At 56.2% G+C, this 115,343-nt stretch carries 93 protein-coding genes, 1 tRNA gene and 2 pseudogenes (1 of these 96 running past the window's edge); 43 read left to right on the top strand and 53 right to left on the bottom strand.

The annotated features are described in order from the left end of the window. Window positions 1-344 (bottom strand): annotated as a pseudogene (locus AACY18_RS02720) (hypothetical protein); the annotation flags it as partial. Window positions 345-598: 254 nt separating this feature from the next. After that, window positions 599-2,320: a ubiquinone-dependent pyruvate dehydrogenase gene (gene poxB / locus AACY18_RS02725; RefSeq protein ID WP_339464126.1), complete on the bottom strand. Its 1,722-nt coding sequence runs from the start codon at window positions 2,318-2,320 to the stop codon at window positions 599-601. Between the two features lie 476 nt (window positions 2,321-2,796). On the opposite strand from poxB, the gene AACY18_RS02730 reads away from it, so the two are divergent. The 4 genes from AACY18_RS02730 (at window position 2,797) to AACY18_RS02745 (ending at window position 7,221) form a co-directional block, all read left to right on the top strand. Then, a complete protein-coding gene (locus AACY18_RS02730; RefSeq protein ID WP_339464127.1) occupies window positions 2,797-3,213 on the top strand; it encodes an Ohr family peroxiredoxin in 417 nt (138 codons plus the stop codon). A 157-nt stretch (window positions 3,214-3,370) separates the two neighbouring features. Next, on the top strand, window positions 3,371-4,804 hold the full coding sequence (locus tag AACY18_RS02735; RefSeq protein ID WP_339464128.1) for a catalase: 1,434 nt from the start codon (window positions 3,371-3,373) through the stop codon (window positions 4,802-4,804). Between the two features lie 339 nt (window positions 4,805-5,143). Continuing rightward, on the top strand, window positions 5,144-5,884 hold the full coding sequence (locus AACY18_RS02740) for a response regulator (RefSeq protein ID WP_123419598.1): 741 nt from the start codon (window positions 5,144-5,146) through the stop codon (window positions 5,882-5,884). Then, the gene (locus AACY18_RS02745; protein ID WP_339464130.1) at window positions 5,881-7,221 is read left to right on the top strand and encodes a sensor histidine kinase; all 1,341 of its coding nucleotides are present in this window, start codon (window positions 5,881-5,883) and stop codon (window positions 7,219-7,221) included. The genes AACY18_RS02740 and AACY18_RS02745 overlap by 4 nt, the downstream gene beginning before the upstream one ends. Window positions 7,222-7,265: 44 nt before the next feature. Here AACY18_RS02745 and AACY18_RS02750 read toward each other — a convergent pair whose 3' ends face one another. Next, window positions 7,266-8,081, bottom strand: a complete 816-nt coding sequence (locus AACY18_RS02750; RefSeq protein WP_339464132.1) for an AraC family transcriptional regulator — start codon at window positions 8,079-8,081, stop codon at window positions 7,266-7,268. Between the two features lie 139 nt (window positions 8,082-8,220). Here AACY18_RS02750 and AACY18_RS02755 point away from each other — a divergent pair, with 139 nt between their 5' ends. Beyond that, on the top strand, window positions 8,221-9,447 hold the full coding sequence (locus AACY18_RS02755; protein ID WP_339464133.1) for an MFS transporter: 1,227 nt from the start codon (window positions 8,221-8,223) through the stop codon (window positions 9,445-9,447). Window positions 9,448-9,541: 94 nt separating this feature from the next. Here the strand turns inward: AACY18_RS02755 and AACY18_RS02760 are convergent, their stop codons facing one another. The 4 genes from AACY18_RS02760 to AACY18_RS02775 all read right to left on the bottom strand — a co-directional run bounded on the left by AACY18_RS02760 (window position 9,542) and on the right by AACY18_RS02775 (window position 11,549). Then, the gene (locus tag AACY18_RS02760; RefSeq protein ID WP_339464134.1) at window positions 9,542-9,805 is read right to left on the bottom strand and encodes a DUF2790 domain-containing protein; all 264 of its coding nucleotides are present in this window, start codon (window positions 9,803-9,805) and stop codon (window positions 9,542-9,544) included. 339 nt (window positions 9,806-10,144) lie between these two features. Next, window positions 10,145-10,561 carry an organic hydroperoxide resistance protein gene (locus AACY18_RS02765; RefSeq protein ID WP_339464135.1) on the bottom strand — a complete coding sequence of 139 codons (417 nt, stop codon included), beginning with the start codon at window positions 10,559-10,561 and terminating at the stop codon, window positions 10,145-10,147. Between the two features lie 337 nt (window positions 10,562-10,898). Continuing rightward, the gene (locus AACY18_RS02770) at window positions 10,899-11,237 is read right to left on the bottom strand and encodes a hypothetical protein (RefSeq protein WP_339464137.1); all 339 of its coding nucleotides are present in this window, start codon (window positions 11,235-11,237) and stop codon (window positions 10,899-10,901) included. A gap of 48 nt (window positions 11,238-11,285) precedes the next feature. Then, on the bottom strand, window positions 11,286-11,549 hold the full coding sequence (locus AACY18_RS02775) for a DUF2790 domain-containing protein (RefSeq protein ID WP_339464138.1): 264 nt from the start codon (window positions 11,547-11,549) through the stop codon (window positions 11,286-11,288). A 265-nt stretch (window positions 11,550-11,814) separates the two neighbouring features. On the opposite strand from AACY18_RS02775, the gene AACY18_RS02780 reads away from it, so the two are divergent. Together AACY18_RS02780 and AACY18_RS02785 are read left to right on the top strand one after the other, a co-directional pair. Further along, window positions 11,815-12,381: a TetR/AcrR family transcriptional regulator gene (locus AACY18_RS02780; RefSeq protein WP_123419606.1), complete on the top strand. Its 567-nt coding sequence runs from the start codon at window positions 11,815-11,817 to the stop codon at window positions 12,379-12,381. 23 nt (window positions 12,382-12,404) lie between these two features. Next, window positions 12,405-13,409: a quinone oxidoreductase family protein gene (locus tag AACY18_RS02785; RefSeq protein WP_339464139.1), complete on the top strand. Its 1,005-nt coding sequence runs from the start codon at window positions 12,405-12,407 to the stop codon at window positions 13,407-13,409. A 171-nt stretch (window positions 13,410-13,580) separates the two neighbouring features. On the opposite strand, the gene AACY18_RS02790 is transcribed toward AACY18_RS02785, so the two are convergent. After that, a complete protein-coding gene (locus tag AACY18_RS02790; protein WP_339464140.1) occupies window positions 13,581-14,180 on the bottom strand; it encodes a hypothetical protein in 600 nt (199 codons plus the stop codon). A 521-nt stretch (window positions 14,181-14,701) separates the two neighbouring features. Here AACY18_RS02790 and AACY18_RS02795 point away from each other — a divergent pair. Further along, window positions 14,702-15,091 carry a hypothetical protein gene (locus tag AACY18_RS02795; RefSeq protein ID WP_123419609.1) on the top strand — a complete coding sequence of 130 codons (390 nt, stop codon included), beginning with the start codon at window positions 14,702-14,704 and terminating at the stop codon, window positions 15,089-15,091. A 42-nt stretch (window positions 15,092-15,133) separates the two neighbouring features. After that, on the top strand, window positions 15,134-15,550 hold the full coding sequence (locus tag AACY18_RS02800) for an Ohr family peroxiredoxin (protein WP_123419610.1): 417 nt from the start codon (window positions 15,134-15,136) through the stop codon (window positions 15,548-15,550). 123 nt (window positions 15,551-15,673) lie between these two features. On the opposite strand, the gene AACY18_RS02805 is transcribed toward AACY18_RS02800, so the two are convergent. The 3 genes from AACY18_RS02805 to AACY18_RS02815 all read right to left on the bottom strand — a co-directional run bounded on the left by AACY18_RS02805 (window position 15,674) and on the right by AACY18_RS02815 (window position 19,313). Continuing rightward, window positions 15,674-17,092 carry an aldehyde dehydrogenase family protein gene (locus AACY18_RS02805; protein WP_339464141.1) on the bottom strand — a complete coding sequence of 473 codons (1,419 nt, stop codon included), beginning with the start codon at window positions 17,090-17,092 and terminating at the stop codon, window positions 15,674-15,676. A 94-nt stretch (window positions 17,093-17,186) separates the two neighbouring features. Then, window positions 17,187-17,936, bottom strand: coding sequence for a creatininase family protein (locus AACY18_RS02810; protein ID WP_339464142.1), 750 nt, complete (start codon window positions 17,934-17,936; stop codon window positions 17,187-17,189). A gap of 51 nt (window positions 17,937-17,987) precedes the next feature. Then, window positions 17,988-19,313, bottom strand: a complete 1,326-nt coding sequence (locus AACY18_RS02815) for an MFS transporter (protein WP_339464143.1) — start codon at window positions 19,311-19,313, stop codon at window positions 17,988-17,990. A gap of 132 nt (window positions 19,314-19,445) precedes the next feature. On the opposite strand from AACY18_RS02815, the gene AACY18_RS02820 reads away from it, so the two are divergent. Then, window positions 19,446-20,375: a LysR family transcriptional regulator gene (locus tag AACY18_RS02820; RefSeq protein ID WP_339464144.1), complete on the top strand. Its 930-nt coding sequence runs from the start codon at window positions 19,446-19,448 to the stop codon at window positions 20,373-20,375. Here AACY18_RS02820 and AACY18_RS02825 read toward each other — a convergent pair. The 6 genes from AACY18_RS02825 to AACY18_RS02850 all read right to left on the bottom strand — a co-directional run bounded on the left by AACY18_RS02825 (window position 20,366) and on the right by AACY18_RS02850 (window position 25,524). Then, window positions 20,366-20,692, bottom strand: a complete 327-nt coding sequence (locus tag AACY18_RS02825; RefSeq protein ID WP_339464145.1) for an antibiotic biosynthesis monooxygenase family protein — start codon at window positions 20,690-20,692, stop codon at window positions 20,366-20,368. The two genes, AACY18_RS02820 and AACY18_RS02825, sit on opposite strands and share 10 nt — an antisense overlap. Window positions 20,693-20,887: 195 nt before the next feature. Beyond that, window positions 20,888-21,640, bottom strand: a complete 753-nt coding sequence (locus tag AACY18_RS02830; RefSeq protein WP_339464146.1) for a 3-oxoacyl-ACP reductase family protein — start codon at window positions 21,638-21,640, stop codon at window positions 20,888-20,890. 55 nt (window positions 21,641-21,695) lie between these two features. Next, a complete protein-coding gene (locus AACY18_RS02835) occupies window positions 21,696-22,472 on the bottom strand; it encodes an alpha/beta fold hydrolase (protein WP_339464147.1) in 777 nt (258 codons plus the stop codon). A gap of 25 nt (window positions 22,473-22,497) precedes the next feature. Next, the gene (locus AACY18_RS02840) at window positions 22,498-23,007 is read right to left on the bottom strand and encodes a cytochrome P460 family protein (RefSeq protein ID WP_339464148.1); all 510 of its coding nucleotides are present in this window, start codon (window positions 23,005-23,007) and stop codon (window positions 22,498-22,500) included. A gap of 24 nt (window positions 23,008-23,031) precedes the next feature. Next, entirely contained in the window at window positions 23,032-24,105 is a 1,074-nt protein-coding gene (locus tag AACY18_RS02845) for an alpha/beta fold hydrolase (protein ID WP_339464150.1), read from the bottom strand. 66 nt (window positions 24,106-24,171) lie between these two features. Further along, complete coding sequence (locus tag AACY18_RS02850) at window positions 24,172-25,524, bottom strand: epoxide hydrolase family protein (protein WP_339464152.1); 1,353 nt, start codon at window positions 25,522-25,524, stop codon at window positions 24,172-24,174. 296 nt (window positions 25,525-25,820) lie between these two features. On the opposite strand from AACY18_RS02850, the gene AACY18_RS02855 reads away from it, so the two are divergent. After that, a complete protein-coding gene (locus tag AACY18_RS02855; protein WP_339464153.1) occupies window positions 25,821-27,077 on the top strand; it encodes an MFS transporter in 1,257 nt (418 codons plus the stop codon). A 70-nt stretch (window positions 27,078-27,147) separates the two neighbouring features. Here the strand turns inward: AACY18_RS02855 and AACY18_RS02860 are convergent, their stop codons facing one another. Then, window positions 27,148-28,071, bottom strand: a complete 924-nt coding sequence (locus tag AACY18_RS02860; RefSeq protein ID WP_339464155.1) for a quinone oxidoreductase family protein — start codon at window positions 28,069-28,071, stop codon at window positions 27,148-27,150. A gap of 394 nt (window positions 28,072-28,465) precedes the next feature. On the opposite strand from AACY18_RS02860, the gene AACY18_RS02865 reads away from it, so the two are divergent. From AACY18_RS02865 to AACY18_RS02875, 3 genes are all read left to right on the top strand, one after another. After that, on the top strand, window positions 28,466-31,309 hold the full coding sequence (locus tag AACY18_RS02865; protein ID WP_339464156.1) for a PAS domain-containing protein: 2,844 nt from the start codon (window positions 28,466-28,468) through the stop codon (window positions 31,307-31,309). Continuing rightward, window positions 31,309-31,680 (top strand): response regulator transcription factor, encoded by a 372-nt coding sequence (locus tag AACY18_RS02870; RefSeq protein ID WP_016983090.1) that lies wholly within the window; start codon window positions 31,309-31,311, stop codon window positions 31,678-31,680. Before AACY18_RS02865 ends, AACY18_RS02870 begins: the two co-directional genes overlap by 1 nt. Before the next feature lie 74 nt (window positions 31,681-31,754). Further along, a complete protein-coding gene (locus AACY18_RS02875; RefSeq protein WP_339464307.1) occupies window positions 31,755-32,372 on the top strand; it encodes a response regulator transcription factor in 618 nt (205 codons plus the stop codon). 42 nt (window positions 32,373-32,414) lie between these two features. Here the strand turns inward: AACY18_RS02875 and AACY18_RS02880 are convergent, their stop codons facing one another. Continuing rightward, window positions 32,415-35,318 (bottom strand): ATP-binding protein, encoded by a 2,904-nt coding sequence (locus AACY18_RS02880; protein WP_339464158.1) that lies wholly within the window; start codon window positions 35,316-35,318, stop codon window positions 32,415-32,417. A 395-nt stretch (window positions 35,319-35,713) separates the two neighbouring features. Here AACY18_RS02880 and AACY18_RS02885 point away from each other — a divergent pair, with 395 nt between their 5' ends. Further along, entirely contained in the window at window positions 35,714-39,814 is a 4,101-nt protein-coding gene (locus AACY18_RS02885) for a HigA family addiction module antitoxin (protein WP_339464159.1), read from the top strand. Window positions 39,815-39,958: 144 nt separating this feature from the next. On the opposite strand, the gene AACY18_RS02890 is transcribed toward AACY18_RS02885, so the two are convergent. The 3 genes from AACY18_RS02890 to AACY18_RS02900 all read right to left on the bottom strand — a co-directional run bounded on the left by AACY18_RS02890 (window position 39,959) and on the right by AACY18_RS02900 (window position 42,260). Beyond that, window positions 39,959-40,405, bottom strand: a complete 447-nt coding sequence (locus tag AACY18_RS02890) for a GNAT family N-acetyltransferase (protein WP_339464160.1) — start codon at window positions 40,403-40,405, stop codon at window positions 39,959-39,961. Window positions 40,406-40,549: 144 nt separating this feature from the next. Then, window positions 40,550-41,437, bottom strand: a complete 888-nt coding sequence (locus AACY18_RS02895; protein WP_339464162.1) for a serine hydrolase domain-containing protein — start codon at window positions 41,435-41,437, stop codon at window positions 40,550-40,552. Between the two features lie 337 nt (window positions 41,438-41,774). After that, window positions 41,775-42,260, bottom strand: coding sequence for an AAA family ATPase (locus AACY18_RS02900; protein ID WP_339464164.1), 486 nt, complete (start codon window positions 42,258-42,260; stop codon window positions 41,775-41,777). 161 nt (window positions 42,261-42,421) lie between these two features. On the opposite strand from AACY18_RS02900, the pseudogene AACY18_RS02905 reads away from it, so the two are divergent. Then, a pseudogene (locus tag AACY18_RS02905) lies at window positions 42,422-43,225 on the top strand (transposase). 221 nt (window positions 43,226-43,446) lie between these two features. Here the strand turns inward: AACY18_RS02905 and AACY18_RS02910 are convergent. Together AACY18_RS02910 and AACY18_RS02915 are read right to left on the bottom strand one after the other, a co-directional pair. After that, entirely contained in the window at window positions 43,447-43,665 is a 219-nt protein-coding gene (locus tag AACY18_RS02910; protein ID WP_016983078.1) for a hypothetical protein, read from the bottom strand. A gap of 95 nt (window positions 43,666-43,760) precedes the next feature. After that, complete coding sequence (locus AACY18_RS02915; RefSeq protein ID WP_123419649.1) at window positions 43,761-44,633, bottom strand: DNA-binding protein; 873 nt, start codon at window positions 44,631-44,633, stop codon at window positions 43,761-43,763. Between the two features lie 69 nt (window positions 44,634-44,702). Here AACY18_RS02915 and AACY18_RS02920 point away from each other — a divergent pair, with 69 nt between their 5' ends. After that, a complete protein-coding gene (locus AACY18_RS02920; protein WP_339464167.1) occupies window positions 44,703-45,815 on the top strand; it encodes a site-specific integrase in 1,113 nt (370 codons plus the stop codon). Between the two features lie 142 nt (window positions 45,816-45,957). Here AACY18_RS02920 and AACY18_RS02925 read toward each other — a convergent pair whose 3' ends face one another. Both AACY18_RS02925 and AACY18_RS02930 read right to left on the bottom strand, forming a co-directional pair. Then, on the bottom strand, window positions 45,958-46,911 hold the full coding sequence (locus AACY18_RS02925; RefSeq protein ID WP_339464168.1) for a DNA-binding protein: 954 nt from the start codon (window positions 46,909-46,911) through the stop codon (window positions 45,958-45,960). Further along, window positions 46,895-47,875, bottom strand: a complete 981-nt coding sequence (locus AACY18_RS02930) for a hypothetical protein (RefSeq protein WP_157836059.1) — start codon at window positions 47,873-47,875, stop codon at window positions 46,895-46,897. Before AACY18_RS02930 ends, AACY18_RS02925 begins: the two co-directional genes overlap by 17 nt. A gap of 252 nt (window positions 47,876-48,127) precedes the next feature. On the opposite strand from AACY18_RS02930, the gene AACY18_RS02935 reads away from it, so the two are divergent. The 7 genes from AACY18_RS02935 to AACY18_RS02965 all read left to right on the top strand — a co-directional run bounded on the left by AACY18_RS02935 (window position 48,128) and on the right by AACY18_RS02965 (window position 57,398). Continuing rightward, complete coding sequence (locus tag AACY18_RS02935) at window positions 48,128-48,796, top strand: hypothetical protein (protein ID WP_152974163.1); 669 nt, start codon at window positions 48,128-48,130, stop codon at window positions 48,794-48,796. Beyond that, entirely contained in the window at window positions 48,789-50,669 is a 1,881-nt protein-coding gene (locus AACY18_RS02940) for a DDE-type integrase/transposase/recombinase (protein ID WP_025109721.1), read from the top strand. Before AACY18_RS02935 ends, AACY18_RS02940 begins: the two co-directional genes overlap by 8 nt. Then, window positions 50,666-51,637: a TniB family NTP-binding protein gene (locus tag AACY18_RS02945; protein WP_025109720.1), complete on the top strand. Its 972-nt coding sequence runs from the start codon at window positions 50,666-50,668 to the stop codon at window positions 51,635-51,637. The genes AACY18_RS02940 and AACY18_RS02945 overlap by 4 nt, the downstream gene beginning before the upstream one ends. Window positions 51,638-51,671: 34 nt before the next feature. Beyond that, window positions 51,672-52,967, top strand: a complete 1,296-nt coding sequence (locus tag AACY18_RS02950) for a hypothetical protein (RefSeq protein WP_339464170.1) — start codon at window positions 51,672-51,674, stop codon at window positions 52,965-52,967. A gap of 611 nt (window positions 52,968-53,578) precedes the next feature. Further along, window positions 53,579-54,784, top strand: coding sequence for a hypothetical protein (locus AACY18_RS02955; RefSeq protein WP_025109719.1), 1,206 nt, complete (start codon window positions 53,579-53,581; stop codon window positions 54,782-54,784). Window position 54,785: 1 nt separating this feature from the next. Beyond that, a complete protein-coding gene (locus AACY18_RS02960) occupies window positions 54,786-55,973 on the top strand; it encodes a caspase family protein (protein WP_339464171.1) in 1,188 nt (395 codons plus the stop codon). A 6-nt stretch (window positions 55,974-55,979) separates the two neighbouring features. After that, on the top strand, window positions 55,980-57,398 hold the full coding sequence (locus AACY18_RS02965; protein ID WP_339464172.1) for a hypothetical protein: 1,419 nt from the start codon (window positions 55,980-55,982) through the stop codon (window positions 57,396-57,398). Between the two features lie 421 nt (window positions 57,399-57,819). On the opposite strand, the gene AACY18_RS02970 is transcribed toward AACY18_RS02965, so the two are convergent. The 8 genes from AACY18_RS02970 to AACY18_RS03005 all read right to left on the bottom strand — a co-directional run bounded on the left by AACY18_RS02970 (window position 57,820) and on the right by AACY18_RS03005 (window position 68,655). After that, window positions 57,820-58,038, bottom strand: coding sequence for a hypothetical protein (locus AACY18_RS02970; protein WP_025109715.1), 219 nt, complete (start codon window positions 58,036-58,038; stop codon window positions 57,820-57,822). 352 nt (window positions 58,039-58,390) lie between these two features. Next, on the bottom strand, window positions 58,391-58,849 hold the full coding sequence (locus AACY18_RS27980; protein WP_445261943.1) for a GIY-YIG nuclease family protein: 459 nt from the start codon (window positions 58,847-58,849) through the stop codon (window positions 58,391-58,393). 255 nt (window positions 58,850-59,104) lie between these two features. Further along, on the bottom strand, window positions 59,105-60,082 hold the full coding sequence (locus AACY18_RS02975; RefSeq protein WP_025109714.1) for a hypothetical protein: 978 nt from the start codon (window positions 60,080-60,082) through the stop codon (window positions 59,105-59,107). Continuing rightward, window positions 60,079-60,741 (bottom strand): TauD/TfdA family dioxygenase, encoded by a 663-nt coding sequence (locus AACY18_RS02980; protein ID WP_339464173.1) that lies wholly within the window; start codon window positions 60,739-60,741, stop codon window positions 60,079-60,081. Before AACY18_RS02980 ends, AACY18_RS02975 begins: the two co-directional genes overlap by 4 nt. A gap of 740 nt (window positions 60,742-61,481) precedes the next feature. Further along, window positions 61,482-61,772, bottom strand: coding sequence for a hypothetical protein (locus tag AACY18_RS02990; RefSeq protein WP_025109713.1), 291 nt, complete (start codon window positions 61,770-61,772; stop codon window positions 61,482-61,484). After that, complete coding sequence (locus AACY18_RS02995; protein ID WP_339464174.1) at window positions 61,753-63,777, bottom strand: phosphotransferase; 2,025 nt, start codon at window positions 63,775-63,777, stop codon at window positions 61,753-61,755. Before AACY18_RS02995 ends, AACY18_RS02990 begins: the two co-directional genes overlap by 20 nt. A 975-nt stretch (window positions 63,778-64,752) precedes the next feature. After that, complete coding sequence (locus AACY18_RS03000; protein WP_339464175.1) at window positions 64,753-66,861, bottom strand: hypothetical protein; 2,109 nt, start codon at window positions 66,859-66,861, stop codon at window positions 64,753-64,755. A 126-nt stretch (window positions 66,862-66,987) separates the two neighbouring features. Beyond that, window positions 66,988-68,655 carry a hypothetical protein gene (locus AACY18_RS03005; protein ID WP_339464178.1) on the bottom strand — a complete coding sequence of 556 codons (1,668 nt, stop codon included), beginning with the start codon at window positions 68,653-68,655 and terminating at the stop codon, window positions 66,988-66,990. Window positions 68,656-69,398: 743 nt separating this feature from the next. On the opposite strand from AACY18_RS03005, the gene AACY18_RS03010 reads away from it, so the two are divergent. From AACY18_RS03010 to AACY18_RS03030, 5 genes are all read left to right on the top strand, one after another. Then, complete coding sequence (locus AACY18_RS03010; protein ID WP_339464180.1) at window positions 69,399-71,324, top strand: IucA/IucC family protein; 1,926 nt, start codon at window positions 69,399-69,401, stop codon at window positions 71,322-71,324. After that, a complete protein-coding gene (locus tag AACY18_RS03015; RefSeq protein WP_339464181.1) occupies window positions 71,314-72,522 on the top strand; it encodes an MFS transporter in 1,209 nt (402 codons plus the stop codon). Before AACY18_RS03010 ends, AACY18_RS03015 begins: the two co-directional genes overlap by 11 nt. Window positions 72,523-72,536: 14 nt before the next feature. Further along, window positions 72,537-74,642, top strand: coding sequence for a TonB-dependent receptor (locus AACY18_RS03020; protein WP_339464182.1), 2,106 nt, complete (start codon window positions 72,537-72,539; stop codon window positions 74,640-74,642). A gap of 373 nt (window positions 74,643-75,015) precedes the next feature. Continuing rightward, window positions 75,016-76,113: a carboxynorspermidine decarboxylase gene (locus AACY18_RS03025; protein WP_339464183.1), complete on the top strand. Its 1,098-nt coding sequence runs from the start codon at window positions 75,016-75,018 to the stop codon at window positions 76,111-76,113. 28 nt (window positions 76,114-76,141) lie between these two features. Next, complete coding sequence (locus AACY18_RS03030; protein WP_339464184.1) at window positions 76,142-77,377, top strand: saccharopine dehydrogenase family protein; 1,236 nt, start codon at window positions 76,142-76,144, stop codon at window positions 77,375-77,377. Window positions 77,378-77,466: 89 nt separating this feature from the next. Here the strand turns inward: AACY18_RS03030 and AACY18_RS03035 are convergent, their stop codons facing one another. The 7 genes from AACY18_RS03035 to AACY18_RS03065 form a co-directional block, all read right to left on the bottom strand. Further along, window positions 77,467-78,021 (bottom strand): hypothetical protein, encoded by a 555-nt coding sequence (locus AACY18_RS03035; protein ID WP_339464185.1) that lies wholly within the window; start codon window positions 78,019-78,021, stop codon window positions 77,467-77,469. Window positions 78,022-78,098: 77 nt separating this feature from the next. Beyond that, window positions 78,099-78,797 carry a hypothetical protein gene (locus tag AACY18_RS03040; protein WP_339464186.1) on the bottom strand — a complete coding sequence of 233 codons (699 nt, stop codon included), beginning with the start codon at window positions 78,795-78,797 and terminating at the stop codon, window positions 78,099-78,101. A gap of 53 nt (window positions 78,798-78,850) precedes the next feature. Then, window positions 78,851-79,612: a phosphate ABC transporter ATP-binding protein PstB gene (pstB, locus tag AACY18_RS03045; RefSeq protein WP_017847588.1), complete on the bottom strand. Its 762-nt coding sequence runs from the start codon at window positions 79,610-79,612 to the stop codon at window positions 78,851-78,853. Window positions 79,613-79,688: 76 nt separating this feature from the next. Beyond that, the gene (gene pstA, locus AACY18_RS03050) at window positions 79,689-80,582 is read right to left on the bottom strand and encodes a phosphate ABC transporter permease PstA (RefSeq protein WP_339464187.1); all 894 of its coding nucleotides are present in this window, start codon (window positions 80,580-80,582) and stop codon (window positions 79,689-79,691) included. Further along, window positions 80,582-81,547, bottom strand: a complete 966-nt coding sequence (gene pstC, locus AACY18_RS03055) for a phosphate ABC transporter permease subunit PstC (protein WP_339464188.1) — start codon at window positions 81,545-81,547, stop codon at window positions 80,582-80,584. Before pstC ends, pstA begins: the two co-directional genes overlap by 1 nt. 75 nt (window positions 81,548-81,622) lie before the next feature. Next, window positions 81,623-82,654, bottom strand: a complete 1,032-nt coding sequence (gene pstS / locus AACY18_RS03060; protein ID WP_339464189.1) for a phosphate ABC transporter substrate-binding protein PstS — start codon at window positions 82,652-82,654, stop codon at window positions 81,623-81,625. 198 nt (window positions 82,655-82,852) lie between these two features. After that, window positions 82,853-83,461, bottom strand: coding sequence for a dTMP kinase (locus AACY18_RS03065; protein ID WP_339464190.1), 609 nt, complete (start codon window positions 83,459-83,461; stop codon window positions 82,853-82,855). 212 nt (window positions 83,462-83,673) lie between these two features. On the opposite strand from AACY18_RS03065, the gene AACY18_RS03070 reads away from it, so the two are divergent. The 11 genes from AACY18_RS03070 (at window position 83,674) to AACY18_RS03120 (ending at window position 97,953) form a co-directional block, all read left to right on the top strand. Continuing rightward, window positions 83,674-85,476: a sensor domain-containing phosphodiesterase gene (locus AACY18_RS03070; protein WP_339464191.1), complete on the top strand. Its 1,803-nt coding sequence runs from the start codon at window positions 83,674-83,676 to the stop codon at window positions 85,474-85,476. Window positions 85,477-85,618: 142 nt separating this feature from the next. Continuing rightward, window positions 85,619-88,024, top strand: coding sequence for a glucose/quinate/shikimate family membrane-bound PQQ-dependent dehydrogenase (locus tag AACY18_RS03075; protein WP_339464192.1), 2,406 nt, complete (start codon window positions 85,619-85,621; stop codon window positions 88,022-88,024). 369 nt (window positions 88,025-88,393) lie between these two features. After that, entirely contained in the window at window positions 88,394-89,074 is a 681-nt protein-coding gene (locus AACY18_RS03080) for a response regulator transcription factor (protein WP_339464193.1), read from the top strand. After that, window positions 89,052-90,437, top strand: coding sequence for a sensor histidine kinase (locus tag AACY18_RS03085; RefSeq protein WP_339464194.1), 1,386 nt, complete (start codon window positions 89,052-89,054; stop codon window positions 90,435-90,437). The genes AACY18_RS03080 and AACY18_RS03085 overlap by 23 nt, the downstream gene beginning before the upstream one ends. A 217-nt stretch (window positions 90,438-90,654) precedes the next feature. Then, window positions 90,655-91,761, top strand: coding sequence for a D-alanyl-D-alanine carboxypeptidase family protein (locus AACY18_RS03090; RefSeq protein ID WP_339464195.1), 1,107 nt, complete (start codon window positions 90,655-90,657; stop codon window positions 91,759-91,761). Between the two features lie 178 nt (window positions 91,762-91,939). Then, window positions 91,940-93,643 carry an amidase gene (locus tag AACY18_RS03095; protein WP_339464196.1) on the top strand — a complete coding sequence of 568 codons (1,704 nt, stop codon included), beginning with the start codon at window positions 91,940-91,942 and terminating at the stop codon, window positions 93,641-93,643. A 138-nt stretch (window positions 93,644-93,781) separates the two neighbouring features. Continuing rightward, a complete protein-coding gene (locus AACY18_RS03100) occupies window positions 93,782-95,074 on the top strand; it encodes an OprD family porin (protein ID WP_339464197.1) in 1,293 nt (430 codons plus the stop codon). A gap of 288 nt (window positions 95,075-95,362) precedes the next feature. Further along, entirely contained in the window at window positions 95,363-96,016 is a 654-nt protein-coding gene (locus tag AACY18_RS03105) for a hypothetical protein (protein WP_339464198.1), read from the top strand. Beyond that, entirely contained in the window at window positions 96,013-96,534 is a 522-nt protein-coding gene (locus AACY18_RS03110; RefSeq protein WP_339464199.1) for a hypothetical protein, read from the top strand. The genes AACY18_RS03105 and AACY18_RS03110 overlap by 4 nt, the downstream gene beginning before the upstream one ends. Then, entirely contained in the window at window positions 96,531-97,052 is a 522-nt protein-coding gene (locus tag AACY18_RS03115) for a hypothetical protein (RefSeq protein ID WP_339464201.1), read from the top strand. The genes AACY18_RS03110 and AACY18_RS03115 overlap by 4 nt, the downstream gene beginning before the upstream one ends. A gap of 541 nt (window positions 97,053-97,593) precedes the next feature. After that, window positions 97,594-97,953, top strand: a complete 360-nt coding sequence (locus AACY18_RS03120) for a DUF6124 family protein (RefSeq protein WP_038361600.1) — start codon at window positions 97,594-97,596, stop codon at window positions 97,951-97,953. Between the two features lie 73 nt (window positions 97,954-98,026). Here AACY18_RS03120 and AACY18_RS03125 read toward each other — a convergent pair. The 7 genes from AACY18_RS03125 to fdnG form a co-directional block, all read right to left on the bottom strand. Beyond that, window positions 98,027-98,122 (bottom strand) — tRNA-Sec (locus tag AACY18_RS03125). Between the two features lie 6 nt (window positions 98,123-98,128). Next, entirely contained in the window at window positions 98,129-100,045 is a 1,917-nt protein-coding gene (gene selB / locus AACY18_RS03130; RefSeq protein WP_339464308.1) for a selenocysteine-specific translation elongation factor, read from the bottom strand. Continuing rightward, window positions 100,042-101,454, bottom strand: coding sequence for an L-seryl-tRNA(Sec) selenium transferase (gene selA, locus AACY18_RS03135; protein ID WP_339464202.1), 1,413 nt, complete (start codon window positions 101,452-101,454; stop codon window positions 100,042-100,044). The genes selB and selA overlap by 4 nt, the downstream gene beginning before the upstream one ends. Before the next feature lie 48 nt (window positions 101,455-101,502). Then, window positions 101,503-102,429 carry a formate dehydrogenase accessory protein FdhE gene (fdhE, locus tag AACY18_RS03140; RefSeq protein WP_339464203.1) on the bottom strand — a complete coding sequence of 309 codons (927 nt, stop codon included), beginning with the start codon at window positions 102,427-102,429 and terminating at the stop codon, window positions 101,503-101,505. 3 nt (window positions 102,430-102,432) lie between these two features. Beyond that, entirely contained in the window at window positions 102,433-103,098 is a 666-nt protein-coding gene (locus AACY18_RS03145; protein ID WP_339464204.1) for a formate dehydrogenase subunit gamma, read from the bottom strand. Continuing rightward, window positions 103,095-104,030 carry a formate dehydrogenase subunit beta gene (gene fdxH, locus AACY18_RS03150; protein ID WP_339464205.1) on the bottom strand — a complete coding sequence of 312 codons (936 nt, stop codon included), beginning with the start codon at window positions 104,028-104,030 and terminating at the stop codon, window positions 103,095-103,097. Before fdxH ends, AACY18_RS03145 begins: the two co-directional genes overlap by 4 nt. Window positions 104,031-104,044: 14 nt before the next feature. Then, entirely contained in the window at window positions 104,045-107,110 is a 3,066-nt protein-coding gene (fdnG, locus tag AACY18_RS03155; RefSeq protein ID WP_339464206.1) for a formate dehydrogenase-N subunit alpha, read from the bottom strand. Window positions 107,111-107,431: 321 nt separating this feature from the next. On the opposite strand from fdnG, the gene AACY18_RS03160 reads away from it, so the two are divergent. Together AACY18_RS03160 and AACY18_RS03165 are read left to right on the top strand one after the other, a co-directional pair. Next, on the top strand, window positions 107,432-108,580 hold the full coding sequence (locus AACY18_RS03160) for a MalY/PatB family protein (protein ID WP_339464207.1): 1,149 nt from the start codon (window positions 107,432-107,434) through the stop codon (window positions 108,578-108,580). A gap of 237 nt (window positions 108,581-108,817) precedes the next feature. Further along, window positions 108,818-109,111 (top strand): hypothetical protein, encoded by a 294-nt coding sequence (locus tag AACY18_RS03165; protein WP_339464208.1) that lies wholly within the window; start codon window positions 108,818-108,820, stop codon window positions 109,109-109,111. Between the two features lie 51 nt (window positions 109,112-109,162). On the opposite strand, the gene AACY18_RS03170 is transcribed toward AACY18_RS03165, so the two are convergent. The 3 genes from AACY18_RS03170 to AACY18_RS03180 form a co-directional block, all read right to left on the bottom strand. After that, window positions 109,163-109,699, bottom strand: coding sequence for a hypothetical protein (locus AACY18_RS03170; protein WP_339464209.1), 537 nt, complete (start codon window positions 109,697-109,699; stop codon window positions 109,163-109,165). An 82-nt stretch (window positions 109,700-109,781) separates the two neighbouring features. Beyond that, the gene (locus tag AACY18_RS03175; RefSeq protein ID WP_339464210.1) at window positions 109,782-112,061 is read right to left on the bottom strand and encodes an ATP-dependent DNA helicase; all 2,280 of its coding nucleotides are present in this window, start codon (window positions 112,059-112,061) and stop codon (window positions 109,782-109,784) included. Then, entirely contained in the window at window positions 112,058-113,710 is a 1,653-nt protein-coding gene (locus AACY18_RS03180) for a VRR-NUC domain-containing protein (RefSeq protein WP_339464211.1), read from the bottom strand. Before AACY18_RS03180 ends, AACY18_RS03175 begins: the two co-directional genes overlap by 4 nt. A gap of 192 nt (window positions 113,711-113,902) precedes the next feature. Between AACY18_RS03180 and AACY18_RS03185 the strand changes: the two genes are divergently transcribed. Continuing rightward, the gene (locus tag AACY18_RS03185; protein ID WP_339464212.1) at window positions 113,903-114,127 is read left to right on the top strand and encodes a YgdI/YgdR family lipoprotein; all 225 of its coding nucleotides are present in this window, start codon (window positions 113,903-113,905) and stop codon (window positions 114,125-114,127) included. Window positions 114,128-114,171: 44 nt separating this feature from the next. Here AACY18_RS03185 and AACY18_RS03190 read toward each other — a convergent pair whose 3' ends face one another. Continuing rightward, the gene (locus AACY18_RS03190; RefSeq protein WP_339464213.1) at window positions 114,172-114,546 is read right to left on the bottom strand and encodes a hypothetical protein; all 375 of its coding nucleotides are present in this window, start codon (window positions 114,544-114,546) and stop codon (window positions 114,172-114,174) included. A 240-nt stretch (window positions 114,547-114,786) separates the two neighbouring features. After that, window positions 114,787-115,343, bottom strand: partial view of a polyurethane esterase gene (locus AACY18_RS03195; protein WP_339464309.1) — the end only. The gene runs 1,297 nt beyond the window's last position; the window shows 557 of its 1,854 coding nt (coding positions 1,298-1,854); the start codon falls outside the window, past its right edge; it ends in the stop codon at window positions 114,787-114,789.

The following is a 115,343-nucleotide window of genomic DNA, read 5'->3' on the forward strand; positions in this document are numbered from 1 at the left end:
CGAAGCAACGCCAATATCAAAAGCACCGCATGTTCCGCAACGGAGTCCGCGTTGCCTCCATTGGCCGAGACGTTAGCCACTGCAATCCCTAACTCATCTGCCGCAAAAACGTCAACGCCTTCCAGGCCGACCCCCCATTGCTGCACGAGGCGGCAGCGGCTTGTCTCAAGTAGGTGGGAATCGACACCGTGCATTTTTGGAATCAATACATCTATATCGTCGGGAAGGGTCTTTAGATCCTCTCCTGACCACACAATCACTTCATCACCGGCATCGACTGGCAACGCTTGCCGAAGTGCCTCTGCAGTATCGGGAAAAGTCTCGCCACAGAACACAATGCGCATATTATCTCTCTGAACCAGTAAGTATGGGTGATATGTCAGTAGCTATTAGAGGTCTATATTCCAGCGTGTGCGCTATCGAATGTCTATTGCTCTTTGTGATAATAAGGTGGGTGCTGAATGTGGAGTACCACGCAGACGATAATGCTTTTCGAACTTGAATTTATTTCAATCGGCGCGAAGGAATCGGGCACGGTATCCGCAAGATCGAGCGTCTGTAGAGCCAGCGTGTTCGCGACTGGCTCAAATCCTGATGCTTATCGAACCAGGTTTACCTTAGCTAGATCTATGAGTTGTCTGGCCCGGCCATCAAGGACAGCTTTTAGCATGAAAAGCCCGAAACCTTGCGCTTCGGCAAATGTGGTTTTTGGCGGCATGATCAGTTCTTGTCTTTCGCTGACAACGTCCACCACCACGGGGCCTGGATGACAAAAGGCTTCCTCCAATGCACCGGCCAAATCCGAACTTTTTTCAACCCGGATGCCCTTGATACCGATGGCTTGTGCCATTGCGGCAAAGTTCGGGTTCTCCAGTTCACAACCGACGTCCAGGAAACCGTGGGCTTTCATCTCCATTTCCACAAACCCCAACGTGCCGTTGTTAAGCACGATGATTTTCACCGGCAGTTTCATCTGTCTCAATGTCAGGACATCGCCCATCATCATTGCGAAGCCACCATCGCCAGACATAGAGACAACTTGGCGACCAGGGAACGCGCACTGCGCACCGATAGCCTGGAGCATTGCATTGGCCATAGAGCCGTGGTTGAACGAACCGATGAGGCGGCGTTTGCCGTTCATTTTCAAATAGCGTGCAGCCCAAGCAGTTGGAGTGCCGACGTCACAGGTAAAAATGGCATCTTCCGACGCTAGTTCACTCACCAGGCGGGTCACGTACTGCGGATGAATCATCGTGCCGTCTGAGCCTGCTTCCGCCAGCGCGTCCAAGTCAGCGCGAGTTTCCCTGTAATGCTTCAGGGCAGCATCAAGATGAACGCGGTCATTGTGCTCCTCTAGCAGAGGAAGCAGTACCTCGAGTGTGGGTTTCACTTGGCCAACCAAACCCATGTCTAAGCTGCACCGGTTTCCAAGTGCTTCAGCGCGAATATCAACCTGGAAAATGCGTGCGTCTTTTGGATAAAACTGCCGGTAAGGAAAGTCGGTGCCCAGCATCAGTAAAGTGTCGCAATTCTTCATAGCGGCGTAGCCTGATGAGAACCCGATTAACCCAGTCATTCCGACATCATAGGGGTTGTCGTACTCAATGAATTCCTTGCCACGAAGCGCGTGTACAACGGGAGCTTTCAGCTTCTGAGCCAAGCTCAAGATGTCCTCCTGCGCGCCCGCGCAACCCGCCCCGCAAAGCAGAGTAATTTTTTTGCCTTTATTCAGCATGAAAGCGAGCCGCTCAAGCTCTTCCCGGCGGGGATGGATGACAGGCTCGCTGGGCACAAGCCAACGCGGTACCGGCACCAGGATAGGCTGCAAAGCGACGTCCCCCGGTAGCACCACTACTGCTACCCCTTTTTTTGAAAGCGCCGCACGTATCGCGCGCTCCAACACCTGCGGGAGCTGATCAGGTCGGGAAACCAATTCAACGTAATGGCTGCATTCCTTGAACAGTACTTCCGGGTGCGTTGTCTGGAAGTATTCGATCCCTATTTCGGTGCTTGGGATGTGGGCTGCAATCGCCAATACAGGTACACGGCTTCGGTGAGCATCGAAAAGCCCGTTGATGAGGTGAAGGTTTCCTGGGCCACAGCTACCCGCACAAACCGTCAGTTCGCCGGTAAGGTGTGCTTCTGCGCCGGCAGCAAACGCAGCTGCTTCTTCGTTGCGCATATGAACCCAGTCGAAGGATTCATCCCGGCGCAGTGCATCCGTAAATCCGTTGAGCGAATCGCCTACGACACCATAGATGCGCTTCACTCCTGCGCCACGCAAGGCTTCAACGACAAAGTCCGACACTGTTCTGGCCATCTTATAAACTCCTCTAAGTAAAGTTCGTGACTACAGGAACAACCGCAGTTGAAGCCATTGCCGCGCCAAGTCCCGTATTCGCCATATAGCATCGAATTGCGAGGCTATTTGATTTAGAAGGGCGTATTACAGGCCATATTGATTGGCGACGGCATCGCAGGTGAAATTTAGACCATCGTTTGAATGATCTTAGGCGAAAGCCACGCACCGATCTCTTACACATAAGTATCGGCCCAAGTCATCAAATTGCTTTACTGATTGAAACGCACCACTTGGACGCTTCCCTTAGGCTTCGCTTTTTCAAGTTCCGGAATAACAAGATTCTGTGTTGATCACCGCCATCCGGCAATTGGCCAATACCATTGTGTAATCGTCCCGCTTTGAATGCTCTGTTTTGATACTCCTGATTTAGATCCAGACCTAAGTGACCGAGACACTGGAAAAATGCCCATGCGTTCTAAGATCAGGAGACAGAGATGGAGGGCGGCAGAGCGTTGTATACCGTCAGGGTTCACACGAAAGGGCTTCGCAGCGGGGGGTACTCTCGCAGTGATGACGGCTGCTTGAACATCAGGCACTCGCTGCCGAGTTTCGATAGCAGCGGAACGAACTCGGAACAGCTCTTTGCCGCTTGCTGGTCCGCCTGTTTTGACGCGGCACTTGGCCTTGCGGCACTGAAGCAGAAGGTGACGCTGCCGGTTGATATTTCTATCGATGCCGAGATTGACCTTTGCCTCAGTGGAGAGGCGTATTTTCTATGCGCCCGGTTGAACATCAGCTTGCCGGGACTGGACCGCGAGGTAGCGCACCGACTGATCTACAGCGCGCACCAGACATGCCCTTACTCGAAAGCCGTCCGCGGCAATGTCGATGTTCAGCTCAGTCTCCTCTGAACTCATTGCTAATCACTTCCCCACTTCGGATACACGTGCAACGGTCGTGTGAAGCGCGAAGTTACAAAGCATGGCGGCCGTGACGTCTGGTGTCGCGCTTCCCTGTTCAGCACATCTGATGCAATTTTTTTTCAACAACCAAGAGTAGGGTCCGATAATGAAAAAATTGACGACAGCAGCCGGCGCGCCCGTGGGCGATAACAACAACTCTCAAACGGCTGGTCCTAGAGGACCTGTGTTATTGCAGGACGTTTGGCTGCTCGAGAAGTTGGCGCACTTCGATCGTGAAGTTATTCCTGAGCGCCGAATGCACGCAAAGGGATCAGGCGCATTCGGCACTTTCACCGTTACTCACGACATCACCCGCTACACAAAAGCAGACTTATTTTCGAGCATTGGTAAGACCACGGATGTATTCGTCCGATTTTCTACCGTGGCCGGCGAACGTGGAGCCGCCGACGCCGAGCGTGACATTCGCGGGTTTGCCATCAAATTTTATACCGGCCAAGGCAACTGGGATTTGGTGGGCAACAACACACCGGTGTTTTTTCTGCGGGATCCGTTGAAGTTTCCAGACCTCAATCACGCAGTCAAACGTGATCCACGTACAAATATGCGTAGTGCCAGAAACAACTGGGATTTCTGGACACTGCTGCCCGAGGCTTTGCATCAGGTGACGATCGTTATGAGCGACCGCGGATTACCGTACTCATATCGACACATGCACGGATTCGGCAGCCATACGTTCAGTTTCATTAGTCCGGCGAACGAACGTTTTTGGGTGAAGTTCACCTGGAAAACCCAACAAGGCATCAAGAACCTGACTGATCAGCAAGCCTGCGAACTGGTCGGCGATGATCGCGAAAGCGCACAGCGGGATTTGTACACCAGCATTGAGGAAGGTCGTTTTCCCCAATGGAAACTCTACGTTCAAATAATGCCAGAAGCGGAGGCTGGGTCTTATCCGATCCATCCTTTCGATTTGACCAAGGTCTGGCCGCATAAAGATCATCCCCTGATCGAAGTCGGTGTCCTCGAGCTCAACCGCAACCCGGACAACTACTTTGTCGACGTCGAACAAGCCGCCTTCAACCCTGCCAACGTCGTGCCTGGCATCAGCTTCTCACCAGACAAAATGCTTCAGGCTCGATTGTTTTCCTATGGCGATGCGCAACGTTATCGCGTCGGCGTTAATCATCATCAGATTCCGGTAAATGCCCCCAGATGTCCAGTTAACAACTATCACCGGGACGGGCTGATGCGTACCGACGCAAATGCCGGAAGCATCATCGGATATGAGCCCAACAGCCATGAACAATGGGTAGAGCAACCCGACTTCCGCGAGCCTCCTCTATCACTGCAAGGAAGTGCCGGGCACTGGAACCACAGAGAAGACGACGACTACTTTTCTCAACCCGGCGCCCTATTTCGGCTGATGGATTCAGTCCAGAAACAGGCGCTGTTCAGCAACACTGCGCGATCAATCCGCGGGGCTACCGCAGAGACGAAGCAACGCCACATCAATCACTGCACACAAGCTGATCCGGAATACGGATCAGGCGTGGCCCAGGCAATTAAACTACTAGGTTGATCGAAGCGCTATCAGCAGGAGCAAATAGGAGCTCCGCTCCGTTTGCTCTCGCCCTTTCCCGCTAGCCCCCATCATTGAAATTGACCCCAATGCGACTCAAGAAAACACTGCCGAAGGCTCAGTCTATTGAATGCCGTTTCAGTGTCCTGCCGGCGGCGAAAGGGATAGTGCCTTATGGCGTACGATGCGCCGGTCTTTTGAATTTTTGCACCGCTCAGGAACCCACGTTAATGGGTTTCACTACTTACACCTTGATGTAATAGACACCTGCGCACTCAATCGCTAAAACGTCGCTCGTTATGGGACATGGCGAAATGCTGAGGATCTATGGTGAGTCAGATGGAACACGTTGATCACATTCTGATAGTCGACGATGATCGCGAGATTCGAGAGCTGGTAGGTAACTACCTAAAAAAGAACGGTTTGCGAACCACGGTCGTGGCGGACGGCCGACAGATGCGCTCCTTTCTTGAGTCCTCTACCGTGGACCTCATCGTGATGGATATCATGATGCCGGGGGACGATGGACTGCTCTTATGTCGAGAGCTTCGTTCAGGCAAACATAAAAGCATACCGGTCCTGATGCTGACCGCACGCAACGAAGAAACTGACCGCATCATCGGCCTGGAAATGGGAGCTGATGATTACCTGGTTAAACCCTTCGCAGCCCGTGAGCTGCTTGCACGTATCAATGCCGTACTGCGCCGCACGCGCATGCTGCCACCCAATTTGATTGTCAGCGAGGCTAGTCGCCTGCTTGCGTTTGGTAAGTGGCGGTTAGATACCACGGCGCGTCATTTGCTCGATGGCGAGGGCACTATCGTCACCTTAAGCGGAGCGGAATACCGTTTGCTGAGGGTATTTGTCGATCACCCCCAACGCGTCCTGAGCCGCGATCAATTGCTCAATCTGACCCAGGGGCGCGACGCAGATCTCTTCGATCGCTCCATCGATTTGTTGGTAAGCCGTCTGCGCCAACGCTTGCTGGACGACGCCCGCGACCCAGCCTACGTCAAGACCGTGCGCAGCGAAGGGTATGTTTTCACCTATCCGGTGGAAATTCTAGGAGAGCAGTCATGACGCCGCTGCGGTGGCCAAGAACGTTGGCCTCGCGACTGTCGTTGATCTTTCTCGTCAGCCTTGTAGCAGCTCATGGACTATCTTTTGGGCTGCAATTTTATGAGCGATACCAAAGCGCGATGACACTGATGCTGGGCAATCTGGAGCAAGACTTGACGACCACTGTGGCAATGCTTGAGCGCCTGCCCGCTGCTGAACGTCAAGGCTGGCTGCCGCGCTTTGAGCATCCAAACTATCGCTATCAACTGGACGAGGGCCAACCAGGTACGCCGATGAACCTTGCCTCCGCCCCGGCGTCTGTTCGCTCAATGGAAGTTACACTAGGACAAGATTACGACCTTAGCTTTACTGATATTTCTGACCTGCGTCCGCATTATCAAGCGCACCTACGCCTGAGCGACGGAAGCCCGCTGACGATTGATGTTCGGCCCAAAATATCCCCGCTGTCGCCATGGCTACCGTTGTTGTTAATCGTGCAACTGTTGCTACTATTCGGCTGTACATGGTTCGCAGTACGAACTGCAATACGCCCCCTGACTCGTCTATCAAAGGCAGTCGATACTCTTGATCCGAACGGGGGCGGAACTCGTCTTGATGAGGCAGGCCCTATAGAAGTGGCCTATGCAGCAGTTGCCTTTAATACCCTGCAGGAGCGCATCGCGACTCACATAAAAGAGCGCATGCAACTATTGGCTGCCATTTCTCACGATTTGCAGACCCCCATCACGCGTATGAAACTGCGCGCCGAGTTCATGGAAGACTCCGTAGAGAAGGACAAACTCTGTAAGGACCTGAGCGAGATGCAGCATCTGGTTCAGGAAGGGGTGGCATACGCGCGCAGCATGGATGGTTCAACTGAGACCAGCCGCCGGCTCGATCTGCATTCTTTCCTCGACAGCCTAGTATTCGATTATCTGGATACTGGAAAAAGTGTGGTTCTAAACGCGGAAATCGGCACCGTTATCGATACACGGCCGCATGCACTGCGACGAGTGCTGGTGAACCTTGTGGACAATGCGCTGAAGTTTGGCACAGAGGTCCAAATCACCGTTGAGCCCCAAGCGAACAAGAGCTTGGTGATCCAGATCTTGGATCGTGGTCCAGGAATTCCCGAGGACCAATTGCCAGAAGTGATTAAACCGTTCTATCGCGTGGAAAGCTCGCGCAACCGTGACACGGGCGGTACAGGGCTGGGCCTGGCAATTTCTCAACAACTAACGCTAAAACTTCAAGGTACTTTAATACTGTACAACCGAGAAGGTGGCGGACTGTGCGCTCAACTGACACTACCCAGTAGCTCGTCTGATTCTTCAAGGAGGAATAGCACCACCGGATAAGGCGGTGCCATTCATTTTCTGCGCCAGCCCATTGGCTGCACCGACTATTCACGAATCAGAAACGCCCGCGGGGACTCTCCCATCGCCCGACGAAACATTGCGCTAAACGCACTTGCACTAACATAGCCCAGATCCCGGGCAATCAACCCGATTGACTCGCCCTTCTCGAGCCGGTTCAAGGCGCTGACCAATCGCACTTGTTGCACCCAATGGCGGAAAGTCAGGCCTGTTTCCTTGAGAAACAGGCGGATTAACGTGCGCGAACTGGCACCGACTTTGTCTGCCCAATAATCTACGTTGCGAGCGTGTCCTGGCGTATCGAGAATAGCGTTGCACACCACCAACAGCCGGCGGTCTACCGGCCACGGAATCTCAAGCGGCAATGTTCGTGCAGACTCCAGTTCACTAAGAATCAGAGCTACGACGTGACTATTGCGGCCCTCGAGTAAATATTCGATGGGTTCACTGGCCAGCACCAGTATCAGTTCGCGTAATAGCAGAGAAACGTCCACGACTCGGCAGCTGTCTCCGTAACTGGCGGCGACGTCGGCTTCTATGTAGATGGAACGCATCTTGACCGGGCTGAGCATCAATTGGTCATGTTCTTCTCCGGCGGGTATCCACAGAGCTCGTTTAGGCGGGAGAAACCACAGACCACCGAGGGTCGCAACACGCATGACACCGCTGATGGCATACAACAACTGGCCATGGCAATGTGTATGCGGGGGATTGTATTCCCCTGCCATCTGGTTGCGAGCCAACGCCGTCATCAGCCGCGGTACGTCCTGATAGTCCAGGTAATCCACACTGCGCCCGTCCAAATCTTCGGCTTCGCTGACAATCCGTATTTTTTGCTTCATCAATCACACTCACCAATTGGGTTGCAATGCCGAAGCCTCTGACATTGTCACTTTGAAGACATAAGCTGGCACCTGCCGATTCTTTTGTAGCGCTACGATCGCCCTTGATCAAATTTCAGACAATAAGGGTACGTAGAAAATGGCCCCCACCAACACCTCTCCTAATGCAGCCGATAAACATAGTGTGCATGCAGTCATCGGCTTATTGGTTCTTTCCATTGCATTACGTCCTGCAATTGTTTCCATCGGTCCCATCTTGCTGCTGATTCAAGACCAATATGGTTTGACTTTTACCCAGGCGGCATTGCTGACCTCAATACCAGATGTATGCATGGGCGTCTTCGCCTTACTGGCACCCAATCTAAGCCGGCGCTTTGGTACCGACCGTTGCGTAATTGCAGCGTTGGTTTTGCTGGGCGCTGCTTGCTTGGTGCGGGCAATATCTCCGGATACCGTTTTTCTATTGCTCAGTACATTTCTGGTCAGTATCGGAATCGCAATTGCTGGTGCTCTCATCGGCGGTTGGATAAAAGCACACTTTCCACATCGGCCAGCATTCTTCATGGGTATCTATGCTGCTGGCCTTAGCGTAGGAGCAACTCTATCTGCGTTATTCACTGCGCCGATTACTGAGTTCGCTCAAAGCTGGCGGGTGGGTGCCGGGATCTGGAGCTTACTGTGCGTCACAGCTGTAATAAGCTGGTTGTGGATGGCCCGACGGTTCGTAACTTCCGCACCGAATGTCAACACCGTTGATAACCGGCCGTCCGTGACCGGGATGCCGTGGAGCAACCCTCAAGCGTGGCTCGTAGCGTTGTATTTCGGCTCAAGTCAATTCGTGGTCTATGCCCTCTTCGCCTGGTTAGCACCCGCATCTACCGAAACCGCTCTAACGCCCCTGCCCGCCGGAGTGTTACTTGGGCTATTTACAGCGGTGTTTGCAATCGCAAGTGTCGGTGCTGGCCTGATCCCTGGAAGGGCCCATGACCGTCGTGGTCTTTTGGGAGTCACCACCGCACTTGCACTCATCGGTACGGCGGGCATGGCGTTTGCTCCAGAAACTTCGCCGATTCTTTACGTATTACTTGTGGCAACCGGTCTAGGCATGTCTTTCACAGTTGGGATGACGTTGCCACTGGACAACTCCAAAACGCCTGCAGAAGCCGGGGCTTGGACCGTCTTCATGCTTTTCGTTGGCTACTTAATTGCAGCGTTGGGCCCCGTCTGCTTCGGCGCACTGCGTGACTATACCGGAAGCTACGAGCTTGCTTATGACATGCTGTTTGCAGTACTTCTTTTTATGCTGTGCCTGACGCCAATTCTGAAGCCTGCATCCGAAACAGAATTACGGGTGTCGGCGACGTGACATCGCAACGGTTTAATGCCGACGCGTACAGATGAGCCTGAAAAAGAGACCGGATGTGTCAAAGGTCTCCTGAAGGGAACATCTGCGGGGGACATCAATTGTCCTGGCCGCACCCTTGACCGGCGGTAAGATAATCCAGCACATTGGACTTGCCAGCCGAGTCTAAATAAGCCAGCCGCGCGTTAACGACACCGCAACCGGATGAAGGTGTTTCGCTGACTGAAGTGACTTTAGCAATGTCCAAGTGATCGCCGTACATGTAGGCGTGCGGAGTTACATTCTCCTGGGCATTTGCTGCGACGGCGCCGAGGCTAACGATGGAAAACAGTGAAGCGATGCTGAGGTTCTTCCAGTTCATGAAGACATCTCCAGTTATTGAATGAGTGATCCAGCAAGACAGCTTGTGCTGCTGCGATGAGTCCCATTTAACGCCGTTAATGTATCCCTTATGTGTCACTAACTTCCGCAAATTAAACAGTTCGTATCGGGAAAGCCTCAGATACATGAAATTACGATTTCAGCTCATCCAAACAGGACTATTTAACCGAAGGTAACATCGGCCTAGTGTTTCGCGAAATGTAGTAAAAACATGCGGATTGTTGACCACCTCTTGACTTAAAGGCAGACACAAAAACACAACTACCTGAAAAAGCCTCAGGTAGTCATGCGCATACTTGGGATTTCGTCAGGGCTGTGCTCAGACGAGATTGAGGACAACGTCTATATTTCCGCGAACAGCTTTCGAGTAGGGACATGTCTGATGCGCGGTATCGATCAGGCGGAGGGCTATATCACGCTCTACACCCGGCAGGCTAACGTTAAGCCGAGCACGCAGGAAATAGGCATCACCTTCGAGGCAAAGATCGACTTCGGCATCAATAGCGACGTCGGTCGGAAGCTCGACTTTAAACTTGCGCGCCGCGAGCCCCAGCGCTCCGTCAAAGCATGCCGACCAGCCAGCCGCGAAGAGTTGTTCTGGGTTGGTACCGTTGCCTTTGATACCCGGTAGCGAATGGCGGATATCCAACTTTCCGTCGTCGCTTCGTGAAGTGCCCCCATCGCGAGCACCTGTGGTGTGTACTTTAGCGGTATAAAGGATTTTCTTGGATGTCATATTGAAGCTCCTTATTTTATGGGAAGACGCATGCCGGATGCGTTGGTGAATCAGAGCAGACCCTTGGTTACCTCTCGATTGCACGAAGGTATCGTTCCCCCAAGTCTGGTTGTTGGTTCCCTAATCGCTGGCGGTAACTCTGTAATTTCACTGTCCCGCTGGGTCGGCCGGATTACGATACGTGGGAGCCACCGAGGTAGCGGAAAATGCAGGGCTGTCGGCGTGGTTCGTCCGACAGCGAGGGCGGGTAGTTGATCGGGTGTCATTTTGGAGATGGGCCCTTGTAGGCGTTGGCAAGCAACTACTACAAGGGGTGGTAGTGTTTAAGGGACATCATTCAAACCGCCTGGTTACCCAACATCTGACCTTGCTGCGTGCGGCTAGAACCATCGGCAGCTACCAACTGACCCTGCGGCGTACGGCTAGAACCATCAGCAGCTACCAACTGACCCTGCGGCGTACGGCTAGAACCATCAGCAGCTACCAACTGACCTTGCGGCGTACGGCTTGAGCCGTCCTGTACCAGGAAGTCACCACCGCCCTGCGCGTTCAAAGGGGTCAACTGGAAGCATGTGCTGCTGCCGCAGGAGCTTTGTTCAACAGCGGCGTTGGCATGAGCGGCGGCACCAGCCAGGGCGAAAGCAGCGGCGGTCAAAAAGCGAGTCACGTTGTTCATGGTTTTTCTCCTGGTTCAAAGGGGATTAGCAATCGGTAAGTGGAGGACTCAGTTGTCACCAATGCAGCCGTCAGCGAACTTGCGGTAGTCCAGGACTTGGGTTTTGCTCTGGGAATCGAGATAGGTCATCTGGGCATTCACAACCCCGCAGGTGGGTGTGGCATCCTGTTTTAGCGACACCACTTTCTTGATGTCCAGGTGGGTGCCATAGGTGTAAATCTCAGGCGAGACGCCTGCTTCGGCGCGGGCGGACAACGTGCAGATGTTCAGGGCGGCAAACAGGCAAGCGGCGTAGATTGCTTTGGTGTTCATGGTGATCTCCTCAAGGCTTCAATAGCTAGGTTGTGCAATTGTGCCGAGGCGGTTGGGTTTGCCTCGATGGGGCCTATTAGAAGGCTGAGAGGTATCTGGTCTGTGTCGAAAACAGGGTTGTTCAAATCGATCCATATCAGAGCCGCCCGGAAATACACATCGATACAAACCTCAAGGGATTTTTGGCGCTCTACCAGTTCGCCACGGCTGGCACACCCTAAAAATTATTATTGACTGATCAGTCCAATATGCTTATGGTTTCGCCATGGCCAGATCTAAAGAATTCGATATAGAAGTAGCGCTTGACGCGGCAGTCGAGGTTTTCCGCGAGCATGGCTTTGCGGGGTCATCCACGCAGATGCTGACGACCACAATGAAAATCGGTAAACAGAGTCTTTACGATACGTTCGACGGCAAATGGCAGCTGTACTGCTCTGCGCTAAAAAAGTACGGCGCATCAGAAACGGCGGCTCATATCGCGTTGTTGCGAGGGAGTACTAGGGCTATAGAAGGCCTGGAGAAAATGCTTGAACGAGTAGTCGCGCAAGCCAATCGCCCTTGCCTTGGCATCGGTTCGATTGTTGAGTTCGGCAGTAACGAAGAAGATCTGAATCAAATACGCGAGCCATCTGGTCGAGCTTTACGTACCGAATTAGTGAAAAGTATTCGCGCGGCGAAGACTGTTGGCGATCTGTCAATTGATCTTGATCCGGATTATGCAGCCGGTTTCCTGCTGGCAAACGTAGCGGCGATTCGAATCGCTGCGCGGGGTGGGGCGAGCGAGGCCGAACTGATCGCACTTTCTCACCTCACGCTTAAGGCTCTGAAATAAGCCTTTTTTTTCCCGATTCTGGAATGATCGTTCAAAAAACAGGTGCATTTATGAAAGCTATTGTCATGATCCAACCGGGTAGCTCCGAAGTAATTGAATATGTCAGTGTTCCGACCCCTACTCCCGATGCCGGCCAGGTACTCGTAGAGGTCAGTGCAGCCGGGGTCAACTTCATGGACATTGGCGCCAGACAAGGAAGTGTCTGGCGGGATGTGCCAAACCCCAAGCGCCTTGGAGTCGAAGGAGCCGGCCGGGTTTTATCTATCGGAGAAGGAGTAACAGGGATTTCACCCGGACAGCGCGTCGCATGGGTCTACGTGCCTGGTAGTTATTCGGAAAAAATCGTTTGCCCGGCTTCCTCGCTTGTCACCATCCCAGAAGGAATAGATGATCGAACCGCCGCTTCGGTGATGATGCAGGGGCTGACAGCCAGCCACTTCACATCAGATTTCTATTCTGTCCAACCAGGTGACATTGCTTTGGTGCATGCAGCATCGGGCGGCCTCGGTTTGCTGCTGACTCAAATGATCAAGCTTAAAGGTGGGCATGTCATCGGACGAGTCTCTTCACCCGACAAAATTGCAATTGCAAAACAATCGGGTGCCGACCATGTGATCGTTGACACGGAGGGCAATTTTGCCGAGGAAGTTATCCGACTTTCAGGCGGTCAAGGTGTACATGTGGTTTATGACGGCTCTGGTCCGAAGACATTCCAAGGGTCTCTCGATTCGCTCCGGATATCAGGGACTTTCTGTTGGTTCGGTCCGGTTCTTGGTGCACCGGATCCAATAAAACTTATGAGCCTTCCCAAGAGCATAAAGATCGGTTACGCCACCTTTATGGATCACGTACGTACGCCAGAGTTATTGCGCAACCATTCCGCCAAACTTTTCGACATGATCCTGGCCGGAAAACTCAATATCAGGATCGGCGCACAGTACCCATTAGCGGACGCGGCCAAGGCACATTTGGATATGGAAAGCAGGAGCACCACCGGAAAGCTATTGTTAATCCCCTCACAGTCATAGCGCTGAGGGGGGCGGCGGAAATATCTTTGACAAGTAAAATAACTTTATGCGCAACAACGCATAGTGACACCGCCCCTGTTCGGACAGTACTTGCAACAGTAAGCAAAACTCCCTTCAACTTCGCAGAATGAGGGCAGGTTCTCTTCCTGCCCTCATTCCCGGGCATCAACTTTAAGCCAATTCAGCCTTCACCATATCAATCTTCGCTTTGATCGCTTGTTGTTCCGCTCTGGCTTTTTCCTTGGTCAACTCCTCGACTCTTTTGTCTAGGGCAGCTTGCTCTTCGGGAGACATTTTTTCATATTCCTCCTTACTCACGCCCGTCAATTGCTCTCTAAGCTTCTCGGCATCTGTTTGGTTCATGTAATCCGTGAATAATTCCGACGCGGTTTTCTCGGATGAGGGTGGGGATTGGTAAGGACTTGTAGCCAGTTCATTACCTGCTACGTCATTACTGTTTGCGGAAAATGTGGCGTCATGATTATGAAATGTTGCAATGGGCGACGGGGCCGCGTCTGTAACCTCAGCGCCCTCGGATTGGGATGATGCCTTCCTCAAATTTACCATCATCTTCGCGAAAGCCTCATCGAAGTCCTTCCTATCATCCGAGCCCGCCGTCGAAGTGTCGGTTTTGCTGACTCCAGAAAATCCAGACTGAGAGAATTGGACGGGTGATGCTAGGTTAAAAAGCGAATCCTTTTGTACCATATTCGTATGTATGGCGGTCTTGTTCCAAGACGCCACAGAGAGGTCGCGGCTTCCAATTATCATGAGGAACTCCTTATATAGAAAAATTATATAAATATTGCATTTCAAAAATAGCAAAAAATGTGCCACTCAGATGCAAATTTCGCTAAACCACAGTTTCAAATACTTCTAGCTCGTTTTTCCCAAGAACAGCGCAGGCGCCGATACAAATCGTTAATTAAGGCGGCAATATGTTGCCGCTGCATGTGACTTTTTTGCCGCTCAGCCTCAGGGCGTTTACGTACCAAAAGGTGCGCACTCCTAGCGTCGCATTATCTAAACCGAGTTCGATTATCTCAAAGCGGAAAAGCGTTGACGTATTTGTGAAGAGTGCGTTGGGATGATGAGTGGACATAGCAGATACGTGTTGTCCCCTACCCTCATAACTATGCCCACCCAGCGTGTCTACTATTAAGCGCTAACACCGCATAACTGGTAAGTCTCATCCTGTGACGTCATGCTCCAGCTGCAGCACTCAAACTTTGGCAACCTCCTTTTTCCCGGTTGCTTGATCAGTTGAACAGATGACGTAGAGGTATCCGATCATGGCCGAAGTTTATCGCGTGAGTTGTCTTAGCACAGCCGAGCGGCTTGGGAACGACGAATTGCACGCCTTGATGGCGGGTGTCGTCAGGCGTGACCGGCGTGAGTCACGACAACTCTTTGCGGCAGTGACACCCTTACTCATCGCCTTCTATGAAGGCCAAGTGCAGGCCGGGCGAATCAAGCGTGGAGCCACAGCTGGCCTGGTTCAGGAAGCTTTCAAGGCGCTCTACCTTGGACAGCCAGGTTATGACCCGAACCTACCGTTCCGGGCGTGGGTTCTCGATATCGCACGATCAACTCTACTGGGCAACTCGGGCTCAGAAGTCGTTTTCGACGCTCTTGCAGGTGTGGCGGTGCGCAACTGCCAGCAAGCCATGCAAGTGACGTGATTCGATGTTTCGATGCCGCGTTATCAACGCCAGGAAGTATTCATGATCAATATCGAAAAAACCCTCTACACCGGTCACACCTACACTACAGGAGGTCGAGAGGGCACCGGCCGCAGCCATGATGGACGACTTGACCTCAAGCTATCTCCACCCGGCGCGCCCGGAATAGGCACCAACCCGGAACAATTGTTCGCAGTCTGCTGGTCAGCCTGCTTTCTCGGTTCTCTGCGCCATGCCTGCAATGCTCGCAGGATCGCCTTTCCAGTGATGGCCGGTGTCGATGCTCAAGTCGATCTGATCCATGGCGAACAGGGTTTTACTCTGCAGGCCCGACTGGTCGTATCGTTGCCTGACATCGAGTCGGACACCGCTTTGCAACTTATTGAAGCGGCAAACCAGAACTGCCCCTACTCAAAAGCCACGCGCGCCAACATCCCTGTGAGCATCACACTTGCCTGATTTTCCGCCCTTTGCTCAATACCTTCAGCAGAAGCAGAAGCAAAGGAAACCGCCTGCTTCTGCCTCGCAATCAATGGCTATTCGAAACACCAGACGGGAACACAATATCCCGCCAAACCCAGGCTAATCCGACACAATACTTTTGGCCTCAAGAAACGATTCCAGACCAAAGACGCCGAACTCCCGGCCGACACCGGACTGTTTGACTCCGCCAAACGGCGCAAGCAGCTCTGGCGCGATTCTGTTGACCAACACCGAGCCGGCCAGCAGCCGGGCCGCCAGGCTTTGGGCCTGTTCCGGTTGCCGGGAAAATACATAGGCCTGCAAGCCGTAGACACTGGCGTTGGCAATCTCGATCCCCTGTTCTTGCGAGTCATACGCGATGATCGACAGCACCGGGCCGAAAATCTCCTCTTGCGCAATGTCCATATCACCGCTGACGTCTGCAAAGACCGTTGGCCTTACGAAATAGCCCTTGTCCAGGTTGATCGGCCTGCCCTCCCCGCCGGTAATCAGCGTCGCGCCTTGAGCCTGCCCTCGGCGGATGAAACCTTGTACGCGGTCGAATTGCGCCTGACTGACCAGAGGCCCGATAACGGTGGCGGGATCCTGGGGATTGCCGACGACCATCGCTTCGACTAGGTATTTCACACGGTCGATGATCTCCTCGGCGTGCTTGCGCGGCACCAGCAGGCGCGTGCCGGCGACACACGCCTGACCGTTGTTCATGAAGGCGGCATTGAGTGCCAAGGGAATGGCGGTGTCGAGATCGGCATCATCAAGGACGATAGAGGCCGACTTCCCCGTGAGCGACAAGCTCACTCGCTTCATGGTCTCGATAGCGGCGCGTGCAATGAGCTTGCCGGTGGCGGTAGACCCGGTGAACGAAATTTTCGCAATGTGTGGGCTGGTGCTGAATTCGTCACCGACATCACTGCCGCGCCCCAATAGAATATTGAAAATCCCTTTGGGCAAATCTGCGCGATGCAATGCCTGGGCGAGCACATTGGTTTGCAAGGGACTCAACTCGCTCGGTTTGATGACCGAGGCACAGCCGGCCGCAATGGCCGATGCCAGTTTGCTGCATATCGTCCCGGCGGTGCTGTTCCAGGGCGCAATCAACGCCGCTACGCCAACCGGCTCCATCACCACGGTAGCGTCGCCGATCGAACGAATCAGGTCGTAGTCTTTCAACACCTGCGCCGCATTGGCAAACGACTGCGAAGCGTAGCGACTGACCCATTGCGCACGGGCGAACGGTGCACCGTACTCCTCAATGGCGGTATCGCGAATTTCATCCGTGCTCGCCAGCACCGCAGTTTGCAACTGCCTAAGCATGTCGATACGCTCGGCCTTGGAGGTGCGGCCCATCGCGACTTGAGCACGCGAAGCCGCCGCGATTGCACGCCTGGCATCTTCACGATTAGCCAAGGTCACCGTACCGATGACTGCCTCGGTCGCGGGGTTGATGCATTGCACCGTTTCATTTCCCTGAACGGGAACGAATGCTCCATCAATGTAACTATGATTGATCTTCCACATCTTGGCGTACCTGATCGAATGCGGTTTACCCCGCGAGGAGCACCAACGCCCGGTATGCCCAGGCGTTGGCCAGGCCCAATAAAACTCCCGCGGTTCAGCCTGGCATCGGCTCGCGGCTGAAGGCTTGCACCTCCTCCACCAGGCCTTGAGCTGCCATCATCACCAGTTGCCGGCCTTTTTCCGGTGACGCTTGCGCCGGGTCCGATCCCATGCGGCCATCCGGGTGACGGGCACGGAAATCGGCAGCCTCTCGAATGGGCCCCCAATTGGCGATCTGTGGCGAGTAGTCAGCTGACTTGATGGCGTGCGGATAGGCCCACTGGGTCACGGCAATTTCCGAAGGCGTTGCATGAATGCCGTGTCCTGTCGGGAACTGGTCCTTCGCCAGGTCATTGATCCCTTCCAGATCCCACCAGTTGCACAGCTTCAAGGCAAAACCCGCCGGGCGACGTGCGAAACTCGCTTCGGCGTAGAGTTCCGAAAACGCCGCTTCGATCGATGCAATGTTGCCGCCATGGCCATTGAGAAAAAAGATTTTTTCAAAACCGTGGGCAGCAAGCGAGCGAGTCCAGTCACCGATGGCGGCGATGAATGTCGAGGGCCTGAGCGTGATCGTTCCAGGGAAACCAAGATGATGCTGCGCCATGCCGACATTGAAGGTCGGGGCAATCAGGATATCCGCTGACTCCTGCGCCTGATGGGCGATGATTTCGGGGCACATCCAGTCCGTCCCCAGCAGTCCGGTAGGCCCGTGCTGCTCGTTGGAACCGATCGGGATAACGATGGTGCGGCTGCGCTCGAGAAATTTTGCGATTTCGGCCCAGGTCGATAGATGTAAAAGCATCTGCGTTCTCTCTTTGGAAAGGTCCCTTGCGGAACACGATGGGTGTGAAGTTCAAAGCGCCCGATCAACTTGCGGTGCATTCAAGACCCGATCGCGATGCGCCAGCGGTTTGCTCGCGATGATCACGAATGCGGCGCACAGAAACACGCCGCCGACAGCGACGATGCCAGGGTTCATGCTTGCTGTTGATGTCTTTGCCCAACCGATCACTGCAGGGCCCCAAAAGCCGCCGCACAGACCGATGGTATTGATCAGAGCGATGCCGCCCGCTGCCGCTTCGCCCTTGATGAGTTCAGAGGGTATTGCCCACAAAACCGTGTAGGCCATGAACATCATGGCGATCGCCAGCGTCAGCAGAACCATTGATAACATCAGGTGCCCATCGGCAACAGGATACAAAAGTATCAGTAGTGCCCCGACGCCTGCCGGGACCGCGCAGTGGTAGCGGCGCTCGCCGAAACGGTCGGAGCGGCGCCCGATCCAGTACATGCCGGCTGCCGCTGCCACATAGGGAATCGCGGCGCACCAACCTAGCTGCATCATGTCGTGGATGCCTTGCGCTTTAAGGATCGCCGGGAGCCAGAAGCTCATGGCGTAGATCGAAAAAATAATGCAGAAATAGGCGCACGCCAGGATGTAAATCCTGCGATCGCGCAACACCGCTCTGAAAGAGTGCGCCCCTCCCGGAGAAGCCCCCAGCTCACGCTGCAGCATTTGCTTCTCCTCGATGCTCAGCCAACTGACGTCGGCGGGATGGTTGCAAAGGTAAAAATAAGCAAACACACCGAGCAAAACGCAGGGAAAACCCTCAATCAGGAACATCCATTGCCATCCTGCAAGGCCACCCACACCCTCAAATGTGGAAATCAGCCACGCTGAAAGCGGACCGCCAATAATTCCGCCCGCCGGACCTGCGATGAACACAATCGCAATGGCCCGGGCCATTCTTTTGGGGCCGTACCAGCACGACAGGTAATAGATCATCCCAGGTGCGAAACCGGCTTCAAAAACGCCGAGCAGAAAGCGCATGGCGTAGAACGTTGGCACGTCGCGCACGAATAGCATGCAGGCCGATGTGATGCCCCATAACACCAGAATGCGACTGAAGGTTTTTCGTGCCCCCACTCGAGGCAGCATCAGGTTGCTGGGCAGCTCGAACAGCACATACCCCAGAAAAAAAACGCCTGCACCGACACCGTATGCGGCGTCGGACAGCCCCAAGTCGTTTTGCATTTGCAGTTTGGCAAAGCCGACGTTAATTCGATCCAGATAGGCAAATACGTAGCAAACGAACAGGAGTGGCAACAGGCGCCAATTGAGCTTGCGGTACAACTTTGCGAGGGCGGCACTGTCTGTGGGCGTCACTATGGTCGACATGTGAGTCTCCAGTTTTTCTTGTTGGTCTGACGTGTGGAGAGATGTTGCGCCGACGGCGTAAATAGCAGCAAGAGCAACTATGTTCATGTATCGTTGCCCTGAGAGCAACGGAGGATTCACAAGGAAACACTAGTGCGCGAAATCAACCAGCAACGCTTGCGGTATTTTCATGAGGTGCTGATCCACGGATCGATCCGGGGCGCAGCGGACAGCATCAACACTTCCCCGTCAGTGATTACGCGTCAGATCAAACTGCTGGAAGAAGAACTAGGCATCCGGCTGTTTGAACGCCAGGCCCGGGGCGTTCAGCCCACCGAGGCTGCCGCGCACCTGCTGGAATTCTGGCGAGGCTATCGATCGCACCAGGAAAAGCTTGAAGATCAGCTCCAGGCGATCAAGGGTCTACAGTTGGGACACGTGCGGGTCGTCATCAGTGAGGGCTACGTCGATACACTGGTCGACCACGTCCTCGCGCCGTTCTGCAAACAGTTTCCCAAGCTCGATATCCGGCTGGACATCCTGCCTGTTGACGACGTCCTCAACGAGATTGCAGAAAATCGCGCGCATATCGGCCTGGCCTACAATCCTCCTCCCCACCCCCACATCGACTTTCGAGCGACGTCCCGACAACCGGTGATGCTGGTGGTTCGCCCGGACCACCCATTGGCTTTGAAAGGGGCGATGGCTACCGTCGCCAATTTGCTCGACTGCCAACTGGTGCTCACTCCAACCACCTTCGGTATCGGGCATGCGCTGAAAATGCTCGAATACGCCGAAAAGATAGAAATCCGTCCAGCTCTGGTCAGCAACTCATTGGCCGCCCTAAAGCGCCTTGTTGCATCCGGCGAGTTTGCTTCGTTGCTGGGCGAGGTGGCGGCCTATCGGGAAATCGCACAAGGCAGTCTCTCGGCCGTAGCCGTCGACCATCCACTGTTCCAGAGGGTCGAGGCGAAACTGTTGGTGAAGTCCGGACGCCCGCTGGCGGCCCCCGCTCAAGAACTGCTGAACTGGATGCTGAAGCGCTTGCCGATGTTCGCTTCCAGCAATCCTGATCACCCATGAGAAACGCGACATTGATCTTCAGCTGGGTTGACAATGAAGGTGTTGAATTTAATTCGGCTTGCCATGCCAGCCCTCCACATATCCATAAACCCGGCAAGTTCCGGATGATCAAAATGTGCACGCATCAGACTTTCCGATTCCCAGTAACCGCTGACGATCCAAGAGTTTTTCGCCCGACGATTATCAGTAATCGCGTATCCCATACAGCCTGATTTGCCAAGGAGTTCACGAACAATGTGAGGAAGTATCGAGCAGACTTCACCCACTCGCCCGGGTGCGGCATCGATTTCGACGGTATTGATTGCTGAAATTAACATTCTCAACTCTCCTGTATGACCTACCGGAAATTCTGCCGTATTCACACTGTTCATCGGTTACCTGATCGAGGTACTCGGGGCGCTATTGCGGTATTGCTCCTGATGCCCGGCAGCACGCCAATGCTCAACACGTTGCACGGCGATATCTACAGATGTCCAACAACTGATCAGGGCAATACCGCAAGACAGCTGGGCTCAGGCCAGATATCCGCCGTCGACCGTCAGGCTCGCGCCAGTGACAAACGAAGCATCCTCACTGGCAAGGTACGCTGCCATACCAGCGATCTCGTCAGCGGTGCCGAGCCTACCCAGCGGCACCAGTTTGATCACGTGATCGAGATAAGGCGCATCGGCCGGGTTCATGTCGGTCGCCGTCGGACCGGGTTGAATGTTATTGACGGTGATGCCGCGCGCGGCGAAATCCAGGGCCAGACCACGCACTAAACCAACCAGTGCGGCCTTGGTCATCGAGTAGGCGCTGGACCCGGGAAAACCGCTACGTGCGCCGGCGACACTGCCGATGGTGATGATTCGGTCACCGCGACTCATGACCTTGGAGCAGGCCTGAATCGCCACATAGGCGGCACGTACGTTTACCGCGTACATGTTGTCGAGCGCCTCGACACTGAACTCTTCTACTGACCCGAGCCCCAAAATTCCGGCATTGTTCACCAGGATGTTCAGCGCACCGAAGTGTTCTACCGCGGTACTGACGGAACGCTCAATATCCTCTGCGATCCGGCTATCGGCCTTGATCGCCAGCGCCCTGCCCCCATGTGCCCGGATATCGGCAACAAGCGCCTCGGCCTTCACATCGGATGCCGAGTAAGTGAAGGCTACTGCAGCGCCCTCCACAGCCAGTCGGCGCACAATTGCAGCACCGATGCCGCGCGAGCCACCGGTAATCAAGGCAGTCCTGCCGATAAAACGTTGTGAGTTGCTGTTCATTTTCTTACCTTCCACTGAGGTTCATTAAAAACGCGCACCCGCACGCCGATGAGCATTACTTCGCCGTGGCGGCTTTTTCGATCAGATGGGCAACCGGTCCCGGGTTCGAAACCATCACGACATGGGACGCGCCCTTGACGACCTCCACACCTTTGGCGGCGGCGCGCTTGGCCATGAATGCCATGGCTTGCGGCGGGATGTTCTTGTCCTTGTCGCCATAGATGTACCAGGACGGAATATGCTTCCAGGCAGGTGTGCCAGACTGTTCGTTTAGCGCCGCTTCCGTCACCGGGCGCTGGGTGGCGGCCATCAATGCCGCCTCTTTCGTAGGGACGTCAGCGGCGAACTGGTCGTGAAACTTGTCCTGCTGGATGTACAAGTCCTTGCCGCCATCGGCCAACGGTACAGGCGCAGCCAGGGTTGGACCCAGCGTGCTGCCCGGGAATTTGCCTGCCAGCCCGGCGACCGTTTCCCCAGCCTCGGGTGCAAACGCACTGACATACACCAGCGCTTTGACGTTGGCATGATCGTTGGCCGCATCACTGATGACGTTGCCTCCATAGGAATGGCCGACCAGTACTACAGGCGAATGAATACTCGTCAGCAATGCCGAGATGGCCGCGCCATCGCTTTTTACACCGCGCAGTGGGTTGGCGGCAGCAACCACCGGGTAACCATCTTTCTCGAGAATCTTCACCACCCCATTCCAGCTCGACGCATCGGCAAAGGCGCCGTGGACGAGCACGATCGTGGGCTTTTCAGTTTGTGCCCAGGCGTGTGTACCCACACTCAGGCTGACGGCGACGGCCAGCGCGGCCACTACTTTTTTCATTGCAATCTCCAGGTTTGACGGGAAATCAGGGGGCGAAGCGAGTGAAGACAAAATCGTGATTGCGCACTCGCGCCTGGTGACAGGCGAAGCAGGTTTGATGCTGGGCTTCATCGGCCGGTTTATCGTTGATAAACCGACCGAATCCCCAGCCTCCGGTTGCTGCATATTTCTTCGAGTCCTTGACCATGACCTGCACGGTCGTGGCCGCGCCCGGGATGGACGCCGGCTCGAATTCCGGGGACTGCACATGCTTCCAGGCAAGCTTTACCAGTACCGTGCCGTCAGGGAATGGCAACGTCGAACCCTGATATGCCTTGATGGCCAGGTCATTGCCCAGCACGGCTCGCAGTTCGTCCAACGGTGCCGCTTCCTGCGCCGGGGCAATCATCGGCCACAAGCGATAGTTTTCAGGCAACTTCACGCCATAGATCGGTGAGGCTTCGCCATGACCGGCGTCGCCCAGGGCGACACCGGTGGCGGTCAATGCGGCGCTTGCAATGGCAGCCGACATCACTGCCAGATATTTGAGTTTCATGGTTGCCATCCTTTCAGCCGGTTCTCAAAGGTGATCGGCATCGATCACCGCCTGGGCGAAAGCTTGTGGTGCTTCTTGCGGCAAGTTGTGACCGACACCACCGCTGATCAACCGGTACTCATATTTGCCGGTGAAACGCTTGGCGTACGCCTCGGCAGGTGGATGCGGTGCGCCATTGGCGTCACCCTCCATGGTGATGGTTGGCACACTGATGGATGGAAAGGCCGCGAGTTTTTTCTCCAGCGCGTCGTATTTGGCCTCGCCCTTGACCAGTCCCAGGCGCCAGCGATAGTTGAAAATGGACACGGCAACGTGATCCGGATTCTGCAAAGCGGCGGCGCTTCGGTTGTAGGTCGCGTCGTCGAAATGCCACTGCGGCGAGGCCAGCTTCCAGATCAATTTGGCGAAGTCATGGGTGTTTTTCTCGTAGCCCAGACGGCCACGCTCTGTCGCGAAGTAGAACTGATACCACCACTGCAATTCGGCGGCGGGTGGCAACGGTGCCTTGCCGGCTTCCTGGCTGCCGATCAGGTAACCGCTCACCGCGACCAGCGCCTTGACCCGTTCAGGCCAGAGGGCCGCGACGATGTCAGCGGTGCGTGCGCCCCAGTCATAGCCGCCGAGAACGGCTTGCTTGATCTTCAGGGCATCCATGAAGTCAATCAGGTCGCTCGCCAATGCAGCGGGCTGACCATTGCGGATCGTTTTGGCGGAAAGAAAACGCGTGTCGCCATAACCGCGCGCATAGGGAATCAATACGCGATACCCCTTCTGCGCCAGCGCCGGCGCGACGTCGGTATAACTGTGAATGTCGTAAGGCCAGCCATGCAGCAGGATCACGACCGGGCCATCAGCCGGCCCCATTTCGGCATAAGCAACGTCCAGCAAACCCGCCTTGACATGCTTTAAGGGCCCGAAGGAAACGTTACTGCCGGCAGTGATTGGGGCGATGGTTCCGGCAGGTACTTCAGCCGCATACGCTGCCGAGGACGCCATGCTCAGCGCACCCGCTTGCAGCAAGGCAATCGCCAGAATGGATCGCGCGGACAGCGTGCGATGCCGTGAAACTGCAGTGTGATTCAACGCGACGGTTTTCATTATGGGTCTCCCAAGAGAACCGCGCTCGCGCGGCTCCCTGTGCTCAGATCAGAGTGATGGAAAGTTTCAATGGGTTGAGTTTTTCTGCGCACCGGTCCGCAGGGGCCGGAAGGCTTCGCGCAGTTCTTCGCTGAACAGTTGAGGCTGTTCCCACGCGGCGAAATGGCCGCCCTTGCTGACTTCTTTGTAATAGGACAGCGATGGGTAGGCGCGCTCTGCCCAGACTTTCGGCGCGCGGTAGATTTCATGGGGGAACACAGTGATCGCCACGGGCACCTTGATGTCGGCGGTCTTCTGCGCTGCTGCGCTGAAGTTATTGTTGTTGTTCTCCCAGTAGAAACGGGAGGACGACGCACCACTGTCGGTCAGCCAATAAAGACTGATGTCATCAAGCATTTCATCGCGGCTGAGGACGCGTTCGGGGTGACCGTCACTGTCGGTCCAGGCAGCGAACTTTTCATACATCCACGCAGCAGTGCCGGCGGGTGAATCAGCCAGCAGGTAGCCGATAGTCTGCGGACGAGTGACCATCATGGCGCCGTAGGCCGCGTTACGACCGAAGAACGTGCTGAGGGCGTTGTAGGCGGTACGCTCAGGCTCGGTCAGCCCGGCCGGTGCCGGATCACCACTGTTGATCGGTTTGACCAGTTCTGGCGGCACAGTGGCCGGCATGTTCAAGTGAATGCCCAGCAAACCGGGCGGTCCGAGGCGGCCCAAGGCATCGGAGATGACCGAGCCGTGGTCGCCCCCCTGCGAAACGTAATGGCTGTAACCGAGGCGTTTCATCAGTACATCCCAGGCTTTCGCCACACGGTCAGGGCCCCAACCAAGCTCAGTCGGCTTGCCGGAAAAACCATGGCCCGGAATCGACGGGATGACGACATCAAAAGAATCTTCCACCCGCCCGCCGTACGCCGTTGGATCAGTCAACGGACCGATGGTGCTGAGGAACTCAAACTGCGAGCCCGGCCAGCCGTGGGTCAGGATCAGCGGCATGGCATTGGGGTTGCGCGAGCGAACATGAATGAATTGAATGTCGACACCGTCGATGGTGGTGACGAATTCGGGCAATGCATTAAGTTTCGCCTCGGCTTTACGCCAGTCGTAGCCGTTGCCCCAGTACTTGACCAATTCCTGAACCTGCGCCAGTTGCACGCCTTGGGAGACGTCACCCACTGTTTCTTTGTCAGGCCAGCGGGTATCGGCGATGCGTTTTCGCAGGTCGGTCAATTGCGCTTCGTCGACATGAATTCGGTACGGACGAATGGCTTGCGACTGAGCCACAGTAGCAGTCGCACTCGGCTGTTCAGCAGCAGTGCTGGCCGCCCACGCACCGCAACTGGCCGCCAAGGTCGCAATACCGAGTACGCCTGCCTGGACGCGCCTGCGCCATGTAATAACGGGGGAAGCCACATGCATGATGAATCTCCTTTGGATGTCGGTGCCCTGCTGCCACGACCGGGTCGGGTTAACCTGGGGTGCCAGATCGCAGGTTTTGAGCGGCGTCATCTGTAACAGCGCAGTCGACGCACGCCGATCAAATCACCGGCAGGACTCAAGGGCGATTACACAATGGTGTTGGTCGATACCTTGGTATCAAGGCGAGTGCCGACTGGCTTGGCCTTTACATCGGCGAGTAAAAAAAGCTCGACGGCGCTAACGCGCGTTGCCAGCATGGGAGCCTTGTCGAAAACAAGAACGTCCAGGAAACACCGATGCGCGCAAAAACAATGTCCAGGGAGGCCGATACCAGTGCCATGTCCTCCTCGCAATGGCGGATCATCGGCCTTTGCATGCTGTTCAATGTGATTGACGGCATGGATGTGATGGCCATGGCGTTCACCGCCAGCAGCGTTGCGAAAGAATGGGCATTGTCGGGGTCGCAAATCGGCATGCTGCTGAGCGCCAGCCTGGTGGGCATGGCGCTCGGTTCCTTCCTCGCCGGGCCGTGGGCCGATCGTTACGGGCGGCGGCCGATATTGCTGACCGGGCTGGTACTCAGTGGCGCGACCATGCTGCTATCGTTCTGGAGCCCGGACCACGGCTGGCTAATGGTTTTGCGCTTCTTTACGGGGGGCGGTACCGGCCTGGTGCTAATAGCTGCCAATGTCCTGACTTACGAGCGGGCCAGTGTCAGCCGCCGACATCTTGCACTCGCCCTGCAATCGATGGCCTTCGCATTCGGTGCCAGTCTCGGCGGCCTGTCGGCCCACGCGCTGAATGCCAGCGCCGGCTGGCGGTATGTCTTTTTGCTGGGTGGGCTGATCACGTTGGCGACAGCCTTGACGGGCGCGATCTGGCTGAGTGAATCGCGCCAGTTTCTCCAGCTGGATCAACGATCGGTTCACGCGCCCACCGCAAGCTCGCTCTACGCAAAATATCGACAGTTGTTTGCCGCAGGCCAGTGGGCGCAAACCATAGCCCTTGCAATGGCTCTGCTGTTGCTGATGGCGTGCTTCTACTTTGTGATGAGCTGGACGCCAACCTTGATGACCCAAAACGGGTTTTCCGAAAAGCAGGGAGCTGTCAGTGGCGTGCTGCTTTGTCTCGGCGGTATGTCCGGGGCGCTCCTGATGGGGCTGGCAGCCAATCGTTTGGGCTGCCGGCGATTGCTGCTGAGTTTTCTGCTTTTCAATGGCGGCGTGATGATGGTGATCGTGCCGGTCGCAGGTGCGGCTGACCTAGCCATAGGTGCCTGCATCATCACGGGCCTGTTGCTCAATGGTGCTATCGCGGCGATCTTCATTCTGGCGCCCCAGGCATTCGAGACAACCATTCGTACGACCGGCGTTGGTGTGGTCCTTGCCACGGGGCGCATCGGCGCAATTATCTCGCCGTTTATTGCCGGTGTTCTTTTGGATGCGCGATGGACCGCGCAAGATCTGTTCATGTTTTTCGCAAGCAGCCAGGTTCTGGCCGCCCTGCTGATCTGGCGTGGCTACAAAGGTCCGAAGACGTGCAGCACGCAGTGATCTAATGCTCAAGTATTTACCAGTTCATCGTGGTAGCTCCGGACAAAATTGATAAGCGAGACGATGCCAGTTACGGGTTGATTATCAGCTTGCCGGACGTTTGGCGCGACTCGATATCACGATGCGCCTGCTCGGCTTGCGCCAACGAATAACGCCGCCCGATCACGACTTTCAACTTGCCCGCTGTCACCCAGTCGAACAACGCGCGGGATTGCTCCAGCAAGGCTTCACGGCTGCGCACAAAATGCATGACCGACGGATAAGTCAGTTTGATGCTGCGCGGCAGGGAAAAAATATCGATAGGCGCAATCGGGTCCATGAACGGGCCATACAGCGCCAGCGTGCCGAAGTAATCGAGCAGGCTTACCGAGTCGGCGAATCCTTCTGCACCGGTGCCGTCGTATACCACATTGACCCGCCGGCCTTCTGTCAGGCGCAGAACCTGACTGGCGACCTGGCTTGCACGGCCGATCACGACATAGTCGGCCCCGGCAGCAATGACCGCGTCGACCTTGTCGGCCTGCGAAACGCGCCCGATCACCTTGCCACCGCGCAATTTGATCATTTGAGTGAGCATCTGCCCTACTCCGCCAGCGGCGGCATGCACGAAGGCTATGTCACCCGGACCTATGGCATGCACGCGGTGAACCAGGTTGCTGGCCGTCAAGCCCTGCATCATCAGAGTCGCGGCCGTGTCAAAGTCAATGGCGTCGGACAGAGGCACCAGTTGACTGACCGGCGCCAGCACTTGCTGCGCATAACTGCCAGGTACGTAGTGCCAAGCCACACGATCGCCGGGCTGGACTTCGCTCACGCCCGGCCCGACGGCCGTGACGATGCCTGCGCCCTCCACACCGGGGGTGAGTGGCAACGACAACGCTGCGCCCAGTCCCCGGCGGGTGCCGGTGTCCATGAAATTGATGCCCGCTGCCTTAACCGTGACGAGCGCGTGACCAGGGCCTGGCGCTGCCAACTGAATGTCCTCCAGTGACATGACCCCAGGTTCTCCAAACGCATGCATTACCACCGCTTTCATAATTTCCGAGCCTGCTCCGTGGACGCTCTGCCCTGCCGAGTGCAATGGCAGGAAAACACACGTCACGTTGAATTCATTCAATCGTCGAGTGACGTTGAAACCGTTGCCTATGCTGGTCGGGGGGTGTATCTGCGGTGTTTCGCGAAGCGTGGCGTTTGCATGTTGATGTAACCACAGTCGCCACCAATACACTGGCATACAGAGTGACGTTCGAATTTTGCGCAGGGTCTGTACGTTGCTTTCAAAGATGCAACGTGGTGGCTATTCGCTTTCAGCGACACCAAAGTATGATGGGCGAGCGCCGGCCAAAGGCGCATCTTTGTTCAATGGCGACAGCACTATGAGAAACGGTATGGCAACTGACCTCAAGCGCGTCATCGACGCGCTGCCGGGTGTGGTTTTGACCGCACGGCCGGATGGCTTTGTCGATTACGTCAACCGGCAGTGGCAGGACTATACCGGACGCAATCAACACGATTCGCTAGCGAACCACTGGCAGTTGGCGATTCATCCAGACGATCGCGCCGAACTGCTCGAGCGTTTGCGTATGGCTGCAGGCATGGACGCGTCTCAGCAGGTCGCCGCCCGCCTCTTGTGCAACGACGGTACCTATCGCCAGTTTGCCTGGCGTTTCTCAAGGCTGGAGGCGACCGCCGACGATCCGGACAAGTGGTGCGCGCTGGGCACTCAAACCCAATCCCGCGAGCCGGTCGGAACAGGCGATGTGGAAAAACCCTTTGACGTCGACCTGATCATCGACAGCATCCCGGCGATGGTCGCATTTATGAAGCCGACGGGTGAGTTGGAACAAGTCAATCGCCAGATTCAGGACTACATTGGTTGCCCCCTTGATGTCCTGAAGAACTGGGCTGCCAGCGATACCGTGCATCCCGAAGATCTACCATCAGTTATCGCGGCCTGGACGCACTCAGTCACGACCGGCGAACCCTATATGATCGAGCACCGGATTCGCCGCTCAGACGGCGTTTACCATTGGTTTCATGTTCGTGGTCTGCCATTGCGCGACACTCAGGGGAACATTACCCGCTGGTGCGTGTTGCAGGTCGATATCGATGAGCGCCGGCGCGACAAGGCACTGATTGCAGAAGCCCTTGCAGAAGTCAGCGCCTCAGAGGATCGCCTGCGCAATATCATCGATGCCGTGCCCGGGTTTGTATGGAGCGCTTCGCCTGAAGGAAGCGTGAGCTTCGTCAATCAACGCTGGTGCGATTACACCGGCATAACGCTCAGCGAAGCTTGCGGTAACGGCTGGACGGCCTCAATCCATCCCGACGAAGCGGAACAGCTGGAGGTCTACTGGCGAGGACTTTTGCAATCGGGTCATTCCGGTGAACACGAAGCTCGCCTGCGACGCTTCGATGGAACTTACCGCTGGTTCCTGATCAGGGCTGTGCCACAACGGGATGAAGCTGGCCGAGTGCTGCGATGGTATGGCGAGAACACTGACATCGAAGACCGCAAACGGGCCGAGATGTTGCTCGATGGCGAGAAACGCCTGCTTGGCTTGATGGCTGGAGGCTCGTCGCTGCCGGTGATCCTGCAAACACTTTGCGAACTGGTGGAAGTCTTTCTCGAGCGGAGTGTTGCCAGTGTTGTGCTGGTCGATCTGAAGCGCTCCGAAGGTGCACAGGAGCATGCGTTGCGAATGCATCAGGGCGCGCCGACAAACATGCCGGCCGGCTTGTTGCCGGGGGCGGACGACAAGCCGCTTCGCGCCGAGCGCTGCCCTATTGTCATGGCGGCCTCCTTCAACACGACGATCATCTCCAACAACCTGTCGCACGAATCACGCTGGAATGGCTGGTGCACGACGGCCCGCTCCCACGATTTCCGGGGACTCTGTTCAATGCCGATCACCTCTAACAGCGGAGCGATCACGGGCGTTCTTTCGGTATTGCACCGGGAAGCCGAACCGCTTTCACCGGAGCAGCAGAATCTGATCGCGCAGTTCACTCACCTTGCCAGTATCGCCATTGATCGTGTGCGCGCCGAAGCTGCGCTCAAGCAGAGTGAGGCCTTTCTTGCCAAAGCCCAACGCCTGAGCGCCACAGGTACGTTTTCCTGGCGAGTCAGCACCGACGAGATCACCTGGTCCGATGAGGTCTACCGTATCCTCGAACTAGATTCGGCAACCACACCTGGCTTCGACGCCATCTACCGGCGCATTCACCCGGACGACATATCGAGCCATCGGGAAATGATCAGACGGCAACGCCGCAAGGGCCGTGACTTCGAGCACGAGCATCGACTGCTGATGCCCGATGGAACGGTTAAATATGTGCGTTTGGTTGCGCACTCGATCAAGGATCCTGAAGAAGGCCTGGAATATATCGCCGCGCTACAGGACATCACTCAGTGCCGACAGGCCGAGGAAGTCCTGAGCAAGGCCCGCTCCGAACTGACGCACCTGGCAAGGGTGGCAAGCCTCGGAGCGGTTACCGCCTCGATTGCCCACGAGGTCAATCAACCTCTCGCCGGGATTATCACCAACGCCAGTACCTGTCTGCGCATGCTCGGGGCCGATCCGCCGAATGTCGATGGCGCCCGGGAAACCGCGCGACGCACTATTCGCGACGGCAATCGAGCCGCCGATGTGATCAACAGATTGCGGGCGTTGTTCTCGAAAAAAAGCATTACGATCGAAAACGTCGACCTCAACGACGCGACCCGGGAAGTCATCGCCTTGCTGCTGGGTGAACTGCAACGTAGCCGTGTCGTGCTTCATCCACAATTCGCCGATGCATTGCCGCTGGTCAAGGGTGACAGGGTTCAACTCCAGCAGGTCATTCTCAACCTGATCATGAACGCCGCGGAGGCGATGAACACCACCACCGGTCGCTCCCGGCAGATGGTTGTCAGCACCGGTCTGACGGAGGATCAAAGCGTTTTCCTTGCGGTCAAGGACAGCGGAATCGGTGTTGATCCTCAGGACATGGAACGTATTTTCAACGCTTTTTACACCACGAAAAGTGCCGGAATGGGGGTGGGCCTGTCCATTAGCCGCTCCATTATAGAACGCCACGCTGGCAAGCTTTGGGCTCGCGCCAACGACGGACCGGGGGCAACCTTCCTCTTTACCATCCCGCTTCGGTCTGCTTCCCTCGCAGGAACAATGGAATCCATCGTCAAGCCGGACGCTAATGACATCTCCGACCATGCTATGGAGGGTAATTGATGGGCATTCCTCTGCTCGTTTCAGTCGTCGACGACGATGAGTCGGTTCGTGAATCGTTGCCAGACCTGATCAAGGAGTTCGGCTTCGCAGTCCAGGCGTTCGCTTCGGCCCAGGAATACCTGTCATCCGATTATCCCGATCTCACACGCTGCCTCATTCTGGACGTGGCTATGCCGGGCATGTCTGGGCCGGATCTACTGAAAGAATTGTTGCGTCGCGGGTACCGTATACCGGTCATTTTCATCACCGCTCTTGAAGATGCCAGCGAGCAATCACAACTTCGCCACGGTGACGTCGTGGAGTGTCTGATCAAACCTTTCAGCGAGGCGCAACTGCTCAAGGCATTGAGCGCCGCGCTTCCGTTTGATTGAACCAGGCCGAATAACCAAGGAGCTGTCTCTTGAACCCGAAAAACGCCTTTGCCCCTGGATACGGAGCATCACCGATGCACCATGACACGCCCGTCGTATTTGTCGTAGATGACGATGTCTCCGTGCGTGAATCGCTGGAGCTGTTGATTCGCTTCGCGGGATGGCAGCCGCGACTTTTCGAGTCAGCTCAGGACTTTCTCAATGCGCCTCGGCCGCTCGTGCCCAGCTGCCTGGTGCTGGACATCAATCTACCGGACCTCAATGGCCTCGATCTGCAAACAACGATCGCCGGCGACAGGCGCAAAATCCCCATCATATTCATCACCGGCTATGGTGATATCCCGTTAACGGTTCGGGCATTGAAAGCCGGGGCGGTGGAGTTCCTTACCAAACCTTTCAGCGATGATGTGTTGTTAAAGGCCATGGCCGATGCGCTAGAAATTAGCCAGGCTACACTTGAGGGCGAAAAAAACCTGCGCACCTTGTTGGAGGCCTACCAAACCCTGACGCCTCGCGAACAAGAGATAATGGCATCGGTGGTCAGCGGACGATTAAACAAAATCATCGCAGCCGACCTCAACATCAGCGAAATCACGGTCAAGGCTCATCGAGGCAAAGTCATGCGCAAAATGAAAGCCCGCTCGCTTGCCGAATTGGTAAAGATGGCCGCACTGATTACCCCCGTTAATTGACGTTGCCGACACGTAGCGATCGTTTCGCTCCGGACAGCGTAATCACGACGGGGGCGAGTCGCCCAAAGTTTTCTCCCAAAGTGCTTCCAGTCGGCGCACATCCAGTGTGTCGAAGCCTTCCGTTACCCGCTCACGGCACTCCCTGAGCAATTCCCGCGCTTGCAGGCGATTGCCCCGTTCCAGCCATGACTTGGCCAAGTCCATTGATGCCCTTAACTCCCAAGCCCAAGCACCCTGCTCCCGACTTAACACACGCGCTTGCTCGAGCACGGCCGACGCCTGGAGCTCGTCATCGCCGTCCATGACCCTGATAAGGCCCGACTTGATTCGCAGCAATTCCGGCAGCGCAAAAGCGTCACCGCTGGCGCGGCAATGGCTGATCGTACCGTCCACCAATATCCGGGCTTTTTCATATTGATGACTCAGAATCAAACCTTCGGCCAGCGCGATTTCGAATGAGGTCGTGAGCAGTTCGTAACGCATGCCGTGCAGCTGCTTCAGGCTTTCTTCGAGCACCGCGACGGAATTGTCGGGCTGCTCGGCGCGGATGGCAATCGCCGCATGCAGGCCATGTGCTGCGGCAATGTAAGGGCCAAGTGCATTGGATTCGGCGACCTTGGCGAAGCGCTCAAGACTCGCCGCAGCCTTCTGCAAATCTCCGGTCCAGATGTAAATGCAAAGAATCCAGACCATCGCAATGCAGTAAGTGACCGAATGCTGCAGAGCAGAGGCCTCGGCCTCTATCTGTTCGGCCCAGTGTCGGGCCTGGTCAGGAAAGCCCTGCAGCCAGAGGGTTCGAGCCAATGCCAATCCGGTGCGATTACGATGGTCAAAACCGTAGTAGATCGTGCCACTGCGTTTTGAAGGCAAGCTGTTACGTAATGAGCTTTCCAGTTGCTGTCGAGCAAGTGGCTGGTTGCCAAGCAGGTGGTGGGAAATACCGGCAAGCGAAGCGGCAATGGCAATCGCTTCAGGCTTGTTCAAAATGTTGCCGACCTCGCTGGCTTGCTCAGCCCATGCCAGAGAAGAAGCGAAATCTCCGATGCGCTCATAGAAAATCTGTAGTCGTCCGAGCAACCGGAGTTGCGACCAGTAATCTGACAACGCAATGGCGATGTCGAGTGCCCTGAGTAGCGCCTTCTCTGCCGCCTCGCTGTTGCCACGGGTGAACATCAGTACCAAGCCGAGCGCGGCTTGCAACTCCATTTCGGTAGGGGTGCCGAAGTACCCCAGTTCCAGCAACTCAGCCGCCCTGGTGCACCAGGTCCGGCACTCGACCAATAACGAAAAGTGCAAAAACAGCGGTGCGCTGGCCGCTGCCAGTGGTAGCGCGAGCCCTGGATCACCCTGCGGCCCGAAGCTCCACTCCAGCGAACTCCTGACGTTGCCCAACTGACTGGCAAGGCGCTCCGAATTGTCGAAAATCTCATTGGGCGAGGTGCCTACGCGTCCTAGCAGATCCATATAGAAAGCTGCATGCCTGAATGCCAAAGCGTTGACCTCGACATCACCTCGAGTGGCCAGCTTTTCCCGAGTGTAAGCGCGTGTCATCTCCAGCAGGCGGTAGGTCCACCTTAAGTCGCTGTGATCGATGGTGACCAGACCTTTACAGACCAACTCATCGAGTATCGCCGCTGCCGCGGCAGTGTCGATCTGGGTGTCGGCGATGACTTGGGACGCCGCTTCTTGCGAAAACGGTCCGACGAAAACCGAAAGCCGCTCCAGCGCCAGCCCCTGGAGCGGCGACAGCAGGTCGTAGCTCCAATCGAGCATCGCGCGCAGCGTTTGATGCCGTGGCAAAGCCGTCCTGCGTCCTGACCAGCCCAGTGAAAAACGCTCGCCCAGCAATGCGTGCGTGGATTTCATTCCATGGCTTGCAACGCGCATTGCCGCCAGTTCGATCGGCAGTGCCATACCCTCCAGACGTTGGCACATGTCGGCAATCAATTGCGCATCATCATCGTCCAGCACCAGTGCTGTGTTACCCGATGATGCACGCTCGACAAACAGTCTGATCGCTGAAAAACCCAGCAACTCATCGATAGAAAGGTGCTGAGGTTCGCGTGGAAATTCGAGAGGGTTTAGCCAGTGAACGTATTCGCCACGGGCTCGCAGTGGTTCGCGACTGGTCGCCAAAACCCCGACATTCGGGGCCGCATCACTGATTCGCTCAACGATCGCTGAAACCGCATCGATCAAATGTTCGCAGTTGTCGAGTACCAGCAACACTCTCTGCGTGCGCAAATGCGCGAGCAGTACATAAAGGGAGTCTTCGGCCTGAACCGGTATCTCTAGAGATCTGGCCAGCGCCGAAAGCACTAGCGATTGATCTTCGACCTGAGCTAGATCGACGAAACGGGCAGTCTGGTAACCCTGTGCGCAAATGCGGTGCGCCACCTCGATGGCAAGGCTGGTTTTACCAACGCCCCCGGGGCCGACGATGGTAAACAGTTTGGGCTGTAGCATGTGATCGACAACTAATTGCAGATCGATCTCGCGTCCGAACAGCTTCGCACGCGGAGGTAAATGACATGAGTTGTTTACTGGGTCGCTGCCGCTGTTTTCTGCAGCGATAAGTGCTTGTTGGCTCCCGGCAAGTTGTACTTCCAGCGGAGCCACAAATGCATATCCCACACCTACCTGCGTGGCGATGTATCGCGCATGCGCGTCACCATCACCGAGAATACGCCGCAGGGTTGTCATGTGAAAACGCAGACTGCCCTCCTCGACAATAATATCGGGCCATACCTGCTTGATCAGTTCGCTCTTGGTCAGCACCCTGCCCGGTCGTACCAGTAAGGCGATTAATAAATCCAGTGCTCGCCCCCCGATTTCAACTGGAGCTCCATTTTTTTCAAGCAACCTTTTCGCGGGCACGACGCAGAACGGGCCGAAAATATAGTGGGTGGCGTTTAATTCGTGCGATTCGTCTGGAAAGGACTCCACGAGGATCGTTCTCTCAAAGTAGGGCGTTCACCGGTTGGAAGCCGTTCGTGTAGGCCTCGAATTCATAGGTATATTGCACCATCTTTCAAATCAGATCATTGCAACAAACGCTTGATATTCCGCGTTCGCCGAATAAGCGAGTGCCATGGTGACGAAAGTGAGCGTAGAAGCCTGTAGATTCAATTTTGGCACCGTACAATAAAGATACCCAGATGTCCTGCTGACCGTAGGCTGTGGGACGATTTCAGTCGTTCGTGACAGGCAGAAACCGGCCAAAAGCGGACAGTCACCAATCAGCAATTGGCCCCGGTGAGCTGGGGGGCATAATAAATTTGACCTTAAATACCGTAGGTGTAAGGTGTAGCCTTACACATTACAAATTGACGGTGCGCTCAATGAGTAATCAGCTGATACCATCCCACCCCGGCGTCTACGTTCGTGAGAATATCCTCAAACCAAGAAGCTTAACCGTGACTGACGCGGCGAAGCTGATTGGTATCAGTCGTCCCGGCTTGTCGAATTTTCTTAATGGGAAGGTTTCGGCAACGGCAGACATGGCTTCCCGCTTGGAGCGTGCTTTCGGCGTGTCAGCCAAAACGATTCTTGATTTGCAAACCGCGTTTGAGGCGAGGGCAGGGATGGCATCGGATGCCGCTGAAAAGGTCCGTGCGTACGTACCTCCATTTTTGAGCGTGCAAGCTAATCAACTTTCGAATTGGTTTACCACCACCATTCAGGCACGTACTAAATTTTCAGTTCTGTTGCGCACGTTGATCCATTCCACAGCACGTGATCTGGAAAAAGTTGATTTTCCCGGCAACGACGATGCTGAGCGTCCAGGGTGGGATGGTCTTCTAGAGGCTAATGTCGGTACACCATGGGTACCCGTCGGTGTGTCTGGATGGGAGTTCGGGGTAACAGAAGACATTAAAGGAAAGGCGAACGAGGACTTTGCCAAAAGCGTACGGGCAAACGTGAAGAATCGAGAGAGTATTACTTTTGTCTTTGTTACTCCTCGCCGATGGCCGAGCAAAGCAGCTTGGATCGCTACAATGAAGGCGAAAGATCTATGGAAGGATGTCCGCGCCTATGACTCTAGCGATCTCGAGCAGTGGATAGAGCAGTCTCCAGCCGCGCAGGTTTGGTTTGCGAACCAGGTGGAGCTCCCCTTTGAAGGCGCCAGAACTCTTGAACGATGCTGGACCGATTGGGCGAACGTTGCGGAGCCGCCTCTTCATCCCCTTCTCTTCGCTACAGCCAAGGATGTTTGGTATGGCCGGATCAAATCCTTCTTTGAGAAGGATAGCTTTAGTCCGCTGGTTATCGCAGCAGACTCAGTCGAAGAGGCACTTGCTTTCCTAAGTCAAGTACTTGCTACTCCTGAACTCCAGTGTTTCCAAGACCGCGTGCTCGTCTTTGACCGGCCTGGAGTTCTACCAAAGCTAGCCCAAGGCGCTACCGATTTCATTGCTGTCGCTCACACGCGTGATGTGGAACGAGAGTTTGGTCCATTCACCGCTTCGCTTCGAACAATAGTGATCTATCCCCGTAATGCCATTAATGGCAAGCCTGATATTGTTTTAGAGCCGCTTGGGCACGAGGCGTTCACGAAGGCGCTGGAAGCGATGGCTAAAACCCGAGACCAAATTAGGCAATTAACGAACGCCTCTGGTCGTTCTTTGACCGTGCTTAGGCGCCAGCTCTGTGACAATCAAGCAGTCCGCGCCCCCGTTTGGGCTTCTGATCACGAAACTTCATCCGGACTGATACCGCTTGTACTGATTGGTGCTTGGGATACGTTGAACGAGGCTGATCGAACCGCCCTATCTCGCATGGCGGGAGAAATTAAGTTCGAGGTGCTTGAAAAGCGCGTTGTTGAACTGTTGCGGCTTAATGATTCACCGGTTTGGTCCATAGGAGGGTATCGCGGGGTTGTTTCAAAAATCGACTCTCTGTTCGCAATCTCCGGTTCGATCACAGAAAGTGATCTAGAACGGTTTCTGCACGTAGCGAAGTTGGTTTTGGAAGAAGATGATCCGGCGCTCGACCTGCCTGAAGAAGATCGTTGGGCTGCTGCCGCTCAGGGGAAGCGTCGTGAGTTCTCAGGGGCTGTGCGTGAAGGTATTTCTGAATCTCTAGTTTTACTTGCCGTGCATGGCAAAAATCTTTTCGGAAGTCGTCTCGGTTTCAACGGCGAGTATGAAGCGGCGAAGTTAGTGCGCGACCTCCTTGAGCCTATCAATACTAGGAAACTGGAAGCGAACGATCGAGATCTGCCACTTTATGCAGAGGCTGCTCCGGATGAGTTTTTGAGCATCATTGACCGCGATTTACGTACCTTGAACTCCCAAGTGATAGGTTTGTTGAGACCCGTTAACTCCGGATTTTTTGGTTCAGCGTGTCCACGGACTGGATTGCTGTGGGCGCTCGAGGGGCTGGCTTGGAATCCGTCCACATTTCCTCGGGTGATTAAGATCCTTGGTCGACTAGCCGAGGTTGAAATTAAGGATAATTGGTCGAATAAACCGATCAGTTCCCTAAGTTCTATCTTTCGCGCTTGGATGCCTCAAACAGCAGCGGATAATGAAATGCGCCTTAAGGCAGTCCGCATGCTTTTGGATAAACATCCCGCAATAGGCTGGAAAGTTTGCCTGCAGCAGTTTGGCGATTTTGGTGACCGCGTCGGCCACTATAACCATAAGCCAAAATGGCGCCAGGATGGCTATGGCCATGGTGAGCCTTTTAAAACTTTGGAACAAATTCACGCGTTTGTTAGAGAGACGGTAGCGTTGGCACTTTGCCGGACGTCCTACACTGCCGAAATGTTGTGTGATTTGGTCTCTAGATTGCGCTCACTCGCGAGCGACGATCAGGGGCGGGTTTGGGAGATTATCGAAGAATGGCACGACAACGGCGCCACCGATGAGGACATTGCGAAAGTCCGAGAAAAAATCCGTATCACCGTCCTTTCTCGCCGAGGTCAAAATAAGATTGAGAAGAAGGGTCAAGTAAATTTTACAGAAAGAGCTAAAGCCGTCTATACCGCCATGCAGCCCCAAGACATCGTCAACAAGCATGAGTGGTTGTTTCGGCAGGGATGGGTGCACGAATCAGCGGATGAGCTAGAGGACGAAGGGATGGATTTTCAGGCTCGCGAGCGACGTATCGAAAAGCTTCGCTTCGAAGCCCTGGCAGACATCGTGCGAGAAAAAGGTCTCCTTGGCATTTTTTCACTTTCTAAAAATGGTAACTCTCAGCGACAAATAGGCTCTCTATTAGTGTCCGGAATACTCCACGACGAACAAGTCGAAGAGATGATCCTTCAGTGCCTACGTTCTACTTCGGAAGACTCGGGTCGGGATGGCATACTTTCCGGAGCGCTATGGAGTTTGGGGGGCGATCAAGTGAAGGCGATCTATACCGACCTGCAAGAAAAAATCACAACGGATGAAGCGCTCTCTATCTTGCTTCTCTCGCCGTATCGCGCTTCGACTTGGGGACTTGTTGAAGAACTTCCGGCAGACGTACGCGCTCGTTATTGGGATGAGGTGACCCCACAATACATTTTCGATTCAGTCGAAGATAACAACGAAAGCGTTCGCCGCTTGATAGCCGCTGGGCGCCCTATAGCAGCCTTTGCTTCAATTCATTTTAAGCTTGAAGATATACGCCCCAATCTTCTTGTTCACATGCTTTCTGCCATGGCTTACGGAGGACATGATAAGCCGGGTGAGTTCCAGCTAAGCGATTACGATCTTCAGCGTGCGTTTGAATTACTCAATAACAACGCGGATGTATCAGCGGAGGAAAAAGCTGGGCTTGAGTTTGCTTACCTCGATGTTCTAGCGCGCTCCTTCCGGGGAGGCGAAGGGCATCAGATTCCAAACTTAGAACGCTACATCGAGGAACATCCCGAAATGTTCGTACAAGCGGTAGTTTGGGCGTACAAGCGTAAAGATCGCGGGGAGGATCCACCAGAATTTCGAGTTGACGGAGACCGTGAGCATCTAGCGACACGCGGATATAGGCTCCTTGATGCTTTGGAACGCATCCCGGGTCAGGACAAGGCAACTGTAGAGGAGCAAGGTCAAAAGCTCTTGGATTGGATATCAGCAGTCAGATCATCTTGCGCTGATTTAGATCGAGGAGATATCGCTGACGTTTGTATTGGCAAGCTTCTCTCTCACGCCTCTTCCGGTAAGGATGGCATTTGGCCGAATGAAGTTGTTCGCGATGTCATGGAGGACTTGCAGTCTGAGGATGTCGCCAGTGGTGCGCATACGGGGCTTTACAATGCGCGTGGGGCTCATTGGCGTGGTGAAGGCGGCAATCAGGAGCGGGAGCTTGCGGATAAATATCGCAATTGGGCCGACGCTTTGCAGTTTACCCATCCCTTCCTATCGTCATCCCTTCTGACGGGAATGGTCAAAACGTATGAGCGAGAGGCAGAACGCCAGGATACGGAGGAGGGAATTCGACGTCGGTTAAGGCATTAAGAAAGCAAAGAATCTTTTCTGATTACCCTGTTGTGCGGGGCGTTTGGGCAGGTGCTGAATAAAGAACGCGTTTCTGGGGCGACAGTTTTTGCTACTGCCCGAAGCTGTTTGCTCAATGTCTGCTTCTGGCCGAAATCTGCCTGATCAGGCGTTGACCAGCTCCATGATGTGAGTGGCATGGACATCTTCTATTCGCATGAAACCGCAGCGCAGGTAAAACGCGTCGCCTCCAGAAGTATCGGTGGAAAGACGCATCTTCTGAAAGTGAAGAGCAGCCTGTGCAACCAACGCGTTTACCAGCGCCTGACCGACGTGTTGATTCCTCGCCGCAGGTGCCACGTAAACTCGCCGTAGCCTTGCGGTATCGGGGTTATTATAGGGGTCAACTGATAGTCCTCCGATTCCTATGACTTGCTGGTTCGAATACGCTGCCATGAGACATTCACCGGGCGCATTGAAGCGATTAGTTCCAGAGTGCCACTCCGAAATCAGGCGCGTAAGAAACCTGAAACCTTCTGCAACTGCCGCTTTCTCCAAGGTAAGAACTTCCGCCGGCAGGTGCGTAATCTGTTGAATCTGGATTAGTTTCATTCATTGTCCCTGATTCAGTGTGAATCCTTTTGGCTGATCGAGGATGCATCGGACGCATGCTATGAGCGATGCAAGTGGCTGCTACCAACCCAAGGCGATCATTCGGCGAATCTTTTGACCTACGCCAAAAGGAGCTGAATGCAGTCAGCTCCTCTGACGCAGAACTTGCATGAGCTGCTCAACGACGATGGCTTCGACGAAGCCTTCACTGGGCCCCACCTCAAAAGCAGCACAACAAGCCGATGCGTCGCCGTCGCAGAGACGGTAGACAGCAATGACACTGCTCGGTCCGCAGCCGGTGTGCCCGCATAGCGAATACCCGCCGTCAATCGACCCTTGCATGACGCCAAGGCCATAGCCCGGCGTGATCCAAGGGCGACCGGGAATCGGGCCGCCCAATGTTCGTGCTCTCTGCATTTCCTGAAGCAAGTCCGTCGTGAGTAGGTCTGCACAAAAGAGTCGATCCAGAAATAACGCTGCTTGCGAAATGTCGCCGATCAACAAGCCGTGGTAAACCCAGGCGGGATCATAATTTGAGGCAATTCCAAGGTGGGTCGTTTGTAAGTCTCCTCGCGTTTTTGCAAAGCGAACGCTCGATAATCCCAGGGGAGAAAGTGTCCGTTGAATTACCGCTTCATCAAGCTTCAGATCAGTCAGCCGTTCAATTAGCCTGCCGACAAGCAGGTAGCCGACATTCGAGTAACGCCAACCGTTTCCGGGACTGTATCGGAGTCGAGCACCGTCAAGGCGTTGCATCATTTCATCGGCCGGCCAGGCTGGTTCACTGTTTTTAACGGCGGAGTGATACTCCGCAAGTTCTCCGTAGTCAGCCAGACCGGCCTCATGCCGCAGTAACTGGCGTAGCGTAAAAGACTGATCAAGAACGGGGTCGTCCAATCCGACCAGCCCGTCACGCACCAACGATAGGGCCGTAGCAGCCAAGACTGTTTTCGTGAAACTCCACCAAGGGACCATCGATTCTGAGCGATCAGCCGCTTGCAGCTGACCATTTGAAACGAGTGAACTGAGCATTGGCTTCCTTGGAGTCTTCAGCGGATCGGCAGCTTGACAAGATACCTCAATCATTCCTCTTCGCGGAGGCGAAGGTCAGCCGTTGCACTGTTCTGAACGACTGCTCTTGGCCGATTCTGTTGAAAAAGTCGGTTCGCCCAAATGGCCTGAATATTGGCCGGTGAAAACGCCTTTTTTACACGCTGCTACGTGATATCTGAGCCTGGAAGCCTCTGCCCAAAGTGAAGATTTCAATCTCAGGCGCTTACTTTTCTGCTGTGGCAACCATGGCCGACTTTTTCAACAGAATCGGCCAAAAGCGGACTTTTTAGATAATTTGCTCAGGTATCACTGCCCTTCAGAAGCGGTGAATTTTAATCTGGATTCCCTCATCTGCATCCGGAGCACGAAAGTAGCTCGTGATCAAATCGAACTCAGCGTCGCTTGTTGCAAACTCATGCTCTGCGCGGCCATTGCGCTGATGTAGCCGGCCCCGACAGGTCTCATCATCCACTTCGATGTAATGGAAACAGTGGGGAATTTCGGCTGCGTCAGCCAGACCGCATAACCATTGCCGATCCTCTGGAGTGTTGGCCGGGAAATCCAAAATCACAGCCACGCCTGCCTTCAGCACATCGGTGACAAGCGGGCCCACCAGTGCCCGAATCTGACGTGCAAGCCGCACGTAATCGGCCACTGAATGGATCTGGTCAGGATAAAGCCTTGAGAGCCAATTATCCTCACTCATCAGAATAGCCGACCGTTCAGATGCCAAGGACTTGGCCAGCGTCGATTTGCCGGATGCAATCTTGCCTGACATCAAATGAAGCATTGGTTGAGTCATGGGGGACGTCTCCTTGTCGAGTACTGATGATGCTCATTGAAAAGCGTCGAAGCAACCGCAGATCGTCCACTGTCAGCTTTGGGACGATTCTGTTGAAAAAGTAGCTCCCCTGTTTGACCTGCGGCAAAATTGCTTCATTGGCCGGCGGGGGATCACAGAGCATGATGGGACAGTTATCGAGTGGGCAGGATCGGCTGTTTTACTCGTTCAACCTTGAAGATCACATCCCAGCCAATCATCTTCTGCGCAGCATTGATCGGTGTCTCGATCTGAGCGACCTGCGCCATTACCTCGCCGATTTCTATAGCCCGATTGGGCGTCCGTCGATTGATCCTGAGCTGATAATCCGCATGCTGATCGTGGGCTATTGCTACGGCATTCGCTCAGAGCGGCGGCTGTGCGAAGAGGCCCATTTGAACCTGGCGTATCGCTGGTTCTGCCGGTTAAGCCTTGAAGATGAAGTCCCCAACCACTCGACATTTTCCAAAAATAGACACGGCCGTTTTCGGGACAGCGATCCTGTTTCGCTGGTTGTTCAATGAAGTGCTGCGTCGTTGCATGGACGCAGGCTTGGTCAAAGGTGGCGAGCCTTCAAGAACGAGCGTTCGCACGCCACCAAAGCCAACACCATCATCTTCCGATCCAGGCAGAGCGACTGCGTTGCCTGTCCGATGAAAGCCAAGTGCTGCCCGAACACTGCGTTCCGCAAGATCGCCCGCAGCGTCCATGAAGCCGCGCGCGATGTGGCTCGGCGAATCGCAACGACACCTGCGTACGTGCGCTCTCGCCACGAACGTAAGAAGGTCGAAATGTTGTTTGCCCACCTCAAGCGCATCCTGAAATTGGATCGCTTGCGACTACGTGGCATGAGTGGCGCGACGGATGAATTCACGCTGGCCGCTGCGGTGCAGAACCTAAGACGGCTGGCTAAATTTACATCTCAAGGGCCACCTGCCACGGGATAGGTGCGCCCGCACTCAGCAAAAAACCTCAAATTAACCCACTAACTGAGCAGCAACGGTCAACGAAGGGCCGAGAAACCACTCAATGTGGTGAGTTGGTTCTTAGGCGATGGTAGTGCCTGAGTTCAGGCGAGCGGTAAATCCGACTTTTTCAACAGAATCGGCCGAAAGCGGCCGCCTGAGAATAGCCGGTTTAGGCCGATTGATGACAGTCTCAACGATTCCTAGCACAACCGTAATCGCATGATTGCATCTGTTATCGCTTTTGCGTTTGCATCCAGTGCCCCCAAAGCAGCGACGGCGTTATCAGCAACAATGTCTGCGTCATTCCCTGAAATCCAATGAGTGATCTCTTCGATAGCCGCACCGAGCGCATGCTGGTTGTGCAGCAGCAGCGTCAGCGCATCGGCAGTGGCGATATTGGAATCCGAGTTACTTGGCATTTGTATCGTCCTTGAATGATAGGCCTGGAAGGCTAATTCGTGTTTACCAGAACAGATTAGCCCAAGCATTTTCGCTGGCTTTAGCGAAAGTGCGTTTAGTTGTTTGTAGTTGATACCGGTTTTTTTCGGGCTCTTGGCTTACGCCTGGTCTCGGGAATCTGACGAAACTGAGTCAACTGCTGTTCCAGAGTTTCAGCCCGGGCTAGCTGCGCCGCGGCATGCTGCTGTGCTTGGCTCAGTTCGCTCTGGGCCAACTCCAGCTTTCGTTGCAGGTCGTCATGCTTTCGGCTGGCGGCCTTTAACTGGTTTACTGCGGCTTTCCCCTCCTCCCGGGCGCGATCAATCTCGCGATGGGCGCGATCCTCAACCCCACGCAGATAACTGTCCTGAGCTGTTCGCTCCTGTTCATGCTTCTGTCGTAACGCCTGGAGATCCTGCTGAAGTGCCTGGTTTTGCTGTTGGGTATCATGCCGCTCGCGCAACAACACGTCACGCTGCTGCTGCAGCTCCTCAATCTGCGTCTGCCGCTGTACCAGCAGCAGATCCAGGTCAGCTAACCGCGATTCGGCCGCCTGACGCTCGGTCACGGCCTCTATGATCTGTTGGCGCCCCTTTGCTACATCCTGACGCACTTGATCTTCGACCGTCGCCAGTCGTTCACGCTCGGCCTCCAATACTTCGCGCTGCTGAGCCAAAGCTTGTTCGGCCACACCTTGCGCTAAGTGAATCGCTTGCTGCCATACGGCAACGAAGGCTTGCGACACCTCACTAGGTAACGCTGGCAGTCGCGTTTCTCCATTCAGGCGTTCGGCCAAACGCGCCCACCAAACATCCAGCAACCCGCCGACTCGCGCCGGACTACCTCGACCCAATTCCATGCGCACTCGTTCCACCGTCGGCCGCTCACCACGGGCCAGCACCGTATCCGCCGCGGTAAACACCTCGTGTTCCGGTACTCCTACTGCCATGGCTGATCTCCGGGTATATTAGGTCTGATAATAAAATGTTATCCGACCTAAGGCACATAGGAAAATACGGTGGACGTATTAAATAAAACGGCTCAGCCGATTTCAGCCAAAAAAACGCGTTTAGACCCCACGGTGCTGGCGCATAGCACCCAGGCCGCCGCGGAGGCTTTTATTGCCGCCGGTACCGCCGAGAACACGCTGCGCAGTTACCGCAGCGCCTTGAATTATTGGCAAGCCTGGCTGCAGCTTCGCTACGACAGGGTGTTCGGCGATGACGCCATCCCCGTGCCGGTCGTTGTGCAGTTCATCGTTGACCATCTGGCGCGCCCCGCCGCTGACGGGACCTGGCACCATCTGCTGCCCATCGAGTCCGACCTGGCCCTGTGCAAGGCTGGGGTTAAAGGCAAACCCGGACCACTGGCCTTCAGCACCGTCAGCCATCGCTTGGCCGTCCTGGGCAAGTGGCACAAACTCCAGCAATGGGACAACCCCTGCGCCGCACCCGCGGTCGCCGCGTTGCTCAGGGAGGCAGGCAAGGCTCAGGTTCGTCAAGGCATTCGCGTCCGTAAGAAAACCGCCCTTACTCGCGAACCCCTGCAGGCGCTGCTGGCGACTTGCAGCGATGGGCTACGCGGCCTTCGTGACAAAGCCCTGCTGTTACTTGCATGGAGTGGCGGCGGGCGTCGAAGGTCTGAAGTGGTGACCTTAAGAATAGAAGACTTGCGCCGCCTGGATGAAGAAACCTGGCTGTATGCGCTCGGCGCGACCAAAACCGAGACCAGCGGTCAGGTCCGCGAAAAACCGTTGCGTGGCGCCGCGGCACGTGCCCTGGATACCTGGCTCAAGGCTGCGCCCTGCTCTACCGGGCCGATTTTCCGCCGGATACGCAAGTATGGCCAGATAACCGAGACCGCCCTGTCGGGGGATGCGGTGGCCCGGATGATCAAGCGCCGGGCGAAGCTGGCCGGTCTAGAGGGCGATTGGGCGGCGCACAGCTTGCGCTCTGGTTTCGTCACCGAAGCCGGTCGCCAAGGTGTCCCGTTAGGTGAAGTGATGGCAATGACCGAACACCGCAGCGTTAACACCGTCATGGGCTATTTCCAGGCCGGCGCCTTGCTGTCCAGCCGGGCCACCCGACTGCTGGAGGACGACGATCAGGAGGTGTCCCCCGGCCCCGAGTAACCCGACATCCTTTGCCTACAGGCGAAGGCGGCAACCGGACAAACCACGTTTTCAAGCGTGCAGTGCAAGACCGAGCCACCAGCAACCCCACGCATCCGTGTTGTTAGCACGTCCGCCGGCTACGGCACGGAAATCAGACGCGTCAATCCTTGAGTGTTTGCCTGGCCTGCAGGTACAGCGGCATGAGTTGAAAAAAAAGCTCATCAACTGCGGCGCTGTAGCCAACGGCCTGCAGGCGGAGTTCGTCGAGAAGTTGCTTGAGCACCTGCGCCTGAGCAAAGCTTCGGGCTCGCTGATAGTCATCTGGCTCGAGCGCCTGGACAGGCGCCACGCTTAACTGGCGGCGCAACTCATCCAGCCACGGCGTCAGCCTGTGCTGGGCCGCTTCCAACAGCGGCGCAAAGTCACGCCACAGATTACAATCGGCGTCCTTTGTCGCGGATGCGGATGCGGATGCGGATGCGGATATTGCGGAGGGATCGGCACCATAGGTGAAAAGACGACACAGTTCCTGCGTCATCGCATCAAACTCCAGCGTCTGCTTATGGGCATGCCGGCGGCGCTGCGCATCGATTACTTCGTAAAGACCTAAATGCCGCTGCATCTTGTTGAGTTCTTGCTCCGCAAACCGCACGGCAACCTTCGCTTCCTTGATGATTGTGCGTGACTGTCGAAGCTGCTCGCGCAGCCGCTCGTTGCGGTCCAGTAAGCGTTGGCGCTGATTGGTGAATACTCGCCGTTCCTTGGCCAGTAACCCCTCAAGCTGTTGACGCCGCTTCGCGAAGGATTTCTCCATGTTGTGGGCCTTCTCGACCCCGACTTGTCGCTGTGCCGAAAAAGCCTGCTCAGCCTCCTGGCGCCCCTGCGCTGTCGCTTGCTCCCACAACATGCTTAAGGCATGGTTGATCGGGGCGGGCAGCGTATTCCTCTGGAGGCGATCGAGCAGACAGATCCACCATCGATCGAGGAGCGCTCCAATACGCTGTGGGTCCCCGCACCCCAAGTGTGCGCGCACGCGCTCGGCAGTGGCACTGCGGCCGCTGGCCAGAACCGCATCGGCCGCGGCATAGATGTCCTCATCACTTGGCTGGATCATTGCCGAACCTGCCTGAGCGGACTGAGCTGAATCCGCCCCACGATAGGTTCCACCCGTAAGGCAGCGTATTGCCTCGCGCGGGATCGCACCAGCTCAAGGCCTCCGGCGAAACCTCCGTGAAGCTGACACGATCACGTTGGGCTTGGCGAAACCTGTGACGTGTGTGGCTGATGAGATCACGTCGGGTGAGTTCGACCGCAGCACTACTGAGCAATCGGGCCAACATGGGTCGGTCCCACAATAGATGCCAAAACAGCAAACGCTCCCTGAAGGCCCATCCAACCATCCATCCCCTGGCTTGTAAACGCGCCCTGAGCCTTTTCAAATGGTACAGCTTGCGCTGGAAGCCTTCCGGAGAATTTGGCCAGGCACTCAGGGGGCCAAACTTATCCAGACGGTTCGCCGCCTCCAGGATCCGGTAGAGGCCCAGTGGATCGGCCTGCCCAGGCAGATCAAGACATACACAGAGTACGTAATGAGTGAATACGGCACGCAACCACGACTGGGCACGGGCGTCACATGGACGCTCGCTGCCCATCAATGCAAGCAGTCCTGCCAGCCTTCGCCAATCCGGTATCCCGCAAAGGCGCATCAAGCGCGCAGCGGAAAAGTAGCGAAACGGACATTGGTTGAGACGCAGTTGTGCAGCCCAACAACCAGTGTCTTCGTGCGGATGAACCAGGCGCTGCAATAATGGCCAGAGTGGATCGTCCAGCACGCTCTGCAGGCAGGGAAAATCCTCAATCAGCGCCGTGCGCAACGCTTGCCTTGGAAAACTGCCCGTGAGGTAGTCGGGCCACTTGTGATTCAACGTCTCAGGCATCGCACGCCCTCTTCGCTTCGCCCACCACGCGTCTCCCCAGCGAGAAAGTCCGGGCCCGGTGGCCGCGCAGCCGGCGGCAACAGTCAACGCGTGGCCAAAGAAACTGGCCCGCAGTCGACGAACAGGTTTGATATACGACATCGCACAAGCGCCTCTGAATGTGCCATCACTGCGTATCTCATGATGGACCTATCCGAGGAAGTTCGCCGAAAGTTGGGTGGTCGTCTTTATCTACGTGGTGAATGCACAAACCTCTGTAAGGCTGAAACGTACGCAATAGAGCGGCAAGGGATGTGCTCAGGTTAATAAAGTCGGCTGGCGTCGTAGAACGAACCGTCAAATAATATCAACAGTGCCATCCATCCAGACATTTGCTTCTTCAGGAGGCTGAAAATGTTTGCCAGCATCTGCACCATGCCCTGTGACCCCCTCCCTGCTATTGTTTGGCCAAACCCCGGCCACCGAAACTTCTCCACGACCTTTCCTTCTCAAAAAAACCGACGGTCGCTTCGCTGTGGGACGCGTTTGCAGGCTGACTTTTGCGTATGGCTGGAACAGGACGTGCACGTGCGACGATATTGGGCGCAGCCCCACGTGTTCAAGTGGACGGAAGGTACGAGCAAATTTCGCTATGCCCCGCATTTCCTGGTGGAGAATGATGATGGCGGTGGGTGCTATTGCACAGTACAAACAAGCCTTACAGGCATGACCGCGCAGCAAGGCGCCACCCGGTCCGCCTTTGACGCATTGTGCCGGGAGCGGGGCTGGCAATTTTCCCGTATAGCTGAAACCACCGTGCACACGCCGAGCTTTGCCACGCTGCAGAAACTGTACCTGCGCAGTCAGGACACCACCCCTGATGAATACGCGGCTTGTCTGAGGCACTTGACCGGGTTGGTTTGGCCGGCGACTGTCAGGGAGCTATTGCACGCCCTTCCGTCGCCCTGCCTCGCCGCGCTCTGCGGTTGCCTATTTTCAGGGCAACTTGTGGCTGACCTGAGCCAGGCCCTAGACCTGGATATGCTTATCCAGGGCCCATGCACGGTTGAAGACCGTGGCTAATGAACGACCGCTGCCGGTAACGGGGGCTCAGTACCTGATCGACGGCCTCGTCTATGAAGTCATAGAGATCGATGACGAACTGGTCACGCTGTCGACGCTTACCCACCTGCGCGTTATAGGCATCGCCCTCGGTTCGTTCCTGAGCGATCTCAAGCGTCGCAACATCACCTTGTTTGCCGACAAGCCTGGGCATGGTTCCAACGCCATCGCTTTTGCCTTTCCTGATGATCCGAAAGTGATCGAGGCGAAACGCAAGTTTCGCTACATCCGCACCACACTGAGCGAACTGCACAACCAGCTGCCCGAGAAGCCCACTAAGGCCATCATCCAACGGATAGCGAGCGAAACCCAGGACAGTCATGCTCCGGGCTACTCGACGCTTTGCCGCTGGGTTGCGCGGTACCGAGCTCACGGCAACGATGAGTTTTCTTTGTACAAACTGCCGAGCCCGATGCCCCGCGGACGCAAACTCGCCGCGGAGATTCAGATCAAGCTCAAGGCACTCATTGACGACGAATACATGGCGCGCGACGAGCGCATTACCGTACAACGTGTCTTTCAATTGCTGGACGGCCACGTGTTATTGCTCAATCGACAACGTGCCGTGTCCCTGCAGCCGCTATTACGCCGACCCTGCCGCTCAACGGTGGTACGCGCCATCGCCAAACGCACCGGCTACCACTCGGATCGTGCGCACCTTGGGGCCGAAGCCGCCTACAAAAGGCACCAGTTTAGCTGTGAGCAGAGTCGGCCCAGTGCACCGCTGGATGTCTGTGAGATTGACACTTACCCTGTGGATCTGATGATCGTTGATGACCAGCACAACGTCCTGGGCCCGATTGCCTACCTCACCGCCATCATCGACTTGCACTCGGAAATGGTCATTGGCTGGGAACTTTCGCTGACGTACCCCTGTGCGGAAAAGACATTAAGAGCGCTTCGCATGGCGTTTGAAGCCGTTCCCGGAGAGGAATACCAGCGCGGAGCAATGATACACCTGGTCAGCGACGGGGGGCCTGAGAATACCAACAGCATGGTACACACTGTTCTTGATCGCCTGGACATCAAGTGGACGTTGCCACCGCCCGGAAGCCCCAATACCCGCCCGCGCATTGAGCGTTTGTTCAGGACATTCGCGTCGTGGGTACATGAGCAGTACGGCACAACTTTCTCAAATCCGCAGGCGTGTCGGGATTACGATGCGGCGCGCCACGCCTGTTACACCATAGAAAATCTGGTGGATTATTTTCGCGAATGGCTGGAGGACATCTACCACAATACCAAGCATGAGACGCTGAATATGCCGCCTCGGGTGGCCTGGGAGCGCGCGATGCACAACCAGTTGCCACCGAGAAAATTTTCCTCTGAGGCGCTGGACCAGCTGTATCGCGGAATCGCATATTCCGCACTCAGTGGCAATCGCGCCGCTTTCTTCAACCTGATGTGGACCGGCCCCGGTCTGGGAGCAGTGAAGGCCAAACTTCACAAGAATCAAAAAGCGATTTGTTACTACGATCCGACTGACCTCGGAGTGATTTGGGTCGCGGCCCCCGACACACCACGCGACATGGTGCCCGCCAGTGGAACAAAGAGAGCCTACCAGGAAGGGCTGACCCTCTCTGACCATCGTCTAGTCCAAGCCAAGCTTTCGGCTGACGGCAAGCAGTTCGATGACAGTGATGCGCACCTCGCGTTGCGGCATTTGCGTCAACGCATGAGCGAGGATCACGATAGATTCATGGCAAGCAAGCGTAAGAATGCCCACAAAACTCATGAAAGGACTGAAGTATCCTACCCCGACATGGCAGCCGCGAATGCTGAAGAACCTTGGGCGGAGGACATTACAAGCCCGTGGCGGGTGGATGGCATATGACCACCAATTCGCAACGCCAAGCCAAGGTGCTCGAGGCGCTCAAGCAGTGTGTGGTATGGCACCCCAGCTTTGCTCATGCCCATCAACTTGCCCGAAAAAGCATGACCACGACCAGAGATCGCCACGCGGCTGCGTCAATGATGTTGATCGGCGACACGGGGGTTGGCAAATCCACCTTATGCGAGGGCATCGAACGGGAGCTCAATATTGATACAGAATACGATACTGACTGCAGCCACAGCTGCATAAAACACTGCCTGCTTGTCGAAGTGCCTCCCCAAGCCACCATCAAAACCTTGTCGATAGAGCTCCTGACGAAACTGGGTCTTGAGAACCGTGGCCGCCTTGAACAAATGGGCAGTGCGTCTCTGAATCGGCTCATCCTGCAACGTCTGATCACCATGCAGACACGGCTGATTATTCTGGACGAATTTCATCGAATCCTTGATCAGGGCGCGGCCGCAACAAAAAAAATGGTATGCCGATGGGTGAATCAGATCCTCAACCAAGCAACCATCCCTATCGTGCTCGCAGGACTGCCAACAATTGAAACGCTGATCGACACTATCGCAGAACTGAGCGATCGATATCCCTATCGCGCCCACCTCAGGTATTTCAACTTCACCGATAAGGCGGCGACTGCGCAATTTCGGAAAGTCATTGAATTGATCGAGCTCAAAGTCATTCAACCTGCGGGCTTTGCTGAACGAGTTCTCCTTACCGAAGATCTGCTGTTCGCGGGACTCTGCTTAGCCACCAACGGCAGCTTGCGCCATCTAAACATCCTGCTGAATGACAGCCTGACTCACGCCTTGGCGCGCGAGGGCGACACGCTCACCCTTGAGGACTTCGCCTGCGCCGCGGACGATCTCGATTTCTGTCGACCCCACAACCCGTTCCGTCTCTCTAGTCGAGAATTGCATGCAGCGCTGAGAAAGAGATATGCGAGAACTTTGTTATCTTCCTAAACCGACCGAGTTTGAGGGGCCCAAAAGTTTGTTGATGCGTATGGCGCATTACAATGGGTTCGGCACGGTGAGAAACATGTTCGGGTATTTTGCTATCAGCCCGAGTCGATGGATTGACACGCTCGGTCAGCACTCCCCTGTGCTGAAACTCGTCTCTGAACAAGCGCCATCCCTGGCCGACGACTTGCGCAAGGCTTTTTACAGCGTAGCGAAAGACAGTGCGAATTTTATCAAGGCGAACAATGTCTACCTGCTTCGCAAAGCTTGCCCAGATAATTATTTGTATTGCCCCGTATGTATTGAATCTTCAAAGTCGCTTGTATTTCACGATGTCGCTGACATAGGAGTGTGCCCGGTTCACGGCTCGAAGCTTGTCATCCGGTGCCCTAAATGCATGCGTACAGAGAGCTGGCACAGTGCCAAACTGTTCCACTGCGTATGTGGATTCGAGCGGAGAACAGCCGACCAAGCCCAATCCAATTTTGTGCCCTGCTTGCTCGATCCGTTCCAGTCACCGGAAGTAGTAGAAGAGATACGGAACAAGTACACCATTGCCAAGGTCTGCGCGTCTCTCTGGGGTGCTCGGCAGCATGATGATAATCATAACTGCTGTGATTTGCCTTTGAAGGTTATCAATCACATCGATAGGACCGTCGCCGCGCAGGTGAACAAATATCCGGGATTTATTAAGTCATTACATAGGGCTCCCTGGGACAATTATGGCGACTTCACCGTCGCCTGGCTTGCGGATCGTGCATTAAACCGTCTGCGCACCGACAGCAAGCCATGCTTGGACGACTGTTGCCGATTCGCAACAATCGATCGCAATAATGCAAGGACGGCAATATTTGACGACATGAAGCTGGTAATTAAAGCTCATAACTTTGCAGTTCGAGGCTGGATGGAGCAGCAGACCCCTTCTCACTTTACTCGTCCGCCACGATGCGAAATCATACGTAAGATGAATGCCGAAAATTCATCCGGCGCTGAACGCTCCGCTAGCACGGATGGACTTACCAAGGACGAAGCAGCTGCTTTCCTAAAGTGTCCACTGTCCTCAGTTAATGGTTTACTTAGTCAAGGGTGGTTAAAAAACCTTGATCCAACTCGTGCCTTTCAACTACAGCTTCCTGACGTCATAGATCGGTCCTCAACCGAAAAGTTCGCTGATCGATACGTTCTACTACATGAGCTAAGCAAAATATTTAAATTGCCCACTGGTTTAATAACCTGTCTTTTGAGTGCGCATTGTATACAGAAAAACACTTTCCCCGCAGGACCTGAATTTTATGATCGCGCCTCCGCGTCTGAATTTTTCAGTCGACCTTAGATTCAGTATATGACTTCTTGATATAAAACGGCGAAACAAGAACTGCTTTGGCAGGCTGTGAGAATCGCACGTGCAGTTTAATTAACAATACAAAACATCATATTTCAGGTCCGAAAAGAGAGATGTTTCTCCGCCAATATTCATCCTAACTTTTAAGCAAAAGCCACGTTGCAATTATCGTAACTTCACGTGCCGATGGACTTGCCTGACGCCGAAATTGCAGTTTCCGCTCGACATCCGCCAACGCCTGATTCAGCAGTGATCTCATAGAGGCCAGAGTCTTTACCACGAGCAGTGGGTACGGCCGCGGCGAGGAACCGCATTGGTCTTACAACAGCACGGGCGTTTCCTCACCTACAGCTACACCCTGACCAACGCCCGCACGATCATCCCGAAATCTCTGCTCGACTGCGCCAAGTGCCTACAAAACGATAGGTATATGTGTTTGTGGTGACCGAACCGATAAGAGTGTTTAAACCCTGAATCACTCTGATCCGTTCATCCTGCCTTTTTCAAAAAATATCGACCTTGGCTACCAAAACGCTGAGGTTCGACTATAGCTTCACCCATAGCCTGTGCTTTAAACACCCTCGACTCAAGGAAGTGACAACATGCCGATTGTTTTTGTCCACGGGGTCAATAATCGAAAGGAGGACGTGGACTACGAACCGTCCCGTGCTCGAATCGAGCAATCCCTGCGCAGCATCCTGGCACCTGACTTGGGTATTGATACGAAGGTACTGAGCGTTTCCTTCCCTTACTGGGGTGGTGACGGCGTGAAGTTCCGTTGGAATCAGGCATCGCTTCCGTCGAGCAAAACCATCGTCAAGGCGCTGAGCCTCAAACTCACCGGTTTACAGGCTGCTGAATACGAACTGTGGATACAGGAAGTACAGACACAAAACGGCGGAAAGCCCGTGGTACTGGGCGATATCAGCCGGCAAGACAAGGGTTTTGCAAAAGCGGTGGACCTAGTGTGGGATGCGGCTTCAATCGTCGCCCAAACCAAAGAAGAGTATCGGGAAGTACTCAAGCGTTATGAGGCGTCGCGCAAATATGCAGCAAATATCCCGGCTTGGGCAATCCAGCAGCCGCCACTGACCAATCGACAGTTCATCGACAAGCTCAATCAGGAAATTGCCCCACTGCTAAGCGCGCAGGGTGCGTTGGCGGTTCAGACAATGGGGTTCAAAGACTGGTGGGCTTCACTGGGCGAAGCTGTCAATCGGCTGGGCTCGGCACCCAACGACGCGGTCACTGCCCTGGCCCTGGCCCGGGCTCGCGAATCGTTACATACCAAGGCGACTCGGTTTCTGGGCGATATCTTCGTCTACCTCAACTCACATCAAGGAGCCAATGCACCGGGCGCCATTGTCAACGTGGTCATGGACGCTTTGCGGAAAGCCGATGAAGATCGCAAGCCGGGCGATGACAAACTGATCATCATTGGCCACAGCCTAGGCGGCGTCATTCTTTACGACATTCTCACGTACTTTGATACGAACATCAAAGTCGATCTCTTTGCCACGATTGGCTCGCAGATTGCTGTGTTTGAAGAAATGACGCTCTACCGCGCAAGCCAGCAAGGCGTGCCTGCCAACCCTCCTAAGGACCTTTTGAACACGCCAGCAAATGTCGAAAAGTGGGTCAACATCTTCGACACGAACGACATCTTTTCCTTCCGGGCAGAAGGAGTTTTCAATGGCGTGAAGGATTACAAGTTCGATACCGGTTACGGGCTCCTGGAAGCACATGGTGGTTATTTCGCCAGGCCCAGTTTCTATAAACGACTTGCCGTATGCCTGAAGGGCAAATGACATGGAACCTCTATTTCTTTCGCAAGCGGTAAAAGACAAACCCGAGTCGACGGCAACCCACGTTTTACTCGTCGGTTGCGGAGAATATCCGGCCATGGGACAAACGGACTATTCGAGTGTGCAACCGCTGGATTCACCGCATACCTCTGTTCAGGAGATGGTGAATTGGTATCTGGGCGGAGTACACGCCATGCCTGCCGGTATGGAAAAACCACCTCACGAAGCATTTTCTAACCCAGACGCACCGCTGGGATCACTCATGGCTCTGGTCTCTCCTTCAATCAACATTCTAACCCCGGCAGGAGGCAATGTTGCTTGCGAGCGACCCACGCTAGCCAATATCCGCAGGGCTTACAGACAGTGGCATGAACGACTGGGAGCCAACCCCGAGAGTGTCGGCGTGTTTTATTTCTGCGGGCATGGGGTCAGTGATGGTGTTAATCAATTTCTTATCGCTGATGACTTCGGTGAAGACGGTGTCACATGGGCCAACACCTTCCACGTCTCCAATACCCATCAGGCAACGATCCGCGCGACGAGCGCGCGGATCGTTTATGTGATCGATGCTTGCCGGGAATTCAGTGACGATGTCCTGGACCAACTGGACATTCCCCGGGGACTTACCGAGGGCACCAAAAAAGGCAAGATCACTTGCGCCGGTTCAGCAATTCTACGTTCCACTTCCGCCAACCGCTTGGCTTACACGCCCGACGAAGGTGTGACCTATTTCACCCAAGCGCTGCTCCAGGCTCTGCGTGGATACTGCGGGGAAGAGCGCGACAGCACCCCAGGCGTATTCGATGTCAGACCTTCGGAACTACAAATGGCGACGGCCGCATTATTGAATCACCTACTGCTCCTGCAACCCAACCTGCAACAGCATGTCGCCTTTGAAAGCGAGGGAACGCACCTGATCGCGTTGAATGTCCTCGATCGAATTCCAGACGTACTGGTTGAAATGGACATAGATCCAGCGGTGCTGCGCGAGATATCCCAAGCGTACCTTGAGAACGCGGTGACACCTCGTCAACTCAAGACACTCATCGATGGTCCTGCATCGTTCAGAGTGCCGCGAGGTGAATGGCATTATGGCGCTGAATTCAATCAGGACGGTTATCAAGTCACGCCGAAACACCGCTACATGAGCAGGGTGATTTTTCGTGACAATCTCACAGCCAAAAGCGTGTGAAACAACATGAACATATTGACCGTTTTTGTCGCAGGCCAGGAGAGTGATTCACGGCTCCTGACGTTACCTTTCGAAGTGTTTTCAACCCGTGGGGAGCGCTTGGGCAAAGGCACCGCCTCCCCCGCCCAACCGGCCAGGATAGAACTGCGCGATGGGCGCGTTACGGAATCCGGGCGGGTTTACGTACTGGCGAAACTGCCAAACGGCAAGCAGATACAGGAGGTTGCTGAACTGCAGAACGGCCAAGGCCATGTGACTCTTTTGCAAAGTACCAACAGCCCAAGCGATTGGCTGGATTGGCTCAGGCCGTTTCGCTCTCTGGATCACCTCAACGCCACGGTGCAGGTCGAATTCTCGCCCGCAGCACCACTTCGAGGAGTCGGACAGGTCTGGATGTTGGTCTGGACCCTGGACAATGGGCAGTGGATAGATGCCGACCTCCAACCGTCGAAAACGGAAAAACAAGGCAATATCCAGCAATTCTGGTTCGATGTGCCCAACCAGCCACACTTGCTGCAAATTGGCGGCGAAGACGTTGCCTGGCGAATCATTTCATTGCCACCTGCTGGGGAGGTTCGTGTGGCGCTGACCCCCAGTGACAAGGAAATCGGTAATTCGATGGATATCACCATCGGACGCCGCAACGCGGACAACGAACTGATTATGTCCTACCTGGCGCGCGGCGCCATGGAGCAAGTCAGCAGCCTCGCCGACGCATGGCAAACCGCCGATCAGATGTTGCAAGCTAAATATCAGGACCCTGTGGGTGCCGTGGCAGGCGCTTATGTATTGCTTAAATTGCGCCTCTTGGACCAGCGTCGGGACTGGATGGAAAACCTAGTGACCTCATTTCCTCACCTATCGGACGCCGCCATCGTTTCTGCAGCCTTTATGCTCCAGGATGAAGTCTCGGATGAAACGCTGATACGTGCCCGTATCAAACAGGCGCTGGAAAACGGATTGCCTGTATTCACCCTGGGCGCGAAGTTACTGGTGGAGACCATGGCGGCCATTCATCGTGGCGAGGAGGAGTCACCCGAATTCCAGGCTGATTATCTGCAGGCCAAAACCTATGCTCGGGCGATCTGTACGCAGGGTGCCTATTTTGCCTTCTACGGCACCAATCCTAGAACCCCATCGTCGCACCCCACCTACGGTTCGCAAAATTCGCCCAAATCGACACCCCGGGACTGGGTGGATGAACTAAAGGCCCTGCAGGATTCGTTCAAAAAGCTGATCGCCACTCAGGGGGCAGGCATTGCCGCGCAGTTTTCTCTGGACATTATTAACCGCGAAGCGCGTATCGCGCTGAATATACCGGAGATCGGCGCTGCTGAAGTGGACGTGTCGCTGAATCTGGAGTCGGAATCACTGGACGAGGTTCGCGCTAATAACGCAGCGGTCATTATCCCCGGAGAGTATTGACCCCTCGGGTACTCCACCCCAACATCTCGAGTTGTACCAGCTCGGTGTAGATGTTGCTGCAATTTGCTATTGAGCAAGGTCGGTGATTGGAATCGGTCTTCTGTTGATATCCAGTCGTTCGGTAATCAGGTGGGCTGGCCTTAGGCTGGCATGACGAAAATCCCGAGCTCCCTTTGAATCATGCTCTGCTCGCGCGGCGTTGCCCATACTGATTTCTCACCGAATAGATCAAGAAAAGAAGCATAGCTAGCGCTGGATTGCCACGACCGCGCTGTCCAGCTCCCAAAGCCGTTGAAATCTGGAACCAGCCGGATTAACGACATCCCATTTCCAAGCACTATAACGCCCAGCTGACATCTGAGATAAAGGGCTGATAACGACCGTCCGATTTTGGCCGATTGCAGCCTATCAAGACGGCTCCCTAAAGCCGCCGGAGTCGCGTAATAGCGTCTGTAATCGCATTTGCATTTGTATCCAATGTCTCAATGGCCATGAATGCACTCTCTGCAACACTCTGTACGCCATTCTGTGAAAGCCATTTTGTGACCTCCTCTATCGCTGCCCCCAGCGCATGCTGGTTGTGCAGCAGGAGTGTCAGAGCATCTGCCGTGGCAATGTTTGAGTCTGATTTATATGACATGGTATTCGTCCTTTGAGTCGGGTTCGGAAAAGCCTAGTTCATCACATCGCCGGCGAAAGCAAATCACTCATTCAGTAAGCTCTATTTGTGCACCAAAATTGAACCCCAGTCCATCTCAGGCCAATATGGCCTTTTTCAGACGCCAAAATAACCGATTTTCTCTAGGAAAATCATAGGTTTGTGTTTTCCTGAATGTGGGGGTGAAGGAGAAATTCTTGCTCCAAAACTCCTGTGATTATCAATGTTCACCCAATATCTTGCCTATGGCCGCTTTCGGCCAAAAGCGGACAGTCTCACTGGGACTGGGCTGGCGCGCTGAAAGCGCGTCCGGCGAGCGGGCTTGAATGCCTTGCTATGTATTCCTTCGCCGAGTAAGCGGGAAGACAAATGGCTTTTCTTGAGTTAAATTTATTTCGTTTAGCTTGTATTTAAGTCTAATATCACTACAACTAAATCGTCGAATTAGGTTCTCCACTTTAATATCACTTAGCTTGTGATTCCAAGGGTGAATTATAGAGCCACCCCTAACTTTATCGAAGCCATACTTTTGTCCCAGAGCTACAGTGATAGTGTTTTCAATCTCTGTCACCCAGAAACAATCGCCAACTGATCTAAAGGCCGCATGTAAGTGAGTTGCTTTTCTCTTTCCCGTGAGGCCGCTCTCTATATATTTGATGGCGCCATTTTTATTTAATGTAGAGTGAGGGCTTTTTTTACCATGGCTTCGCAGCCTTGATCTCAACCCTTTAGCTGTACCCACATACCATGAGTTCAGCTCAAGCTTCAAAATATAGATATACCAATTTCTAATTTCTTCACTCCTTTTCCGGAATCAAATTGTCCATAACGATTAAGCTAAGTCTTCTGAAACACTACTCGATTCGCACTGAGCGTGTCCATTACAAGTGAGTTACGCTGCACTGCAGGATTAGGTCTGCTGAGGTCGAAGCGTCTCATGCAGGTATCTAGCGGAGCGAGGGGTAACCCAAAACGTCCGCTCTCGGCCAAAAGCAGCCGTTCATGGTTACCGCTCCCGCCCGCAAACAGCAGACGCAGGAGACAAGCGTCAGTCATTTCCATAGTCTGGTTCGTAGCTAATCTCACGCTCGTCAACTTCAACAATTTCCTCACTCAAACCGGCAGCTGAAAGCTCATCAGTGCCCACAAGGTGCAAATTGCATTGATCACAAATGAATTCAACTGGAGAATAGGTTGTCTCAACCTCTTCATAACCAGGACTCACTTCCTCCTGATCATCCGTCAGCTCTTCATAGTCTTTGTCCCCGCCCAACACTGCAGTGCATTGGCAAGCTGGACATTGGCGAGTCCAATATCGAGCGTACCTTCCACTTGTTAGGCGATAAAGATGCCACCAAGAGCGCTCCCCGGATTGAGATCTTTGATCTTCCAATGTTTTTGGAGCCCGCCTCTTGCCATCGGCGTCTTTGCTAAAATTGTCTCGCGCATGCTCAATTTTTTGCAATGCGGATTGACACTTGAGATGAGACAAATGATTTATAAGTTCTTCTTTCTCTGCAGCCGCACCGCCAATAAAATCTTCAAGATCTTTATTCGCTGCCTGCAAAATTAATCGCACTGCATGCCACAACTTCCCCTCCCACACTTCCAAGCTAATCCCAATATATGCAGCGTGCCCTGAATGAAGTTCGGCATTGCGGCGATCGGCCAAATCTTTGCATGAGTTATAAGCTAAGGAGTTGAATCCTGGAATGACATGTTTAAGGCGCAGGAACACTTCATTGGCATCAATGGTTCGAACAGCCGTAGCCGTCGATATACCGCAAGCTTCCAACATGCTATTAGAGTTTTTAGGGTCCACGACCAGGCTCGGGTGGATCCTTGCCAGTGCGAACTTACCAAGCAACTCAAGAGCCAAAGTTGCCCATAGTTGGTATGCATCCTCCGCGTCAACTTCCTTAGCCTCAAGCGCGCGCCGGGCGTACAGCGCTGCTTTGCCATAAAGCGCATCATCTGAAAGTGCAGGCGGAATCGTTCGTGTCGCTCCACGTCTAGTTGTATTCATATCCAATCCTTCAATGAGATGCGCAAAAGGGTGCGATGACCGATACCAGAGGCATTACCCCGGCGGTGAAGTACCGTCCAATTGTCAACTATAAGAATTACACCGGCTGTCCACTCCAGATTCAAAGACGGTTGAAGTGAATGTGACTCTAATTCCTCGAATATAGTACTCCCCTCTTCTGTATGTGCAGTCATACAAGCCGGATCGAAACGAATCCACGTTCGATCCGTATTGGCTATCGTGGAATAAAAGCTTGAACGTCCATTCTTTACTGTGAAAGTTTCGCGGCGACTTGCGAGAAGTGGAAACCCTGCATCTTTGACTTTCAAAAGCTGCGTTGGGGGTGCTCCACCTCCGTTAATCGAGTGACAGCCTAAAATCAAATACCGTGGTGGTATCGGCAGATGTGATCCATCAACATGCCAAGGCTGAGCACCTGCTCCAGAAAAGCGACTTAACGAGCTTAGAGGAGCTTCATCGGCTCTCAGCGTCTTCAACGTTTCTAAAACATTTCTATTTCGCCCGGCTACAACCGAACCTCCCATATACAAAGCGAGCTCCTGCATAGTCTGTGAAACTGACATGGAAGGTCTAGCATTTAAAGAAACATAGCCATGATTGCGAATTGCTGCATGCAGTCCATCGTAACTGTGATCCATACCTATGACTCTTATAGTGTTTCATATTCGAAAATATCAATTTCAGCGCCATCGCGGCCGTATGATCATTCTCGGAATGCGTCCCCTTCCTTTGTAGTGCACTTTTCCGCATAGAGCAAATTAACTGCCAATCTGTAAGGCAGAATTCTTAAACGTGGTGATATTCAACTGACAGAATGTGAGACTTGGTCGCCACTGAGATACGGACACTGAAGAAGGCATTCTCTAGCGACGCAATGAAAAAATACCGTGTGCGAGGGAAGAGACGAGAGTCGGACGCCGCCCTTTTGCTGATGGTCAGTTGCAGCAGCAATCGGCCAGAAGCGAACTGCAAACTCATAGAATCCCCCGGCTAAGCCGGGGTACTTCTTGAGATTTGATCGTGTGATGCGGTCATCGGAAACCTTCTGTCACTACTAAGAGATCGGTTAAACGAAATGGAGCCTTGCTTACACGAAGTGGGACAGTAAGTGTCACGTCGTCTTCATTCCGAAGAGGCGCAAGAGGGCTATCTTCGGTGCGATTCAGAAACCCCTTGGTGAGGTATTGCATGAGTTGGCGAGGCAGCGGGTGGGCCAAGATATAGGCGAAGAACCAAAATAAGTCCTAAACATGGAGCTTGTTCTTTATGGCCAGAAGATACAAATCTGTAATTTTACTGCAATGCCTCTATTGGAGTCGCGGCGCATAGCGCCGCGCTTTTTAAAAAATAACTTTGCAATGAGACAAATCTGGCACGGTCAAGCCTTGTATTTTTCGTACTCTTCTAGATATAGTCGCTCGGACTCGTCGCGAAATTGATTTCGCCTTCGATGCAAATCTATTAGTTTGCTGCTGATGCTTTTGTAAATTATTTGGTGAGCTTGGTTTTTTAGATTTTCTTCGTTGTACTCATCAATTTCAAAATCGTCGGAAAGAGCTAGGTTGACGAGTGACAATAAGACAGACTTATCAATTTTATCAATGGTTTCGTAACTTCCTTCGGCGTCTAGATAGTATCCTTGGCTTTTTTCAATTTTTAATATTTTCATATCCTGCCTTTCTTTCCATGTAAGCGGATTCGCCTGCTTCCAGAGAGTCCATGGTGACTTTAAAGTTATTAATTTTTTTACCGTCGGTTGAAATTAATTCTCTGCTCGAAGGATGCCCAGAATATCTTCTATATATTATCTTTTCCTCTTCAAGTTCTTTGGCAGTATAGATTATGTAGTCGGCTTTGATGGATGCACCTACGACACTATTGTGAGTTACAATAACTACCGGCATGCTTTTTGATATTTCCTTGAGCATCTGATTGACTTCACTCTTTAGGAAGAGATTGTCAAATGAAGACTCTGGCTCGTCGATAAGTAAATAGTCAAAGTTTTGAGCATCCTTTATTTCTTGCAATAGTCTAAATTCAGAACGCTCTCCGCCAGAAACCTTAAAGCCATCTTTATTCAAAATTTCATACTCAATGCATGCAAAATATTTATAAAACTCTGAAGGAGTGAATGCTTCGTTTGCTTTCAAGCTGGAGAGGTATTTTGCCGGATGTACGTAATCTCTGAATGCATCACTAAAAGCAACCTTTTGGCCGCTAACATTTTTGATTTCACCTGGACCTTGAAACGCACGTTGTTTACAGACGATCTTAAACCCTTGAAAGCTTTCTTGATATATTGTTTTCTCTTCCTGAAGCAGCTTGGCGATTTCGCTAAACTTCAGAAGTTTCTTGTGTTCGAACATGACTCGATAAAGGTCAACATCTTTGATTTGAGTTGCTGAGGTCTTTAGTTGGAGTTTGCTTTTAATCTCGCGAATAATGTCATTCACCAAGCTTTTCTTTTTTCTCTCGTAGGCTCTGGACCACAAGATGACTATTAATTCGCAGGCCAGTGCCTTTAGGGCGTTTGTATCGATATACCTGTCTATGACATCTCTAAATTCAATATTTTCTATCAGCTGCCTTACTGAGCCGACAAGTTCGTTGAGCGATGTGTGTTCACCTAAATCGAACAAGGTTTCATTGAATAACGAGGCTTTGGAAAATGAATCAAATTTCTGTGCCTCTTCGGCCGATTTCATTAGAGTGTCTAAGTAATCTGCGACTCTTCGTTTGTTGGTTTCAGTATCGATACTCAATACATCGTCTAATACCGTTTTGAAGGGAGCTAGGTGCTTGTCTGAAAAAATACTTTTCTTGCGCGTTACATCTGCATTGAATTCTTTTTCATAGTTGGCATCGTCTCTTTGTACAAGAGAGAATTGAGGGATGTATTTTACGTTTTCGCAGCTATTGTTTATCTGGGTTAAGGTTTCGGTTTTTCCCGAAGATCTAGCGCCAAGAATTACATTTAGGCCAGTTGAAAGACATTGCCCATCCTCAAATACTTGGAAAATTGAATTACCATCAAGCTTTGAAAGAGAAACCTTGCTCCTGTCGCGCAAGGCAAACTTCAACGATTTTAATGATATATCCCCGCAATCGATGTAAGTCTGCCTTGTTGGGAATTTAGTCATCCCCACGTAAAATCGCATGTCGCTGAAGATTACTGGTGTAAATTCGGTTTCATCTTTTGACATGCGAACAAATTTTTTAGGACTGTCGACTTCACCTGCAGAGATTACATCCTTAAGTCTTTTAATAGTTTCTGCGTGAAGACTTGGCTTCTTTTCATAATGGGGGATCAGCAAATAATTGTTAAGGTCACCAAAAATTCGTATCAAATCATCGACATTGATTGAGTCGCCGATTGCTACCACGTTCTTGGCTACTTCATTCGCCTTAAGTTGAAAGCCTTCAAGGTCATGGTTTTCTGAAATTAGAAGGAGGTGCCCGGCGTCTAAGTTTATCTCAATGCCGGGAAAGACAGCGCAGTTTAGTGCTTCACAAATTTCATTAAACTGAGCAAGATCAAAAATATCATGATTCGTTATGGCGATAGCATCTAACTCTGCTATCTCAACATATTCTTTAAGTTTCTCTAGTGAGAATTCGAAGTATGAGTCGCTGATTGTGGAGATGGTATGCATATGGAGGTCAATTTTCTTCAATCTTCGCTCCTCAAATACAAAAAAATCCAGCTTGGTGAAATGCCTCTATCATCTGAAATTGAGGCACTTAATTCGATTGATAAAATGACTTTGTAGCAAATTTTGTTTTTTTGGCAAAAAGCCACTACCTAGAAGCTAGATGGGTGAATGATGGTTGTCTAGTAGAACTCTCAAAAAAACGAATAATGCGTGAAGGACGCGAATTCACTTTTGCCATGGAGAAGGTGATGGGATGAAGCCAGATCTAGTGACAGGCCTTCGAGAGTTCATTGCAAGGCTGGGAATATCGTTACCTGGAGAGGGCGATGCTCGTCGGGGCAGGAATGCCGTCGGTGGCTATATCACGTAGCTGAGCAGATGGAGGCAAATCAACGTGTCAATGCCCGGACGGCTAAGCTCGATACCGAGGCGCTGCGTAAACACGACGAGCAGGTGCGCCCTAGGCAGTTTGCTAACCGTTCGAGCGTCGATGTCGAAACAGCGATAAGGGCACAGATTTATTTAAAGTATTCGCAAATTCCGCTTTTGGTTAACTACTGCAAGTCGCGACTGTCCGCTTTGGGTCGATTGCCGCCTGTCCGGAATGGCAGCTATTGGCCGAAAGCAGTCGTCCACGGAGCCCAGAACGGAAAAGTGCTTTAGCATTTTTTAATGCCCGGAGAAGGCTTAATTGGGGCGACTCTTCATCGACAGTTCGAGCATCCTTAAGGCCGACTCACCGCCAGCAGCGCCAATCACAAGATATTCAACAAGCAGCGGGCGTCTGATTGCAGTGCAACCGAGCACGGACACTCGCTCGCGTGAGCTCAGTTTGGTATGTTATTTCCTTCATCAAGAGCTCAGTACACAGTGCTTAGCGACGGTGGCTCCAAAATGAATATTGTGACAAATGGATATTTCCATCACCAACCCGCGTTCTTTTCGGCCTATGGGAGTCGGGGCGGAATGTAATGGCACTACGGCTCACTGCCGGGCCTATCCATTCGGTTGGCGGCGAACCTCGATGTCGACGATGTGGCGAGGCGTTCTTCCAAGTCGGGGATCACCATTGGCGACGGCGACGATGCCCTCCAGTTCGTCGCCTGCCCACAGACCGACCAGTTCGTGCAGGAAGAAATCCGCATAGGAGCAGCTAGCGTCTCGCACCTGCATCGCCACGATCGAGGCTTTGCTCGTGTGCAGTTGGGTCAAGTTTCTGACCAGCCGGGCCGGGGCAACCCAGAGCGTTGGGCGCAGCGAAGCCGGTGTCGCAAAGAGGTAATAGGCGTGCTCTGACTGAGTGAGCATGTCCTCGCATTGCCGCAGGTCGATGCCTATCGTCGAACTGAAAGCCTTCCCCGACCCAGTGCCGCTGCGCTTTTTCACTTGCACAAGAGTGGCCCGCTGGATCACCGTTTTGTCCTCGTCGACAATACGGGTCAGGAACAGCACGTCCGCCGCCAGAGGGACACCGGCAGCCGTGCTAGCCCCTTCTTCCCGCTTGCTGGGCTGACGCACCGTCACCGACAGGGTCGGGTACGTCGCCCGCGTCGTGGACGAGAGCTGGCGCAACTGGCGGCTGGCGTTGCTAGCGGCCTCCTGGGTCAGGGTCAGGAGGCGCGCAGTATGAGCTTCCTCGTCCTCTCCCCAACTCGCCGAATACTCGCGGCAAAACTTTTCCTCGATCTGGCTGAGCGCCCTATGGATGACGCGCTCCACGGACGGGTCGCCTAACCAGGTTCGGGCGCCGACACTGGGCAGCGCAGTGGCGTCCTCGCTTTGATCCACTGGACCGTCCAGATCCAGTGCCCCCTGCTTGGACCGTATCAGCCCCTTCGCCCTCAATTGCAACTGCCTCGGATCGGCGCTGGCGAGCCAGTCCGCAAAAGCCAGGTGTTCCTCGTCATCCATCAATCGCAGAAGCACCGGCTCGATTTCTCCGAACGCCGTCTGCTCGAGCCAAAGGCAGGCAAAATGGAGCAAACCTTTAGCCAGCTCCGGCTCCCCCGTCACTTGGTCGAAAAGATCCTGTCGCCAGGCCTCGCGAGCGGCAGGTCCCAGTTGGCTCCACAACGCCTCGCGGTCCCACCCCCCGGATGGCAACTCTTTGAGGCTTGCGGCAACGCTTTGCTGTCCGGCGCGCGGCGGGTCTCCGACCTCGTGCCAAACTGCGGCAAGCGCAAGGTCCGAAGGCATGGCGTCCGTCATTAACCTAGCCAGCGTCGAGTAGGCTTGGCCGACGCATTCCCTGACGTCGTTTTTCTTTTTTGTATGGGGATGGAAATGCCAGCGCAGGAACAGACTGCGCACGTCGTCCGCCACGATCGTGTGGCAATGCTGGACCAGTCGAGGAAACGCTCTTGGATCGACTCGATTAAGAACCAGCTCGCAGGCCCATCGTGACGCCTGCACCTTCGGTGAATGCGCATACAGCAAGAAGACGACATCAGGCACATTGGAGCCTGAATCGACACTGGCCTCCAGACAGGCGCGTATATACTGCCAATGCTGTTCGACCAGTTGCTCGAAAGCCCAGCCATTTTCACCCTGACCGGGGGCGACCAGTTGAAGGCCACCGAAGCAATCATCCGCCGATACACTGGCCACCAGGGCCGCCATGATCTCCCGATCGTCCAAAAACCGAGACCGATCAGAGGATTGAGCATCAAGCAGCCAACGCACCCATATCTCACGGGGCGCGATCGCCGCCGTGATAATTTCGCGCAAGGCCCGAGATTCGACTTCAAGCGCGTCCATCCTGAAGGCCGCTCCTGCCCCCCCGTAGGCATCCTTGTCCAAGATGGACGATGAACCTTGGATCCCGGTGGAGCCGTGCCCGAGGATGGCAAGGGTCAGTGTTATGGCACCCTGCCGTGCAGCGTGATCGAACTTGACCGTAAAGTTCTCGCGTTCGGTGGTCGACGTTACCAGCCAATCCCACTCAACGCGGGTGTTCTCGGCAGACAAGTGAGCATAATCCAGCCGAAGTATGCCCTCGCGCACATCAAAGTAACGTGCCAGGTGCTCGACCAGCGGCGGAGCCCAACCGGCCAGCGGGATGCTGGTAACGGCCAATTCTTTGTCGAAGCTGATCTTCACGCCCAAGGCGCTCTCCCTGTTCCCGCGGTGGCGTCTGCCGGTTGAGATGTTCAGGTTCGCCCCTGATCGCCCAAGTCCGGCGGTTTAATGAGTCTGAAATCAGTCGGGTATGCTCCGTGTGAGCCCAAACTGTCAGCTTGGCCCTCTCATTTCAGGCCCGTCATCCATCTCCATGGCGCGTTGATAGTTGGTACCAAGATCGGCGTAATGCTGATGTACTCGCTGCTGAAGATCCAGGCTGTAGTCCCCGCCCCCCGCTGCCACCACGATCAGTCGACTGGGGAGAAGCTGGCGATGGCCACCGCTCAGAACATCCAGAGCGTCTTCATCGTCTTTGAGCAGGCGCCCTACACCACTGGTATCGCTGCACAAACCAAAAGCAATGAAAGCGGGCCAGTCCCAACCGCGTTCGCGGGTCGGAACCTTGATGGACCCAGCTTTCAAATCAGTGGCCGGCGAGACCAATGTGCTCACACGGTTCAGCGTCGGCCAGGGGACACTCGCTTGGCGCAATCCACGGTGGTAAAACACATAAAAGTCTCGCTGAGGGTCATTCAGTTTTTGTAACTGGGTGAGCTTTAGCGGGCCGCTGGGTGGGCTGCCAATGTCCGCTATACCGTTTTTGCTGACCTTGCCCTGTACCAAGGCGACCTTACGCACTACCAGCCCGCCGACATTAATTTCCACGATAATGCCGAAATCCGCCCCCAGGCGGGCTTCGGCCGCAGTTCCACCCAACGCCAGCGTTCCCATGAAAGACGTCACCTGCGGAAAACCCATGGCGTCGATCTTCGGACCCGCCCATCGCTCAACTTCCGAGCGGAAGCTGTGCAGAAAGGCGCCTGTAGAATGCTCCTCGTGCGCCTCGGCCAGTGACATGTCCTTGGCAAACCGTTGAGCGGTTTGAAAACAGGCCCAGTACACCGCCCATTGCAGCCAGTGCACGACCTGTTCAGGGCGGGTTAATTGGTCCGCTAGGTGGTACCAGCGATCCACCGGTTCCTGGTCTTGCAGCACGGCTTTTCGAACAGACGAGGTGCAACCTGCCAGTACCAGCGCTGTGGCATCGCTCACGATGGCGCCGAAAGAGGCCAATGCCGTGAACCCTACCGCGCCTTCGCTGCGCGCTTGCTTCAGAAAGCTTTGGGCTTCTCCCCCCCATTCTGCGAGTGTCTGCGGGGCAGGCATCACCTGAAAAATCAGCTTTTTGCCTTCCTCGAACGCCGTAAAGACGTCGTGTTGCACCAGTTGATGATGCATTTGCTCAAGCACCGCCGCGGTGTTAGCGCTAACCCAGCCATGGCGCCACAGCGTCTGTTTCAACAGGCTCAACTGTGCTTGTAGATTTCTGCTCGACGTCAGCCACTGTGTACCCTGATCAATCGTCTGACCGAGTTGCTGGCGCTGCCGCGCCACTTCGGCAACGTGGTCATTGTGCATAGCGACCTGTCGCGCGCGAAGCGCCGTTTCGCTGACACTCGCGGCGATGCCTTGCTGCTCGGCCAGAAACTGCGCAGCCGCAGCAACCACCCTCTTAGCCTGAAACTTCGCGATGGGCTTGCCCCAACGGCTTTCAGCCTCGATGGCCAGAAGGTGTTGTTCGGCCCGCTGCATCGCTTGCGTGGCTGGCCGCAGGTAATTGTCGAGTGCGGTGACCTCAGTCGTGGATCGCACCAGCGGCAATCGATCACGTCTGTCCTGTGCTTGTCGCACGGCTAATGCCATCTCTTCAGTGGCATCCTTGAGGGTCGATTCAACGAGTTTGAAATTGTCTTTGGCGATGGACGAAGCGGCGCGCATGAATCAAACACATCCTTTTGAAGGTGACAACGGCACCGCCACTCTAGCGCACAGCCGCACCGCTCACTAGCAAAAAGCCAGCACTGCTCTGCCGATTTATACACGCTTGGATGATCCTGAGGCGCGGTAGCGCATCAGCTATCCGACCTATTGCCAGCGCTACGCCTCGATTCTGAAGACTCGTTTGGAGCTAACTCTCAAAACTAATGCAAAAGCTTCTCATATCTAGTGAACCTAAATAACCTATAACCCCCGTTCTAACGTTGGTGAATTCTCAATTCAGAAGATCACCGACGCTTATCCCCGGTCGGTTTTGCACAAACCCCCGTTTCTCAAGATATCAACCCCTTACCCTCTCATCCTTACACCTTCCATTACGTTGCTCTGTCAAGAAACTGCGTTTTCGCCGCTGGCGCCTCGAAAGCTTGAATTCTTGATGCTCAAAACCTCGCAGGTCCGAGGCGCCTTTTCAACCTGCCGCAGTTGCTGATTCTCTTCTTGAAGCGACGCTACCAACGGCACGGTTTCTTGCTTACGCAGATCGACTACAGCGGCAGCCTATGGCGACGGACGTTGTACCCGGCAGCCCGAGATAATTCAGCACGCAGCCAATAAGCATTACGCGCTAAGCAATAACGGCGCATTCAGGAGTGCTAATAACAACAGTTATCATTGGCGTTTGTGTTTTTGAAGCGTATTATCCGCACGCTTTGTATCTGAATCATGTCCATAAGGAGTCGGGCTTGACGCACAGTAATCCGGAAAAACAACAGCTATTGCTCTCGCGCTGGAGTGAGGCGCTCGATACCCCCGCCTTTAGAGCCCATCGCATCACGCTCGATCATTTGACCAATGCACTGGAGCCCGCGTCGCAGCGTAGCTTCCAACGTCTGATCCAGGCGCTGTTTCGCGAAGATCTGATCAAGCCCGACGACTGTGAATACGACGAACACAACCACTGTTGGTTACCGCTTGAGAATGGTGCCCGTCTTTGTTTCGAACACTTGTCTGCCGGGCGAATGAACAGTTGGGACGTGCGTGGCAGCATTACGCTGCACAGCCCCGCAAGCCTGCCGCAAAAAATCCTGCTGCCCTCTGAATTGCTGGCCCAGCTCAGCACCCAACTCAACCCTGCTGCTTCACAGGAAGTACTGGAGCGTCTGGCCTTGGAGCTCGATGACAGCTTCAGCAATGACACGCTGTGCCTGGCCTTCCATCACGACTGGACTCTCCAGCTCAAGAGCCGGATCGCCCCGGACTACGACGACAACTTGTTGGCCTGGCTCAAAGACAGCAGCGCGTTGGAGAACCCGACCTCGCTGTTGGAGCAATGGGGCACGCTGGGCCATCCCTGGCACCCGAACTACAAGACCAAACTCGGCCTCAGTGCCTCTCAGGTGATCGCCTTCTCGCCGGAATTCGAGGCGAAGTTTCCGATTGTGCTGTGCGCTTTGCACCGTCAATACGCCCACGTCGAATCACTGACAGGTACGCCGGATTATTGGGACTGGTGGCAAGGCAATTTCCCACTGGCCGCCGAACACCTGCACGCTCATTTGCAAAGCAGAGGACTGGATGCAGCGGATTACCTCCCACTCCCCGCGCACCCTTGGCAAGCCCATGAAGAGTTACCACGCTCATTTGCCAATGAGATCGCCGACAACCTGCTGATCCTGACCGATATCGTCGCGTTCACCGCACATCCCACCATGTCGTTTCGCACTGTTGTACCGGGTGCCAGCTGCACCGCGCCGATGGTCAAACTCCCGGTGGCGTTGCGTCTGACCAGCGTGCAGCGCACCGTCTCGCCGCGCTCGGCGCGGATGGGACCGCGTATCAGTCATTTGTTGCTGAAAATTCTCGACCAGGAGCCGCAGATCCAGCGCTTGCTGAACATCGTGCCGGAACGTATCGGCGTGCATTACGCGCCGCAACCGGCCGATGATGAACGCTCACGGCATGCCGCCGTGCTTTACCGGGACAACCCGCTGAGCCTGTTGCAAACCGGTGAAATGGCTGTTCCGGTCGGCAGCCTGTTCGCGATGGATGAGCATCAGCAGCCATTACTTCGTCAGTGGGTGCGCCTGGCCCAAGGGCGTGATGACAGCGAAGCCATGCAGGCATTCTTTCGCAACTACCTGTCGATCGCCGTACCGAGTCTGCTCGGCATCTATCTGATGTATGGCGTGGCCTTCGAAGCCCACCAGCAAAACAGCTTTATGGTGATGGGCGCCGACGGGCAATTGAGTCGCCTGCTGCTGCGCGACTTCGGTGACATTCGAATTGATCGCAAGACCCTGCATGCCCATGGCCTCGATATTGAGCTGCACGACCCAAAGATGACGCTCTACGACGAATCAGGTTTTGTCCGGGACAAACTCCTGCACACCACATTCATGTGCCATTTGGGTGAACTGGCCCTGCTCTGCGCCCGTCATTGGAGCGTGCCGGAAAACCTCCTGTGGGATGAATTGGCGGCGCAGGTCAGTGATTGCTTTGACGCATTGCGCGAGCGCGTCGAACCGCAACGCTGGGAAACCGAACGTCAAGCCCTGCTTGTGCAGGACTGGCCGGCCAAGTCATTTATGCGCATGCGCTTGCTCGACAGCCACGCCGACATTGTCGGCCGTCTCAGCAATCCACTGAAAGTCAGCGCCCATGGCGGCTAACGGCAGCGCTTTAAGGCTGTTGGTGCTGATCCAGTTGATTTCCATGGGTGCCATGGAGATGAGCGGCCCGTTCTGGCCCTTGCAAATTCAGCATCTGCTCGGGCCCGAACAGGCCCGTTACACTGCACTGCTATCCGCCATGGTCTATGCCGGCCCAATGCTTGCGGCCATGCTCTTGACGCCGTTGTGGGGCCGTCTGGGTGACCGCACCGGGCACAAGCCGATGATCGTTCGGGCATTGCTGGCATTGGCGCTGTGCCAGGGGCTGGCGGCCATTACGCTCGATCCCTGGTTGTTGGTCGCGATCCGGGTGATGCAAGGCGCACTGGCCGGCTTTCTAGCCGCCGCTCAGGCGTACGCCCTCGCCTGTTGCGACAGCTCGGATCGCGGACGAACCCTGGCGCGATTGCAATCGGCAACCGCGGTCGGCTCGTTGGTGGGGCCGGTGCTGGGCGGTTGGTTGATGGACGTCTCAGGGTTTGCCCTGCTCTGCTATGGCGCCACGCTGATTTGCCTGCTGTGTGCGTTGGGTAGTCTCTTTCTGCCGGCCGATACGGCGCGGCCAGCACAGAAAAAAACGTCTGCCCGCGCGGCCTTGCCGAAAGGCTGGATGGGCGGAATTTTGCTGGTGATCGTGCTGATCCAGGCCGCCAAGATGATGCCTCAACCCTTCTATGCGCTGTACGTCGCCAATGTACTGCAAGCGCCCGGCTGGCTGATTGGCGCTACCTACGCCGCCAGCGCCGCAACCCTGGCCATTTCCGCGCCGCTGTGGGGGCGGCTGTTCGATCGCTGGCAACCGGCCTATACCCTGCGCGTCATCGAAGGCGTCGCTTGGTTGTGTGCATTGACCCTCGCCGCGACCGCACTGGCTAACGAATGGATCGGCTTTCTCGCCACCCGACTGCTGTGGGGCCTTTGGCAAGGTGCCTTGCTGCCAGTGGCCTATGCCCTGATCGCCAATACCGTTTGCCCCACCAGGCAGGGTTTTGCCCTCGGCCTGGGCAACAGCGCGGCGAAAGCCGGCGCTCTGCTGGGTGCCGTCCTGGGCGGCATCGGCATGGGGCTGGTCGGGCTGGACCATAGCTTCTGGCTGGTGGCCCTGACCTACGCCTTGGCTGCTTTGGGTATCCGCGCGGTACGAGCTTCAACTGCGATGCAGCCCACCGCTTTCTCTACCAACACTCATCACAACTAAAAAAAGACTACATCATGACCCGAACCAAGCTATCCCTGTTGATTGCGCTGCTCAGCTCCTTCAGTGCCCAGACCTGGGCTGTGGAATCCGAGAAGCCAGGTACCCTGAACATGCAAGCTACCGTCGTTTCGGCCACCCGCAGCGAAGCGAGCATTGCCTCGATTCCCGGCTCGGTACAAGTTATCGACGAGCAACAGATCCGTGAACAAAGCGGCGCCGGTCGTCGAGTGTCCGACATCCTTGGCCAACTGGTGCCGGGGATAGCACCGCCCACTGGCGGTATGAGCAACTTCGGCCAGACCCTGCGCGGGCGCAACATTCTGGTATTGGTGGACGGAGTGTCGCAAAACGCTACCCGAGACAACTTCCGCCAGTTGAACAGCATCTCGCCCGCCAGCATCGAGCGCATCGAAGTGGTGTCCGGCGCAAGCAGCATCTACGGTGCCGGCGCTTCGGGCGGCATCATCAACATCATCACCAAGCGCAACCAGGGCCAGGACGTCGCGTTCAGCAGCAAACTGGGAATGAGCAGCGGTAACAACCTCAACCGTAAAGGCTTCGTCTACGAGGCGTTCCAGAGTGCGACAGGCCGTCAGGACGCACTTGACTGGTATGTTTCGGCAGACATGACGCAACGCAACGACCAGTTCGACGGCAACGGCAACCGCATTCCTCAGGACACGTCCCAAGGCAGCAACATGGACACCGAAACCTATGACCTGCAAGGTCGATTCGGGTATGAACTGGATGCCGACAAGAAGCTCAACCTGTCGCTACAAGACTACAAGGACCAGCAGGACACCGGGTACACCAAAGCCTCGCGCAATGGTGAGGCCGTCGCGGTCCAGGGTTTGAAACTCGACGACCAGCCCTACACCCATAACCAGGCAGTCAATCTCAACTACGCCGACAAGGATTTCTACGGCCAGGGTCTGCAAGTCGAAAGCTACTGGCGTCGTGCCGATGCACTGTTCTTCCCCGACCTGTCACGGGGCAAGGCCGGCGTTTCGGACAACAACAGCGTGCAAGACGTATATGGCCTGCGTGCGGCCATCGACACCCCGCTGCCGTCGATCGGCGATGCTACCGGCAATCTGGTATGGGGCGCCGACTACGACCACGAACGCTCTCGTCAGCGCGGCGACCAGTACCGGGTCAACGGTCTGAACTACACCAAGACCGGCACCACCTATGAACTGGGCCCGGACACCGAAACCACCACCAAAGCGCTGTTCGGGCAAATGTCCTGGGACATCGGCGACTGGACCCTGCGCGGTGGCATACGGCGCGAGTGGATCGAAAGCGAAGTCTCCGACAGCATCGCCTACGGTGAAATCGTCCAGACCGGCAAACGCGCGACCTTGCCCGGCGACACTCTCAAATATGATGCGACCCTCTACAACCTGGGTGCGGTCTATCACCTGAGCGCAAACCAGGACATCTTCGCCAATTACAGTCAGGGCTTCTCGCTGCCCGACATCCAACGCTTCCTGCGGGACGTCAACAGTCGCTTCGATATTCAGACCCTCAACGCCCAAGCGATCAAGGTCGACAGCTACGAGTTGGGCTGGCGCGGCAATTGGGACAAATGGCAAGCCGACGTCACCCTGTATGAGAACACCTCGGACGTCACCCAGTTCTTTGACGCCAACGATCGTGTGTTACGCCTGATCAACCAGAAGGAACGCGTGCGCGGCATCGAGAACAGCCTGACGTATCGCCCGACCGAGCACTGGTCGGTGGGCGGCACTTACGCATGGGCCAAAGGTGAAACCCAACAGAACGGCAAATGGATCGACCTGCCGGCCACCCGCATTTCACCGGCCAAAACTACGTTGTTCGTCGGTTTCACCGAGGACGACTACAGCCTGCGTCTGCAGGGTATGCATCTGTCCAGCTACGATGAGGCTGCCAAAGACAACAACGGCCGCGAAATCCAGGGCTATACCCTGGTGGACATGCTCGGTTCGGTGGAGCTGCCGGTCGGCCGACTTGAAGGCGGGGTCTACAACCTCACCAACCGCACCTACCAAAACCTCTTCGCCCAGGCCAACGCCCGTGCGCCTTTTGCCAATGCCGAAGGGCGTACGCTGAGCGTCAGCTACTCGGTCGACTGGTAACTCAAGGGGTATATAACTTGTGAACTGTCATCGTTTTTTAAACGATGACAGTTCACAAGCGCTCGCACTGACCGAACATATCCGGGCTTTCTTTCGGTCAGACTGCGTTGCTCTTTGCCGACGCTCCGCGTAAAAAAGTCTGTCCCTAATCGATCGTGCAAGAAGCATTGGATGCTGGCGTTACACACGACACATGGTTTGACGACCTGATCTTCCATCTTCGGCTCAGCTAATGAGTCGCCCAAACACTAGCACCCAGGCCTCACTGCGCGCCCTGCCCCATCCGACTCGCTAGCTTCTGCTCTTTCGATATGCCGTCAGTCCGGGCACAATGCGCATCCTTTTTTTGGCTGGCCGTGCCGGAGGCCTCGAAATGATCAAAACGCCGTACTACCTCATCGACAAACAGAAACTGCTGACGAACATGCAGAAGATCGCCTATGTGCGCGAACAGTCCGGGGCAAAGGCCCTGCTGGCGCTCAAGTGCTTCGCTACATGGTCGGTGTTCGATTTGATGCAGCAATACATGGACGGCACCACATCGTCGTCGCTTTACGAACTCAAGCTAGGTCGCCAGAAGTTCGAAGGCGAAACCCATGCCTACAGCGTGGCCTGGGCCGACGACGAGATCGAGGAGATGCTCGACAATTGCGACAAGATCATCTTCAACTCCATCGGCCAGTTGCAACGCTTTGCCGAGCGCTCTGAAGGCAAAACCCGTGGCCTGCGCGTCAACCCGCAGGTCAGCAGCTCTGATTATCTGCTGGCCGACCCGGCGCGTCCGTTCAGTCGTCTGGGCGAGTGGGACCCGGTTAAGATCGAAGGCGTCATCGACCAGATCTCCGGCTTCATGTTCCACAACAACTGTGAGAACGGCGACTTCAGCCTGTTCGACCAAATGCTCTGCACCATCGAAGAACGCTTCGGTGAGCTGCTGCACAAGGTCAGTTGGGTCAGCTTGGGCGGTGGTATTCACTTCACCGGCGAAGGCTATGCGCTGGATGCGTTTTGCGCACGGCTCAAGGCGTTTTCGCAAAAGTACGGCGTTCAGGTCTACCTGGAACCTGGCGAAGCGGCGATCACCAACAGCGCCTCGCTGGAAGTCACGGTGCTCGACACCCTCTACAACGGCAAGCATCTGGCGATAGTGGACAGCTCCATCGAAGCCCATTTGCTTGACCTGCTGATTTATCGCCTCAACGCTAAACTGGCGCCGAGCGAGGGTGATCACACCTACATGGTGTGCGGTAAGTCGTGCCTGGCCGGGGACATCTTCGGTGAGTATCAATTTGATCGTCCGCTGGCCATCGGTGACCGGCTTTCATTCGTCGATACCGCGGGCTACACCATGGTCAAGAAAAACTGGTTCAACGGCCTGAAAATGCCATCCATCGTTGTGAAACAACTCGACGGTACAGTCGAAGTGGTTCGCGAATTTGGTTATGAAGACTACCTGTCCAGCCTTTCGTAAACGGACAGATACAGGAGAGAGAAAGCAATTGAAAAAGAACGTTCTTATCATTGGTGCAGGAGGTGTCGCTAAGGTGGTGGCCCACAAGTGCGCGCAGCACAACGACGAACTCGGTCGTATTGCTATCGCGTCGCGCAACATCTCCAAGTGCCAGGCCATCATCGACAGCGTCAAGGCCAAGGGTAGCCTCAAGGTACCCGCCGACATCTGCGCCTTTTCGCTCAATGCACTGGATGTTGAAGCAACCAAGGCGCTGATCCTGAAAACCGAATCACAGATCGTGATCAACGTCGGTTCCGCGTTCCTTAACATGTCGGTGCTGCGTGCCTGCATCGATACCGGAGTGGCCTACCTGGACACCGCCATTCACGAAGAGCCGGGCAAGGTCTGCGAGACCCCGCCGTGGTACGGCAACTACGAGTGGAACCACCTGGATGAGTGCAAACAGAAGAACATCACAGCCATCCTCGGCGTGGGCTTCGACCCAGGTGTCGTCAACGCTTATGCAGCGCTGGCGCAACAACAGTATTTCGACAGCATTGATTCGATCGACATTCTCGACGTCAACGCTGGCTCCCATGGCAAATATTTCGCCACCAATTTCGACCCGGAGATCAACTTCCGTGAGTTCACCGGACAGGTGTGGAGCTGGCAGAACAGCCAGTGGACCAGCAACACCATGTTCGAAGTCAAGCGTACCGACGACCTGCCGGTAGTCGGCTCGCAGAATCTGTATCTGACCGGCCACGATGAAGTGCACTCGTTGTCCAAGAATCTCGACGTGCCCAATGTGCGTTTCTGGATGAGCTTCGGCGAACACTACATCAATGTGTTTACGGTACTGAAAAACCTCGGCCTGCTCTCCGAGCAACCGGTCATGACCGCCGAAGGCCTGGAAGTTGTGCCGCTCAAAGTGGTGAAGGCCGTGCTGCCTGATCCGAGCTCGCTGGCGCCCGGCTACACCGGCAAGACCTGCATCGGCGATCTGGTCAAGGGCACCAAGGATGGTCAACCGCGCGAGGTTTTTATCTACAACGTGGCCGACCACGAGGAAGCCTACGCCGAAACCGATAGCCAGGGCATTTCCTATACCGCTGGCGTACCACCGGTAGCCGCAGCGTTGCTGGTCGCCCGTGGCGAGTGGGATGTGCAGCGAATGGCCAACGTCGAGGAACTGCCGGCCGAGCCGTTCCTCAAGGCGCTGGATGTGATGGGCCTGCCGACCCGCATCAAGGACGAGAACGGAGACCGTCCCTGGATCTGAAGCGACTGAGGCTCACAACATATAGCTGAGCTTCATTGCCTGCTCCAAAAACGCCGCTCACTGAGCGGCGTTTTTGTATGTATTAAAAATCAGGAGGGTACGGCTTCTGAGCGTTGTGGCGCTGCGGTGTTGCTCCTGAGCTGCTGCCAAGCGAGCTGCGCCTGGACTTGGGCGACGGCATCCAGAACTCTCTGCGCCCAGCGCTCATCCTCCGGATGCACGACAACCACGCGAAAGCCATGATCATGCCCTTCCGTGCGCACGCCCTCGGAGTCATCGACATGCAAGTCGATATCGAAGGCCGGCGGAAATTTCGACGGGCCTTTTGACAGCCCGTTGTTCATCAGCGCACGGTTATGCAACACACTGTTGACCACCCCGTCGACACGGATGCCATATAGCAACAACCAACGCCTGATGTAGGACGGTGTCCGGCCGGACGACGTATAGACCCAGATACTGCAGCCTTGGCGACGCAACTCTCGGGTCAGAGCGCGGGTTCCGATGCGCAACGGTTCTCCCAGCCAACGATGAACACAGGCCGGCAACCAGCTCTGCTCGACTGCGCAGTGGTGGAGTTGGCAGGCCAGCGTGTCATCGATATCGAACGAAACCCGGATGCGCTGACGTCTGGATACGTGCATCGCGATAGCACACCGCAACGCTTGCCATACTCGGCTACCGGAGGCTCGATACTTGGCGGGTATTGGATACCAGTTCATCAATTTCCCCCCTGGAAGACGTGCAAGGCCCTGTCGTTGAGAAAAAAACTCATCGATTCAGGCGCCTGATTTTCCAGGAAGGCTGCATATTTTTTTTTGATCTTGGGCAATTCGTACAACGCCTTGACTCCATGCTTTGCAGAGTTGCGTATGACCGAGGATGGGTTGAAGTAGCCCTCGGCGTTTTCCAGCGTCAGCACGAACGGAGGCAAACCGGCGCGCATGAGCAAATAGCTCACCAGGAGCGACCCCGTGCGGTTATTGCCTTCAATAAACAACTGCGGCTTGCTGAGGATTCGCACATAGACACCGGCCGCACGCTTCCAGACTGATTCGCTGCGATACGCGCAGTACCAATTGAACAGGTCCTTTATTCCTCCCTCAACGTTGTTGAAGAAGTGTTCCTCGGTGGCGGCCAGATGTTGAGCATACTCCTGCCGACGCACCGGGTCTGTGCCACAGAGCACGGTGGCATTGATCTCCAGCATCAGGTTCAGTTGCTGAAGGTCGAACAGGTCGACGCCGCTGGCGACATAGCTGTCAATCAACGCATAACCTTCAAGCACATTGTGCAGCACTTCGTCAGTCAAGGGATCGCGCTGCTCGGTAAAGTGCCTGCTGAGCTCGCAGAAGCGACCCTGCACCTCTCGCAGGGCGCGTTCAATGGCAGACAAATCCAGACGACGCGTTACAGACATTGGCAATCCTGAGAAACGGTGGATAAGAAGGTAAACAACCGGACGTTGGTTGTTTAGCTGAACTTGCCGCTGATGTAATCCCCTGTCATTTGTTCGCGCGGGTTATCGAAAATCTGCGCCGTTGGGCCCATCTCAACCAGATAGCCGGTGCGCGTGCCCTGGGAAATATCAACCGAGAAAAAGGCCGTCGTATCAGCAACACGGATGGCCTGCTGCATATTGTGGGTGACCAGAGCGATGGTGTAATCCTTCTTCAACTCAACCATCAGCTCCTCGACCCGTCGGGTAGCGATCGGGTCAAGTGCTGAACAGGGCTCGTCCAGCAACAGGACTTCCGGTTCGGTCGCGATGGCGCGAGCGATGCAAAGCCGTTGCTGCTGGCCTCCGGAGAGTGACAGGCCGCTGACCTTGAGCTTGTCCTTGACTTCATCCCACAACGCCGCGCCCTGCAAGGCGTGCTTGACGCGGTCACCCAGGTCGCCCTTGTAGCGGTTGAGGCGCAGGCCAAACGCAACGTTGTCGAAAATGCTCATCGAGAACGGATTCGGTTGTTGAAACACCATCCCGATGTAACGCCGCACGACCACCGGATCAACGCCCTTGCCATAAACGTCTTGCCCAAGGAAATGCACGTGCCCTTCAAACCTAAAGCCTTTGACCAGATCGTTCATCCGGTTGAGGCTGCGCAGCACCGTGCTTTTGCCGCAACCAGACGGACCGATGAAGCCGGTGATTTTGTTTTTTTCGATGGGGACATGGCTGTCACGTACCGCCATGAAGTTGCCGTAGAAAATCTTGTCGAGCTTGCAGTCCATGACCACAGGCGTCTGGGTGACAAAAGGAGCGGCTATTGGCGCAGTTGATACGTTCAAAATTCAGATGCTCCCGTTTTCAATACTTGGGCTTGCCGAAAATGCGGCTCAGAATGTTCACGACCAGCACGATCATCACCAGCACCAGCGAAGCTGCCCAGGCGAGTTCGAGTTGATTGTCGAATGGCATGCCGGAGAAGTTGTAAATCAGCACGGCGAGCGATGCTGTCGGGTTCATGACCGCCAGGCTGCCATCGTGGAAGATCCAGTAGTTGCTGAACAACGCGGTAAACAACAACGGCGCGGTTTCGCCCGCCGCACGAGCCACGGCCAGCATGACGCCCGTCAGGATCGCCGGCATACCGGTAGGCAATACGATTTTCCAGATGACCTGCGAGCGGGTGCAGCCCATGCCGTAGGCGGCATCCTTCATGATCTTGGGCACCATCTTCATCGACTCTTCAGCCGTGAGTACGACGATGGGCAACATCAGTACCGCCAGCGCCACGCCGCCCGCCGGTGCCGAGTAAGTACCGGTGGTCATCACCACCAGCGCGTAGGCAAACACCCCGGCCAGAATCGATGGCAGGCCCGTGAGCATCTTGGCGGCAAAGCGCGAGGCGTTTGCCAGCTTGCTGTCCGGCCCCAGTTCAGCCAGAAAGATAGCCGCCATGATGCCGACCGGAACCGCGATTGCCGCGGCGATACCGACCATGACGAAGGTGCCTGCCATCGCGTTGCCGAAGCCTCCGCCGGTCTCGAACCCGGTTGGCGGCAGTTCGGTGAAAACCTCCAGGCTCAGGCGTGCCCCTCCCCGCGTGATCAGCATGTAGAGCACGGAAATCAGCGGCACGCTGGCCAGTAGAGCGCCAGCCCAGACCAGTGTCGTCAGCACCAGGCTGCGCAGGGCACGGCCTTCGAACCGGCGCTGCAGGCTCGGCATCGCGGTGATAGGAGATGTGAGATCAGTCATTATTTGGTACCCCGCTGGGCGTAGACCATGATCATCGATCCGATAATGTTCACCAGTAGCGTGATGAACATCAGCACCAGTGCGGCGTACATCAACACTTCGATCTCGTTCGGCCCGGCTTCGGGGAAATTCAGCGCCAGCAAGGCCGCCAGCGTATTGGCTGGTGCAAACAGAGAAAGCGAAATGTTGTTAGCGTTGCCCACCAGCATGGCCAGCGCCATGGTCTCACCCAGTGCGCGGCCCAGGCCGAGAACCAGCGAGCCGAAAATACCAGTGGCCGCGGAGGGCACCATCACCTTGAGAATCGCTTCCCAATGGGTGGTCCCCATGCCGTAGGCGGCCTGCTTGGTTTTCATCGGGACACCGGTGAGGGCGTCCTGCGAAACGGCGGCTATGGTCGGCAGAATCATGATGGCCAGTACCAGCGCCGCAGGAAGCAGTCCAGGCCCGCTCAAGGACGTTCCAAAAAAAGGTATCCAGCCCAGCTCGCTGTTCAGCCACGCCGTGAGCGGACGAATCGCCGGGATTACCACGTAAATGCCCCAGAGGCCATAAACGACGCTGGGGATGGCTGCCAGTAATTCGACGATGGTGCGAAACACGGCTGCCAGCTTCGCCGGCAGGAAATCCTGGGTCAGGAAAATCGCCATGCTCACGCCGAAAAACCCTGCGATCAGCAACGCGATCAGGGCGCTGTACAGCGTGCCCCAAATGGCCGGCAGAATGCCGTATTTACCTTGGTTAACGTCCCAGACGGATCCCAAAAGCACATCCAGACCGTGCTTTTCCATGCCAGGAATGGCCTTGCGTCCCACTTCAAATATGAGCGCAAAGACCAACGCCAGAATCAGAACCACCCCTATTCGCGCTAGCGCACGGAAGATGCGATCAACCAGGAAGTCCTTTGCAGAGGGCGGCTGGCAGGCGGAAGCCGGGTTAACCGGTACGACAAAAGGTGTGTTCATTGGCGAGTTCCGGATCAGAGGGGGGAACTCCCCCGGCATGGCTCACCGCGCATACCGAGAGAGGCCTCGCGAGCGTTACTGAATATTGGCGGAGGCTTTGCGAACCTGATCGACGATCGATGGCGGCAAGGGGATGTAGCCCATCGAGTCGGCGATTTTCTGCCCTTCGGTCAGGCTGTATTCGACCATTTCACGCATGGCCTTGGCTTTGGCCGGGCTCTCGTTGTGCTTGCGGAAGATCATCCAGGTGTAGGAGGTGATCGGGTACGACTTGGCGCCGTCCGGATCCGGCAGCCAGGCCACCAGGCTTTCGGGCATTTTCACCGCTGCCAGGGCCTCGGCACCGCTTTGAGCGTTAGGTACAACGTAATTGCCGGCCTTGTTCTGCAGTTGGGCAAAGTTGACCTTGGCCAGCTTGGCGAAACCGTACTCGATGTAGCCGATAGCGCCCGGAGTCTGGCGCACGGTAGCCGTCACACCATCGTTCTTCGGCGATTTGATGAATTTGTCACTGGCCGGCCAGTTGACGGTGTTGCCTTCACCCAAGTCCTTGTGAAACTGCGGGTTGATCGCCGACAAGTGCTTGGTGAATACCGCTGTGGTACCGCTGGAGTCTGCACGCACGACAACGGTGATCGGCATATCAGGCAGTTTCACGCCCGGGTTTGCTGCGACGATCTGCGGGTCGTTCCACTGGGTGATTTTGCCCAGGAAAATGTTGGAGTAAACGTCGCGTGGCAATTTGAGCTCTTTAGGGTTGCCCGGCAGGTTAAATGCCAACACGATTTCACCCGCGGTCATCGGCAGCAACTGCGCACCTTCGGCGACCTTGGCGATGTCTTCGTCTTTCATCGCCGAGTCACTGGCGGCGAAATCAACGGTTTTATTCAGGAAGTCCTGCACACCCGCCCCGCTGCCCTTGGATTGGTAATCCACAGTGACACCTTCGGTTTTTTTGCTGAAATCCTTGAACCAGGTGAGGTAGATCGGTGCCGGGAAGCTGGCTCCCGAGCCCGTGAGTCGGACGCTTTCCGCTGCGAAGGACATTGAGGTCGCCAAAAGAGATGCGGTAACGGCAAGCGCAGCAGACTTCATCAAACGTATCATCGAGGAAACTCCTTATAAGGGTTCCCGAACACTGCAGCATTTTCGTGAAGCTTTGATGAACGTTGGATTGCAGGATCTCGTCTCGACTTGAAGTGGTCTATGAAAACGGCCACCTGCTTAAGCGAGCATATTCGCCAGATCGAGCTGTCGGATGCCCCGGCAACGTCGTCCGTTTTCTTTTGGAATATCCAAAAATCATCAAAGAACTCTGTAAATCTCAGAAACCACCTGCATCGTTGCGTCTTCGATCGTTCCTTCGTTACGGCATAGCACCCAGCCGTTTTCTGCAATCGCTTGCTCGAATGCCTTGGTACAAGCGATCTGTTCTTCCAGCGTATGGATCACCGTACTGCTCAGTCCACGCCGTCGTGTCGCAGCCCTCGCCCATGAAATCTCAGGGGCGGTGACAACCCCGACATGCACGTCTGGCACTCGCACGGCTCGATCAATGTTCAACTGTAGAATCTCTGCAAACGGGACTATCCGCCGAAACGCGGCCTCAGACGGGTACCAGCGATCGATCAGGATGATGCTGTCCGGGGGGTGTTTATCCAGCACGTTTCGGGAAATCCAGTGACGGCTATCGGCAAAGCGCTCACAGACCCTCAATTCCAGATCCCGGGAGGGATGCCGGACGAACTGGTTAACGAGAGCCATTGTTTCACCCCTGTAGGGATCGCTTTTTTTCTCGCAGAGCCGGATCACCTTTTTATTGTCAGCCCTCAGTGCTTTTGTAACGGCTTCCAACAGCGTGGTTTTGCCGGTCCCCTTGGGCCCGTCCAGAGAAACAAACAGCGGACGATTCATTCTTCACATAACGATTGATGTACGGTTTTTTTGCCCGACCGTTCGCGGAAACCGCTTGGCGCGACGGCACGAATCGAGCGAGGGGTCTTATGAGCAGACATTGGCGGACACTCTATCCTGTTGGGGAGGGCTGGTGAATTGGAGAAATAACATCATAATGATGGCCATGCCTGATACTTTGTCGAAAGAACTCAGCCACTGCGAGGGATATCATGGGCGAAGGCGCTCCCATTCCGCCGAATGAAATTGAACGGCTAAAAGAGGTCGAAAAACTGTGTCCAACCGACTGCGAAGACGACGATGTCTTCGACAAGATCGTCGCGATGACCTCTGCGTACTACAACGCACCAATAGCACTGATTTCAATCGTCGATAAACACCAGCAGTGGTTCAAGGCACGCGTGGGGCTTGAAGAGACTCAGACACCCAGAGAGGCTTCCTTTTGCGCCTACTCTACGCTGGACAACACCCGGCTGGAGGTGTTGGACGCAACACTTGATACCCGTTTCAAGAACAATCCGTTGGTCACGGGGCATCCGCATATTCGTTATTACGCGGGTGCGCCACTCATTACGGAGGATGGTTTTACACTGGGAAGTCTTTGCATCATTGATACCGTTGCACGCTCTCCCATGAGTGATCGTGACGTGACGATGCTCAATGCCTTCGCTGAATTGGTCATGATGCGCATACGTGGTGTGCGATCTCGCAACTTCGTGGATCAACCCACCGGCCTGTTCAATCGAGTGAGGTTTGAGGAAGATATACGTCAAGCGATAAAGATCAAAGACGCCTGCCAGATCTATGCGATTGACGTCATTTCGCCAAAGTTCCTCAACGATATAGTGAAAGCACTGGGTTATAGTTTTTCAGGAGACCTGATCCTGGCTATCAAGTCCCGACTACAGAAACTGTTACCTCAAGACTGCTTGCTTTATAAAATCAGCCCGACGCGCTTTGGCTTCATTCTCAAGGGTGATCAAACGGCTGAGCCTATTTGCGAAAGCATCCTGCATAACTTCAAAAAACCGGTTGAATGCCACGCTATCCCCATTTTGATGCAGGTGGGGATAGGTGTGCTGCCTGTTCTAGAATCGGAAGATCCCCAGCAGGACTGGCTGCGTCTGGTCGTCAGCGCTGCAGATGAAGCCCGTGACCGCCAGTTGGGATGGTCTCTTTATGAGCCGCAATTTGATGCAGCGCAACAACGCGCCTTCAGGTTACTCAGTTCGTTACCTGAAGCGGTCAACGCGGACAAACAGTTCAGCCTCGTGTATCAGCCCAAAATAAATCTATCGTCAGGAAACTGTGATTCAGTCGAAGCATTGCTCCGTTGGACTCATCCGACGCTCGGGAACATCAGCCCTGCTGAATTCATACCTTTGGCTGAGAAGACCGCACTAATACCCTCCATAGGAATATGGGTGCTCAACGCGATTGTGCAACAAGCCGTTGTTTGGAAAGCACAAGGTTTGAGCCTGCGGATAGCGATGAATATAACCGTCAGCGATCTGGAAAGCGCAGAGTTCGTGGACGCGATGATTCATGAAGTTCAACAGCACGATTTGGCCCCTGCCAGCATTGAACTTGAGTTCACCGAAAGTATGCTGATGACAAACCCTGAAGAAGTCATACGGCAACTGGAGCGTGTTCGTCAATTTGGCGTAGAAGTGGCCGTTGACGACTTTGGCTCCGGATACAGTAACTGGGCGTACTTGAAGGAACTTCCAGCCAACACCATCAAACTTGATCAATCGCTGATCAGCGGGCTGGGCAGCAATCAAAATGATAAGAAACTCGTCAAAACCCTCATAGGGTTGGCGAAGGGACTTGGCTACCGGGTGGTTGCGGAAGGTGTAGAAAACGGAGAAATCCTCGATCTTTTAATGCAGTGGGGATGCTCGGATGCACAAGGCTACTTCATAGCCAAACCTATGAGTGCGAAGGCTTTGGAAGCCTGGATAGGACAAGGAGGCTATGGAGCAGGTACCCGTCCGGCAATCGACGAACGGTGATTGGCGTCCTGAGGGCACGCACGTCCCCCCTTCCCTAGAGCGGTTGATTGCTCTGCGTATGGCGCTTCACTTCGAAATTATGTTTTAACCAGATAGTTACCTATCTATATACTGCCCGCCTCATTTCGACGGGACATTCAACGTGAAGCAGAGTCAACGCCTCTCGGGCGTATCAACATTCATTCTGGTCGGGCTGGGCGTGATCATTGCCCTCCTCGGTCTGGCACTCGCTGTTGGCGGCGTGAAATTGGTCAGTCTGGGAGGTTCCTTGTACTTCCTGGTGGGTGGGCTGGTGATGGCGGCCTCCGGTCTGCTGATTGCTCGCTTCAAACCGGCCGGTGCCTGGTTGTTCGCAGCGTTTCTGGTGGGGACAGCGATCTGGGCAGTAAACGATGCCGGCCTGGTGTTCTGGCCAGTGTTCTCGCGCCTGTTCATGTTCAGCGCAGTGGGACTGGTCGTCACGCTGGTCTATCCATTATTGAAACGTGCCAACGGCGGCGCTCCGGGGCGCGGTGCTTATGCCGTTGCCGGGGTACTGGCGGTCGGTCTGGCCCTGGCCGCCGGCAACATGTTCGTCGCGCACCCGACGGTTGCAGCTACGGGCACCGGCCCGGGCCTCACGCCGGTAGATCCGCAAAAAGCCCAGAAAGACTGGGCTCACTACGGCAATACCGAGGGCGGCAGCCGCTTTGCTGCACTGGATCAGATCAACCGCCACAACGTCGACAAGTTGCAAGTGGCGTGGACCTATCACACCGCAGACGTCGCCGAGAGCGACGGTAACGGCGCCGAAGACCAGCTCACTCCACTGCAAATCGGCAACAAGGTGTTTATCTGCACCCCGCACAACAATCTGATTGCGCTGGATGCCGACACCGGCAAGGAACTCTGGAAAAACGCCATCAACGCCCAGTCAAAAGTCTGGCAACGTTGCCGTGGCATGGCCTATTTCGACGCGACTGCAGCAGTTGCCGAGTCGGGTAGTTCACCCGTTGCCGTAGGCCAGCCAGCGCCAGTTGCCAACTGCCAGCGCCGTTTGCTGACCAACACCATCGACGCTCGCCTGATCGCTGTGGATGCCGACACCGGCGAGTTCTGCCAGGGTTTTGGCAACAATGGTCAAGTGGATCTCAAGGCCGGTCTGGGCGATGTCCCGGACAGCTACTATCAGTTGTCCTCCGCACCGTTAATGGCAGGCACTACCGTGGTGGTTGGCGGTCGCGTGGCTGACAACGTGCAAGCCGACATGCCGGGCGGTGTGATCCGTGGTTTTGATGTGATCACCGGCGCCATGCGTTGGGCTTTCGACCCGGGCAACCCGCAGGATAAAAAGGCGCCGGCAGACGGCAACACCTATGTACGCAGCACGCCGAACAGCTGGGCGCCAATGTCTTACGACGCGGCCACCAACACGGTCTTCCTGCCCATGGGCAGTTCCTCCACCGACATCTATGGTGTCGAGCGCAGCAAGCTGGATCACACCTACGGTGCTTCGATCCTGGCCCTGGACGCCAACAATGGCGAGGAAAAGTGGGTCTTCCAGACGGTCCACAACGACCTCTGGGATTTCGATTTGCCGATGCAGCCGAGCCTGATCGACTTCACCAAGGACGGCAAAACCGTACCGGCGCTGGTCATCGGTACCAAGGCCGGGCAGATCTACGTGCTGGATCGTGCCACTGGCAAGCCGCTGACCAACGTTGAGGAAGTGCCGGTCAAGGCAGCGAACATCCCTAACGAGCCTTACTCGCCTACCCAGCCAAAATCGGTCGGCATGCCGCAGATTGGTGCCCAGCACCTGACCGAGTCGGACATGTGGGGGGCCACGCCTTACGACCAACTGTTGTGTCGTATCGATTTCAAATCGATGCGTTACGACGGTTTGTACACCGCGCCAGGCACCGACAAATCCCTGAGCTTCCCGGGCTCGCTGGGTGGCATGAACTGGGGCAGCATCTCCACTGACCCGGTGCATGGTTTCATCTTTGTGAACGATATGCGCCTGGGTCTGTGGATTCAGATGATCCCTTCGCAGAACAAGGGGCAGGCCACTTCCGGTGGCGAAGCGCTGAACACTGGCATGGGCGCCGTACCGCTCAAGGGCACGCCTTACGCGGTGAACAAGAACCGCTTCCTGTCGGTCGCCGGCATTCCTTGCCAGGCGCCGCCGTTCGGCACGCTGACAGCCATCGACATGAAGACCCAAAAAATCGCCTGGCAAGTACCCGTGGGTACCGTTGAAGACACCGGACCTTTGGGTATTCGCATGCACTTGCCAATCAAGGTCGGTCTGCCGACGCTCGGCGGCACCCTGTCGACTCAAGGAGGCTTGATCTTTATTGCCGGCACTCAGGACTTCTACCTGCGTGCCTTCAACAGCGGCAACGGTGAGGAAATCTGGAAATCCCGCCTGCCGGTCGGCAGCCAGGGCGGCCCGATGACTTATGTGTCGCCAAAAACCGGCAAACAGTACATCGTCATCACCGCAGGTGGCGCTCGTCAGTCGACCGATCGTGGCGACTACGTAATGGCTTACGCGTTGCCGTAAGGCACTGCACTCACCCGCGCTCTTGCAGAGCCGGGCTGACTGTCATGCGCGGTGCCCAAGGGCACCGCGCTGCATTTGTATATTGATCCGGTCTACAGCAGGAAAATCCAGCGATTGCGGGCTGCTCGTTTCACTTGTTGCGATCTGATCAAAGGCCACATTCGTCTGGCCAATTCGCCTACCCTCCCCCGCAAAGCTGACACAGGCCGTGCACTTGAACTTAAATGGGCACCCGCACGGCAGACGACGGCGTTAAGGTGGGTTAAATAATTTTGATGTTCGGCTTGATCGCAGATCACCAGGGTATGCCTGTACTGGGCGTCGACATTACGTCGCAATGGCCGAAAACAGATTCCAATGGAGGAAAACATGAGTTGCGCGTTGGTCATAGAGGACGACAAGGTGACGGCACAAGTCATCATCGCTGAACTCGAACGTCACGGGTTCAGTTCAAAATGGGCCGCTACCGGACGGGACGGACTGGCCTCTGCGATTGCCGGTGGTTTTGACGCCATTACCCTGGATCGCATGCTTCCCGACTTCGATGGACTGACGATTGTCAGCACATTGCGCAGCCTTGGGATTCAGACGCCGGTGCTGATGATCAGTGCACTGTCCGACGTCGATGAGCGCGTTCAGGGTCTGCGAGCGGGCGGCGACGATTATCTGACCAAACCCTTTTCCGCTACCGAGATGGTTGCGCGACTTGACGCATTGCTTCGGCGCACCCATGCCGACGCCAGCCATCCGCAACTCAGTTGCGCAAACCTGCGACTGGACCTGGTCGAGCACAAGCTGACTCGAAATGGCGAACCCATCGTGCTGCTGCCCACCGAGTTCAAACTGCTCAACTACCTGATGCGCAGCGCCGGCCAGTTGGTCACCCGCACGATGCTGTTCGAAGAGGTCTGGGGGTATCGATTCGACCCGGGCACCAACATTATCGATGTCCACATTGGTCGGCTGCGCAAAAAGCTTGAAGGCGATGAAGGGACGCCCGTCATTCATACGATACGCGGTGCGGGTTATGTCCTTGCTGCCAAAAACTGAGCAATGGCGCTCCTCAGGTAGTCGTTTGATCGGGTTCTATGCCCTGTTTTTCGTGGCCTGGGGTGCGCTCTTTACCGGCGTGTTGTACTGGGAAATCTCCCACTACCTGGGAACCGTTGCAGAGCGAACACTACTGCAGCGCGCCCACTACTATCAAAAGATCGATGACGAAAAACTGGTGAATGAACTGGCGGCCAGTGAAGCCTTTTCAACCCCCGGAATCGATGCCTACGGGTTGTTCACCGCCGAGGGGCAGCACGTTGCCGGAGACCTGCTCAAACTGCGCTCCAGCCTGCCCGATGATGGCAAGGTTCATTATCTGGAACGTGGGCTGAGCATTGCGCTACCCAATAAAGAAACCCGCAGCAGTTATGCCTTGTTAGCACGACGCCCCGACGGGCACATGCTTATCCTGGCGCGTGACGGTGGTTCGATTTCTGCCGTGGGCGGGATTATCGAACAGGCCTTGATGTGGGGTTTTTCGTTGACGCTGATTCCCGGATTAATCGGCTGGCGCCTATTGCGGCGCCGGCCGTTGCGGCGTGTCAAACGTCTTCAGTTGTGTACGGAAAGTATCGTCTCAGGCAACCTGGCTGAGCGCCTCCCCCTCTCCGCTCGCCGTGATGAACTGGACATGCTGGCCAATGCCGTCAATACAATGCTCGACCATATCGAGCAATTGATGCACGAAGTCAAAAGTGTCTGCGACGGGGTTGCCCATGATTTGCGCACACCACTGACACGTCTGCGCGCCAGGCTTTATCAGCTCCAGCAACTGCCACTCGACCTTGATCACCAGCAGACATTGAACCAGGCCCTTGAAGAAAGTGAATCGATCATGGTGCGCTTTCAGGGCTTGCTTCGGGTCGCCGAACTCGACGATATCCGCCGACGCTCGGCATTTGCGCCGTTTCCGATCATGGCGCTGTTGCAACAGGCACATGAGTTTTATGAGCCTATGGCGCTGGACCGTTCGCAGACACTGTCCCTGCAGATCACCAGTGACTTGCCCAAATTGGTTGGGGACTCATCGCTGCTGTTTGAGGCGCTGGTCAACTTGCTGGATAACGCCATCAAGTTTACGCCGCAGGGCGGGCATATCACGTTGCGCGGCAGCATCGAGGATTCAACGGTTGTCATTGAAGTCGCCGACGATGGGGCCGGGATACCCGAGGCGGACCGCTCGCACGTCATTCGCAGGCTCTATCGAGGGGAGGCAAGCAGAATGCAGCCCGGACATGGCCTGGGCTTATCGTTGGTCGCGGCCATCGTCAAATTGCACGGCTATTCGCTGGATATTCAGCCTGCCGCGACGGGACGTGGCACCCGCGTGCTGATTCATTGCCCGATGGCCCCTGCCTGAATGTCGGGCTATTCGTACCGGAACATTAAATTAAACTTAACCCGGCTTAATTTGAGCGCCCCATGCCCGGGGGCTAGCGTGGCGCTACTTTCTGCTGCCCCAAGGCTTCTTGCTTGTGAAATGCCTGTTGTTCCGATGTGTATTCACCCTGCTCTGCGCAACATCGCTTGTTGTGTTGGCCCACCCTGCTCTGGCTGACAACAACACCCGAGGCGCCATGATCCCTGCCGCACCGAAGCTCGGTGCCAAAGCCTGGATACTCATCGACGGCGCCACCGGTGCCGTTATCACCAGTCACAACAGCGATATGCGCCTGCCGCCGGCCAGCCTGACCAAAATGATGACGGCATTTGTCACCACGCGTGAAATCAAGGCCGGGCGTATCAAAGCGGATGGCATGGTCACTGTCAGCGAAAATGCCTGGCGTACCGGCGGTTCGCGCATGTTTCTTGACCCAGGCAGTTCCGTTTCGGTTCACGACTTGCTCAGCGGCGTGATCATCGACTCGGGTAATGACGCCAGCGTGGCGCTCGCCGAACATGTCGCCGGAAGCGAAGGCGTTTTCGTCGGCATGATGAACTCGACAGCTACGGCCTTGGGGATGCGCAACACACACTTCATGAACTCCACCGGCCTGCCTCAGCCAGACCATTACTCATCGGCCCGGGACATGGCGCTATTGGCGCGGGCGATCATCAACGAAGGCGCTGATACCTATGCGCTGTACGCCAGAAAACACTTCACCTGGAATGGCATACGGCAAGCCAACCGCAACCTTCTATTGTGGCGAGACGACAGCTTCGACGGACTGAAGACTGGCCATACCGAAGCGGCTGGCTATTGCATGGTAGCGTCGTCGCGTCGAAACGGGCGGCGTTTGATCAGTGTGATCTTTGGTGCAACCAGCACGCAAAAACGCACCGCAGAAACTGAAAAACTCATGGGCTACGCCTTTCGTTTCTATGACACCCAAACCTACAAAAAAGCCGGGGAAGTACTCAAAACGGCTGCGCTCTGGAAAGGCGAGAAACGATCGATCGCTCTGGGCTTACTCGACGACATGACCCTCACCCTGCCCAAGAACAGACATCGAAAAATAGAGACACGCATCGAGATTGACGGGCCGCTGCAAGCGCCTATCGCCATGGGCACCGTCGTCGGGAAACTGGAGCTGTACGATGCCGGGCAACTGCTGGGGAGTCGTCCGTTGATCGCACTTGAGGACGCTGAAGCAGGCAGTTGGTGGAAACGCTGGTGGGATACGACGCACCTGTTCTTTACCCAGATGATTCGCGGCTGGTTCGATGACACTCAAACGGCCTGAGGGGCGCGGATTCCAGCGGACCATACGGCCCGTGACGTGGGTGTTCTGTCGTTTGGATGAAGGATTGGTGTTAAATAGGCGCCAGTCTTAACCTTGTCGCGTAAAGCCGTGCAGCGAGAACCGATATGAATGCCCCTTCCAAGATAAATGACGCTCAACTGCAAATGGCGGTGACCGCATGATCGAAGTCACCGAAGTTTCCATTGCCCAACTGCGTGCTGCGCTGGAATCCGGCCAGACCACATCGGTTGAACTGGTGCAGGCCTATCTCGCCCGCATCGATGCCTACGACGGCGCCGACACCCCGACAGCGCTGAACGCCGTTGTCGTGCGCAATCGCGAAGCCCTCAACGAAGCACTGGCCAGCGACGCCCGCCGCGCCAAGGGCGAAACGCTGAGCCCGCTCGACGGTATTCCTTACACCGCCAAGGACAGTTATCTGGTCAAAGGTCTGACTGCAGCGTCCGGCAGCCCGGCGTTTGCCGATCTGGTCGCTTATCGCGATGCGTTCACCATTGAGCGCCTGCGCGGTGCCGGAGCGATTTGCCTGGGCAAGACCAACATGCCGCCGATGGCCAATGGCGGGATGCAACGGGGTGTCTACGGCCGTGCCGAAAGCCCTTATAACGCTGACTACCTGACTGCGCCGTTCGCCTCGGGTTCGTCCAATGGTGCCGGCACCGCCACGGCCGCGAGTTTCGCCGCGTTCGGTCTGGCCGAAGAAACCTGGTCGAGCGGTCGCGGCCCAGCGTCGAACAATGGCTTGTGTGCCTATACCCCGTCGCGCGGGGTGATCTCGGTGCGCGGTAACTGGCCGTTGACCCCGACCATGGACGTGGTCGTGCCGTACGCCCGCACCATGGCTGATCTGCTGGAAGTGCTCGACATCATCGTCGCCGAAGACCCCGACACCCGAGGCGACCTGTGGCGCCTGCAACCGTGGGTGCCGATCCCGAGCGTCAGTTCCGTGCGCCCCGCCGCTTACGCCGAACTGGCTGCCGACAGCGCCGCGCTGGCCGGCAAGCGTTTCGCCGTGCCGCGCATGTTCATCAACGCCGACCCTGATGCAGGCACCAGCGAAGCGCCGGGCATCGGTGGCCCGACCGGCCAGCGCATCAACACCCGTGCTTCGGTGATCGAGCTGTGGAAACAGGCGCGGCAGGCCCTCGAAGCGGCCGGTGCCGAAGTCATCGAAACCGATTTCCCGCTGGTCTCCAACTGTGAAGGTGACCGTCCCGGTGCGCCGACCGTGTTCACCCGTGGTCTGGTGTCGAAAGAGTTTCTTCATCATGAATTGTGGGATCTGAGCGCCTGGGCGTTCGACGATTTTCTGCAAGCCAACGGCGACCCTAAACTCAATCGTCTGGTCGACGTCGACGGGCCGAAGATCTTCCCGCACGACCCGGGCACCCTGCCCAACCGTGAGGGCGACCTGGCCGCAGGCATGGACGAATACGTGCGCATGGCCGAACGCGGCATCACGCCGTGGAACGAAATCCCGACCGTGCCCGATGGCCTGCGCGGCCTCGAACAGACCCGGCGCATCGACCTTGAAGACTGGATGGATAAACTGGGCCTCGACGCCGTGCTGTTTCCGACCGTTGCTGACGTCGGTCCGGCGGACTCGGACATCAATCCAGAATCGGCCGACATCGCCTGGAGCAATGGCGTCTGGGTCGCCAATGGCAACCTCGCGATCCGTCACCTGGGCGTGCCGACGGTCACCGTGCCCATGGGCGTGATGGCGGATATCGGCATGCCGGTCGGCCTGACCTTCGCCGGCCGTGCCTACGACGATTCGAGCCTGCTGCGTCTGGCGGCGGCGTTTGAGTCGACAGGCAGCAAACGGATGATCCCGCCACGCACGCCACCGTTGTCGTAAGGTGATCGGCCCTGTGGGAGCGGGGTTGCTCGCTCCCACAGGGCCGTGTGGTGCCCTCAACTGAGCACATAAGCTCAATCCCCTCGCCCGTATTCCCTCGATCATCACGGCCACATTCCTGTTTGCTGGCTACTCATCATGATCGACTGCGCCCTCTCGCGTATCACCCTGCTCGCCTTGCTCTGTGGCCTGAACACAGCCCACGCCAGCGGTTTTTTTGACGATTCAAAGTCCGAAGTACTCAGTCGCAACTTCTACCTGAGCAATGACTATCGCTCGCCCTCGCCCTCCGAAAAGAACTATAAACAGGAATGGGCTCAAGGGTTTATCGGCACTTTCTCATCCGGCTTCACGGCCGGAACCGTCGGGTTTGGTATCGATGCGCATGCCTTTACCGGCCTGAAACTGGACGGCGGCAAGGGCCATTCCGGCACCGGGTTGTTGCCGGTCGACAGCGACGGCCGCAGCGAGAGCAACTATTCCAGCGCCGGCGGCGCCCTCAAGTTGAAGGCATCGCGCACCACCCTGGCGTTCGGCGAAATGACCGTGGAAACCCCAGTGTTCGACACCTCCGACAAACGTCTGCAACCGGAGTACGCCACGGGTTTTCTGCTCAACAGCCGGGAAATCGACAACGTTAACGTCCAGGCGGGGCATTTCACGGCGTTCAAGAATCAGGACAGTTCTTCCGGCAAAGGCGATTTTTACGGCTACGGCGCCAACACCGAGGCTGGCGGGATCAGCTTTCTCGGCGCCGACCTGTTCAACGACCGTCCTATCGGAGGCGCCCTGTACGCCTCTGAACTGACAGACACCTGGCATCAGTACTATGCCAACCTGCACTTCAAGCAATCAGGCGTGCTGCTCGACGCCAACCTCTACCACACCCGCGACACAGGCCAGGCGCTGGCCGGGTCAATCGACAACACCGCGTTCAGCCTCTCCGGCAAATACGCCTTCGGCGCGCACGCGGTGATGCTCGGCTGGCAAAAGATCAATGGCGACACACCGTTCGATTTCGTCGGCGGTGACTCGATCTACCTCGCCAACTCGATCAAATACGCCGATTTCAACGGCGCCAACGAACGCTCCTGGCAGGCGCGCTACGACCTGGACCTCGGCACCTTCGGGATTCCAGGCCTGAAGTTCATGACCCGCTACGTCAGCGGTAGCCACATTGACGGCACCCACGCGCCCAAGGGCGGCGCCTACAACCCGTTTGATCCTGACAGCGGCAGTTATCAGCCTCAGCAAGGCGATGGTGGCAAGCACTGGGAGCGCGATATCGATTTGAAGTACGTCGTGCAATCGGGCGCGGCGAAGGATTTGTCGGTGCAGGTATCGCATGTTTCACACCGGGCCAATGATGCCCAGGCCGGCGATGACATCGACCGGATCTACGTGGTGATCCAGTACCCACTGGGTTTCTAACCCACCGCCCATCTCGATTTGAAACGCTATCCCCTGTAGGAGTGAGCCTGCTCGCGATAGCGTCTTTTCAGCAACATTCATGCTGACTGATACACCGCAATCGCGAGCAGGCTCATTCCTACAAGTCGGAGTTTCAGCCAAACATCCGTATACGCAACACACCTCTCACGGCTAGCCAAATGCCATCACCTCCCTTATCCTGCGCACCCGCAAAAAACGCCAAGCCAGGAAGGCATTGATTGACCTCCTGTTTGCCGTCAATCAACACACGCAGATTCAGGGATGTACATGTTCCAGTTATTCAAACTCGGCGCGGCCATTGTGCTCGCGGCGACACTCAGCGGCTGCATTACCGAAAGCGCCTCGTGGGTCAGCGAACCCTTGCAACCCAAAGCCAACGAGCCGGTCAGCTACCTCGTCGGCTCAATCGGGCCGCAGTCAGTCAAATTCCCTGCCGCTGACAACCAGCGCATTTTTTTCCGCAAGCGCGGTTCTGAATATGGCGCCGCCGGTGTCTGGAAACTGGCCGGTGCCTACTCGACGCCTCAGGACATTCAGGACGGTGTCGGCGCAGCGAGTGTATTCGTGCTGCCCTTGAAACCGGGCGACTATGAGTTCTATGACTTCCAGTTCTTTTCCGCCCGCTACCAGCCTGGCCTCGGCACGGTTTTCACCTCGGCCGAGGCACGAGAGAAATTCAACCTGCCGATGCGCCTTGAGCCCGGCAAGGCCTATTACATCGGTGAATTCCGCTCGTTCTGCCTGACTGCCGGTTTGTGCGCGTTCCGCTGGAGCGACCAGAACGCCCGTGACGCCGTGGTCGCTCAGCGCATGACCCCGGGGCTGCCAACCCTGCAACCGCTGAAACTCGATCTGAAACGCGCCGAACCCTACATCTTTACCGGCCCCACTCCGGGTGTGGCCGTGGACGTCAAGCCATGAAAAAAATCATCGCCCTCACCACCGCCGCTCTGTTGACCGGCTGCACAGCAACCAACACCTTGCCTGAGCGCACCCTCGCCGACGGTCAGGATTATCTGGCACCGATCCACGTCATGGTCGATGACCCGATGAACTCCTCGACCCTGCGCAACCATCTGCGCCAGACCGGAGTGTTCCGCGAGATCCAGACCGGCACCGCCAAAGGTGACGAGTACAGCGTCCAGATCAAACTGAACATGCAACGCGAGTTTCCGCCGTTTCCGCTGGTGTTGCTCAGTTGCGCCACGTTGTTCACGCTGCCCTTATCCAAGGAATACAACACCGAGGCGCAGTTCTCCGTGTATCAAGGCGACAAGCGTCTGAAGCAATACAGCTACCGCAACACCACGCAGAAATACACTTGGCTGCTGGATCAGGGTGGTGAACTGGAAGGCCAGAACCTGAGCCGCATCGCCCGCGCGTTTGCCCAGGACGTCCAGCGTGATCGCCTGATCCCCGCTGACGGGGCTGCGCAATGATCCTCAATGTCATCAAGCCTACCGCCCTGCTCTTCGCCCTGCTGACGCTGGGGGGTTGCGCCAATACCCTGCAACCGCTCGACTACAAGACCAGCCAGGCCTACGTCCCGGTCACACTCGGGCTCGGACCGGCCTACAGCCGGATCGATGAACAACACCAACGCGAAACCATCAGTGCCCTGAAAAACACCGGTGCGTTTTCCATGCTCGACGGTGGCTACAGCCGCAACGGCTACAGCCTGCTGATCACCGAACCCCACGATGGCAAGGTCAACTGGCTGGCATTGATGAACGTCTTCACCCTGTTCACCTTTCCCATGCCTTACCACTACCAGGACAACTTGCGCGGCTCCGTCTTCAAGGACGGCGAACTGCTCAAGACCTACAACTACTCGCGCGAAGGCTGGAGCGTGATCACGTGGTACGTGCCGATTCCAGCGTTTGAAAACAAGCGGCAGATGCTTGATCAGTTGCTGGTGGAAATGGACAAGGACAAGGTGATTCCGTATCAGCCGTGAGGGGATGAATGCGGATTCAACTGGAACAACGCCCCCCCCCTTTGGGAGCAAGCCTGCTCGCGAAAGTGCTGGGCTAGCCACTGAGATGTCGGCTGTTGAATCGCCTTCGCGAGCAGGCTCGCTGTCACAGCGCTATCAGGGATAGACCATTCCCCCACATCTTCGCCCGACTTTTCGCCTTTTAAACTGGAGTGTTTAAAAGAAACCTCAAGACACGTCTCCGAGGCTACAAATTCTTGCGCCATTGCCTACAGCTACGCCAGAATCCGCCGGCTTGTGCGTCTTGGGGTCGGGTTCTATTGTGGTGCGGTCGCTGACGAATCAGCGATCGGGTTTAGCGATCCGATACCTTACAGACGCTCAATCCCCAGTCTCAATTGCAGCATTGTCTATCTGCACTTGGCGTCATGGTGGCTGTGCGTGGGAGACCTTCGGGTCTACCCGGGGTTTCTGTGACCCGGATCGCTAACCTGCGTACAGCCGCCACCTTTACTTGTTTAGCGATGAGCCGTGGCGGCTAAATCAACCACGGAGTTTCACCATGATCAAACCAACACCCAACCCGCCCGAAATCGATCTCGCCTCGCCCTACGAATCCCTCGATTCAAAAAAACTCAACGACGCCGCCGAACGCGCCCTCGATCACTACCTCTGCCCACCCGGCTCGACCCCACCGCCGCGCAAAACCCGCCGGATGTACGCCGTTACCGCAGACTTCAAAAACGAGGAACTGCTGGCCGATGCCAGTGAAACCCTCGCCTCCGCCAGAACCATCGCCCATGACTTCGCCCACCTCATACCCGCGTCGCAGCGCAGGACACTGTTGGGGATCGCGCAATTGATCATGCTCGGGGAGCTGGCGGTGAATCGGGTGATGGATAATCTGGAATTGCCGCAGTAGCAGGGAACGATCAAAAACGGCTTTCGCGCGCAGGCTCGCTCACACACTGGATCGGGGAGGTCCGGAGGAAAACTGGCGGAAGGCAGCCGGAGTCGAACCTGCCCGGGAACGGATGCCGTCCCCAACCGGGTTTGAAGCCCGGCCGCGCCACCGGGCGCGATTGCCTTCCTTGAACTCATTGTGCGTCGGCGTGGGCCAGCGCGTTGTCGGGGCGGATCTGGCGGCATTCGCCGAGGCGCCGGGTCAGGCCGATACGGTCAAAATATTCGAGGAACTGAATACAACGTTTGCGTCCCAAGCCTAGCGCATCGCGCAAGGTTGTCACCTGGATCTGCGGATTTTCCTTGGCCAATTCCAGCAACACGTTCGCCATCTGCCGCAGCACCGTGTCACTGATAAACAGATCGCGCACCACTTGATGCATCAACCCCTGCCGCGCCAGTTTGCGCAACAGCAGACGTACCACCGCGTCCTCTTTCCCCACCGTCTTTGCCACATCGCGCACCCACGGCGGATCAAAGCCGGCTTGTTGAAACAGCGGCTGCAACTGCTGCGACAAGGCTTCGTCCTCGGCATTCAACTGCACCTGATGATCTGGCAGGTGCAGCCACGGCCCGCTCGCATTGATAGAACCCGCAGCGCGAAGTTCATCCAGCAGACTGATGAACGTAGACCGCTCCAGCGCCAACCCGCTGAAGCGGCGTAGACGATCCCGATCAGGGCCCATCTGATCGGGCTCCCGCTCATGGAACTGCGCCAGTTTTTCCAGCAGCGTAAATTTCAACTGCCCCCAGCGCTGTACATTGAACAGCACCGGGCCTTGGCGTGTGTCGATCAGGCGCACGTTCGTCGGTAATGACCAGCCTTCACGAGGGCGATTGAACTGGCGTTCCAGTCGCTGCGGATCGAGGCCGCCAGCACTGTGATCGAGCAAGACCGGCAACGCTTGTTCAAGGCTTTCACCACGCGCCAAGGCCTCAAGTTGCGCCAACCGTTCCGGACTGCGACGTTGTCGCGCCGGGGCTAACGGGTCAAGCACCAGGCCGCCACCGAGGGTGCGTTGCGCGCTCTGGTCACGCAGAATCAACCGATCCCCCTTCACCGCGTGCACCGGCGCATTGATCAGCAGCTGCGCGAACATGTGCTCGCCGGGATTCAGGCGTGGGCCTTCGAGCAATGCGACGCGGGCGATCACGTCTTGTGTGCCGAGGTGCAGATGCACCGGATGGAAGTGTTCGAAGGTTCGTTCGCCGGGCAGCAATTGAAACTCGATATCCACCCGTTGCGTTGGCGCGTGCAACCATTCGCTCAGCAGCCATTGACCGCGATGAATCTGCTCCAGCGCCAAGCGCTCGCCACTGATATTCAACGCCACTCGTTGGCCGGCGCAGGCCTGTTCGGCCGGCTGGTTCTGCGCGTGCAGGCCGCGAACCCGAACGGTTTTACCGAGAGGACCCAAAACTAATCGGTCCTCCACCGTGACCGCGCCCGACAACGCCGTCCCCGTGACCACAATCCCCGCCCCGGCGACACTGAACGCCCGATCAATCGCCAAGCGAAACCCACCCTCGCGACTGCGTTTCTGCACTTCACGTTGCGTCTGCAACAAAAGGCGCCGCAACGCATCGATACCCTGCCCGCTCACGCTCGACAAGGCCAGGATCGGCGCATCGGCAAACGGCCCGGCCCCCAGTAAATCCAGAATCTGCCGCTGAACCTCCTCCACCCTGCCCGCCTGGACCCGGTCACACTTGGTGATCGCCACCAACGCCCGGGGAATGCCGAGCAACTGGACAATCGCCAGATGCTCGCGGGTTTGTGGCATCACGCCGTCGTCCGCTGCGACCACCAGCAACACCAAGTCGATGCCTTGCGCGCCGGCGAGCATGTTGTGGGTGAATTTCTCGTGGCCGGGGACGTCGATAAACCCGGTCAGCCCCGCGCCCGGTTCGAGTTCAGCGTAGAGATAACCGAGGTCGATGGTCATGCCGCGTTCGCGTTCCTGCGGGCGGCGGTCGCCGGTTTGTCCGGTCAGGGCTTGTAGCAGCGACGTCTTGCCGTGGTCGATGTGCCCCGCCGTGCCGACGATCACGGGTCGACCTGCAACTGCGGCAATTGCGCGAGCCATGCGGGTTCATCATCGAGTTGGCGCAGATCGAGCCACAGCGCATCGTCGTCGATACGACCGAGCACCGGGATCGGCAACGCTCGCAACGCCGCTTCCAGATTCAGCAGGCAGCGCCCGCGCAAACGCTTTGAAACCTGAGGACGGCAACACAGCGCCGCACTCGGTAAACGCGCCACCGGTTGGCTGCCGCTGCCGATCATGCCCAAGGCCTCGACTGCACTAACCTGCCAAACCGACCCCAAGATTTCAGCCATCAAGGGCTGCAAGCGTGAGGCCTGGGCGAAGATGTCGGCTTGCGGTCGAGTCAACAACCGCAAGCTCGGCAGACGTTCGGCCAGCCGATCCGGATCGCGATACAACCCGAGCACCGCCTCCAGCGCCGCCAGGGTCAATTTATCCACCCGCAATGCGCGTTTCAGCGGGTTTTTCTTGATCTTCGCGATCAGCTCTTTGCGCCCAACGATCAACCCGGCCTGCGGGCCACCCAGCAATTTGTCGCCGCTGAAAGTGACGATATCCGCACCGTCCAACAACGCTTGGCGCACCGTCGGTTCTGCCGGCAAACCCCAGCGCGTCAGATCCAGCAGACTGCCGCTGCCCAGATCCTCCAGCAGCGGCAAATCATGCCGATGGGCCAACTCGGCCAGTTCAGCGGTCGGCACGCGAGCAGTAAATCCTTCGATGCTGTAGTTGCTCGCATGCACGCGCATGATCAAACCGCTGCGTGGGTTGATCGCCGCTTCGTAGTCGCGGGCGTGGGTACGATTGGTCGTGCCGACTTCATGCAGGCGCACGCCGGCGCGGGCCATGATGTCGGGGATGCGGAAGGCGCCGCCGATCTCGATCAGCTCGCCGCGCGAAATAATGCCTTCTTTGCGCGCGCCGAGGCCGTTGAGCGTCAGCAGCACCGCAGCGGCATTGTTGTTGACCACGGTGACGGCTTCGGCGCCGGTCAGTTCGCGGATCAGGCCTTCGATCAGATCGTCACGGTCGCCGCGTTTGCCGCTGGCCAGATCGAATTCCAGGTTGAGCGGGTACCGCGCGGCCATTTGCACGGCGTCAATGGCTTCCTCCGGCAACAGCGCCCGCCCCAGATTGGTGTGCAGCACCGTGCCGGTCAGGTTGAACACCCGTCGAACCTGGCTGCGCTGTTGCTGGGCCAGGCGTTCACCGACGCGGCCGGCGAGCACCTCGGGGCGGATTTCAATCGCCGCCAATTGCCCGTTCAGCACGCTCGAACGCAGCTCATCGAGCAACTGCCGCAAACAGGCCAACAACGCCTCACGCCCATAACGTTGGGCCAGCGGCAGGCACGCCGGATGACGCAACACACCATCAACGGAAGGTAAACGCAGGGCACCGCTGGCAGACATCAGCCACTCCCGAAACAAAAGACCGTTCGGCGAGTGTAGACGCTGTGGTCATTCGTCTCCTGGCGCCAGCAACAGATTGGGTGCCAAACGCTGAAAGCCGTCCTGGGCCAGACGCATGTCCAGCAGCAGGCTGGCGAGATCCGCCGACAACGCTTCGGCGTCGGCGTCGTTTTCCAGATAGAGCAACTTCAGATAGGTGTTGCAACCGGGGCAGACTTCGGCGCGCAACGGTGCTTGATTGGCGGCGTGGCGATCGTCCTCAAGGCTCAGGTAGTCGAGGCCTTTGCTTTGCTCGCAGTACACACACTTGACCCGCACCACATGCCATTCGCAGGCGCACAGCGAACACGCCAGATAGCGCAAACCGTTGTGTTTGCCGCGATGGCGGATGACACCGGCCATTGCCGGCGACCCGCAGGCCGGGCATTGGCTGAGGCTGTCGCCGGGTTTGAGTTTCAGGCTCGGCGCACTGAGTAACCAGTGACTCCACGCCACCTGCAACGCCGCGCCGAGAAACGGCACCAGTTGCGCCGGCACCATCGAATACTGGCCACTGATCAAGGCAACGGCCCAACTGCGCAACTGGCCAGGGCTGGCAGCGCGCAACGTGTCCACCGCATCAACGACAGCAAGCTGTTCAACCGGCTGATAGCGTTCTAATAAAGCGTCGAGATAAGCCTGCCAGCCCTCTTCGCGCACCAACGTATCGGCAGCGAACGGCGGCAAACCGTGTTGCTGACACGCCTCAATGCGCTGCGCATCGAATGGCGCCGTCAGCGGCGGATCGTCCATGACTTGTTGCTGAACCTGGCACAACCCGGCGATCAGGCGCAGATAATCGGTCAACGGATGCCCCTCGGCCAGTTGCTCCAGGCGCTGGGCGCGCAGGGAAAACAGGTTATGCGGTGGCAGGTACAGAAACGGCGGCGAACTGGCTGCCGCTTCGATTTCTCCGGGTTCGAGAATGGTTGGCAAAAGTCAGCCCTTTTTCGTCGCCGGTCGTTCCGGCGTCTCTTTATGAAGCTCATCGCGGGTGATGTCGCGATACCAGAGCTCGTGGTGTTTTTTCGCCCAGGCGCGGCTGACCCAGCCATGCATCATCGCGTCGATCGAGCCCTTGATCCACAGCCCGGCGTAGATGTGAATGATGATGCTCAGGATCAACACAAACCCGGCCAACGCATGCAACAGCATCGCCCAGCGGATCACGGTGATGCCGAAAAATGCGCTGAAATACGCCCGCCAGATCACCAGCCCGGTGAACAACAGCCCCAGCATGCACAGCAGTAAAGTCCAGAACAGCAGCTTCTGCCCGGCGTTGTACTTGCCCACCGGTGGCACGCTCTGTTCGTCGTTGACCAGCACCCGATCAATACGGCGCAGCCACTTCCCGTCATTGGCGATAAAGACGTTCGCGCGCCAGAAACGAAACACCAGCCCAAGGAACAACAGAAACATCAGCACGCCCATGAACGGGTGCAGAATCCGCGTCCACGGCCCGCCGCCGAACAGGTTGCTCAGCCAGAACATCGAGGGATGAAACAGCGCGAGCCCAGACAGCCCGGCCATGAAGAACAGGATCGCCACCAACCAGTGATTGGTGCGCTGGTTGGCGGTGTAACGCAGGATCGTCTTGTTGCTCATGGCCGGTCCTCCCCGCGTGGATCGAAGGTGTGTACCGCCGGATCAACGACATGCACCGAAGCATCGGGAGGTGCCGAATGCTCGTCTTCTTCGACGCGGTTCGGCCCGATTCGCACATAGTGGAAGAACCCTGCCAGCACCGCCGCGCCCATGGCCAGCAAGCCAAGGGGTTTGCTGATGCCTTTCCACAGGCCTACCAAAGGACTGATCGCCGGACTATCCGGCAGCCCCGCGTAGATGTTCGGCGTGTCGGCATGGTGCAGCACGTACATGACGTGGGTGCCGCCAACCCCTGACGGGTCATACAGGCCAGCGTTGTCAAAGCCACGACTCTTGAGATCGACGATGCGCTCGGCGGCGTGTTCCTTCATGTCTTCCTTGGTGCCGAAAACGATAGCGCCGGTCGGGCAGGTTTTCACGCAGGCCGGCTCCAGCCCGACCGCGACCCGATCCGAGCACAAGGTGCATTTGTAAGCCTTGTGATCTTTCTGCGAGATTCGCGGAACGTCGAACGGGCAACCGGTGATGCAATAACCACAACCGATGCAGTGATCCTGATCGAAATCGACGATGCCGTTGGCGTGCTTGATGATCGCACCTGGGCTGGGGCACGCCGCCAGGCAACCGGGCTCGGCGCAGTGCATGCAGCCGTCCTTGCGGATCAGCCATTCGAGGTTGCCGGCGTCGGTTTCGTGCTCGGTGAAACGCATCAACGTCCAGGTTTCTGCGCTCAAGTCCTGCGGATTGTCGTAGGTACCGTAGTTGTGGCCAATATCGTCGCGCAGCTCGTTCCATTCCGAGCACGCGACCTGACAGGCCTTGCAGCCGATGCATTTGGTGGTGTCGATCAGCTTCGCCACCTCCTGCTGATTCCTCACCGACGGCGGCTGTGTGGTCGTGGCCGAGCGGGCAATGATGTCTTGGCTGGCCATTTATAGATTCTCCACTATAGCTTCTCCACGTTGACCAGGAATGACTTGGATTCCGGGGTCTGGGTGTTGCCATCGCCGAGGAACGGCACAAGGGTGTTGGTCAGGTATCCGTGCCGCGTCAGCCCGGTGAACCCCCAGTGAAGCGGGATGCCGATCTGGTGCACTACCTGGCCATTGACCTGCAACGGACGGATTCTTTTGGTCACCACAGCCACCGCTTCAATGAAGCCGCGCTTGCAACTGACCCGTACCCGATCACCGGCAGCGATGCCCTTCTCTTTCGCCAGCACTTCGCCGATCTCGACAAACTGCTCGGGCTGGGTAATCGCGTTCAACTTGCAGTGCTTGCTCCAGAAGTGGAAATGCTCGGTGAGCCGGTAACTGGTGCCCGCGTAGGGGAAGTCCTTGGCCTCGCCGAGGCTGTCCCAGACCGAATCAAAGATCCGCGCCGCCGGGTTGCTGGTAGCGTTCTTGTTCTGCGGGTGCAGCGGGTTGATGCCGATCGGCGTCTCGAACGGTTCGTAATGCTCGGGGAATGGCCCTTCGGTCATCTTGTCGACGGCGAAGAACCGCGCCACGCCCTCGGGGTTCATGATGAACGGGTTCATCCCGGCTTCTGGCGGTATGTCGGCCTTGTAGTCCGGCACATCGGTGCCGCCCCAGGTTTTGCCGTTCCACCACACCAAGCGCTTTTTCGGATCCCACGGCTTGCCCGCAACGTCCGCCGACGCGCGGTTGTAGAGAATCCGCCGGTTGGCCGGCCAGGCCCACGCCCAGCCCAGATGCTGGTGCATGCCATAGGGGTCGGCATTGTCGCGCCGGGCCATCTGGTTGCCGGCCTCGGTCCAACTGCCGGCGAAAATCCAGCAGCCGGACGCGGTGCTGCCGTCGTCCTTGAGCTGGGCGAAACCGGCCAGTTGCGTATTGCCCTTGATCGTCGCGCCGCTGGCATCGTTGAAGTCTGTCGTGGCGTAGCCGTTTATCTCCTTGGCGATTTCCTCGGGGGAAGGTTCAGTGGCAATTTTGTAGGGCCAGGACAGTTTCAACAGCGGATCGGCGAAGGTGCCGCCGTTTGCCGCATAGCGCTGGCGCAGACGCAGGAACAACTCGCTCATGATCTGGACGTCCGTGCGCGCCTCGCCAGGTCCATCCGCCCCCTTCCAGTGCCATTGCAACCAACGACTGCTGTTGACCAGTGAGCCATCTTCTTCGGCAAAGCAGGTAGTCGGCAGGCGGATCACTTCGGTCTGGATGTCGGCGCTTTTCACATCGTTGTAAGGGCCGACGTTTTCCCAGAACTGCGAGGTTTCGGTGGCCAGCGGGTCCATCACCACCAACCATTTCAACTTGGCCAGTGCCGCCATCACCCGGTTCTTGTCCGGCAGCGCAGCGATCGGGTTGAACCCCTGGCACATGTAGCCGTTGACCTTGCCCAGACTCATCAGGTCGAACATCTTGAGGATGTCGTAATTGGGGATGTCGAGTTTCGGCAGGTAGTCGTAACACCACTGGTTCTCGGCGGTGGCATTGGCGCCGTACCAGGCCTTCATCAGGCTGACGTGGAACTTGCTGTAGTTCTGCCAGTAGGACAACTGCCCGGGGCGCAGCGGTTTTTGCGTGCGTTTGGTGATGTAGGCGCTGTAGTCCTGCTCGGCGTCCTGCGGCAGCGTCAGGTAGCCCGGCAGCAAGTTGGACAACAAGCCCAGATCCGTCAGGCCCTGAATATTGGAGTGTCCGCGCAAGGCATTGACGCCACCGCCCGGCATACCCACGTTGCCTAACAGAAGCTGCACCATTGCCGCACTGCGAATGATCTGCGAACCGGTCGAGTGCTGTGTCCAGCCCAGGGCGTAGAGAATCGTCATGGTCTTGCCGGGCTGGGCGCACGTAGCGATTTCGCCCCAGATTTTCTGCATCGCATCGACCGGCATGCCGCAAATCTGGCTCACCAGTTCGATGTTGTAGCGGCTGTAATGCTGCTTCATCAATTGATAGACGCAGCGCGGGTCCTGCAGCGTCGGGTCGATTTTGACGAAACCGTCCTCACCGATTTCATAGCCCCACCCGGACTTGTCGGTGTAACTGCGTTTGGCCGCATCGTAGCCACTGAAAATGCCATCTTCGAAGCCATACCCGGCTTTGACGATGAACGACACGTCGGTGTAGTTGCGCACGTATTCGTGCTGGATCTTGTCCTCGGTGAGCAGGTAATTGATCAACCCGCCCATGAAAGCAATGTCGGTGCCGGTGCGGATCGGCGCGTAATCATCGGCCACTGACGCGGTGCGGGTAAAACGCGGATCGACCACGATCAGCCGCGCAGCGTTGTGTGCTTTGGCTTCGGTCACCCATTTGAAGCCGCACGGATGCGCTTCTGCGGTGTTGCCGCCCATCACCAGAACCAGATTCGCGTTGGCGATATCGGTCCAGGTATTGGTCATGGCACCACGGCCGTACGTCGGGGCAAGACTTGCCACCGTCGGGCCGTGTCAGACACGCGCCTGGTTATCGAACCCCAGCATGCCGAGACTGCGGATGACCTTGTGCGTCATGTACCCCGCTTCGTTGGACGAAGCTGAAGCGGCAAGAAACCCGGTGGTAAGCCAGCGATTGACTGTTTCGCCTTTTTCATTCTGCTCGACGAAATTGGCGTCGCGGTCGGCTTTCATCAAATCGGCGATGCGATCGAGCGCTTGATCCCAACTGATCCGCGTCCACTCGCTGCTGCCCGGTTTGCGCGTTTGTGGGTACAGCAAGCGGCCCGGGCTGTGAATGAAGTCCAGCAGGCCCGCGCCTTTTGGACAGAGGGTGCCACGATTGACCGGATGGTCGGCGTCGCCCTCGATATGGATGATATTTTGCGCGACGTTCTTCGCAGCATCGCCCTGGCTGTACATGATCAAACCGCAACCGACCGAGCAATACGGGCAGGTGTTGCGGGTTTCATGGGTGTGGGCAAGCTTGAAGTGGCGCACCTGCTCGGCGAAGGCAAGCGTCGGGGCCATGCCCAACGCGCCAAGGCTTGAGCCTGCAAGGCCGATACCGGCGACCTTGAAGAACTGACGACGGCTGAGATCCATCGTGCACTCCTGATCAGGTGGAACCCGGTACTGGCGCCGGGTTGTATCTGGACAATCACGGTTGCGGCAGGATGACTGCCGGCTTTTTCACTGTAGACAAAGACCCTGTCACCTGCGTGAAAACCGACCGTCGGCCGTTTGTCGAGCGATCTCATGGCTTCATCCAGAGCCTCGCGGGCGCTGGCTTGCCAACGATAGCGGTTTGTCACGCACCCTCAATATTGACTGTGCCGACGCCATCGCGGGCCAGCCAACTCCCACCGGGATCGTGTTGGGCTTAGAATGGCCGACAGAATTAACCCCGCCTTCACGAGACCGCGCATGACTTTTGACTTTGATCAGGTATTCGACCGCCACAACACCGGCAGCACCAAGTGGAGCCGCTATGCAGCCGACGTGTTGCCTATGTGGGTCGCTGATATGGATTTCGCCGCGCCACCGGTTGTCATCGAGGCCCTGCAGCAGCGCTTGCTGCATCCGCTGGTGGGTTACAGCGTGGCCCAGGACAACCTGCGCGAAGCCATCGTTGCCGACCTCTGGAACAAGTTCGCCTGGCAGGTCAAACCACAAGAGCTGATCTTCCTGCCGGGCGTTGAGTCGGGCTTCAACATGGCGCTCAAAGCCCTGGTTCAGTCTCAGCAGAACGTCGTGGTCCAAGTGCCGAACTATCCACCGCTGCGTCACGCGCCGGGGCATTGGGGCTTGAACAAGGTTGAGCTGCAATTCACGCCGCAGGCCGACGGCACCTACGCCACACCACTGGATAGCCTGCGTGATTCGCTGAACGGCGGCGGCGCCCTACTGTTGAGCAACCCGCACAACCCGATCGGCAAAGTGTTTGGCCGCGAAGAGCTGCAAGCAGTGGCGGACATCTGTGTTGCGCAGGACGCCTGGATCATCTCCGATGAAATCCACGCCGAACTGTGCTTCGACGGTCGCGTCCACATTCCGACTGCGTCCCTGAGCCCGCAAATCGCTCAGCGCACCATCACCCTGATGTCCGCGAGCAAGGCTTACAACATTGCCGGCCTGAAAACCTCGTTCATGATCATTCAGGACGCCGCGCTGCGTGAACGCGTCAACCACGCCCGTTGCGGCATGGTCGACAGCGTCAATCCGCTGGGTATGGAAGCGACTCGCGTGGCCTACAGCGAAGCCGGCCCATGGCTCGCCGAGATGAAAACCTACCTGCAGGCCAACCGGGATTATCTGGTTGAAGCGGTGCGCAGCCGCTTGCCGGGCGTGACCATGAATGTGCCGCAGGGCACTTATCTGGCCTGGCTCGATTGCTCGGCGCTGGATCTGGCCAACCCGCAGCAGTTTTTCCTTGAGCAGGCCAAGGTAGGGTTGAGCGCCGGTCTGGATTTTGGCGACCAAAGCCAACAGTTCGTACGCCTGAACTTTGGCTGCCCGCGCTCCATGCTCGAAGAAGGTATTACGCGCATGGAGCGGGCACTGGCCAACCGCTGAATCTGAAAGCATCGCGAACCTGCTGCACGGCATCAGCGCACAACCGATCCTTGCCGGCCCTGAACAACGCAAAAACCAAAAACCCGAAAGCCTTCAGCAAAAAAATGGATCTCTCGCGGATTCTCAGTGGTCACAACCTTAACCCCTCGCCGGGAGTCACCGGCGGGGCCCGGCACGTTCGGTTCCCGTGTGGCGAAAGGCCTATGACAAGGAACCCCGAAGATTAAGGTTACGGTCATGAAAGAATGCTCGACTCCTGCGCAAATCAAGGCATGCAGGGCTTTGGCCCTGGAACGCAATCGTCAATTGTTCGAACAAGCGCAAGCGCTGAATCGAGCGGCGCATGAATTGCTCGAAGCCGGGCAACTGGATTTCGAACAGTTTGAGCACTACCGGGCCTTGCGCCGAAAAGCCGATGTGAAGTTCGCCGATGCCATTGAGCACCTGTGCGTATTGAATGAAGATTTCCCGCCGATTCCGATGTCAGTGCAGAACTCGCAGGGGTTGCGTCGCCAGCTTGAGACCAGTTGATGATCAAACGCCCCAGAAAAGCCCGGCCTTCGTCGCCGGGCTTTTCTTTGATCAGCTTCCCGGATTGGTGAACTGTATGTACACCGAATAACTGCCCAGCAGCACCCAAAACGTCGCAAAGATCCACGGCGTGCGCAGGGAAAACAGCAACGACTTGCGATAGCCCTTATGACTCGACTCCATTTCGCTGAACAGCGGTGACTCGTCATAGGCCAAGCCCATCAGCGGCTCGCTGAGCAGCAAATGGCTTTGTTTGAAGTGCCAGTGGTCGATGATCTCGTATGCCGCACGAATTCCCGGCCAGGCGTTGAGCGAACTGAGCAGCCCGAGTAGCGCCAGAAACGCCGGCACCACCAAGGTAAACAACTTGCCCCACTCTGGGTTGAGGTTGGACATGCACGATGCAAAGGCAATCACCAGAAACGACTGTGCGGCCAGATAAGCGTCGGTGCGATTGGCGAGAATGCTGGTTTCGTACTGGATCTCCCGGCGATAGAAATCCAGCCGTTCCTTGGGCGAGCCGAACATCTTGGCGTCATGTTCGGTCAGGGTTTCTTCAGCGGTCGGCTGGGTCAATATGCGAGACAAGGGACGCACGCTCCGGAGCGGGGGGAACCGTTTAGAAGCATCGCGTTACGCACTAGTTCAGCCGGATTTACCGGGGCGTCATTCAATCCGGTTGCGCAGGCGCTTCGTTATGGATGGCCCACCAGCGTGGCAACAACTGTTTGATCCGACACTCGGCAAAGCGGTCGTCGATCAGCATCACCACGCCGCGATCCTCGCGGGTGCGGATCACGCGTCCGGCCGCCTGGACGACTTTCTGCACGCCAGGAAACAGGTAGGTGTAGTCGTAGCCGGCACCGAAAATCGCCGCCATGCGCCGTTTCAACTGTTCATTGACCGGATTGAGTTGCGCCAGTCCCAGCGTGGCGATGAACGCGCCGATCAGGCGCGCGCCCGGCAAGTCGATACCCTCGCCGAAGGCCCCGCCCAAGACCGCAAAGCCAACGCCCTGACTCTCGGCGGTGAACTGGTCGAGAAAGGCCTGCCGCGCCCCTTCGACCATGCCTCGCGACTGCTGCCACAGGGTGATGGTTGGGTGCCGTTCGGCCAGTAACGTTGCCACCTGTTGCAGGTAATCGAAACTGCTGAAGAACGCCAGATAGTTGCCCGGGCGCTCGCTGAACTGCCGGGCGATCAGTTCGACAATCGGCTCCAGCGATGCCTGGCGATGATTGAAGCGTGTCGAAATCCGGCTGATGACCTGCACCTGCAATTGCTCGGCGCTGAACGGCGACTCGACGTCAATCCAAACGGTGTCGGCCGGCGTGCCGAGCAAATCGGCGTAATAGTGACGCGGGCTCAGCGTGGCGGAAAACAGCACGCAGCTACGCGCCGCTTTGAGGCGCGGGCCAATGAACGCCGCCGGCACTACGTTGCGCAGGCACAGTTGCGATAGCGGGCGTTTACGGTCGAGGTCGCGCTTGCTGATGTCGAACAGGAAATGCGCGTCGTACAGTTCCGCCACCCGGGCAAATTGCAGCAAATCGAAGTAGAAGTTCTGCAATCCACTGTCGAGCCCTTGCGGATGATCATTGAGGTAGTCGCCAATGGCTGCGCTACACAGGGCGATCGCCTGCAGGAGTTTTTCAGGAGCCTTGTCATAGGCCTGATACGGCGCCAGTTGCGGCGCCTGCAACGCATTCCACTCACGGTTGACCCGTTGCAGGGAGTTTTTCAGCGCTTGGGGGGCTGTTTTGCGAACGCTGCCCAGCGTGGCTTGATCGAGACTGGCGCTGTACATCTGCCGACCGCGCTCAACGAGGTTGTGTGCTTCGTCCGCCAGGACCGCCACCTTCCATTGATTGAGCTGTGCGAGGCCGAACAGCAACGCGCTGAAATCGAAGTAATAGTTGTAGTCGGCGATCACCACGTCCGCCCAACGGGCCATTTCCTGGCTCAGGTAATACGGACACACCGAATGCTGTGCAGCGACTTCACGCATCGCTGCTTGATCGAGCCGGCGGATTCGACTGGCCGCTTCACGGGCGGCCGGCAGGCGATCATAAAAGCCCTGGGCCAACGGACAGGACTCGCCGTGACAGGCCTTGTCCGGGTGTTCGCAGGCCTTGTCCCGAGCCACCATCTCCAGCACGCGCAAGGGCAAGGTGGCCGATTGATCGAACAACACCTGACTGGCATCCAGCGCCAGTTTGCGCCCCGGTGTCTTGGCGGTCAGAAAGAACACTTTGTCCAGTTGCTGCGGTGCCAACGCCTTGAGCATCGGGAACAGCGTACCGAGGGTTTTGCCGATGCCGGTGGGCGCTTGCGCCATCAGACAACGGCCCGTGCTGACAGCCTTGAATACCGATTCCGCCAGATGGCGTTGCCCCGGACGAAAATCCGCATGGGGAAACACCAATTGCTGTGCAGCCAGATTACGCGCCTGGCGATGCACCATTTCCCGTTCGGCCCAATGCAGGAACAAAGCGCATTGCTGCTCGAAGAAAACCTGCAAGGTCTGGGCGCTGAACGCTTCCACCAGACAGGTTTCCTTTTCGCTGACGATGTCGAAATACACCAGCGCCAGATTGATCTGCTCAAGTTGCAGTTTGCAGCACATCAGCCACCCGTAGACCTTCGCCTGCGCCCAGTGCAACTGGCGGTGATTGGCCGGTTGTTTGCTCAGATCGCCGCGGTAGGTTTTGACTTCTTCGAGGCAGTTTTGCGCCGGGTCGTAGCCATCCGCCCTGCCTTTGACCTTCAACTGGCGGAACTCACCTTCCAGTGCCACTTCGCTTTGATAGGTGTCGCTGCGCCTGGACGCGACGGTGCGATGGCCGGCCATGCCTTCCAGTGCCGTCGGTGACGGCGTGAAGCGCAGGTCGAGGTCGCCGGTCTTGGCGGTGAACTCACACAGCGCGCGCACCGCAACGCTGTAGCTCAAGCGCTCTGCTCCGCCCATTGCACGTAACACACCGCGACCGGCATCTGGTGTTGGTGGCAAAACTCCAGCCAGCGCAGTTGGTTGTCCTGCAAGCGGTCGCCAGGACCTTTGACTTCGATCATTCGATAGGTTTTGTGCTGCGGCCAGAACTGGATCAGGTCCGGCATGCCGGTACGGTTGGCCTTGATGTCGAGCAGCAAACGCTGGAACCAGTGTTTGAGGTGTTCGGCGGGCAGACAGGCCAGCGCTTGCTCCAGTAATTCTTCATTCAATGCCCCCCAGAACACGAACGGCGACTGTATGCCCCACTTGGCGACAAAGCGCTCGCGGATGGTGGCGGCATAACGGCCATCCTCCAGCTCAGCGAGGCAGGCTTGAAACACGTCGGCGCGGCGTTGCGAGAAGTCTTCATTGAGCAGGTCCACCGGCCCGCGCTGAAACGGGTGAAAGAACGCCCCCGGCAACGGTGCGAATATCGCCGGCCAGCAGAGCAACCCGAACAATGAGTTGATCAGGCTGTTTTCAACGTAATGCACCGGGCCCTCTTCGTCATGCAAGTGCGCCTGCACGTAATACTCCACCGACAGCGCGGGATCGCTGCGCGGCAAGTGCAGATCCAGACGCTCCACCGGTTTTGTCATCGCACGTTTGAGCGGCGGACCACCGAGTTTGCGCCGCAAGCGCGGCAAAATCCGTTGCAGGCCTTGCTGCTCGGCAGCGCTTTCGGGGGTTTGTTCGGCGAGCGTGGCCAGTTCCAGCGCCCGGCCGTATTCGCTGCGGCGTTCCAGCACGCGGATCATCCGCAAGCGAGCACCGGGATAGGCGCAATCGCGATAGACAGTCAGGGCCAAAGCAAACTCGCTGATGCGTTCGCAGTATTGGGCGATCTGGAACAACACCTTGGCGCGTCGCCGTTGCAGCCAGGGGTTGTCGAAGTGCAAGGCGCTGACCTGCCCGACAATGGTTTCCAGTGGCTCACCGGCCTCGAAGCGCAATTGGCAGTGGTGCAGAAACAGACACGCGTCGACGTCCTCACGGCTGCGCAGACCACGGGAATCGGCGCAGAACTCGACTTTTTCGTAGGTAAAGATGCCGAGGTCAGCCAACACGAATTCGGACCAGTCCTGATACAGGTTGCCGAAAAACATCAGTCGCAAGCGATCGCACAGGTCCATGATGGTCAGGCTGAACAAGCGCTCAGCCAGCAGAGGCGCCCAGTCGCGCAGGCTTCTGGCTTCGGGGAACTGCTCGGCGAGCAGCGCCAGCCAGTCGTCCTTGCGCCCCTTGGGTTGCTCGATAAAGGCGCCGAACGCTTGCACAATCTCGGCTTTGAGCAACACATCAAACAGTTCTGCCATCGCCAACGGCGCGTGTTCGTCGAGCCAGCCGCAAGCCAGCAACGGTTGCGCCGCACAGGCGATATCGCCGATTTCCGCGTAACTGAGCTTGCCGGCACGAAAATGCACGCCCTTGCGCATGACCATCCGCACCAGCAAGCCCTGCGACGCGCGAGGCAACGTTTTGAAGTCGCCGATAAATGCGTGCTCCGCTTCGCTCAATACATCGGCATAACGAAGCTCAAGCCAATCAAGCACTTGCCGGAAGTTGTTGAGGTAATAGAACGGATCATCAAGGGGATTGGCAGTCACGGGAATTCAGGGCCATGGAGGACGAATACTGGTTATGCGTACAGATAACAGCTCTGCCCCACCCGGCGCAAACGGAAAAAGATAAATGGCATTTTTAACCGGCCAATAGAACTTTTCCCGGCGCGATGGCACCAACCGCCTAGGACTCCGACATTGCTCGGTATCACGCGAAATGAGGCATTTGAGGTGGATATGAATATCAAGACACTGGGCATCCCCCTGGCGGTAGCGGCCCTGCTGACCTTGGGCGGTTGCTCGACCCAGACCGTGGTCACCCTGCAAAACGGCACTCAGTACCTGACCAAGGACATGCCGAAAACCGAAACCAGGGATGGCTTCTACGAGTTCGAGGATATTTCCGGTGCGAAAGTCAAAGTACGCGCTGATGAAGTGGCCACGGTGCGCAAGGAAGACTGACCGTTGCGGGCGGAGCTGCCGTTGCGGCAGCTCCTGAAGGCCATTTACTCAGATATCGTCATTCCAGGAATGCTGTTATCGCAACGCATGTAAGTCCCGCCACGCCGGGCGACTTCCCTCTGTAAGCGCTGGCACCGTTCAAGCTCCTGCTGGACCATGCGATCGATGCTCAGATTGCCGGTGGTTTGCGGTTGTTTCCCGTCCCCCAGGCGGATAGTCACGAACGGTTGTTCGGGCTGAATCTGAAAGCGGCTTTTCTCTTCGACGGGTTCCACCACCTCGGTTTTAGCCGGGCCAGGCAGTTGATCGTCGGTTATTCCATAACGGCTCAGGATCGAGCTTTGAGGCAGATCGGCCCAGGCATTGGCCGAACTCAGCGCCAGCCCCACAAACCCGACATACCTCTTGAAACCTCTCACGTTTGAATCTCCTGTACTCAATGGCTGCCTGTACATGACGTGCGCGCACGCCCAGGCTTTAGTGCCGATTCCTGTTACTGCAGGGGTTGAGAGTCAGGTAGTGGCCAATGAGTCACGTTTTACCGCCGCGCTATCGAACTTCGCGAACAAGTCCGCCCTACAGGGAACCTGTGAGCGACACAGATCCAGGGTAGTAGCGGGCTTGCTCGCGAAGGGGCCCTTACAGCCCCCCCACCAACATCAAGCGATCACAATCGCGTCGCCACTCAAGCTATTGAGCGAGACCCCGACCAACGTTACCGAATCACTGCCAAACGTCAGCAGCGTGTCCTGCCCCACCGATGAGGCATGAGCGCGGAAGTCTTCGTTGGGCAAAACACCCTGTACGCCGAAGAACACCAGCTTGTCGTTCGACGTAAAACCCACCACCCGATCCTGGCCGAACGCGCCGTTGAATACGAACGTATCGGCCCCGCCACCCGATTCCATCAAGTCATTACCGGCGCCGCCGACAAATACGTCATTGCCCGCGCCGCCGATCAAATGGTCGTTGCCATCCAGGCCAAACAACCAGTCACCACCGGCATGTGCCTTAAGCGTGTCAGCGCCATATGTGCCCTTCACACTGGATTCGTACGCCGTGACATTGTTGCCGACCTTCAGTCCGCCGGCCGTGACGCTGTGGGTCACATCATCCTTGAACAGGCCCCAGAGGAAACCTGGCTCCCTGGTGACGATGCTGCCGATGTCGCGGGTCAGGCTGATCCCGCCATTGGCATCGCGAATGTACAGATTGC

The sequence above is a fragment of the Pseudomonas sp. EA_65y_Pfl2_P74 genome, assembly GCF_963970575.1.
GTDB classification, from domain to species: domain Bacteria; phylum Pseudomonadota; class Gammaproteobacteria; order Pseudomonadales; family Pseudomonadaceae; genus Aquipseudomonas; species Aquipseudomonas baetica_A.

Bases quoted from the DNA above. Each gene is read 5' to 3' on its own strand.
- poxB (WP_339464126.1), bottom strand. From the start codon at position 2,320: ATGGCCAGAACAGTGTCGGACTTTGTCGTTGAAGCCTTGCGTGGCGCA.
- AACY18_RS02730 (WP_339464127.1), top strand. From the start codon at position 2,797: ATGGAGGGCGGCAGAGCGTTGTATACCGTCAGGGTTCACACGAAAGGG.
- AACY18_RS02735 (WP_339464128.1), top strand. From the start codon at position 3,371: ATGAAAAAATTGACGACAGCAGCCGGCGCGCCCGTGGGCGATAACAAC.
- AACY18_RS02740 (WP_123419598.1), top strand. From the start codon at position 5,144: ATGGAACACGTTGATCACATTCTGATAGTCGACGATGATCGCGAGATT.
- AACY18_RS02745 (WP_339464130.1), top strand. From the start codon at position 5,881: ATGACGCCGCTGCGGTGGCCAAGAACGTTGGCCTCGCGACTGTCGTTG.
- AACY18_RS02750 (WP_339464132.1), bottom strand. From the start codon at position 8,081: ATGAAGCAAAAAATACGGATTGTCAGCGAAGCCGAAGATTTGGACGGG.
- AACY18_RS02755 (WP_339464133.1), top strand. From the start codon at position 8,221: ATGGCCCCCACCAACACCTCTCCTAATGCAGCCGATAAACATAGTGTG.
- AACY18_RS02760 (WP_339464134.1), bottom strand. From the start codon at position 9,805: ATGAACTGGAAGAACCTCAGCATCGCTTCACTGTTTTCCATCGTTAGC.
- AACY18_RS02765 (WP_339464135.1), bottom strand. From the start codon at position 10,561: ATGACATCCAAGAAAATCCTTTATACCGCTAAAGTACACACCACAGGT.
- AACY18_RS02770 (WP_339464137.1), bottom strand. From the start codon at position 11,237: ATGAACAACGTGACTCGCTTTTTGACCGCCGCTGCTTTCGCCCTGGCT.
- AACY18_RS02775 (WP_339464138.1), bottom strand. From the start codon at position 11,549: ATGAACACCAAAGCAATCTACGCCGCTTGCCTGTTTGCCGCCCTGAAC.
- AACY18_RS02780 (WP_123419606.1), top strand. From the start codon at position 11,815: ATGGCCAGATCTAAAGAATTCGATATAGAAGTAGCGCTTGACGCGGCA.
- AACY18_RS02785 (WP_339464139.1), top strand. From the start codon at position 12,405: ATGATCGTTCAAAAAACAGGTGCATTTATGAAAGCTATTGTCATGATC.
- AACY18_RS02790 (WP_339464140.1), bottom strand. From the start codon at position 14,180: ATGATAATTGGAAGCCGCGACCTCTCTGTGGCGTCTTGGAACAAGACC.
- AACY18_RS02795 (WP_123419609.1), top strand. From the start codon at position 14,702: ATGGCCGAAGTTTATCGCGTGAGTTGTCTTAGCACAGCCGAGCGGCTT.
- AACY18_RS02800 (WP_123419610.1), top strand. From the start codon at position 15,134: ATGATCAATATCGAAAAAACCCTCTACACCGGTCACACCTACACTACA.
- AACY18_RS02805 (WP_339464141.1), bottom strand. From the start codon at position 17,092: ATGTGGAAGATCAATCATAGTTACATTGATGGAGCATTCGTTCCCGTT.
- AACY18_RS02810 (WP_339464142.1), bottom strand. From the start codon at position 17,936: ATGCTTTTACATCTATCGACCTGGGCCGAAATCGCAAAATTTCTCGAG.
- AACY18_RS02815 (WP_339464143.1), bottom strand. From the start codon at position 19,313: ATGTCGACCATAGTGACGCCCACAGACAGTGCCGCCCTCGCAAAGTTG.
- AACY18_RS02825 (WP_339464145.1), bottom strand. From the start codon at position 20,692: ATGTTAATTTCAGCAATCAATACCGTCGAAATCGATGCCGCACCCGGG.
- AACY18_RS02830 (WP_339464146.1), bottom strand. From the start codon at position 21,640: ATGAACAGCAACTCACAACGTTTTATCGGCAGGACTGCCTTGATTACC.
- AACY18_RS02835 (WP_339464147.1), bottom strand. From the start codon at position 22,472: ATGAAAAAAGTAGTGGCCGCGCTGGCCGTCGCCGTCAGCCTGAGTGTG.
- AACY18_RS02840 (WP_339464148.1), bottom strand. From the start codon at position 23,007: ATGAAACTCAAATATCTGGCAGTGATGTCGGCTGCCATTGCAAGCGCC.
- AACY18_RS02845 (WP_339464150.1), bottom strand. From the start codon at position 24,105: ATGAAAACCGTCGCGTTGAATCACACTGCAGTTTCACGGCATCGCACG.
- AACY18_RS02850 (WP_339464152.1), bottom strand. From the start codon at position 25,524: ATGCATGTGGCTTCCCCCGTTATTACATGGCGCAGGCGCGTCCAGGCA.
- AACY18_RS02855 (WP_339464153.1), top strand. From the start codon at position 25,821: ATGCGCGCAAAAACAATGTCCAGGGAGGCCGATACCAGTGCCATGTCC.
- AACY18_RS02860 (WP_339464155.1), bottom strand. From the start codon at position 28,071: ATGTCACTGGAGGACATTCAGTTGGCAGCGCCAGGCCCTGGTCACGCG.
- AACY18_RS02865 (WP_339464156.1), top strand. From the start codon at position 28,466: ATGGCAACTGACCTCAAGCGCGTCATCGACGCGCTGCCGGGTGTGGTT.
- AACY18_RS02870 (WP_016983090.1), top strand. From the start codon at position 31,309: ATGGGCATTCCTCTGCTCGTTTCAGTCGTCGACGACGATGAGTCGGTT.
- AACY18_RS02875 (WP_339464307.1), top strand. From the start codon at position 31,755: ATGCACCATGACACGCCCGTCGTATTTGTCGTAGATGACGATGTCTCC.
- AACY18_RS02885 (WP_339464159.1), top strand. From the start codon at position 35,714: ATGAGTAATCAGCTGATACCATCCCACCCCGGCGTCTACGTTCGTGAG.
- AACY18_RS02890 (WP_339464160.1), bottom strand. From the start codon at position 40,405: ATGAAACTAATCCAGATTCAACAGATTACGCACCTGCCGGCGGAAGTT.
- AACY18_RS02895 (WP_339464162.1), bottom strand. From the start codon at position 41,437: ATGCTCAGTTCACTCGTTTCAAATGGTCAGCTGCAAGCGGCTGATCGC.
- AACY18_RS02900 (WP_339464164.1), bottom strand. From the start codon at position 42,260: ATGACTCAACCAATGCTTCATTTGATGTCAGGCAAGATTGCATCCGGC.
- AACY18_RS02910 (WP_016983078.1), bottom strand. From the start codon at position 43,665: ATGCCAAGTAACTCGGATTCCAATATCGCCACTGCCGATGCGCTGACG.
- AACY18_RS02915 (WP_123419649.1), bottom strand. From the start codon at position 44,633: ATGGCAGTAGGAGTACCGGAACACGAGGTGTTTACCGCGGCGGATACG.
- AACY18_RS02925 (WP_339464168.1), bottom strand. From the start codon at position 46,911: ATGATCCAGCCAAGTGATGAGGACATCTATGCCGCGGCCGATGCGGTT.
- AACY18_RS02930 (WP_157836059.1), bottom strand. From the start codon at position 47,875: ATGTCGTATATCAAACCTGTTCGTCGACTGCGGGCCAGTTTCTTTGGC.
- AACY18_RS02935 (WP_152974163.1), top strand. From the start codon at position 48,128: ATGTTTGCCAGCATCTGCACCATGCCCTGTGACCCCCTCCCTGCTATT.
- AACY18_RS02945 (WP_025109720.1), top strand. From the start codon at position 50,666: ATGACCACCAATTCGCAACGCCAAGCCAAGGTGCTCGAGGCGCTCAAG.
- AACY18_RS02950 (WP_339464170.1), top strand. From the start codon at position 51,672: ATGCGTATGGCGCATTACAATGGGTTCGGCACGGTGAGAAACATGTTC.
- AACY18_RS02955 (WP_025109719.1), top strand. From the start codon at position 53,579: ATGCCGATTGTTTTTGTCCACGGGGTCAATAATCGAAAGGAGGACGTG.
- AACY18_RS02960 (WP_339464171.1), top strand. From the start codon at position 54,786: ATGGAACCTCTATTTCTTTCGCAAGCGGTAAAAGACAAACCCGAGTCG.
- AACY18_RS02965 (WP_339464172.1), top strand. From the start codon at position 55,980: ATGAACATATTGACCGTTTTTGTCGCAGGCCAGGAGAGTGATTCACGG.
- AACY18_RS02970 (WP_025109715.1), bottom strand. From the start codon at position 58,038: ATGTCATATAAATCAGACTCAAACATTGCCACGGCAGATGCTCTGACA.
- AACY18_RS02975 (WP_025109714.1), bottom strand. From the start codon at position 60,082: ATGAATACAACTAGACGTGGAGCGACACGAACGATTCCGCCTGCACTT.
- AACY18_RS02980 (WP_339464173.1), bottom strand. From the start codon at position 60,741: ATGGATCACAGTTACGATGGACTGCATGCAGCAATTCGCAATCATGGC.
- AACY18_RS02990 (WP_025109713.1), bottom strand. From the start codon at position 61,772: ATGAAAATATTAAAAATTGAAAAAAGCCAAGGATACTATCTAGACGCC.
- AACY18_RS03005 (WP_339464178.1), bottom strand. From the start codon at position 68,655: ATGCGCGCCGCTTCGTCCATCGCCAAAGACAATTTCAAACTCGTTGAA.
- AACY18_RS03015 (WP_339464181.1), top strand. From the start codon at position 71,314: ATGGCGGCTAACGGCAGCGCTTTAAGGCTGTTGGTGCTGATCCAGTTG.
- AACY18_RS03020 (WP_339464182.1), top strand. From the start codon at position 72,537: ATGACCCGAACCAAGCTATCCCTGTTGATTGCGCTGCTCAGCTCCTTC.
- AACY18_RS03025 (WP_339464183.1), top strand. From the start codon at position 75,016: ATGATCAAAACGCCGTACTACCTCATCGACAAACAGAAACTGCTGACG.
- AACY18_RS03035 (WP_339464185.1), bottom strand. From the start codon at position 78,021: ATGCACGTATCCAGACGTCAGCGCATCCGGGTTTCGTTCGATATCGAT.
- AACY18_RS03040 (WP_339464186.1), bottom strand. From the start codon at position 78,797: ATGTCTGTAACGCGTCGTCTGGATTTGTCTGCCATTGAACGCGCCCTG.
- pstB (WP_017847588.1), bottom strand. From the start codon at position 79,612: ATGGACTGCAAGCTCGACAAGATTTTCTACGGCAACTTCATGGCGGTA.
- pstA (WP_339464187.1), bottom strand. From the start codon at position 80,582: ATGACTGATCTCACATCTCCTATCACCGCGATGCCGAGCCTGCAGCGC.
- pstC (WP_339464188.1), bottom strand. From the start codon at position 81,547: ATGAACACACCTTTTGTCGTACCGGTTAACCCGGCTTCCGCCTGCCAG.
- pstS (WP_339464189.1), bottom strand. From the start codon at position 82,654: ATGATACGTTTGATGAAGTCTGCTGCGCTTGCCGTTACCGCATCTCTT.
- AACY18_RS03065 (WP_339464190.1), bottom strand. From the start codon at position 83,461: ATGAATCGTCCGCTGTTTGTTTCTCTGGACGGGCCCAAGGGGACCGGC.
- AACY18_RS03070 (WP_339464191.1), top strand. From the start codon at position 83,674: ATGGGCGAAGGCGCTCCCATTCCGCCGAATGAAATTGAACGGCTAAAA.
- AACY18_RS03080 (WP_339464193.1), top strand. From the start codon at position 88,394: ATGAGTTGCGCGTTGGTCATAGAGGACGACAAGGTGACGGCACAAGTC.
- AACY18_RS03085 (WP_339464194.1), top strand. From the start codon at position 89,052: ATGTCCTTGCTGCCAAAAACTGAGCAATGGCGCTCCTCAGGTAGTCGT.
- AACY18_RS03090 (WP_339464195.1), top strand. From the start codon at position 90,655: ATGATCCCTGCCGCACCGAAGCTCGGTGCCAAAGCCTGGATACTCATC.
- AACY18_RS03095 (WP_339464196.1), top strand. From the start codon at position 91,940: ATGATCGAAGTCACCGAAGTTTCCATTGCCCAACTGCGTGCTGCGCTG.
- AACY18_RS03100 (WP_339464197.1), top strand. From the start codon at position 93,782: ATGATCGACTGCGCCCTCTCGCGTATCACCCTGCTCGCCTTGCTCTGT.
- AACY18_RS03105 (WP_339464198.1), top strand. From the start codon at position 95,363: ATGTTCCAGTTATTCAAACTCGGCGCGGCCATTGTGCTCGCGGCGACA.
- AACY18_RS03110 (WP_339464199.1), top strand. From the start codon at position 96,013: ATGAAAAAAATCATCGCCCTCACCACCGCCGCTCTGTTGACCGGCTGC.
- AACY18_RS03115 (WP_339464201.1), top strand. From the start codon at position 96,531: ATGATCCTCAATGTCATCAAGCCTACCGCCCTGCTCTTCGCCCTGCTG.
- AACY18_RS03120 (WP_038361600.1), top strand. From the start codon at position 97,594: ATGATCAAACCAACACCCAACCCGCCCGAAATCGATCTCGCCTCGCCC.
- selA (WP_339464202.1), bottom strand. From the start codon at position 101,454: ATGTCTGCCAGCGGTGCCCTGCGTTTACCTTCCGTTGATGGTGTGTTG.
- AACY18_RS03145 (WP_339464204.1), bottom strand. From the start codon at position 103,098: ATGAGCAACAAGACGATCCTGCGTTACACCGCCAACCAGCGCACCAAT.
- fdxH (WP_339464205.1), bottom strand. From the start codon at position 104,030: ATGGCCAGCCAAGACATCATTGCCCGCTCGGCCACGACCACACAGCCG.
- AACY18_RS03160 (WP_339464207.1), top strand. From the start codon at position 107,432: ATGACTTTTGACTTTGATCAGGTATTCGACCGCCACAACACCGGCAGC.
- AACY18_RS03165 (WP_339464208.1), top strand. From the start codon at position 108,818: ATGAAAGAATGCTCGACTCCTGCGCAAATCAAGGCATGCAGGGCTTTG.
- AACY18_RS03185 (WP_339464212.1), top strand. From the start codon at position 113,903: ATGAATATCAAGACACTGGGCATCCCCCTGGCGGTAGCGGCCCTGCTG.